Here is a 115,343-nt window from a genome sequence, read left to right on the forward strand (position 1 = left end):
CAGCCGTCCTGGGCCAGGGCGGCGGCCAGGGCATCGCCGAGCATGCGATCGTCTTCAACCAGGAGCAGGCGCGACACGGGCGGGCCTCGGCGGGATATGGGGCGATCATGCTAGGACGACGCGATTAAACCGTCTTTAATGCGTCCGTGCCGGCCCCTGCAAACGCAAAACCCCGCCGTAGCGGGGTCCTGGCAGTCCACCTGTCGCGGATCTCAACCCGCAACCTCGACCGGATGGCGCTCCCTAGGGGACTCGAACCCCTGTTTTAGCCTTGAGAGGGCCACGTCCTAACCACTAGACGAAGGGAGCGTTTTTGGTGAAACCGGCGTAGCGGATTAGTATAGGTGGCGGTCAGGTCGAGGGCAATCCACCCCGCCGGCCGCGTGACCCTCCTGCATGGAACTGCCGCTATTACGCCCGTCACCGCTCTGCGAACCATCCCGCGCGACCAGCACACCATTTCGCGCAAGGACATCAGCCCGAACGCGCTGCGCGTGCTCTACCGCCTGCGGGATGCCGGTTTCCAGGCGTACCTGGTCGGTGGCGCGGTGCGCGACCTGCTGGTCGGCGGCCACCCCAAGGATTTCGATGTGGCGACCGACGCCACGCCGGAACAGGTGCGCCAGCAGTTCCGCAACTGCCGGCTGATCGGGCGCCGGTTCCGCCTGGCGCACGTGGTCTTCGGGCGCGAGATCATCGAGGTCGCCACCTTCCGCGCCAATGTCGACGACGGCAGCGGCGACCGCGAGATGGACAACGGCAGGCTGGTCCGCGACAACGTCTACGGCACCGTCGAAGACGATGCGGTGCGCCGCGATTTCACGGCCAACGCGCTCTATTACGCCATCGACGACTTTTCGGTCCGCGACTATGTCGGCGGCTTCGAAGACACGATGGCGCGACGGCTGAAGCTGATCGGCGATCCGGAACAGCGTTATCGCGAGGATCCCGTGCGCATGCTGCGGGCGGTCCGCCTGGCGGCCAAGCTGGGCTTCGAGATCGATGCCGATACCGCCGCGCCGATCGCGCCACTGGCGCCGCTGCTGGCCGAGGCCGCGCCGGCGCGGCTGTTCGAGGAGATCCTCAAGCTGTTCCTGTCCGGGCATGGCGTGGCGAGCTTCGAGGGGCTGGAGCGCTTCGGCCTGCTGAAGGTGCTCTTCCCCGAAACCGCCGCCGCGCTGGCGTCCAATCGCAGCGGCGCGTTGCGTCGCATGGTACTCGCGGGGCTGACCGGCACCGACCAGCGCGTGGCCAATGAGGAACCGGTATCGCCGGCCTTCCTGTTCGCGTTGCTGCTGTGGCCGGCGTACTGCCGCGCCCTGATGGGGCTGCAGGCCCAGGGCGTGCAGGCGGAGGAAGCGCAGCGTCGCGCCGCCGATCGGGTGACCCTGCACCAGTTGAACACGGTGGCCCTGCCGCGCCGCTTCTCGTTGCCGATGCAGGAGATCTGGCTGTTGCAGACCCGGTTCGGCAACCGCCAGCGCAAGCGGGTGACGCGCCTTTTGACGCATCCGCGGTTCCGGGCCGCGTTCGATTTCCTCGTGCTGCGCCTCGCCGCGTCGCCGGAGCATGCCGAGGACGTGGCGTTCTGGCGCGAAGCGCAGACGCAGTCCGGTGAAGAGCTCGCCGCCACGCTCGGTGTCGCCGCGTCGACCGACGCCTTCGGCGACGATGATGATGCGGCCCCGTCGAAGCGTCGCCGCCGTCGCCGCCGACGCACGGGCGGCGCCTCGCCGGAATGACGGCGACGTGCCAGGCCTGCATCGGCCTGGGAGCCAATCTCGGCGATGCGGCCGATACGCTGCGTCAGGCGGTGGCTGCGTTGGCGGGCCGCGAAGGCATCGTCGTGCGCGCGGTGTCGCCCTTCTACCGCACGCCGGCCTGGGGAAGGGAAGACCAGCCCGACTTCATCAATGCCGTCGCACTGGTGGAAACCTCGCTGCCGCCGCGCGCGCTGCTGGACCTGCTGCTGGCGGTGGAAGCCGGGTTCGGTCGGCGTCGCATCGAAGGCGAGCGCTGGGGCCCGCGCACGCTGGACCTGGACTTGCTGCTCTACGGCGACGCGGTGATCGACGAGCCCGGGCTGCGCGTGCCGCATCCGCATCTGCACGAACGCGCCTTCGCGCTGGTGCCGCTGCTGGACGTCCTGCCCGATGCCCGTATCCCTGCCTACGGCGCTGCGCGGGATGCTGTGTCCGTGCTGGAAATGTCCAACATCCAGCCGTTATGAGTGGATAATGCGGCGCTATGAGCACCCACGCCGACAGCAAGCCCTGGACCGTTCCCGCCCTCGCCGACGCCAAGCGTGACGGTCGCAAGCTGGTGATGCTGACGGCGTACGACAACAGTTTCGCCCGCGTCCTGGATGCGAGTGGCATCGACCTGGTGTTGATCGGCGACTCGCTGGGCATGGTGGTGCAAGGGCACGACTCCACGCTGCCGGTGACCGTGGACGACATCGTCTACCACACGCGTGCCGTCGCCCGCGGCCTCGATCGCGCCCTGCTGGTGTCGGACCTGCCGTTCCAGTCCGATGCCACGCCCGAGCGCGCGCTTGATGCCGCCATCGCGCTGCTCCAGGCCGGTGCGGAGATGGTCAAGCTGGAAGGGGCGGGCCACAAGCTGGAGGTCATCCGCTTCCTGGTCGAGCGCGACATCCCGGTCTGCGCGCACCTGGGCCTGACCCCGCAGTCGGTGCTGAAGTTCGGCGGTTATCGCGTGCAGGGGCGTGACGAGGCCGCGGCCGTCCGCCTGCGCGAAGAGGCGCGCGCCGTCCAGGACGCCGGCGCGCAGTTGCTGGTGCTCGAGTGCGTGCCGTCGTCGCTGGCCGCCACGATCACCGCGGACCTGGCCATCCCCACCATCGGCATCGGGGCGGGTCCCGGCTGCGATGGGCAAGTGCTGGTGCTGCACGACTTCCTCGGCCTCGACACGGGCCATCGACGGCCGAAGTTCGTCAAGGATTTCCTTGCCGAAGGCGGTTCCGTGGCGGGCGCCGTACGCGCCTATGCCGACGCGGTGCGCAGCGGGGCCTTCCCCGACGATGCCCATTCCTACTGACCGCGCCGCGCGCGACCACACGCCCCAGGGGCCACGATGATCGAGACCATCACCGAGCTTGAGGCGCTGCGTGCCCGCGTCAGGGAATGGAGGCAGCAGGGCCTGCGGGTCGGTTTCGTCCCGACGATGGGCAACCTGCATGCCGGGCATTACTCACTGGTGATGCTGGCGCGGCAGTACGCCGACCGCGTGGTGTCCAGCGTATTCGTGAACCCGACGCAGTTCGGACCCAACGAGGACTTCACCCGCTATCCGCGCACGCCCGAGGCGGACATGAGCGGTCTCGAAGGCGCAGGCTGCGATGTCCTGTGGCTGCCCACGGTGGAGTCCATGTATCCGTTCGGCGTCGGCCTCGCGGCCAACGTGCATGTACCCGGTGTCAGCAGCGTGCTGGAAGGCGCGCACCGCCCGGGGCATTTCGATGGCGTATGCACCGTGGTCAGTCGACTGTTCAACCAGGTACAGCCCGACGTGGCCGCCTTCGGCAAGAAGGATTACCAGCAGCTCGCGGTGATCCGCCAACTGGTCACCGACCTGGCGTTCCCGATCCAGATCCTCGCCGGCAGCATCGTGCGCGAGTCCGACGGACTGGCGATGAGCTCGCGCAACCAGTATCTCTCGGCGGACGAACGTCCGCGCGCGGCGCAGATCCGCCGGACACTGATCGCCATGCGCGAAAGCCTGGTGGCGGGAACCCCGCGCGCCCGGGTGGAAGTCGATGCCGCCCGGCAGCTTGCGGAGATTGGTTACGAAGTGGACTACACCGTGGTCCGCCGTCCCGACCTCAGCGAGCCGGAAGACGGCGAAGCGGGCGCGCGCGTCGCGCTGGTCGCAGCGAAGCTGGGGCGCACGCGCTTGATCGACAACCTCGAGTTCTGAGCGCGGTACAAGGCCGGCACGAGGGGATAAACTTCGCGCTCCCGCTCTTCGTGCCGCCGACATGCACCTCAGCCTGCTCAAGACCAAGATCCACCGCGCGACCGTCACCCATTCGGAACTGAACTACGAAGGTTCCATCGCCATCGATGGCCTACTGCTGGAGGCCACGGGCATCCGCGAGTTCGAACAGGTCCATATCTGGGACGTCACCAACGGGGCGCGCTTCTCCACCTACGCGATCCGCGCCGACGAGGGCAGCGGCATCGTGTCGCTCAATGGCGGTGCAGCCCGCCATGTGCAGGTCGGGGACCTGATCATCATCGCCGCGTTCGCTTCCATGAGCGAGCAGGAAGCCGATGCGTTCCAGCCCACGCTCGTCTACGTGGACGGCCAGAACCGCATCACCCACACCAACCGCAGCATCCCCAAGCAGGCGGCCTGACATGAGCCAGGGTTTCGACGCTTTGCAGTCCCATGCCGCGCGCCTGCGTGCGGAGCCCTTGAGTGCACTGCTGGCGCGCGAACCCGACCGCATCGCCGCCCACACGCTGCGCACCGGTCCCCTGTATTTCAACTTCGCGCGCCAGTCGTACGACGCGGCTGCCTGGCAGGCCCTGCTGGCGCAGGGCAACTCCGCCGACCTGGCGGGTGCGTTTCGTCGCTTGTTCGACGGAGAGAAGGTCAACGTCACCGAAGACCGCGCGGCCCTGCATACCGCATTGCGCGGACGCCACTCGGACGCGGTCGTCGCACGCGAGGCCTACGCGACGGCGCTCGATGTCCGCCAACGCATGGCGGCCCTGATCTCGGGTCTGGAAGACAGCGGCGTCACGGACATCGTCAGCGTCGGCATCGGCGGGTCCGACCTCGGGCCGAGGCTGGTCGCCGACGCGTTGCGCGATCCGTTGCCGGGTCGGTTCCGCGTGCACTTCCTGTCCAACGTCGATGGCGCCGCGGCGCAGCGCACGTTGGCACCGCTGGATCCGGCACGTACCGCGGCAGTCCTGATCTCGAAGACGTTCGGTACGCAGGAGACGCTGCTCAACGGCGGCATCCTGCGCGACTGGCTCGGCGGCAGCGATCGGCTGTACGCCGTCAGCGCCAACCCGGACCGCGCCGCCGCGGCGTTCGACATCGCGTCCGAGCGCGTGCTGCCCATGTGGGATTGGGTGGGCGGCCGTTACTCGCTGTGGTCGGCGGTGGGTCTGCCGATCGCGCTGGCGATCGGTTTCGACCGTTTCGAGCAACTGCTGGCGGGCGCATCGGCTTTCGACGCGCATGTCATCGGCGCGCCGTTGGCCGAGAACATCGCCGTCCGCCACGCGCTGACGGCCGTGTGGAACCGCAATGTGCTGGGCCATGCGGCCCAGGGCGTGATGACGTACGACCAGCGCCTGGCGCTGCTGCCGGCGTACCTGCAGCAGCTGGTGATGGAGAGCCTGGGCAAGTCGGTGAAGCTGGATGGCAGCCCGGTCGGCGTCGAGTCCGTGCCGGTGTGGTGGGGTGGGGCGGGTACCGACGTGCAGCACAGCTTCTTCCAAGCGCTGCACCAGGGTACGCAGATCGTGCCGCTCGACTTCGTGGGCACCGTGCGCAACGACGACCCATACGCGGAAAACCACCTCGCGCTGATGTCCAACCTGCTCGCGCAGAGCGAAGCGCTCGCCAATGGCCAAGCCAGCGACGATCCGCATCGCAGCTATGCCGGCGGTCGTCCCGGAACGATGATCCTGCTGGACGCGCTGACCCCGCAGTCGCTCGGTGGCCTGATCGCGATGTACGAGCACAGCGTCTATGCCCAGTCCGTGCTCTGGGGCATCAACGCCTTCGACCAGTTCGGCGTGGAACTGGGCAAGCAGCTGGCCAACGGGCTGCTGCCGGCGCTCAAGGGCGAAACCGAGGCGAAGGATCCGGTGACCCAGGCACTGCTGGCGGAGATCGCTGCACGCGGGTGAGCTGCCTGCAATACCGCCTTCGCCCATCGTTCGTGGGAGCGACGTAAGTCGCGAGCTTTGGATTGTCGCCCTTCGCGACTTACGTCGCTCCCACGGGCAGGCGGTGCTGCGCCAATCCCCATGCGACATGCTCGCGTACCAACGGGGACAGGTCTTCCCTACGGCTTTCGAGCGCGGTCAGCACGTCGGGCGTAGTGGGCGCATTGCCCAGCGCCACCGCGATGTTGCGCAGCCAGCGTTCATGCCCGCTGCGACGGATCGCCGAGCCTTCCGTACGGCGCAGGAACTCGTCTTCGTTCCACGCGAACAGCTGCGGCAACGTCGCCACGTCCAGTTCATTGCGCACGCGGAAGTCCGGCTCGTCCGTGCGCTTGGCGAACTTGTTCCAGGGACACACCAGTTGGCAATCGTCGCACCCGAAGATCCGGTTGCCGATCGCGGGCCTGAGGTCTTCCGGAATCGCACCCTCGTGCTCAATGGTAAGGTAGGAAATGCAGCGTCGCGCATCGAGCCAGTAGGGCGCGGTGATTGCCTGCGTCGGGCAGATGTCGATGCAGCGTGTGCAGGTGCCGCAATGCGCACTCGCCGGCGCATCGATCGGCAACGGCAGGTCGACATAGATTTCCCCCAGGAAGAACCACGAACCACCGTCCCTGTCGATCAGGCAGGTGTGCTTGCCGATCCAGCCCAGGCCCGCGTTGCGCGCGAGGGCGCGTTCGAGCACCGGTGCGGAATCGACGAACACGCGATGGCCGAATGCGCCGACTTCCTGCTGGAGCCGTTCGGCGAGCTTCTGCAGGCGGTTGCGCATCAGCTTGTGGTAGTCGCGCCCCAGCGCGTAGCGCGCCACGTACGCGCGCTGGCCATCCTGCAGCGTGTCCCATGGGTCGCCGCTGTCGTTGCGGCCATAGTCCAGCCCGACGGAGATCACCCGCAGCGTGCCGGGGATCAGTTCCTGCGGGCGCGAGCGCTTGTCGCCATGCTGCGCCATCCATGCCATCGACCCGTACAGTCCCTGCGCCAGCCAGTCGCGCAGGTGCCGTTCGTCGTCCCGCAGGTCGATGCCGGCGATGCCGCAGCGCTGGAAGCCGAACTCGCGGGCCAGCGCCCGTACGCGCCGGGCGAGCGCGTCAGGATCGGGCGCGGGTGTCATGGGGTCGGAAACGGGCATGGGGGGATTATAGGAGGGGGCCGCAGGTTCACTTCCCCGCAACCGGGACCGGACCTAGAATCCGCGCATGTCCGGCACCTGGCCCCTGTACTCCGCGCACGCCGCACGGGCACTCGATGCGCGCGCCACGCAGGCACTCGGCGGCGATGCCTACGTGCTGATGCAGCGCGCCGGCCTGGCAGCCTGGCAGCACCTGTTGCTGCACTGGCCCGAGGCGCAGCGCATCGTCGTGGTGTGCGGACCCGGCAGCAATGGAGGCGACGGGTATGTCCTGGCGCGGCATGCGCGCCGCGCGGGACGGGCGGTCGAGATCGTGCACCTGCGTTCGCACGTGCCGGGCAATCCTGTCGCACAACGCGCCTGCACCGATTACGTGGCCGCGGGTGGGCAGGTCACGCTCTTCGACGATGCGCTGCCGAAGGCCGATGTCATCGTGGATGCCCTGTTCGGTATCGGCCTGTCGCGCGCGCCGGAGCACGAAGCGAAGGCGCTGATCGACGCGATCAACGCGCAGTCCGCCCCCGTGTTCGCGCTCGACGTGCCGAGCGGAGTGGATGCCGATCGCGGCAGTACGCCCGGCGTGGCGGTGCTGGCGACGCGCACGCTGCAGTTCATCGTGCGGCATGCAGGCCTGTACACCGGCGATGCGCTCGAATACACGGGCACACTCGCGTTCGACGACCTCGAGATTCCCGTCGCGACATTCGATGGCGTTCCCGCGGAGGCATCGTTGCTGGAGCAGGACGCGCTCGCACGCTGGCTGCTTCCGCGCCGACGCAACACGCACAAGGGTGAGTCCGGCCACGTGCTCTGCATCGGCGGCGACGAAGGCAGCGGGGGCGCGATTGCGCTGTGTGCCGAAGCCGCACTGCGCGCGGGTGCCGGCCTGGTCAGCGTGGCGACGCGGCCGGCGCATGTCGCGGCGCTGCTGGCGCGCAGGCCCGAGGCGATGGTGCGTGCGGTCGAATCGACGGACGCGCTGGTACCCCTGCTTGAACGGGCGCGCGTGATCGCCGTTGGCCCCGGCCTGGGGCAGGGCGAATGGGCGCGCGCCTTGTTCCAGCACGCGATGCGCGACGACATCTCCTCTGTGATCGATGCCGATGCGCTGAACCTGCTGGCGACATCGCCGCACAGGCTGCAGGATGCCGTGCTGACGCCGCATCCCGGCGAGGCGGCACGCTTGCTCGCGTGCACCACGGCCGACGTGCAGCGCGACCGCTTCGCCACCGCGCGGGCGATCGCCCAGCGTCATGCGAGTGTGGTCGTCCTGAAGGGAGCCGGCACCATCGTCGCGTCACCGGACGGGGTGTTGCGCGTGGTCGCCGCCGGCAATCCCGGCATGGCCGTGGGCGGCATGGGCGATGTCCTGACCGGTGTCATCGCCGCACTGCGGGCGCAGGGTCTCGCGGCGTTCGACGCCGCCAGCGCCGGCGCGCTGCTGCATGCGCTGGCCGGGGACGCCGCGGCGTGGGATGGTCAGCGGGGGTTGCTGCCCTCGGACCTGTTCGCACACCTGCGGCGATTGGCCAATCCCTGAGTGTCTTGCATGCGTGGCACCCGTCGCGCCAGCGCTTAGAATCGCGGCATGCACGTGTTCCTTCCCGACGACGAGGCCACCGAGGCCCTGGGCCGATCACTCGCCCGCACGCGTCCTGCGGCCGCTGTCGTCCACCTGCAGGGTGACCTTGGCGCCGGCAAGTCCACGCTGGCACGCGCGCTGCTGCGTACGCTGGGTGTGGTGGGCGCAATCCGCAGCCCGACCTACACGCTGGTGGAGCGTTACCCCGTCGAGGGGGGAGAGGCCTGGCATCTGGACCTCTACCGCATTGGCAATGCGGGCGAACTCGAATTCCTGGGGCTGGATGAAGGGGCTGCGGTGCTTTGGCTGGTCGAATGGCCCGAGCGCGGCGCTGCGGCTTTGCCGCCCGCCGACCTGCACGTGGCACTGGAGGTCGCCGGTGCGGGTCGCTCGGCCCGGCTTACCGGGGCATCCGCGGCGGGCGAACACTGGATCGCGCGAATGACGGCAGAGGCCCAGTTGCAGGCGGCATCTCTCCAGTCCGGTTAGGAACATCCGCCAGGTTGCGGATTATTAAGGGAAAACGCCTTGCATTCGTGAGCCGATGGTGCTTGAATCCGCGGCATGAGCCCGGGGATGCCCACCACCTTGCTGCGCCTTGCCCTTGCGGCCCTGCTGGCCGTCGCGCCGTGCGTGCTCCTCGCAGGAGAGGTCACCGGCGTCACCCTGGCCCAGGGCAGCACCGGCACCCGCGCAGAGATCGAACTGGTGGGCGCCGGACAGTACAAGACCCTCACTCTCAAGGGGCCCGACCGCCTGGTCGTGGATCTCCCGGCATCGAAAGCGAAGGCTGGCCTGCGGCTGCCGGTACCGGCGGGCATCGTGCGCGCCGTGCGCACAGGACAGCCGGACGCGAATACCCTGCGTGTCGTCTTCGACCTTGCATCGCCCGTCACCGCGCTCGCGCCGCGCATGGAACAGGCAGGCGCCAATTCCCGCCTGGTCATCGAATGGCCAGGTGACGGCGTCGCGGTGCCGGCGACAGCCAGCGCTGCTGCGACAACCGCAAACGCGACACCGTCGCCGGCGACCCCGGCTCCTGCGCCCTCGCCGCAGGCCGATGCGGCCCGGGCGACCGCGCTGCTGACCGCCAAGGTGGTGCAGGCGGGGTCGGTGCCGGCAACGACAGGGCCGACGCCCGTCAGTCCGCCCTCGCCCTCGCCGCAGGCCATCCTCAACGGCCAGTCCACCGCCGCCACGGTGCCGGCGCCGACTCCCACCGGCGAACGACACACCTATACCATCGCCACGGGCCAGCCCACCCCGATGCCGGGCGCGACGACGCCTCCGGCAGAAGCGCCGAAGGTGCCGGCCATCGTGCCCTCCGGAACGCGCCCGCTGGTCATCGCCATCGATCCGGGCCACGGCGGCCAGGACCCGGGCGCCATCGGTCCCAGCGGTCGCTACGAAAAACACGCGGTGCTGGCGATCTCCAGGGAACTGGCGCGCCAGATCAACGCCACGCCGGGCATGAAGGCCTATCTGGTCCGCGACACCGATGTCTATGTCGAGCGTCCCCAGCGCGCGCGCAAGGCGCGGGCGGCGAAGGCCGACATGTTCGTGTCGATCCACGCCGACGCGGCGGAGAACCGCAGCGCCTGGGGTTCGTCGGTGTACGTGCTGTCGTTGCGGGGTGCTTCGTCGCAGCACGCGCGCTGGCTGGCGGACAAGGAAAATGCCTCCGATCTGGTCGGCGGCGTGCGCCTGACCAAGGACACCTTGTCCAACGTGCTGCTGGACCTGGCCCAGAGCGGCCACATGAAGGCCTCGCAGGACGCCGCGGGCCACGTGCTGACCTCGCTGAAGGGTCTCGGCAAGACCCACAAGCCGCAGATCGAATTCGCCAACTTCGAAGTCCTCCGCAACTCCGACATGCCGGCGATGCTGGTGGAAACGGGCTTCATCTCCAACGCCGACGAAGAGAAGCGGCTGTTCGACCCGGCGCACCAGCGCAAGGTTGCAGGCGCGGTGCTGGAAGGCATCCAGTCGTACTTCACCCGCCAGCCGCCGCCGGGCACGCTGTTCGCCGCACGCGCGCAGGCCGAGGCCGACGCACGTACTGTCGCGGCGGGCGGTGCCGCCGGCGCGCCCTGATCGCGCACCCGCTCGGCTATCATCACGGCTGATCCCCCGAGACGGCGCGCCTGCGCCGCCAGCACGTGCCGATCCGCCAGCTTCCCGACACCCTCATCAACCAGATCGCTGCAGGCGAAGTCGTCGAGCGCCCGGCGTCCGTCGTCAAGGAACTCGTCGAGAACGCACTGGATGCCGGCGCGCGCCGCGTCGACATCGACCTGGAAGAGGGCGGCGTGCGGCTGATCCGCATCCGCGACGATGGCGGCGGCATCGCACCCGAGGAACTGCCGCTGGCGGTATCGCGCCACGCCACCAGCAAGATCGCCTCGCTCGATGACCTGGAAGCCGTCGCCACGCTCGGCTTCCGCGGCGAAGCCTTGCCTTCGATCGCTTCGGTCAGCCGGTTTGCGTTGACCTCGCGGCGCGCGCAGGATCCGCACGGTGCATCGCTGCAGGTGGAGGGCGGCAAGGTCGGCGAGGTGGCACCCAAGCCGCATGCCGTGGGCACCACGGTGGAAGTGCGCGAACTGTTCTACAACGTGCCGGCGCGGCGCAAGTTCCTGCGCGCCGAGCGCACCGAGATGGGTCATATCGAAGAGTGGCTGCGTTCGCTGGCGCTGGCGCGTCCCGACATCGAGCTGCGCGTCTCCCACAACGGCCGTCCCTCGCGGCGCTACAAGGCCGATGAGCTGGAATCCTTGTCCCGCCTGAGCGAAACGCTGGGCGACGAATTCGCACGCAATGCGCTGCGCGTGGACCACGCCGCCGCCGGCCTGCGCCTGCAGGGTTGGATCGCACAGCCCAGCTACTCGCGCGCCAGTGCGGACCAGCAGTACGTCTATGTCAACGGTCGTTCCGTGCGCGATCGCAACATCGCGCATGCGGTGAAGATGGCGTACCAGGACGTGCTGTTCCATGGCCGCCAGCCGGCGTACGTGCTGTTCCTGGAACTGGATCCCACCCGCGTCGACGTCAACGTGCACCCCGCCAAGCACGAAGTGCGCTTCCGCGACACGCGCTTGATCCACGATTTCGTATACCGCACGCTGCACGACGCCCTGGCCGAAACGCGCGCTGGTGCATTGCCGAACGACGCCGCGGCGCCGTCGTTCGCCACCAGAACCTACCCGTCGGTGCCGTCCGCCTGGATGCCCACGCAGCAGTCGCCGCTGGGCCTCAACGTGGCCGAGGCACCCGCGGCGTATGCCGCGCTGTATGCTGCGCCGGCAGGAACCGCGGCACCGGCACCCTCCCTGCCGCAGTCGATGCCGGCTGCCGATGCGGACGGCATTCCGCCGCTGGGCTTCGCCATCGCACAGCTGCACGGCATCTACATCCTGGCGGAAAACGCGGATGGCCTGATCGTGGTCGACATGCACGCCGCGCACGAGCGCATCGGCTACGAGAAGTTGAAGGATGCGCACGATGGCATCGGCCTGCGTGCGCAGCCGCTGCTGGTCCCCCTGGCGCTGGCCGTGGCGGAGCGCGAGGCCGACGTGGCCGAGCGAGAAGCGGCGACGCTGGCGGCGCTGGGCTTCGACGTCACCCGCAGCGGTCCGCAGTCGTTGAGCGTGCGCAGCATTCCCGCATTGTTGTCGAACGCCGAACCCGAAGCGCTGCTGCGCGACGTGCTGGCGGACCTGCGAGAACACGGCGAAAGCCGCCGCGTGGCGGCTGCGCGCGACGAATTGCTGTCGACGATGGCGTGCCATGGCGCGGTGCGCGCGAACCGGCGCCTCACCGTGCCCGAAATGAACGCCCTGTTGCGCGAGATGGAGGCCACCGAGCGCTCGGGGCAGTGCAATCACGGCCGCCCGACGTGGGCGCGCTTTTCCTTGAACGAGATCGACCGCTGGTTCCTGCGAGGACGCTGACATGGGGAAGAACACGGGATGGCTTGGGGTGGCCATGCTGCTGGGAGTGCTGGCCGGGTGCGGCGGCGATGAGAAGCCGGCCTCCACGGGCAAGGTGGCGGACGTCAACTTCCTGGCCGACAACGCCGCGTGGCGCGAACAGCGCAAGAACGAGCTGACCGCGCCGGATGGCTGGACCAGTCTGGTCGGGCTGCATTGGATCGAACTGAAGTCCCACTTCATCGGCAGCGGTCCGGGCAGTGGCATCAAGCTGGCGGTCGGCCCGGCGAAGCTGGGCATGGTCACGCAGCAGGATGGACGCGTGTTCCTCACCCCCGAAGGTGGTGCGGCGCTGACGTTCGATGGCGAACCGTTGAAGGGTCGCGTGGAACTGCAGAGCGATCGCGATGCGCAGCCATCGACGATCGGCTTCGACGAAGGAAAGGGCGTGCTGACGGTGATCGAGCGCGGCGGGCGCCACGCGCTGCGCGTAAAGCACGCCGATGCCGAATCGCGCACGCAGTTCATCGGGCTGGACTACTGGCCTGCGCAGGAGGACTGGCGCATCGAAGGGCGTTTCATCCCGCATCCGCCAGGCAAGACGCTGACCATCGTCGACGTCATCGGCGTGGCCAACGAGTCGCCGAATCCAGGCGTGGTCGAATTCCAGCGCGATGGCACGACGTACCGGCTGGAAGCGCTGGGGCAGGCAGGTGGTCCGCTGTTCTTCGTGCTGTCTGACCGCACCAGCGGCCACGGCAGCTATCCCGCCGGCCGCTTCCTAGATGCCGACGCGCCGCAGGCCGGCAAGGTGGTGCTGGATTTCAATCGCGCGTACAACCCGCCCTGCGCCTTCACGCCGTACGCGACGTGTCCGTTGCCGCCCGCGGAGAACCGCCTCGACCTGCTGGTGGAAGCGGGAGAGAAGGCCTACGCGAAACCCATCAAAGTGCTATGACGACCCGGGAAGGATGACATGCAGCTGCGCCACGCGTTGAAAGCCCTGATCATGATGGCCTCGCTGGGCGGGGCGACCGCATCCGCCAGTGACGCACCCACGGCTTCGACGGCACCGGTGCCGTTGATGTGGAAGGTGTCCGACAAGGACAACGCCGTCTACCTGCTCGGCTCGTTCCACCTGTTGCGCCCCAGCGACTACCCGTTGTCCGGCGATGTCGATGCCGCGTTCGCCGATGCCGAGCGCGTGATGTTCGAGTTGTCGCCCGAAGAGATGCAGTCCCCCGCAGTGGCTCAGCTGATGATGCAGGCGGCGACGCGTGCCGATGGCAAGACGCTGCAGCAGGATCTCGATGCCGACACCTGGAAACGGCTGGAGGCATGGTCGGGCAAGAACGGCGTGCTGCTCGCGCCCTTCGGCCGTTTCGAGCCGTGGTTCGTCGGCCTGACCATCAGCATCGTCGAGATGACCAAGCAGGGCCTGGATCCGAAGCTGGGCTTGGACAATCACTTCATGGAGCAGGCCAAGGCCTCCGGCAAGCCGACGGCCGGCCTCGAGCGTGCACAGGAACAGATCGCCGTGCTTGATGGCATGGACGCGACCGAGCAGCGGCAGCTCGTCGCCGAGGCGCTGGAACAGGCCGAGAAAGGTTCCGAGGAGACCGCGCGCCTGCATGACGCATGGCGACGCGGTGACGCGGAGATGCTCTGGACCGGCATGGCGGCGGACATGCGGACGGAGTATCCGCGTCTTTACCGGCGCATCAACGTGGACCGCAATGACGCGTGGATACCGAAGATCCGGCAGATCCTCGACCAGCCTGGCGACGATGACGCGCTGGTCGTGGTCGGCGCCCTGCATCTGCTGGGCGAGGACGGCGTCGTGGAAAAGCTGCGTGCGCGAGGCTACAAGGTGGAGCGTGTGTGCTCGGCATGCACGGCGGGCAGCCGCTGATCCGACGTGGGTCGACCGGTCGGAAACATCGCGTGCGAGGGCTTCAGCCGGGTTCCATCACGATGCAGTCCACCGGGCAGGCGGGCACGCAGAGTTCGCAGCCCGTGCACAGCGGATCGATCACTACATGCATCTGCTTGGCGCCGCCGATGATGGCATCCACGGGACAGGCCTGGATGCATTTCGTGCAACCGATGCAATCGGCCTCCACCACCACCGCTACCATTGCGGGCTTGTGCGTGCCGCGGGCGCGGTCGTACGGCAGCGGCGGTACGCCCAGCACCCGTGCGAGCGCACGCGCGCCGTCATCGCCGCCGGGGGGACAGTGGTCCACGCCCGCTTCGCCGCATGCCATCGCCTGCGCGTAGGGCAGGCAGCCATCGAAGCCGCACTGCCCGCACTGGGTCTGCGGCAGCAGGCGATCGAGGCGCTCGGTCAGGTCCGCGGTTGCCACGGGGATCAGCGAGGAGTGGGATGGAACCGGCTTCTGCTCGTTCCTCACGTCTCTTCGCTCTGCTCTTGCCTCACCGCACCGGCATGCCGGGCAGGGCACCGGCATCGGCGTCCAGCAATGCCAGTGCGCCACCGTCGAAGCCGGCCGACAGGATCATGCCCTCGCTCAGGCCGAAGCGCATCTTGCGCGGTGCCAGGTTGGCGATGAACACCACGTTGCGGCCGACCAGCGTGTCCGGTTCGCCGTAGCTGGCGCGGATGCCGGAAAAGATCTGGCGCTGGCCCAGGTCGCCGGCATCCAGCAGGAAGCGCAGCAGCTTGTCGGAACCGTCCACGAAGCCGCACTCCAGCACCTTGCCGATGCGCAGGTCTAGCCTGGCGAAATCCTCGATGCCGATGAGGCCGGTCGCATCCTTCGCCTCGGTCGGCACGGCAGCTTTCGCCTGAACCTTCTTCTCGGTAACGGCGGGTGCGGGCGCGAGTGTGTCCTTGGAGGCGTCGGTCATGGCGTCGATCAGTTTCGGGTCGATACGGGTGAAAAGCGGCGAGTAGGTCTGGATGGTGTGGGCGAGCAGCGGGTTGGCCACATCGGCCCACGTCTCCACCGGCGCGCTGAGGAACGCTTCCGCTTCGGCGGCCGTGCGCGGCAGCACCGGCTTCAGTGCCGCTGCGAGAATGCGGAACAGGTTCAGCCCCTGTGTGCAGACCGACTGCAGGTCGGCGTCCGCGCCCTCCTGCTTGGCGATCACCCACGGCTTGGTTTCATCGATGTACTTGTTCGCTTCATCGGCCAGCGCCATCGTCAGGCGCAGCGCCGTGGCGGGTTCGTTGCGTTCGTAGGCATCGGCGATGGGAGCGAGCGCATCGACGAAACGCTGGTACATCCCCGGGTCCGGCAGCGCTTCGGCCAGCGCACCGCCGAAGCGTTTGTCGATGAAGCCGGCACAGCGGCTGGCCAGGTTGACGAACTTGCCGACCAGGTCCGCATTGACGCGCGCGATGAAATCACCGAGGTTCAGGTCGAGATCGTCCACGCCCCCGGACGACTTCGCCGCGTAGTAATAGCGCAGTGCCTCCGGCTCGAGGCCTACGTCCAGGTAGGTGCGCGCCATGATGAACGTGCCGCGCGACTTCGACATCTTCGCGCCATCCACCGTGAGGTAACCGTTGACGTGCAGGCGGGTCGGTGCGCGGTGCCCCGTGCCGTGCAGCACCGCCGGCCAGAACAGGCCGTGGAAGTTGACGATGTCCTTGCCGATGAAATGGTGCAGTTCCACCTCGGTACCGGCGTCGAGATGCGATGCGAAGTCGAGGCCACGCTGCGCACACAGGGCGTGGAAGCTGCTCAGGTAGCCAATCGGCGCATCCAGCCAGACATAGAAGTACTTGCCGGGTGCGCCGGGAATCTCGAAGCCGAAGTAGGGCGCATCGCGCGAGATGTCCCACGCGCGCAGGCCACCGTCGGCATCCAGCCACTCGCGCAGCTTCGCCTTCACGCCCGGCAGGGCGACGTCGCCCGCCAGCCATTCGCGCAGGAACGCATCGAAGCGGCCGACATCGAAGAAGTAATGTTCCGAGTCGCGGATCTCCGGCGTGCTGCCGGACAGGATGGACGTCGGTTCCTTCAGATCGGTCGGTGCGTAGGTCGCGCCACAGACCTCGCAGTTGTCGCCGTACTGGTCGGCGGATCCACAGTTCGGGCAGATACCCTTGATGTAGCGGTCCGGCAGGAACATGCCCTTGGCCGGATCGTAGAACTGCGCCACCGTGCGGCGGCTGATGTGCCCGCCGGCATCGAGGCGCTGGTAGAACTTTTCCGTCAACGCCCGGTTGCCGGACGAGTTGGTCGAGTCGTAATGGTCGAAGGCCACGCCGAAGGCGGCGAAGTCGCGCTCGTGGCTTGCCTGGATGCCCGCGATGAAGGCCTCCGGGGTGACGCCCGCCTTCTCCGCCGCCAGCATGATCGGCGTGCCGTGGGTATCGTCGGCGCAGACGAAATACACCGTGTCCCCGCGCATGCGCCGGGCCCGCACCCAGATGTCGCCCTGGATGTAGCCGACCAGATGACCCAGGTGCAGCGGGCCATTGGCGTAGGGCAGGGCATTGGTGACGAGGGCGGTGCGGCTCATGTCGTACTTCGTTTCGGGGGCGCGCGATTATCGCATGGACGGCCGGATGCCCCTTCCGCCTGGCCAGAACGCAACGGGCCCGGCAATGCCGGGCCCGTCTTGCAACAGGATGCGTCGAGACTTACTGGCGGATCCAGGTCTGCGACTTGCAGATGAAGGCGATGCAGCCGGAGACCTCCAGCTTCTTGCCACCTTCGATCAACTCCATCTTCGACTTGTATTCCTTGCCTTCATCCGGCTTCAGGATGGTGCCGCCCGCGTAATCGCCACCGCCTTCCGCCTTCATGCCGCGGATGATCTCCATCCCCGTAATCGGCTTGTTCTTGCGGTCGCCCTTGCACTTGTCGCAGGTCGGATTGGGCTTGCTCGGGTTGATCAACTCGACGATCCGGCCGGTGATCGTGCCGTTCGCGGCCTGGGTGATCTCGACGAAGGATTTCGGCTTGCCGGTTTCGCTGTCGATGGTCTTCCAGCGGCCGACCACCGGGTCGGCGGCCGAGGCCACCAGCGACAGGGCCATCAGCGGGGCGGCCAGCATCACGGCCATCAGGGTCTTGCGCATGTTCCCCTCCCAGGGATGTAGGTCAGGCCCGCCGGCAACGACCGGCGGGATGCCGCTGTTATACCGCATCCGCCGGCGTATGGAAGCGCGGCGTGCCAGCTGTTCAGCCGTCTTTGCGGGTGCCGAGGTCGGCGTCGTCCGCCTCGGGCGTCTCCGGCTCCTGCGCATCCTGCTGCGGCGCCGTGGCGGGAATGCGCGAAGCCGGCGGGGTTGATCCCGGCACTTGCTCGACGCTGCCCACCGACACACGCCCGATGCGCGGCTTCATCCAGATTTCGTCGTGCCACGCCTGGTACTGCTTCGGGTCCCAGTAGCGGTCGTCGTAGAACTTGCTGCCATCGATCGGAATGAATCCCCCCGGGCCGGGGATGTGGATCTGCAGGTTCCCGGTGAAACCGGTACGGCTTCCCGTGGACCGACGTTTCTCGCGGCGGAGCACGGTGGCCAGGCGCGGCTGCGCGGCTTGGTCGCCGAACCGGGCATAGATGGCCTGGCCTTCGTCGACAGCCCGGGCGCGTTCAGCCTCCGTCAGTTGCTCCCAGTAGCGCTCCCGCAGTCCGAGGAACCCGGTGTACCCGCGCTCGGACGCCAGGTCCATCCACGCATACGCCAGGGCGCGATCCTTCGCCGTCCCCTGGCCGTTCCACAGCATCTCCCCCACCATGCCTTGCGAAGGCTTGTCGCCGTAGTAGGCGGCGCGCTGGTAGAAACGGAACGCCTCGTCGAACTCGCCGGCCTTGAACCGCTTCAGGCCCAGCAGGCGGTAGCGCAGGTCGGGATGCCCGCTCAGGAAGCCGGCGCTGAGCATCATCGCGTCGCGTGTCGGGTCCGGCGGAGGTTTGGCGGCATGTGCCGCGGAAAATGCGGCCGCAGTGCCAGCCAGCAGCAGGCACAAGGTGGTCGTCCTGAGGTTGCCCATGTGTACTCCGACACCGGTGATGGGAAGTAGGCTTCGATTGTGACCGGCGACGTTGTCGCCGGTCACGTCTCGGAAGTCATGGCCGTGGTGCGGAGCCTGGCGCTCTCCACCGCATCCGTGCGGGATGGCCCTACTTCGATGCGCCAGAATCCGTTTTCCCGATATGCCGGTCGAAGAAGGCAAGCATCTCGGTATACAGCTTCACCCGGTTGTCCACGTCGTAGAAGCCATGCATCTCGCCCGACTGGATGATCATGCCTTCCGGCGGATTGCCCGCTGCGATCAGCGCCTTGTTCATGAGTTCGGTCTGCTCGGGCGGCGTGCGCACGTCGCGCGCCCCTGCGGCCAGGTAGACCGGGATCTTCACTTCCGCGGCGCGGCGTGCGGGCGAATTCTCCACCCACGCTTTCTTGTCGATTCCATGCGTGCGGCGCAGGTAGCGCTGGCCGGACTCGGTGCTCGGTATGTCGCCCTTCTCGAACATCATCTCCACATCGTAGACACCGACGTAGCCGAACGTGCACTTGAACAGGCCGGGCGCCCGGATCGGCGCCATCAGCGATGAGTAACCGCCGAAGCTGCCGCCGTAGATGCAGATGCGGTCCTTGTCGGCATGGCCCTTCTGGATCGCCCACTGCGTGGCGTCGATGATGTCGTTCTGGATGCCCTGGCCCCATTGCTGGTGCCCGGCATTCTGGAAGCCACGGCCGTAACCACCGGAGCCGCGGTAATTCACCTGGAGCACGGCGTAACCCCGGCTCGCGAACAGCTGCGTCTCGCCGCTGAAGGCCCAGTCGTCGCGGGGACCGATGGGGCCGCCATGCGGATTGACGATGAGCGGCAGGTTCTTTCCGTTCGAGCCGTTCGGAATGGTCAGGTAGCCATGGATGCGCTTGCCGTCGCGCGCCACGAAGTTGAAAGGCACCACCGACGCCATCTTCGCGGGGTCCAGCTGCGGCAGGCGCTTCATCAGGAAGCGGGCCTTGCCGGAGTCGCGATCGTAGAGGTAGAGCTCGCCCGGATTGTGGTCGCTGTAGACGCTGACGATGATTTTCTTGCCGTCGGTGGTATGGCTGGAAAAATCCACCATCTGCCCCTCGAACGCGGACGCGAGCGAGGCGTAGAGTTCGGCATCCGGATGCGCTTCGTCGATCAGTTTGACGGACGGTGCCCCCGCTTCCGTCACTACCGCGATCAGTGTCGTGTCGTCGGTGGACCAGATACGGTTGCTGATCTGCGCCACGGGGTCATGGAACAAGGGCTTGAACGCCCCCGTGGTGGTGTCCAGCGTTCCGAGCGCCGCCGGCGCCACGCCGTCGTCCTGGGTGACGTAGACGGTTCCGTTGCGCGTGGTGTGGATCACGCCGAGGTGCTTGCCGCCGGACTTGGAAGCGTTCACCAGCGTCCAGTCGCGGCCATCGCGACGGTAGAGTTCCGTACGTTCGTCGAACTCGCCATCTTCGTTGCGGCTTGACGAGCACACGGCGAAACGCGCCTGCTTGTTCTCGTCCAGCGTGATGTTGCAATTCTCCTTGGGTGCACGACCGAGCGATGTGCGCCGCCCGTTGAACACGTCCAGCTTGACCAGCTCTGTGCCGGCGCCTTCGCTGGAGCGGGGCGAGCGGACGTCCATGATGACGAACTGGTCGTCGTCCTGCAGGGTGTCGATGAGGCTGAAACGCTCGGACGTGACGGTCTTCGCGCGCTGGGTGACGTCCTGCGTCCCGTAGAAGACCAGCGGCCGCGGTTGCGAGCCATCGGCATTGACGGCGAACCACTCGCCCGTGCTGAACGGTTGCGCGTAGCCGCCCATCTTGCGGATGGCGTTGAACATCAGGCGGTTAGGGCTGACCCATTCGAACGAGCCCACGCTCTTCTTGTCGGGCAGTTGGCTGACGTTGAGGATCTTCAGGTCACTGGTGCGCATCGTGGTGAGCACGTCCTGGTCGCCCCGGTCCACCGTGATGGCCAGGTACTCACCGGTGGGCGATATCTTCGCGGTGCTGAAGGCAGCGTGGCCGACGAAATCGCGGATCGGCGCCGGCGCGCCCAGTGCCTCGGTCGCGATCAGCCATCCGGCGAGGAAAAGCAGAATTCCTTGACGCTTCATCATGATCTCCTTGTGTGCGGCGTAGGAAGAAAAAGACCCGGCGTCGCCGCCGGGTCCAGGTGTTGCTGCACCGCTCAAACCATCAGTTGAACTTGTAGGTCGCTTCCAGACCCACCTGACGACCGATGGCATCGAAACCGCGCCAGTAGTACGGATAGGTGTAGTTGGTCTTGTCGACCGGATGGTGGTTGTCGAACATGTTGACCACCGACAGGCGCAGGTTGAGCTTCTCGGTGATGTCCTTCGCCACGCTGGCGTTCCAGGTGATGAACGGCGCGATGCGGGTATCGAAATCCGGATACGCCACCGGCACGTTGGGGTCCCAGATGGGCGTGCTGCCCAGGCGGTTCATGAACACCGTTGCCATCCAGTCGTCGTTCGACCAGTTGACCGTCAGGCGCACGCGGCTGCGGTTGTCCAGGTTGCTGTTCAGATCGCGGTAGCTCAGGAGGGCCTGGTCGGCCGAGAGCTTCTGGGTCTGTTCCAGCACATGGGTCCACTGCAGCGTGGCACTGAAGTCGCCGAAGCGATCCGTATCCAGGCGGTAGCGCACGGTGGCGTCGACACCCTTCGTTCCGAGGAACGACTGGTTGATCGGGCCGCTGCGGATCTCGGTGATCTGGTTGGTTTCCGGATTACGCGTGATGCGCCCCAGGGTCGCCTGGCAATAGGCGCTGCTGAGCGGGTACGGGAAGTTCGAACCGTTCGGGTAGCGACCGGTGTTGCAGCCCAGTTCCGCTTCCAGGATCGTCGCACCGCTCTGAACGTTGACGACGTTTTCCAGCTCGACGACATAGTAGTCGGCGGCCAGCGACAGCTGGTCGGTCACGTCCCAGACGAAGCCCGCGGTCCACGATTTGCCGGTCTCCTCTTCCAGCGTGGGCTGGCCCTGGGACGTGGTGAACGCCGAGTAGTTGTAATTCGCGCCCGCCGCGCCGCACACCGCCGCACTCGTACCGATACCGTTGAGCGAGCAGCGGTAGTAGTCGGTGATGGCGCCGAAGGAGCCGCTCGGTTCCGAGAACACGTAGTGCATGTCCGGCGCCTTGAAGCTGGTGGCGTAGTTGGCGCGGACCAGCAGACTGTCGAAGGGACGGAACTCGAGGCCCGCGCCCCAAGTACGCGCGTCATCCACGTCGGTGATGTCGTCGTACTTGTCGTAGCGGCCTGCAAGGCTGCCCGTCAGCATGCTGAAGATCGGGATCTTGAACTCCACGCCCGCGGCATAGCGGTTGCGTTCACCGCTGCCGCCCGTGCCGGTCAGGTTGTAGATCTCACGGACGCTCGGCAGGATGCGGCGGTCGCTTTCCAGGTCGTAGCTCTGGCGCGAGGCCTCGAGCACGCTGGCGAACGACAGCGGGCCGGCGGGCAGTTCGAACAGGTCGCCGGACAGCACGAAGTTCGCGGACGCATTCCGGGACACCGCTTCGTAATGCACCATCGTCGACATGGCCGCATAGTCGGCCGGCGAGATCGGGCCATAGAAGCGATCAAGGTTCAGGCGATAGACCGGCAAGCCGTTCGGAACACCCGCCAGACCCGTGTAGGCGCCCTGGCCGGTTGTGCCCAGACGCGAACCCATGAAGTAGTTAGTCGCGCCCGCCACGGTCAGGCGCGGACGATCGCGGACGATTTCATACTGGGCGCCGCCCAGCGTGAACTCCCAGTCGTAGCGATCGGCGAAGGTGCCGCGCAGACCGAAGGCCAGGTCGAGGGAGTCTTCCTCGAACTTCTGGTACGTGCCTTCGGAACCGCCGTAGCTTTCGGGCGTGATCGCGCGGATCGGGAAGATGCGCATGCCCAGGTTCGGGTCATAGAAGTTGGCGCTCGGCTGCGGGCCACCCTGCCACTGCTCGACACCGCCGCCCAGTCGGCTGCGGGAGTGGAACGCCATGGCGCTCGCCCAGCCTTCCAGGTTGTCGGTGAAGTTGAAGGTGCCATAGACGTAGCCCGACAGGTCATTGCTGCCGTTCGAGACCGTCTGTTCCGCCGGGAAGCGGTCGTAGCCGCAGCCCGGGCCCAGGTTCGCACCGGTCGCGGAGCTCGTATAGAAGTGGTAACGGTAGAGCTCGCTGCCGGAGCAGTCACGACCGGCCGGCAGTACGTAGCCCTGCGTGGCACCGGTGCTGCTCAGGCGACGGATCTGGATGCCGATGGGTGGCTGGTAACCGCCACGGCCGTTGCCTGCGGCAAGCGGGTAGGTGCCCGGGGGCGCCGGGTTGTCGGCGGCCGAATCCATGAAGTCGCGCTGGTAACCCCACAGGGCTTCGGCGTTGTAGGACTCGAACGCGTACGTGACGCTCCAGTTGTCGCCGGTCTTGCCGCCCACCCACTGGATGTCGGCGATGTCACGGCCACCGTCGGTCGAGGTCTGGCCCTTGACCTTGAGGATGTTGCCTTCGTAGTTCGTCTTCAACACGATGTTGACGACGCCGGCAACGGCGTCGGAACCGTAGACGGCCGATGCGCCGCCCGAGAGGATCTCGATGCGTTCGACGGCCGCCGCGGGGACGTTGTTGAGGTTCTGGAAGTTGCTGCGGCCGTTGTAGGGAAACGGATAGTCATTCGCCCGGCGACCGTTGATCAGCAGCAGCGTGCGTCCCGGACCCAGGCCGCGGAGGTTCACCGGGCTGGCGTTGGGCGTGAAACCGCCGGCAGCGTTGAAGTCGTTCTGGACGCTGCCGGTGTTCTGGCTCAGCGTATCGATCGCTTCGGCGACCGTATTGAAGCCTTCCTGCTTGATCTGCTCGGCCGTGATGACGGTGACCGGTGACGGTCCCTCGATCTCTGCGCGCTTGATGCGCGAGCCGACGACCTGCACCTTCCCGAGGTTGGTCGTTTCGGCTTCTGCAGTCGAGCCGCTGGTGGTAGCGTCCTGGGCCAGTGCCGCGCCCGGGATCAGCAACGCGGCGACAAGAGCCGCACCAAGCGGATTGCGCCGGAGCGCTTTCGCGTTTCCGTAGTTCATGTCGGTGAATCCCCTAGAAATCCGTACGTGTAAGCGGCTTTCAATAGGACCGTTCCCATCGGCCCCAGCCGCGCAATAGCGTCCGTGCGACCCGACATTAACACGGAATTAATGTGATGCGCATACCACGAAATTATTTCCGGTGCGTGATGGGATCGTCACGGTCATGACGCGTCATTCAGGTTGCCGGCGAGGCGCCTCGGGGTGAGACAATGGCGGTTTCCCCGCCGCGCGAATCGATGCAAGTGACTGAATCCCATCAGAATTACGCCAGGCCGCGCACGCACGCCGTGCAGGGGGCGCTGTCGCCCCACCCGCGCGTTCGCAATGTGATTGCGGTCGGTTCAGGGAAGGGAGGGGTGGGCAAGTCCACCACGTCGGTGAACCTGGCGCTGGCGTTGGCGGCCGAGGGTGCCCGGGTGGGGGTGCTGGATGCCGACGTCTATGGACCGAGCGTGCCGGCGATGCTGGGGCTCGCGGGGCGGCCGGACAGCCCTGACAACAAGTCGATCGAACCCATGCGGGCGTTCGGGGTGGAGGCCATGTCCATCGGCCTGCTGGTCGACCAGGACACGCCGATGATCTGGCGTGGCCCCATGGCCACGTCTGCGCTGATGCAGCTGTTCAACGACACGCTGTGGGGTGATCTGGACTACCTGCTGATCGACCTGCCGCCGGGTACCGGCGACATCCAGCTGACCCTGGCGCAGAAGATCCCGGTGGCCGGGGCGGTCATCGTCACCACGCCGCAGGACATCGCCACGCTGGATGCCAAGAAAGCGTTGAAGATGTTCGAGAAAGTCGAGGTGCCGGTGCTGGGCATCGTCGAGAACATGGCCGTCCATACCTGCTCCAACTGCGGCCACGTGGAGCACCTGTTCGGGCAGGGCGGTGGCGAACGGATGGCGGCGCAGTACGGCGTGCCGCTGCTGGGTTCGCTGCCGCTGGACATCGCCATTCGCGAGCAGGGCGATGCCGGCCAGCCGGTCGTGGTCGCCGCGCCCGATTCGGCGGTGGCGCAGGCCTACCGGCAGACGGCGAGGGTCATGGCGGAGACGCTGGCACAGCGTCCGCGCGCGCCGTTGTCCATCCTCTCGTCGCTGGTCTAGCGGCCGGCGAAGACGGCGGGCCGGGGCCCGCCCTACAATTCCCCGTCCGCCGTGCGCCGCGCGCGGCCTTCGCCCCACCACACCAGGATTTGCATGAGCATCAAGAGCGACCGTTGGATCCGCCGCATGGCCGAGCAGCAGGGCATGATCGAGCCGTTCGAGCCGGGGCAGGTGAAGTTCGCCAACAAGAGCGGGGCCGAGGGCGAGCGCATCGTCAGCTACGGCACGTCCAGTTATGGCTACGACGTGCGCTGCTCTCGCGAGTTCAAGGTGTTCACCAACATCAACTCCACGATCGTCGACCCCAAGCACTTCGATCCGAAAAGTTTCGTGGACATCGAAGCGGATGAATGCATCATCCCGCCGAACAGCTTCGCGCTGGCGCGCACGGTGGAGTTCTTCCGCATCCCGCGCGACACGCTGGTGGTCTGCCTCGGCAAGAGCACCTATGCGCGCTGCGGCATCATCGTCAACGTGACCCCGCTGGAGCCGGAGTGGGAAGGCCATGTGACGCTGGAGTTCAGCAACACCACGCCGCTGCCGGCGCGCATCTACGCGAACGAGGGCGTCGCGCAGATGCTGTTCTTCCAGTCCGATGCCGACGACGTCTGCGAGACCAGCTACAAGGATCGCGGTGGCAAGTACCAGGGCCAGACCGGCGTGACGCTGCCGCGCACCTGAGGCGGTTGCGCGCTCAGCCCAGCCACCGGCGCCACGCGTCTATCCGTTCTGCCAGTGCGGCAGGACCATGCCGGACCGGGGCGCCGTTGCCCCAGACCGGTCCGGGCCATGCCACGTCGCCCTCGTGCCTGCCGACCAGATGCACATGCAGTTGTCGGACGATGTTGCCGAGGGCGCCGATGTTGAGCTTCTCCACGCCCGGCTGCGCGCGGATCAGCTGGCCGGCTTGGTTGATCTCCGCCAACAGCAGGCGTTGCTGGCCGCCCTCCAGTTCCAGCCATTCGCTGACCCCGTTCACGCGAGGCACCAGGACCAGCCACGGGTAGCGCGTGTCGTCCATCAGCCGTACCTGCGACAGCGGGCCGTCGGCGACGAAGGCGCTGTCGGCCGCCAGGCGTGGGTCCAGGAGGAAATCGCTCATGCCAGGTTCCTTGCGAGGAAATCGAGCGTGCGTTCGCGTGCCAGGCGCGCACTCGACGGATCGTAGTCCGCGCGCAGGTCGCAGTTGAAGCCATGCCCCGCGGGGTATGTGAAAACGTCCATCTGGGGAAGCAGGTCGCGGTGCTGCTGCACCAGCTTCGGCGGTATCGAGGCATCCTGCTCGCCGAAGTGGAACATCACCGGGGCCAGCGGTGTCTCGGAGAGGAAGGGCGCGTTGCGTGCCCCGTAGTAACTCACCGCGGGCAGGCCCAGGCGCATGGCGGCGAGCAGCGCCACCGTGCCGCCCCAGCAGTAACCGACGGCGCCCACCTTGCCGTGGCTCGCGATCGTGTCCGCCGCTGCCGCGGTGATGTCCAGTGCCGCTTCCAGGCCCAGGCGCGTGATCAGGTCGCGGCCGAGCGCGAAGCCGACATCGTCGTAGCCCAGCTCGACGCGGGGCTCCAGGACGTCGAAGTACGCCGGCGCGAGCGCCACGTAACCGTCGATGGCGAAGCCCTCGGCGATGCTGCGGATATGCGCGTTCACGCCGAAGATTTCCTGCACGATCACCAGCGCGCCGCGCGGCGCGTCGGCGGGATCCGCGCGCCAGGCCCCGATGCGGCCGCGGGGCGTGTCGATCTGAGTCCAATGGCCCATCGGCAGGATTCCGGCGAAGACGGCGCCCAGTGTATGCGCAGGCGGCCCCGGACCGAATGGACGGAACGGGCCGCCCGGGGCGGGGCGCTATAATCCGCGGCCCCGTACACGCCGCCGCCGTACTCCCCATGTCTCTGCAGAACCCCAAGGTGGGCTTCGTCAGCCTCGGCTGCCCGAAAGCCCTGGTCGATTCCGAACGCATCCTGACCCAGCTCCGCGTGGAGGGATACGACATCGTGCCGACCTACGACGCGGCGGACGTGGTGGTGGTGAACACCTGCGGGTTCATCGATTCCGCCGTGGCTGAATCGCTCGATGCCATCGGCGAGGCGATGAACGAGAACGGCAAGGTCATCGTCACCGGCTGCCTGGGCAAGCGCCCGGAGCAGATCCGCGAGCAGTACCCGGACGTGCTGTCGATCAGCGGTCCGCAGGACTACCAGAGCGTGATGGAAGCGCTGCACGCGGCGCTGCCGCCGAAGCACGATCCCTTCGTCGACCTGGTGCCGGACTACGGCGTCAAGCTGACGCCGCGCCACTACGCGTACCTGAAGATTTCCGAGGGCTGCAACCACCGCTGCAGCTTCTGCATCATCCCGTCGATGCGCGGCGACCTGGTGTCGCGCCCGGTCGATGACGTGCTGCGCGAGGCCGAGCGTCTGGTGCGCGGCGGCGTGAAGGAACTGCTGGTGGTGTCGCAGGACACGTCGGCCTACGGGGTGGACGTGAAGTACGCCGAACGCGAATGGCGCGGCAAGGCGTACCAGACGCGGATGAAGGCGCTGTGCGAAGGCCTGGGCGAACTCGACGCCTGGGTGCGCATGCATTACGTCTACCCGTATCCGCACGTCGACGACGTGATTCCGCTGATGGCCGAAGGCAAGGTGCTGCCTTACCTGGATATTCCTTTCCAGCACGCAAGCCCGCGCATCCTCAAGCTGATGAAGCGTCCCGGCGCCGTCGACAAGACGCTGGAGCGCGTGAAGCGCTGGCGTTCGATCAGCCCCGACATCACCCTGCGTTCGACCTTCATCGTCGGCTTCCCAGGCGAAACCGACCAGGAATTCGAGGAGCTGTTGCAGTTCCTCGACGAAGCGCAGCTGGACCGGGTCGGTGCGTTCGCCTACTCGCCGGTCGAAGGCGCGGCGGCCAACCTGTTGCCGGATCCGGTGCCGGAAGAAGTGAAGCAGGAGCGTCTCGCGCGTTTCATGGAGAAGCAGGCGGAGATCTCCGCCGCGCGCCTCGAAGCGAAGATCGGCACGGTGCAGCAGTGCCTGGTGGACCTGATCGAGGACGATATCGCCGTCGCGCGCTCGAAGGCCGATGCGCCGGAGATCGATGGCCTTGTGCATATCCAGAATGGCGGCGAACTGGGGCTGCGCGTCGGCCAGTTCGTCGACGTGGAAATCACCGAGAGCGACGAGCACGACCTGATTGGCGATGCCATCGTCGGAACGGCGGGCCGGCCGCTCGACGTCAAGGTGCTGTGACCGCGCCGGCGACGGACACTCATGCTGGCAACGGCCGGCGTCGCTTCGTCGCCCCCTTGCGTGGACGGGTGGATGCCGCATGTTTCCGGCATCCGCTGTTCGACGGGTACGGCGAGTACCGGGACCTGCTGACGGCCCCGCACTGGCCCGACATCGAAGCCCTCAACGCGCGGATGCCGATCTCCGGGCCTCGTTTCGCGAGACAGGATGCCGGCTTGCTTGCCGACGGGCTTCACTACGAAGCACGGACCGCGCAGGGTTCCATCGCCACGCGTGCGGATAACTGGCATGACCTGTTCAACGCGATGGTCTGGCTGCGTCATCCGGCTCTCAAGCACGCGCTCAACCAGCAGCAGTGCGGGCACATCGCGCGCATGGGCTCGCATGAGCGCAGTCCCGCGCAGCAGGCACTGACCCAGTTCGATGAAAGCGGCGTCATCGTGCAGGTGCGCGATGCGGCACTGCTGGATCTGTGGGATCGGCACGACTGGGCGGCACTGTTCCACGCGAACGCCGCGCGCTGGCACGACGGCGGCATCGCCGTTGCTGCGGTAGTGGGCCATGCGCTGATGGAGCAGGTGCTGGTGCCCGGGCGCTTGCTGGTCGGCAAGTGTCTTGTCGTGTTCGGCGATCAGATCAATGTGATCGCGCGCGTGGTCGAATCGATCTTAGCGGGTGCGATCCTCACTGCGCCAAGCGAACTGCGTCCGCTGCCATTGGCCGGCATTCCCGGATGGCACGCAGGACAGGATGCCGCGTTCTACGGCCAGGAGGACTACTTCCGTCCGTTGCGGGACGGCCGCGTTTACCCGCGACCGTTGTGACGATCAGCTCGCGTAGCTGACATCAACCAGCACGAAGCGGGTGATCCCGCTAGGGAGTTCGACCGAGAATTCGTCGTCGATGCGCTTCTTCAACAACGCACGCGCGAGCGGCGAATCGATGCTGATCCAGCCGCGCGTCGCCTCGGTTTCGTCCGGTCCGACGATGCGGTAGCGCGAAGTTTCGCCGCTGGCGATGTTCTCCAGCTCGACGTTGGCCCCGAAGAACACGGCGTCGGGATCGCTGGGCGCGGTGTCGACCACGCGCAGCACTTCCAGGCGCTTGCTCAGGTAGCGCACGCGCCGGTCGATCTCGCCGAGCTGCTTCTTGCGGTAGGTATATTCGGCGTTCTCGGAGCGGTCGCCCTCCGCGGCGGCAGCGGCCAGGGCCTTCACCACCTCGGGGCGGTGCACGCGCCACAGATCGTCCAGCTCCGCCTTGAGGCGGTCGTGGCCTTCGCGGGTGATCAGGGCGGTACTCTTCTCGCCCGGCGGGCGCCAGCGCGACACGTCAGCGTTCTCCGGCGGCTTCCGCGCGCCGCAACGTGCGCCCGCGCGGATCCTCGACCAGCTCGATGCAGCTGCCCGCGGTCAACACCAGCAGATCGTCGTCATGGATGGCGAACTCCTGCGCAGGTCCACCGTCTTCCGGCACGAGCTGCACGCAGGTGCCGTTCCAGGTCACCGACCAGCGGCCGGCGCGCCTGGGTGCCGCCTGCAAGTCGTCCTGGCAGTGCGCTTCCAGCGCGTATCGGCCGTCAGCCCCCAAGTCGAGCAGTACGTCCTGCAATGCGCAGGCTTCCGCCGGCAGGCTGCCGAAGAACGTGCCGGCGAAGGTCGGTGGCGCCGGATTGGCGGCGGAAGCCGCCAGCGACAACGCGCAGGCCAACGGGACGAAACTCCACTTCATGCGCGTGATCAGCGACGTCCGCCAAAGATGCTGCCCAGGATGCCACGCACGATCTGGTTGCCCAGCTTGGTGCCGACCGTGCGCGTGGTCTGCTTGGCCATCGTCTCGATCATGCCCTGGCGGCGCTTGGTGCCGAACACCGCGTCCTTCACGGCCTGGCCGAAGCCGCCGGCGTCGGGATCGTCCTGCTCGGTCTTCGCTGGCGGCGCCTGGGCGGCCTGCGTGGCGGTCTCGGCGCGCTTGGCAAGCATTTCCGCGGCGGACTCGCGATCGACGCGGGTATCGTACTTGCCGCCGACGGGGCTGCCGTTGCGTACCTGCTGGCGTTCGCCTTCGTTGATCGCGCCCATCCGGCAGCGCGGCGGCGACACCATCGTCTGCTGCACGGGCGAGGGGATGCCCTTGTCCTGAAGCGTCGACACTAGCGCTTCGCCGGTGCCGAGCTTGGAGATCGCCTGGGCCACGTCGAGCTTGGGATTCGGCACGAAGGTCTCGGCGGCGGTCTTCACCGCCTTCTGGTCGCGCGGGGTGAACGCGCGCAGCGCATGCTGCACGCGGTTGCCCAGCTGGCCGAGGATGTTGTCCGGCACGTCGTCGGGGAACTGCGAGCAGAAGTAGACGCCCACGCCCTTGGAACGGATCAGCCGCACGACCTGTTCGATGCGCTGTTGCAGCGCGGGCGGGGAATCGTCGAACAGCAGGTGCGCTTCGTCGAAGACGAACACGAGTTTGGGTTTGTCCAGGTCGCCGACTTCCGGCAGCGTTTCGAACAGTTCCGACAGCAGCCACAGCAGGAAGCTGGAATACAGGCGGGGCTTCAGGATCAGCTGGTCCGCTGCGAGGATGCCGATCACGCCGCTGCCATCGGTGTTCGTGCGCATCAGGTCGGCCAGTTCCAGCGCCGGCTCGCCGAAGAACATCTCACCGCCTTCCTGTTCCAGCCGCAGCAGCGCACGCTGGATGGCGCCGACCGACTGCGTGCTCACCAGGCCGTAACTGGTGGAAATGTCCTTGCGCTCAGCGGCGACGAGACCCAGCAGGGCGCGCAGGTCTTCCAGGTCCAGCAGCAACAGCCCGCGGTCGTCGGCGAGCTTGAACACGATGTCCAGCACGCCACTCTGGGTGTCGTTGAGTTCCAGGATGCGCGAGAGCAGGGTGGGGCCCATCTCGCTGACCGTCGTGCGGACCGGATGGCCCAGCTTGCCGTAGAGATCCCAGAAGATCACCGGATTCGCGCCCGGCGCGTAGTCGGCGATGCCGATGTCCCTGGCCCGCTGCATGACGCGCTCGCTGCCATCGCCGGCGGTGGCGAGTCCGGCCACGTCGCCCTTCACGTCGGCCATGAACACGGGCACGCCCATGTGCGAGAAGCCTTCGGCCAGCGTCATCAGCGTGACCGTCTTGCCGGTACCGGTGGCGCCGGCCACCAGGCCATGGCGGTTGCCGAACTTCGGCTGCAGCGTGACCGGGATGTCGTCCGTGATGCCCTTGCCCAGCAGGATCGGATCCATGTGCAACCTCGCGTGGTGATGGCGCGATTCTAGCGGCTGGAAACCGCCTCCGGGATAAAGCGCTGAGACGCGTGACCTTGCCCCGGTCGCGCAGCCGGGGCTACCCTCCCGGCTCACACTCTGGATGCACACCTGATGTCGCTTGCGGTTCCTGCCTGTCTGCGCCTGTGGCCCGTTGCGGTCGCTCTTTCCCTCCTGCTGGTCTCCCCGCCTTCGCTGGCGCAACGCGTGTCCGCGAAGGATCGCGCCGCCGCGCAAGCGCTGGAACAGCGCATGGCCGCCGCCGAGAAGCGTTACCGCGACGGTCTGGTGCTGGTGGCCAACAGTGATCCGCGCGGCGCTACCGAGAGCGACGCCGCACTCGAGGACATGGAGGACGTGCTGGCGGCCTGCGTTCAGCAGCGCGGCTGTCAGGTGCCCACGCTGCTGGCGACCTACAAGCGGCTGCTGAAGGGCAACGCCGATGCGCAGGGAGAGGGCCCGGGAGACGAGGGCGAGACCCTCGACGCACTCGACGACGGCACCGACCACGCGGTGCCGGCCAGCGCCGCCATCCCCGAAACCGCACGCACCGCGGCGCTGCTGAACGACCAGCGCCATGCGTTCGACCGCATGGTCGAGTACAACCCGGCCATCCAGGCAGGCATCCGCCGCTGGCTGACCGACATGCGCCCGGCGCTGATCGACAGCTACGAGAATTATCAGAACATGCGCGCCGAGCTGTATCCCGCCTGGGAGCGCAGCGGCCTGCCGGAAGCGCTGCTGTTCGGCATCATGGCGAAGGAATCCAACGGGCGCGTGCATTCGACCTCGCGCGCGGGTGCGGCAGGGCCCATGCAGTTCATGTTCCACACCGGCGCCCGTTTCGGTCTGGGACGCGATGCGAGTGGCTTCGATACGCGCTACGACCCGTACGCCTCCGGCCAAGCCAGCGCGGAGTACATGAACGAGCGCATGCGCGGGCTCAACAACAACATCGAACTCGCCCTCGCGGCCTACAACGGGGGCGAGGGACGGGCTGCGCGCGTGTTCCGCGAGAACGGCGGCCTGGGCTTCTGGGACGATGTGGTCTACAGCCAGTTCCCCGGCGAGACGCGCGACTACGTGCCGATGGTGATCGCGGCGGCATGGCTGTTCCTGCACCCGCGCCAGTACGGACTGGAGTTTCCGAAGGTCACCGCGCAGCCGGCGACGCTGAAGCTGGCGCGCGACGCATCCATCTATGAGCTGACCATCTGCCTGGGCAATGGCGGCACGCGCGAGGGCTACATGCGCACGCTGCGCAACCTCAACCCGCGCTACCAGCCAGAGGCATGGATCCCCGCCGGCACCACGCTCAAGGCCAACGCGCGCATCGCGGGCCTGTACACGCGCCACTGCATCAGTGGCCCCCGCGCGGAACTGGCGCGCACGCTGGTGAGCGCCGATCCCGCGGCCGCCATCCGCCGCGCCTCGCGGACCGGCAATGTCGCCGTCGGCGATGTGACCCCCGTGGCCGGCGTGCCGACCACCGTCGCCTCCGGCGAGCCGCAACCAGCCGAACCGAAGGCGAAGCAGGCGCGGGATTACCGCGTCGCGAAGGGCGACACGCTGGGGCGCATCTCGCAGCGGTTCCAGTGCGACCTGAAGAAGCTCGCGCAGGCCAATAGGTTGAAGGCGCCGGCGTACGCCGTGCGGCCGGGGCAGGAGCTCAAGCTGGAAGGCTGCAGGAAGTAGCGTGCGCTATCCGCACGACCGGATGGTGCCGACTTGTTTGCAGTCGTGCGCACGGCGCACGCTACGGTTCGCGGGCTTCGGCGGTATCGATGCCTCCGGCACCGCACGGTTCCGCTGATACGCGCTTCGTGGGCGTGTCGCAGAGAACTGAAACGGCCGGAAGTAGCGTGCGCCATGCGCACGACAAAGTGATGTCGACTTTTTTGCAGTCGTGCGCAAGGCGCACGCTAGGGTTCGCCGGCGTCGACGGTGTCCATGTCACGGGTGGCTCGCCAGTCCGGAGGGTAGATGCCCGTGCGGATGTGCCGGGCGAAGCTCGAGTAAGGCCAGGACACGGCTGCGTCCACATGACCATGTTTAACCGGATTGAAGTGGATGTAGTCGACATGCCGCCGCAGGTCGTCGGCGTCACGAATCAGGTGCTCCCAGTAGCGTCGCTGCCATAGCCCGCTTTCACGACGTGCGACCATCGAGCAGGCGCGCGCCATCGGCGGTAGGCCCGCCAGCTGGGACGTCCTGCGCTTGATGATCGACCAGCGTCGCGGATAGTCCGTATCCCCTTCCGGAAGTGTCCAGATCACATGAAGGTGGTCCGGCAGTATGACCCAGGCCGGCATCGAGAACGGCAGCATGTCCCGAACTTCGCGTATCGCTATGCCGAAGGCCGAGATGACGCGAGGGTCAGTAAGCAGGGGGCGTCGTCGTGCCGCCGCGGCGGTGAAGAACCACGTCGCGCCTGGCTGGAACACACGTCGGAACGTCGCCATCCTTGGCCACCTCTCGGAAACAAACGGTCATGATGACGTCCACGTGGCGCGGGCGCTATTAACAATGCGCGTCGGACAGGAAAGGGACTCGGTGAAGATCGCCTAGGGTGAGAGATGCACCGCGCGGTCGTTCGCGTGGCGCACGCTAAGATTCGGGCGGAGCGCGTGGTCCACCCAGCGTACGCTGCGCGCACGACGATGTGATGCATGGTGGGATCTTGTACGCGGGGTTACATCGTGCAGTCGTGCGCAGGGCGCACGCTACGGAGCGAGGTTATTGCCTCAGCTTCGCGAGCGCCTGACCCAGTCTTACCGGCGATTCCGCCTTCAGCTCCGGCACGAGCGTCGCCACGCCTTGCGGCAGCAGCACGATGACGGTCGAGCCGTAGTTGAACCTTGCCATCTCCGCGAACCGTTCCAGCGTGATGCCCTTGCCGCGGTAATCCTTGCGGGTGATGGCAGTGCCATAGGCGGGAATCTCTTCGCCGCTCCACACCGTTTCCACGCCGGAGACGAGCAGGGCGCCGACCATCACCGACACCATCGGTCCGAAATCGGTGTCGAAGTGGCAGACCAGTCGCTCGTTGCGCGCGAACAGGCGCGGCACGTTCGCCACCGCATCGGTGCCGACACTGAAGAGGCGGCCGGGCACGTGGACCGTTTCGCGCAACGTGCCGGTCCACGGCATGTGCACGCGGTGGTAGTCGCGTGGCGACAGGTACACGGTGGCGAACACGCCGTGGCGGAAGGGTTCCGCATCCGCCGCGTCGCCCAGCAGCTCGGCGGCGGTGAACGATTGGCCCTTGGCCTGGAAGATGCGGCCATCCTCGATGGGGCCGCACTGGCTGATGTGGCCGTCGGCCGGCATCAGCAGCGCGCGCGGGTCGGCATCGGCAACCCGTGCGCCCGGCCTCAGTGCGCGGGTGAAAAAGGCGTTGAAGCTCGGGTAGGACAGGGGGTCGGGATTGGCGGCTTCACCGAGGTCGACATTGAATTTCCGCGTCACCGTATCGATCAGCCAGCGGCTGACGCCTGGCGAGGTCGAATAGGCCAGCCGGCGCGCCAGCGACGACAGGAAGCGGTGCGGCAGTACGTAGGTCAGCGAGGTCAGCAGGCTCATTTTGACGCCGCCTCGGTCAGCGCGCGCATGTCGGCGGCGATCGCCCTGGGCTGGAATGGCGGGCGGATCAGCCCGGCCAGGCGGCCCTGCGGGTCGAGTACGCCGATCGCGGACGAGTGGTCCATGCTGTAGTCGTTCGGGTTCTGTTCGAAGCCTTCGCCGGGGACCTTCATGAAGACGAAGCCCAGCGACCTTGCGAAGTTCTCCAGGGTCGGGATGTCGGCCGTGGCTGCCATCGTGTCGGGATGGAAGGCGTGGGCGTACTCGCCGATGCGGGTCGGCGTGTCGCGCTCGGGGTCGACCGAGACGAACAGCACGCGCGGGCGGGTCGAGTCGGGCAGGTCCTTCCACTGCGCCTGGGCCTGTGCCAGCTCGGTCAGCGTGGTCGGGCAAACGTCGGGGCAGAAGGTGAAGCCGAGGAAGACGAGCGTCCAGTGGCCCTTCAGTTCCCCGTCGGTGAGCTGGGTGCCGTCGGATTGGCGCAGCGAGAATGGCGGCAGCGGCCGCGGCTGCGGAAACAGGGTCACCGTCTGGGTCGCTGGCCATTGCGTGGCGGGCGTGACGGGGCCGAAGAATTTCTGCGCGGCCAGCAGGCCCAGGCCGGCGGCCAGCGCCAGGACGAGGATGAGGCCGATCTTCTTGTTGAACATGCGCTGGGGATTCCCACGATGGAAGGGCGCGGCCACACGGGCCGGGGGCCGCATGGGCGCGGCGGCAAGGCGGCCATGATACCGGGGCAGCCCCTATAATCGGCGGCCTTCGCCGTCCCGGCGTCTTCACAAGCCTTGCCATGACTGCCGACGTCGCCGCCGAACTGCACACCATCATCGACCTGATCCGGTACGGCGCCAGCCGCTTCAACGGGGCCGGCCTGACCTTCGGCCACAGCTACGACAACGCGCTGGACGAGGCCTCGCATCTGGTGCTGCACACGTTGCACCTGCCGCCCGACCTGGGCCCGGCCTACGGGCAGGCGCGCGTCACGGGTGCGGAGAAGGCCCAGGTGCTGGCGCTGTTCGAGCGACGCGTCAGCGAGCGCATCCCGGTCGCCTACCTGACCGGCGAGGCCTGGTTCGCCGGCCTGAGCTTCAAGAGCGATGCCCGTGCCCTGGTGCCGCGTTCGCCGATCGCGGAACTGATCGAAGCCGGCTTCGAGCCCTGGCTCGGCGGCCGCGACGTCACCCGTGCGCTGGACCTGTGCACAGGCTCCGGCTGCATCGCCATCGCGATGGGCCACTACAACCCGGACTGGCAGGTCGACGGCGTCGACATCAGTGACGACGCCCTGGCGCTGTCGGCGGAAAACAAGGCGCGCCTGCTGGCCGACAACGTGCAGTTCCTCAAGTCCGACCTGTTCGCCGGCCTGACCGGCAGGCACTACGACCTGATCGTCACCAACCCGCCCTACGTCACCAACGACGAGACCGACGCGCTGCCCAGGGAATATTCCTTCGAACCGGAACTTGGCCTGCGCGCCGGCGAGGACGGGCTGGACCTGGTGCTGAAGATCCTGCGCGATGCGCCGCTGCACCTGAGCCAGGACGGCCTGCTGATCTGCGAAGTGGGCGAGTCCGAGCGTGCACTGGTCGCGCTGCTGCCGGACGTCGAATTCACGTGGATCGAGTTCAAGGTGGGGCAGATGGGCATCTTCGCCGTCGAATGCGCCGAACTGATCCGCCACAACGCGCGGATCAGCGCGCTCGCCGCCACGCGGAAGTAGCGCGTCTCGCACGCGGTCCGCGGCGGTTGCGCCTGCAACCGTCGCGGCCAACGTTGGCGCACTGCACAATAGGGCGCCCGGCGTGCGATGCTTCAACGCCCGGCAGGATGGTTCCACAGCGGAGCGGCGCTTGAGCAGCAACAGTTTCGGAAAACTCCTCACGGTCACCACGTTCGGCGAATCGCACGGGCCGGCGATCGGTTGCGTCGTCGACGGCTGCCCGCCGGGGCTGCACATCGCGCCCGAGGAGTTCCGTCACGACCTGGAGCGCCGCGCGACCGGCAAGTCGCGGCATGTGTCCGCGCGCCGCGAGGCCGATGAGGTCGAGATCCTCAGCGGCGTTTACGAAGGCCGCACCACCGGCACGCCGATCGCGCTTCTGATCCGCAATACCGACCAGCGCAGCAAGGACTACACCGACATCGCCCGGCAGTTCCGCCCGGGGCATGCGGACTACACCTACTGGCAGAAGTACGGCATCCGCGACCCGCGTGGTGGCGGACGTTCGTCGGCGCGCGAAACCACCATGCGCGTCGCGGCGGGCGTGATCGCCAAGAAGTGGTTGCAGCAGCGTTACGGCGTCACGGTGCGCGGCTACCTCTCGCAGCTCGGACCGATCACCCCCGAAGGCTTCGACTGGAGCGCGGTGGAGGACAACCCGTTCTTCTGGCCGCACGCGGCGCAGGTGCCGGCGCTGGAAACCTATATGGACGCGCTGCGCAAGTCGGGCGACTCCATAGGCGCGCGCGTCAATGTCGTCGCCGACGGCGTGCCCGCCGGCTGGGGCGAGCCGATCTACGGCAAGCTGGACGGTGATCTCGCCGCCGCGCTGATGAGCATCAATGCGGTGAAGGGCGTGGAGATCGGCGACGGTTTCGCTGCGGTTACCCAGAAGGGCACCGAGCATCGCGACCTGATGACGCCCGACGGGTTCCTGTCCAACCACGCGGGCGGCATCCTTGGCGGCATCTCCACTGGCCAGCAGGTCACCGCGTCCATCGTGCTGAAGCCGACCTCGAGCCTGCGCCTGCCGGGCGCGACCGTGGATGTGGACGGCAATACGGTGGATGTCATCACCACCGGTCGCCACGACCCCTGCGTCGGCATCCGTGCCACGCCCATCGCCGAGGCGATGATGGCGCTGGTGCTGATGGACCAGGCGCTGCGCCATCGCGCGCAGTGCGGTGATGTCGGCGTCGTGCCGCCGCAGGTCCCCGGCAGCCTCGATGGCTGAGTCGCGGCCGCGCGTCTGGGTGTCGCAACCGCTGTTCGACGACATCGTCGAGCGGCTGGAGGCGCACTTCGACGTGCGTTCGACTCCGGAGGTCATCGAGCACGCACCCCAGGCCATCGCCGACGCGTTGCGCGACAGCGCGGGTGCGCTGGTGACGCTGAACGAACGCATCGGGGCGCAGGAAATCGGCGCCGCCACGCAGCTGCGCGCGATCGCCAACGTGGGCGTGGGCTACAACAACCTCGATGTCGACGCGTTGACGCAGGCCGGCATCGTCGCCACCAATACGCCGGGCGTACTCACCGAGACCACGGCCGATTTCGGCTTCGCATTGCTGATGGCGACAGCGCGCCGGATCACCGAGGCCGAACGCTGGCTGCGCGAGGGCCAGTGGCTGCAGTGGTCGTTCGGCACCCTGCTGGGCGCCGACCTTCATGGCAGCACGCTGGGCATCGTGGGCATGGGCCGGATCGGGCAGGGCATCGCGCGCCGCGCGCGCGGCTTCGGCATGCGCGTGCTGTACCACAACCGCAGCCGGTTGCCGGACTTCGTCGAGCGGGAATGCGGTGCGGACTACGCGAGCTTCGACGATGTGCTCGCCCAGGCCGACCACGTGGTGCTGGCGCTGCCGTACGCACCGCAGGTCCACCACCTGGTCGACGCGGCCGCGCTGGCGAAGATGAAGCCGACCGCCACGCTGGTGAACATCGCGCGCGGTGGCATCATCGACGAGGTCGCACTGGCCGATGCGCTGGGCAACGGACGCCTGGCCGCCGCAGGCCTGGACGTCTACGAAGGCGAACCCGCCGTGCGGCCCGAACTGCTCGCGCTGCGCAACGTGGTGCTGACGCCGCATATCGCCAGCGCCAGCCTCGCCACGCGCCGCGCGATGGTGTCGCTGGCGGTGGACAACCTGATCGCCGCGCTGGGCGAGGGTCCGGACGCGGGTCATCCGCCGACGCCGGTCAATCCGGAAGCGCTGGCCATCGCCGGCACCATCAAAACCACCATCGCCAAACGTCAGGGAGCCTGAGGCACGTCCGCAGGTTCCCCGAACACAGCCTTCTCCCGTCTGCTGTCTTCACTCCTCCCTTCGCGAAACCCCTCCATGAGCAACCAGAACCGTAGCTTCAACGTCGCCGTCGTGGGCGCCACCGGCGCCGTCGGCGAAACCATGCTGTCCATCCTCGCCGAACGCGATTTCCCGATCGGCAAGCTCGTCGCCCTGGCGTCCGAGCGTTCCGCCGGCAACAGCGTCGAGTTCAACGGCGAAAAGATCACCGTGCAGGACCTGGCCACCTTCGATCCGACCGGCATCGACATCGCGCTGTTCTCGGCAGGCGGCGGCATCTCCAAGGAATTCGCGCCGAAGTTTGCCGCGGCCGGTGCCGTCGTCATCGACAACTCCTCGGCCTTCCGCTACGACGGCGACGTCCCCCTGGTCGTCAGCGAAGTGAACCCGGAGCAGGTGCAGAACCGCCCGCGCGGCATTATCGCCAACCCGAACTGCTCGACCATGCAGATGCTGGTCGCGCTCGCGCCCATCCACCGCAAGGTCGGCATCGAGCGCATCAACGTGGCGACCTACCAGTCGGTCTCGGGCGCCGGGCGTTCGGCACTCGAAGAGCTCGGCCGCCAGACCGGCGCGCTGCTGAACTTCCAGGACCCCGATCCGCAACGCTTCCCGGTGCAGATCGCCTTCAACCTGATCCCCCACATCGACGACTTCCTCGACAACGGCTTCACCAAGGAAGAGATGAAGCTGGTGTGGGAAACGCGCAAGATCCTCGGCGACGACAGCATCCAGGTGAATCCCACCGCCGTGCGCGTGCCGGTGTTCTACGGCCACTCCGAAGCCGTCGCCATCGAAACACGCGACAAGATCACCGCCGCGGACGCGCGCGCGCTGCTGGCGTCGTCGCCAGGGGTGGAGGTCGTCGACGATCGCGCACCCGGCGGCTATCCCACGCCGGTCACGCATGCCTCGGGCAACGATGCGGTCTACGTGGGCCGCATCCGCGAAGACCTCTCGCACCCGCGCGGCCTGAACCTGTGGATCGTGTCCGACAACATCCGCAAGGGCGCCGCCCTGAACGCCGTGCAGATCGCCGAGCTGGTGGCGAAAAACGGCTGAGCCGCTATAGTCGTGGCCGGGAAAACTTGGGGAAGGGCCGTGAAACCGAAGCACAGACCTCGGGCGGCAAGACTCCACCTGGCCGGCATGATCGGGCTGGGGCTGGCGTTGCTGAGCAACGCAGCCCTCGCGCTCGGCCTGGGGGAGATCAAGGTCAAATCGCAACCCGGCCAGCCCTTGCTGGCCGAGATCCCGGTCATTTCCAGCGAACCGGGCGAACTCGAGCAACTGCGTGCGCGCCTGGCGTCGCCGGTGACGTTCGAGCGCGTCGGCTTGCCGCGACCGCAGGGGCTGGTCAACGAACTGGACTTCACGGTCGCGCTGGACGACGCCGGGCGTCCGGTGGTGCGCGTCACCAGCCGTACGCCGGTGGACGTGGCGGCGGTGAACTTCCTGATCGAGGTCGACTGGGGCCAGGGGCGGCTGGTGCGCGAGTATTCGGCGCTCGTCAGCGCGCCGGGCACGCTGGCGGCGGCAGAACAGCCGGTGATCGACGCGCCGGTTGCCGCGCCTACCGACACCATCAGCCGTCCGGTCGAACCGGTCGCCTCGACGCCGCAGGAAACGGCGGAAGCATCGCCTGAAACGCCCGCGCAGCCCACGCCGGCACCGCCATCGGCGGCGGCGGCACCCGTTGCGTCGGTTGCACAGGCGGCTTCCGTTGCGCCCGGTGGTACGTTGGCACCGGTGCGTCGTGGCCAGTCGCTTTCCCAGATCGCGGCGCCGCTGGCGCGCGAGCAGGGCTACACGCTGGACCAGGCGATGGTCGCACTGCTGCGCGCCAATCCCGAGGCCTTCATCAACGGCAACCTCAACCTGCTGAAGCAGGGCGCGGTGTTGCGCGTCCCGGACGTGGCGGACGCGCAGACGATCCTGGAGGGTGAAGCCGCGGCGCTGGTGCGCAGCCAGATCGCGGAGTGGCGTCGCGCACGCGCGCCCATTCCGCAACCGGCCGCCGTGGTCGACCCCGCGCCAGCGACGGCGCCTGCCGCGGCGGCATCCCGCCCGCCACCGGTGGCGGATGCACGGCTGGAAATCGCGCCCGCGGCCACGAGCACGTCGGGTTCTGGAACGCAGTCCGGCGTCAGTGCCGGCGGTGAGGGCGAGATGTTGGCGAACGAACAGTTGCAGCAGTCGAAGGAAGACCTGGCCGCGCGCGAAGCGGAAGTACAGGAGCTGCGCTCGCAGGTCGCGGACCTGGAAAAGCTCAAGGCGCAGCAGGAACAACTGCTGGCCATGAAGGACAGCGATCTCGCCGCCGCACAGCAGCGGCTGGCGCAGAGCAACGGCAGCGACGGTGGCGTGCCGGTGTGGGCATGGGCAGGCTTCGGCCTGCTGTTCGCGGGCGCGCTGGCCTGGGGATTCGCGCAACGTCGCCAGCGCCTGTCGCCCGCGCCGGTACCGCGCAACCCGGTGTTCGGCAAGGCCCCTGCAGAGAGCCGCGCTGCCGAACTCGCTGCCGTGATCCCGCAGACGGTGCCCGAGGCGGAGACGGCGCCGAGCCCGGTGCTGGAGCCGTCCGTCGCCGCGCCGCCCAAGGTCGCGCCGACCCCGGTAGCCAAGCCTGCGAAGGGGCCCACCTGGCACGCAGGCGGGGCTGCCTCCGGCGCACCGGTGGCACCTGCGCCGACGCCGGCGCCGGCCGGCCGCGACCGTCTTGAACTGGCGGTGGCCTACCTCGACCTGGGCGACGTGGCCACGGCCCGTGATCTGCTGAACGAAGTGGCGGCGGGCAACGATACCGGCGCGCGCGACGAAGCCCTGCAGCTGCTCCGCGATATCGGATGAAAGGCGCGGAGTGATGTCGTGACGCGCTATGCGCTGGGTGTCGAATACGACGGCAGCGAATTCCTGGGATGGCAACGGCTGAGCAAATCCGGCACGCCGGACGACACCCGCACCGTGCAGTCGGCGCTGGAACTCGCGCTGTCGTCCGTCGCCGATGCCCGGGTGGATACGATCTGCGCCGGCCGCACCGACGCCGGTGTGCATGCCCAGTGCCAGGTCGTGCATTTCGACAGCGACGCGGCGCGGACGCCACGGGGCTGGCTGCTGGGGGCGACGGCGCGGTTGCCGCCTGCCGTCTGCGTACGCTGGTGTCAGCCGGTGGCCAAGGATTTCCACGCGCGCTTCTCGGCGCGTGCCCGCCGCTACCGTTACACGCTGGTCAACCGCCTGGCGCGACCGGCGATGGAGCGGCAATACCTCAGCTGGGAAAAGATCCCGCTAGATGCCGATGCCATGCACCGCGCCGCCCAAGTGCTGGTCGGCGAGAACGACTTCAGCGCGTTCCGCACCGTGCATTGCCAGTCGCCGCATGCGATGCGCAATCTCCATGCGATTTCGGTGGCGCGACAGGGCGAGCGGGTGGTCGTGGAGGTGCAGGCCAATGCCTTCCTGCACCACATGGTGCGCAACATCGTCGGTTCGCTGCTGGTGGTGGGGCGGGGTGAGCGGCCGGAAACTTGGGTGGGCGAGCTGCTGGCTGGCCGTGATCGCACGGTGGCCGGACCGACCGCACCGCCGGATGGCCTGGTCTTCGTCAGTCCGCTGTACCCGGCGGAGTGGCAGCTGCCCGCGGAAGTGACGCTGCAGGACACGCCCGTCGCGACCGCGGCGCCGTTGTAGGAGCGGACGATGTCCGCACTGCTTTTCCAGGCACGCCCGCCCGGCGGATAGGTCCCGCCGGCATGGCCCGGCTCCGCGCGATCTCCCGAAAGCGGCTACGCTTCCGCGACGCCCGACCTTTTCCCCCACCATGCACATGCGCATCAAATTCTGTGGCCTGACGCGTGCCGAGGATGTCCGCCTGGCGGTCGAACTGGGCGTGGACTACGTCGGCCTGGTGTTCGCGCCGCACAGTCCGCGCCGGCTGCTGCTCGGCCAGGCGCGCATGCTGCGCGACCTGGTGCCGGAAGAGATCGCGGTGGTCGCGCTGGCCATGGACAACACGCGTGGCGACATCGAGCACATCGTGGAATCGCTGCAGCCCGACCTGCTGCAGTTCCATGGCGACGAAGACGATGCATTCGCGACCTCCTTCGGGCGCCCGTACTGGAAGGCGATCGCGATGGGCGGGCAGGACGCGGGCGTATTCGCCCGCGTGTCGGCCTATCCGGGCGCGCAGGGCTTCCTGTTCGACGGCCACGCCGCAGGCGAGCAGGGGGGGAGCGGGCAGCGCTTCGATTGGCGCCGCATGCCCGCGTCCACCGACAAGCCGTTCCTGCTGGCCGGCGGCCTGACGCCCGAGAACGTCGGCCTCGCGCTGCGCACGGCGCGTCCTTGGGGCGTCGATGTGTCCAGCGGCATCGAAACGGCGCCCGGCGTGAAAGACGGGGAGAAGATGCGTCGGTTCGTCGAGGCCGTGCGCGAGGCCGAAACCGGCGCTTGAGCTCAGGCCAGCGCGGTGTGCAACCAAGCCGCCAGCGCCGGTATCCGTGGGTCCGGGTTGCCGCGCCGGCCACACAGCGCCCACTGCCCGCCGGTATCGGTGAACCCCCAGGGGGCGACCAGGCGTCCGCCTTCGAGATCGGCCTGTACCAGTTCCTGCGGCGCGATGGCCACGCCCAGCCCGGCGACGGCGGCTTCCAGAAGATAGGTCAGGTGATCGAAGCCGGCGCCCCGCCGCGGCTGCCCGATATCCAGGCCCTGGGTGGCGAACCAGCGCGGCCAGGCCTGTGGACGCGAGGCGGTGTGCAGCACGGGCTCGTCGGCGAGCACTGCGGGTGGCGCGCCCGACAGCGCGGCGAACCGGACATGCCTTGGGCTGAGCACCGGTCCGATCCGCTCGGGCGCCAGCAGGTGCACATCCCAGCCTGAGGGCCAGGGGGCCTCGCCGACCAGCAGGGCCGCGTCGAGTCCGGTGAGGGCGTCGTCGAACCCTCCCTCCTGTGCCGACAGGTGCAGCGTCAGCGTCGGCAGGTCGACCGCCAGTCGCTCGAGCCGGGGGATCACCCAGCGCGCCAGCAGGCTGCCCGGGCAGCCGAGCACGAAAGCCAGCGGCCGGCGGTCGCGCTGCATCGCAGCCCAGCCAGCCTGGAGCGAAGAGAATGCGTCGCCGGCCAGGTCGCGCAGGCGCAGGCCATCGGCCGTGAGCGCCAGGCCGCGACCATCGCGGACGAACAGCGGGCGGCCCAGCGCCTCTTCCAGAGTGCGCACATGCCGGCTGACCGCTCCGTGGGTGACGTGCAGCTCGGCGGCCGCACGACTGACGCTGCCCAACCGGGCTGCCGCTTCGAACGCGCGCAGGGCATTGAGCGGAGGAAGAGGTCGTGACATGGCGTCAGTTTAAGTCACGGATTGGTCAGATTTCATGGGTTTTTCGTCCACAACCTGTGCGATACAGTGACGGCTCGCCCTCGCTGGACACAAGACCATGGCCGCCGCTGCCGACTATCACGCCTACCCCGATGCTGCCGGCCACTTCGGCCGGCATGGCGGCCGCTTCGTCGCCGAAACCCTGATCGGCCCCCTGCAGGAACTGGCCGCCGCCTACGACACCGCCCGTGTCGATCCGGCCTTCATCGCTGCCTTCGACAAGGACCTGAAGCACTACGTCGGCCGGCCCAGCCCGATCTACCACGCGGAGCGCCTGAGCCGTGAAGTGGGCGGCGCACAGATCCTGCTCAAGCGCGAGGACCTGAACCACACCGGCGCGCACAAGATCAACAACACCATCGGGCAGGCGCTGCTGGCCAGCCGGATGGGCAAGAAGCGGATCATCGCCGAGACCGGCGCGGGCCAGCACGGCGTGGCCAGCGCCACCGTCGCCACCCGGCTGGGCCTGGAGTGCGTGGTGTACATGGGCGCCACCGACATCGAGCGCCAGAAGATCAACGTCTATCGCATGAAGCTGCTCGGCGCGACCGTGGTGCCGGTGACCAGCGGTTCGGCCACGCTGAAGGACGCACTGAACGAAGCGATGCGCGACTGGGTGACCAACGTGCACGACACGTTCTACATCATCGGCACCGTCGCCGGCCCGGACCCGTATCCGCGCATGGTGCGCGACTTCAACGCCGTGGTCGGCCGCGAGGCGAGGGCGCAGATGCTGGCCGACTACGGCCGCCTGCCGGATGCGATCACCGCCTGCGTAGGCGGCGGCAGCAACGCGATCGGCCTGTTCCATGCCTTCCTCAACGATCCGGGCGTGCGCATCGTCGGCGCGGAAGCGGCGGGCGACGGCATCGAGACCGGTCGCCATGCCTCGTCGCTGTCGGCGGGACGCATCGGCGTGCTGCACGGCAACCGCACCTACGTGATCTGCGACGACGACGGGCAGATCATCGAAACGCATTCGATCTCCGCCGGCCTGGACTACCCGGGCGTCGGGCCGGAACACGCGTTCCTGAAGGACAGCGGACGCGCGGAGTATGTCGGCGTCACCGACGACGAAGCGCTCGCTGCATTCCATCGCCTGACACGCACCGAGGGCATCCTGCCGGCGCTGGAATCCAGCCACGCGGTCGCCCAGGCGATCAAGCTGGCGCGCGAACTGCCGAAGGACCAGCTGGTGCTGTGCAACCTGTCCGGTCGTGGCGACAAGGACGTGCACACCATCGCCGCACGCGAGGGGATCAGCCTGTGAGCCGCTTCGAAACCAAGTTCGCCGAACTGAAGACTGCGGGCCGCAAGGCGCTGGTGCCGTTCATCACCGCCGGCGACCCATCGCTGGAATCGACGGTGCCGGTGATGCACGCGCTGGTGGACGCCGGTGCCGACGTGATCGAACTCGGCGTGCCGTTCTCCGACCCGATGGCCGACGGCCCGGTCATCCAGCGCAGTTCCGAGCGCGCGCTGGCGCGTGGCGCCGGGCTGCGCTACGTGCTGGAGGCCGTGGAGGTGTTCCGCCAGCAGGACGACACGACGCCCATCGTGCTGATGGGTTACCTGAACCCGGTGGAGATCCACGGTGCAGGGCGCTTCGCCCGCGAGGCGGTCGCGGCGGGCGTCGACGGCGTTCTGCTGGTCGACCTGCCGCCGGAAGAGGCCGAAGAGACGCGCGCGGTGTTCAACCGTGAAGGGCTCGCCCTGATCGCGCTGGCGTCGCCGACCACCTCGCCCGAGCGCCTACGGATGCTGTGCGAGACCGCGCAGGGCTACCTGTACTACGTCAGTTTCGCGGGCGTGACGGGCGCGTCCGATCGCCTGGACACCGCAGCGGCGGGCGAACGGCTGAAGCAGCTGCAGGCAGGCTCCCACGTTCCCGTGGTGGCGGGCTTCGGCATCCGCGACGCCGGCAGTGCCCGTGCGATGGCGGCCGATGCCGATGGCGTCGTGGTCGGCAGTGCGCTGGTGGCGGCGCTGGCCGACGCCGAAGGCGATGCACCTGCCCGCGCGTCCGCCTTCCTCGCCCCGCTGCGGGCGGCGCTGGACGCCTGAACCACCGTACGGCTGTGCATGGACGACTGAGCTAAACTGCCGCGCTCAACCATAAGGCCCCTCCCGGGGCAGGCAGCAAGACCACGCATGAGCTGGCTCAGCAAACTGATGCCGTCGGGCATCCGCACCGAGGGCAACGCGGGCAAGAGCAAACGCAGCGTCCCCGAGGGGCTGTGGGAAAAATGCGACCGTTGCGGCGCGGTGCTGTACCGGCCGGAACTGGAGGAAAACCTGGAGGTCTGCCCGAAGTGCAGCTTCCACATGCCCATCCGCGCCCGTGCCCGCATGGCCGCGTTGTTCGACCCCGGCAGCACCCGCGAGATCGGCGCTGCGCTGGGCCCGACCGACGTGCTGAAGTTCAAGGACCAGAAGAAGTACGCCGACCGCATCAAGGCCGCGCAGAAGAGCACCGGTGAGCGCGACGCGCTGATCACCCTGCAGGGGACATTGAAGGGCCGCGACCTGGTCGCCAGTGCCTTCGATTTCGCCTACATGGGTGGCTCGATGGGCTCGGTGGTCGGCGAGCGCTTCTCGCTGGGCGCGGAAAAGGCGCTGGAGATCGGCTCGCCGTTCGTGTGCTTCTCCGCCAGCGGCGGCGCGCGCATGCAGGAAAGCCTGTTCTCGCTGATGCAGATGGCCAAGACCTCGGCCGCGCTGGGCAGGCTGCGCGAGGCGGGTCTGCCCTACATCTCGGTGATGACGCACCCCACGACGGGGGGCGTGTCGGCCAGCTTCGCGATGCTGGGCGACATCAACCTGGCCGAGCCTGAAGCGCTGATCGGCTTTGCCGGCCCGCGCGTGATCGAGCAGACCGTGCGCGAGACGCTGCCGGAAGGCTTCCAGCGTTCGGAATTCCTGGTGGCGCATGGCGCCATCGACCAGATCTGCGACCGTCGCGAAATGCGTGACCGCCTGGCGGACCTGCTGGCGTTGATGATGCGACAGCCCAAGCCCGAAGACAGCGAACTGGTGACCGCATGAGCCGCAAGTATTTCGGTACCGATGGCATCCGCGGCCGGGTCGGTACCAGCCCGATCTCCGCCGACTTCGTGTTGCGCCTGGGCAATGCGCTCGGACGCGTGCTGTGCGAAAACGCCGGCGATGCCCGACCGGTCGTGGTGATCGGCAAGGACACGCGCATCTCCGGCTACATGTTCGAGGCCGCCCTGGAGGCGGGTCTGGTCGCCGCGGGCGCCGACGTCCAGTTGATGGGGCCGATGCCGACGCCTGCGGTGGCGTTCCTCACCCGCACGCTGGGCGCGGACGCCGGTATCGTCATCAGCGCGTCGCACAATCCGCATTACGACAACGGCATCAAGTTCTTCTCCGCCGAGGGCGAGAAGCTGGACGACGCCACCGAACTGGCGATCGAAGCCGCGCTGGACGCACCGTTCTTCACCGCCGAATCCGAAAAGCTCGGCAAGGCGATCCGCACGCGCGATGCGGTCGGCCGCTACATGGAATTCTGCAAGGCCAGCGTGCCGCGCCGCTTCGACCTGAAAGGCGTCAAGCTGGTGCTGGATTGCGCGCATGGCGCCACCTACCACATCGCACCGCTGCTCTTCCGCGAACTGGGGGCGAACGTCGTCACCATCGGGGCGGAACCGAACGGCGTCAACATCAACGACGGCGTGGGTTCGATGCACATCGACAGCCTGGCCGCGAAGGTGCGCGAGACCGGGGCGCAGCTGGGCATCGCCTTCGATGGCGATGGCGATCGCGTGCTGATGGCGGACGGGCAGGGCACCCCCGTCGATGGCGACCAGCTGATCTACCTGCTGGCGCGCGACTGGCAGGCGAGCGGCCGCTTGCGCGGTCCGGTGGTCGGCACGCTGATGACCAACTATGGCCTGGAGCGCGCGCTCGGCAAGCTCGAGATTCCGTTCGTCCGCACCAAGGTCGGCGACCGTTACGTCCACCAGGCACTGGTGGAAGGCAATGCGGTGCTCGGCGGTGAAGCCTCCGGCCATCTGCTGTGCCTGGATCGCACGACGACCGGCGACGCGATCATCGCGGCGTTGCAGGTGCTGGAATCCTTGAAGCGCCGCAAGCTGACGCTGCGCGAGGCGTTGGATGGCCTGGCGATGCTGCCGCAGAAGACCATCAACGTGAAGCTGGCCAACGGCGCCAAACCTACCGAGGCCGCCAGCGTGCAGGCCGCCCTGGCGCAGGCGCAGGCCGCGGTGTCCGGTCGTGGTCGTGCGTTCCTGCGCCCTTCCGGCACCGAGCCGGTCGTGCGTGTGACCGTGGAGGCCGATGACGACACGCTGGTGAAGAACACGCTGGAAACCCTGGCCGAGGCTGTGCGCGCCGCTGCCACGACCTGAATCGGATCCATGAACGTCCGGCGCGGGACGGGTCCGATGATCCACCGCGCCTTCCCCCTGTTGTTGGAGCAGATTGCATGAGTGCCCGTATCCCCACGCTGGACATCACCCGTTTCGATACCGACCGCGAGGCGTTCGTCGCCGAGCTGGGTGCGGCGTATCGCGAATGGGGTTTCGCCGGCATCCGCAACCACGGCATCCCGCAGGCGCAGATCGATGCTGCCTACGACGTGTTCAAGCGCTTCTTCGCGTTGCCCGATGACGTGAAGAAGCAGTATCACGTCCCGGGCAGCGGCGGCGCGCGCGGCTACACGCCGTTCGGCGTGGAAACCGCGAAGGACTCCAAGCATTTCGACCTGAAGGAGTTCTGGCACATCGGTCGCGAGATCGCGGACGATTCCAAGTATCGCGACGTCATGCCGCCGAACCTGTGGCCGGACGAGGTGCCAGGCTTCCGCGAACATGGCTATGGCCTGTACCAGGCGCTGGACCAGCTGGGCTCACGCGTGCTGTCGGCGCTGGCGCTGCACATCGGCCTGCCGGAAACCTATTTCGCCGACAAGACCGATTCGGGCAATTCGATCCTGCGTCCCATCCACTATCCCCCGATCACCGCCGACGACATCCCCAACGTGCGCGCCGGTGCGCACGAGGACATCAACCTCATCACGCTGCTGGTCGGTGCGAGCGCGGCCGGCCTGGAAGTGCGGTCGAAGCAGGGCGAGTGGGTGCCGTTCACGTCGGACGCCGACACCATCGTCGTCAACATCGGCGACATGCTGCAGCGCCTGACCAACCACGTGTATCCGTCGACCACGCACCGCGTGACCAATCCGCCCGGCGAGCAGGCGCGCCAGCCGCGGTATTCGGTACCGTTCTTCCTGCACCCCAATCCGGATTTCCTGATCGACGTGCTGCCGTCCACGATCACGCCGGACAATCCAAAGCGTTATGCGGAACCGATCACGGCGCAGGGTTATCTGGAAGAGCGTCTGCGCGAGATCAAGCTGAAATAACCACTGCCTCGTGCGCCGCGGGTAGCGACCGCGATGGGACCTGCGGTGGCGTCAGGCGGAAAGCATCGCGGGCACGGCCCGCTTCTACGGGATCCTGGTGGTCTGCAGGAGCGCCCTCGGGCGCGATGCCTTCCTTCCTCAATCCAGCGGCCGAACCTTGCGAGAGTTCCGCGCCATCAGGCCCATCGCCATGCGGTGCGGCAGCAGCTTCACGAGTGCATGCATCCACCGGTAGCGCCAGCCGGGAATCACCAGGATGTCGCCGCGCTCGTTGCCCTCTATGCCTTCGCGAGCCACGTCCTTCGCCTGCAGCCACAGGGCCGGCGACACCCGCATGCGCGACCGGGTGCCGGTGACATCGTGGAACTCGGAATAGGTGAAGCCGGGGCATAGCGCAGTGACGTGAACGCCACGGTCGGTGTTCTCAAGCGCCATCGCCTCGCTGAACTTCAGCAGGAAGCTCTTCGCAGGCGCGTACAGCGTCTGCCCCTCGGCCGCCGGCATCAGCGCCGCGAACGAGGCGACGTTGAGGATGCGGCCCTGCCCGGAGGCGCGGATGGAGGGCAGCAGCCGCCATGTCAGGTCGCAGACGGCCGTTACCATCACCTGCAGGAAGGCTGCATGTGCGCTCCAGTCATTGCTGCGATACCGCCCCGGCATGCCGTAGCCTGCGTTGTTGACCAGGATGCGGACCTGCACGTCCCGCCGTTCGAGTTCGGCGACCAGGGCTGCTGGCGCGTCCGGTTCCGCCAAGTCGGCCGCGACCACTTCCACGGCGACCTGCGCCCGCAGTTCCGCGGCCAACGCCTGCAGCCGTTCCGCGCGGCGCGCAGTCAGCACCAGCGGTACGCCGCGTCGCGCGTACTCGCGCGCGATCTGTTCGCCGATGCCGCTGGAGGCACCGGTGACCAGGGCGTAACCCGCGGTGCGGGCAGGGGAGACGTCGGGCATGTCGGGTCCTGGCATGAGGGCGCGGAGGCGGCCACGATAGCGCGGCAGGTAGGTGTGCTGGACAACATCGGCTAGACTGCGCGACCCGAACTGGACAGGAATTGGTCTTATGCGTCGCAAGCTCGTGGCCGGCAACTGGAAGCTCCATGGCACTCGTGGTTTCGCGACGGCGCTGATGGACGAACTGGTCGCAGGCCTGCCGCTGGACGGCGTGGACCTGCTGATCCTTCCCCCGCTCCCCTACCTGGGCGAGCTCATCGAGGACTACGGCGACCGCGGCGTGGCATTCGGCGCCCAGGACGTCAGCAGCAACGAAAAAGGCGCCTATACCGGCGAGGTATCGGCCTCCATGCTGGTCGACGTGGGCGCCCGGTATGGACTGGTGGGGCATTCCGAGCGCAGGCAGTACCACGATGAAAGCAGTGAGTTCGTGGCGAAGAAGTTCGTCGCGGCCAAGGGCGCAGGCCTGGTTCCGGTGCTGTGCGTGGGTGAGACCGACCAGCAGCGGAGGGACGGGCAGACCGAGTTCCGGATCCAGAAACAGCTGCAGGCCGTGTTCGACCTGGCCGGTCCGCAGGCGTTCGACGGCGCCGTCATCGCGTACGAGCCGGTCTGGGCCATCGGTACCGGCCTGACGGCCACCCCGGCCCAGGCCCAGGCGGTGCATGCGTTCATCCGTGGCGAAGTCGCCGCGCGCGATGCTAGAATCGCCGGCTCGCTGCTCCTTCTGTACGGCGGCAGCGTGAAGCCCGACAACGCCGCGGAACTGTTCTCGCAGCCCGATGTCGATGGAGGGCTGGTCGGCGGCGCTTCCCTGGTCGCCAAGGATTTCCTGGCCATCGCGCGAGCGGCGGCCGGTCGGGGATGACCCCGGCACGACCGGCCCAACGGGGCCGGACGACTCAACCGGTTGAGACTGATTCCAAATGTGGATGTTGATCCTGAATGTGGTGTACGTGCTGGTGGCCATCGCCATCATCGCGTTGGTGCTGATGCAGCGCGGTTCCGGCGCTCAGGCGGGCTCGGGATTCGGCGGGGGTGCGTCCGGTACCGTGTTTGGTGCGCGCGGCGCATCCAATTTCCTGTCCAAGAGCACCAAGTGGCTGGCCATCACGTTTTTCGGCATCAGCCTGTTCATGGCGTGGTACGCGACCCATAGCGCGCGCCCAACCACGCAGCAGAACCTCGGCGTGATGTCCGACCTGCCGGCCGCGCCCGCCGCGCCGGTGGGCGAACTTCCCAAGCCGTCGACCGTACCGAGCACGCCGATCCAGCCGACGCCCGCCGCGCCGGCCAACAGCGTGCCGGCCGCGCCGCAGGAAACGGCACCGGCGACGGAAACGCCTCCCGCGACACCGCCGCAAGGCGGCTGAGCGCGGATACAATGGCGGGGCGCCGAGCGCATCGCACGAAGTTCAAAGCCCAGGTGGCGGAATTGGTAGACGCACTACCTTGAGGTGGTAGCGGCGAAAGTCGTAGGGGTTCGAGTCCCCTCTTGGGCACCAACAGGGCGGGTCGGCGGCAACGTCGCTCCCGCCTCGAAAAAACCCGCCTTCCGGCGGGTTTTTTCTTTTGGCGATGGCGGCGATGCGTGCCGGTAATCGTTTACTAGCGAGTTCACGAACCGTTACAATCCCGCCGATTCATCGGGCGCCCGGTACGTGTTGCGGAAGGGCTCCCGCGGAAGGTGGGCCCGATGGTCGCATCGACGGGTCGCTCGCGGCGAAGGCCGCTGGCGGGCGATGCGAGCCCCATTCATGCCGCGCCGCGTCCTGCGCGCCGGCGGATAGGACAAGACGAGACAAGCGAGTGCTGGCCAACTACCTGCCCACCCTGTTGTTCCTGATCGTCGCCACCGGCATCGGCATCGCGCTGATGGTGGCCGGTCGCTTCCTCGGCCCGCGTCGTCCCGACGCCCAGAAGCTCTCCCCGTACGAATGCGGCTTCGAGGCTTTCGAAGACGCGCGCATGAAGTTCGACGTGCGCTACTACCTGATCGCCATCCAGTTCATCGTGTTCGATCTGGAAATCATCTTCATTGTTCCGTGGACGCTGGTGTTCCAGGAGCTGGGTCCGCGTGCGCTGGTCACGATGGGCCTGTTCGTGGGCATGCTGTTCCTCGGCTTCGTTTACGTTTGGAAGAAGGGAGCGCTCGAATGGGAGTGATCCAGACCGTCGACCGTCTGATGAACAACCCGATCCCGGAAGGGCGGGTGGACGACATCCTGCGCCCCGAAGGCGACAATCCGCTGCTGGAAAAGGGCTACGTCACCACCAGCGTGGATGCGCTGATGAACTGGGCGCGTACCGGCTCGATGTGGCCGATGACATTCGGCCTGGCCTGCTGCGCGGTCGAGATGATGCACGCCGGCACCTCCCGCCTGGACCTGGACCGCTACGGCGTGGTGTTCCGCCCGTCGCCGCGCCAGTCCGACGTGATGATCGTCGCCGGCACGCTGGTCAACAAGATGGCCCCGGCGCTGCGCAAGGTCTACGACCAGATGCCCGACCCCAAGTGGGTGATCTCGATGGGCAGCTGCGCCAACGGCGGTGGCTACTACCACTATTCGTACTCGGTGGTGCGCGGCTGCGATCGCGTGGTGCCCGTGGACGTGTACGTGCCGGGTTGCCCGCCGACGGCCGAAGCGCTGGTGTACGGCATCCTGCAACTGCAGAAGAAGATCTGGCGTACGCAGACCATCGCGCGCTGATTCCTGCTTTCCCCTGACATCCTCCTCCAGAGCACGCCACGCCCCATGGCAGAGCAAGCTGCAAACTTCACCGACCAGTTGCGCGCCCGTTTCGCGGACGCCACGGTCAGCGTGGCCGAGCCGCGCGGCGAAATCACCCTGGAAGTGCCGTCGGCATCGTGGCACGCCGTCGCGCTCGCGCTCCGCGACGAATTCGGCTTCGAGCAGGCCGTCGACATCAGCGGCGTGGACTACCTGGGTTACGGCAGCGCCGAGTGGGATACCGCGGACGTGTCGTCCGAGGGCTTCAGCCGCGGCGTCGAAGGCTTCGGCCCGGGTCGCTTCAGCTGGGAACAGCGTCCGCGCGACGCCGCGCGTCCGAACCGTTTCGCCGTCGTGCTGCACCTGCTGTCGTACCAGCACAACCGTCGTGTCCGCGTGCGCTGCTTCGCGCCCGACGATGGCCTGCCGGTGGTGGCATCGGTGTCCGATGTGTGGCCGGGCCTCAACTGGTTCGAGCGCGAGGCGTTCGACCTGTACGGCATCATCTTCGAAGGCCATCCTGACCTGCGCCGCATCCTGACCGACTACGGGTTCGTCGGCCATCCGTTCCGCAAGGACTTCCCGCTGATCGGCAACGTCGAAGTCCGCTACGACGAAGAGAAGAAGCGCGTCGTGTACGAGCCGGTCACTTCGGTCGAGCCGCGCGTCGGCGTGCCGCGCGTGATCCGCGACGACGCGCGCTACCAGACCGCCGCCGGCGAAGCCGCCGCGCGTGAGGGCAAGGCATGAGCAATCCGCAATCCGGCGCCGCGTTCGCCAGCAATCCTGCCGAAGCCAGGCAGGAAATCCGCAACTACACGCTGAACTTCGGTCCGCAGCATCCGGCCGCGCACGGCGTGCTGCGCCTGATCCTGGAAATGGACGGCGAGACCATCGTCCGCGCCGATCCGCACGTGGGCCTGCTGCACCGGGGCACCGAGAAGCTGGCCGAATCCAAGCCGTTCAACCAGTCGATCGGCTACATGGACCGCCTCGACTACGTCTCGATGATGTGCAACGAGCACGCGTACGTGCGCGCCATCGAGACCCTGATGGGCATCGAGGCGCCGGAGCGCGCGCAGTACATCCGCACGATGTACGACGAGATCACCCGCATCCTGAACCACCTGATGTGGATCGGGTCCAATGCGCTCGATCTCGGCGCGATGGCGGTCATGCTGTATGCGTTCCGCGAGCGCGAAGAGCTGATGGACTGCTACGAAGCGGTCAGCGGCGCACGCATGCATGCGGCGTACTACCGTCCGGGCGGCGTGTACCGCGACCTGCCGGACCATATGCCGAAGTACAAGGAGTCGCCCTGGCGCAAGGGCAAGGCGCTCAAGCAGTTCAACCAGGCGCGTGAAGGGTCGCTGCTCGACTTCCTGGAAGACTTCACCAACGAATTCCCGAAGCGCGTCGACGAATACGAGACGCTGCTGACCGACAACCGCATCTGGAAGCAGCGCACGGTGGGCATCGGCGTGGTCGCGCCCGAACAGGCGCGCGCCTGGGGCATGACCGGCGCGATGCTGCGTGGTTCGGGCATCGCATGGGACCTGCGCAAGAAGCAGCCTTACGCGAAGTACGACGCGGTCGATTTCGACATCCCCGTCGGCGTCAATGGCGACTGCTACGACCGCTACCTGGTCCGTGTGGCCGAGATGCGCCAGTCCAACCGCATCATCCAGCAGTGCGTGAAGTGGCTGAAGGCCAACCCCGGCCCGGTCATGGTGCAGAACTTCAAGGTCGCGCCTCCCTCCCGCGAGGAGATGAAGGACGACATGGAAGCGCTGATCCACCACTTCAAGCTCTTCAGCGAAGGTTACTGCGTGCCGGCCGGCGAAACCTACGCCGCGGTCGAAGCGCCGAAGGGCGAATTCGGCTGCTACCTGGTCTCCGATGGTGCCAACAAGCCGTTCCGCGTGAAGCTGCGCGCGCCGGGTTTCGCGCACCTGTCCTCGATGGACGAGATCGTGCGCGGCCACATGCTCCCCGACGTCGTCGCGATGATCGGTACCTATGATCTTGTCTTTGGTGAGGTGGACCGATGAGGGCCACGGGTAATTTCGAAGCGGCGCAGAACGTCGATCCGCTGGTGGCGTTGAGCGACGAGACGCGCGCGCACATCGATCATTGGCTGACCAAGTTCCCGCCGGACCGCAAGCGCTCGGCGGTGCTGCAGGGCCTGCATGCCGCGCAGGAGCAGAACCAGGGCTGGCTGACCGACGAGCTGATCGCCGCCGTCGCCAAGTACCTCGACCTGCCGCCGGTGTGGGCGTACGAGGTCGCCAGCTTCTACTCGATGTTCGAGACCGAGAAGGTCGGCCGCAACAATGTCGCCTTCTGCACCAACATCAGCTGCTGGCTCAACGGCGCCGAGGACCTGGTCGCTCACGCGGAGAAGAAGCTCGGCTGCCGGCTGGGCGAATCCACGGCCGACGGCCGCGTCTACCTGAAGCGCGAAGAAGAGTGCGTGGCCGCCTGCTGCGGCGCGCCGGTCGTGGTCATCAACGGCCATTACCACGAGAAGCTGACGCCGGCGAAGGTCGACGAGCTGCTGGACGGGCTGGAGTAAGCGCATGGCAGGCCATTCACACTATTCCGAAGGCTACGGCCCGGTCGGTCCTGCTCCGAAGGAGCACCAGGCCGTCTACACCACGCTGCATTTCGACAAGCCGTGGTCGTACGAGAACTACCTGAAGACCGGCGGGTACTCCGCGCTGCGCCGGATCATCGAAGAGAGGATCCCGCCGGCCGACGTCGTCGAGATGGTCAAGCAGTCCGGCCTGCGCGGCCGCGGCGGCGCCGGCTTCCCGACCGGCCTGAAGTGGAGCTTCATGCCGAAGGGCGACATGCAGAAGTACATCCTCTGCAACTCGGACGAATCCGAGCCGGGCACCGCCAAGGACCGCGACATCCTGCGCTACAACCCGCATGCGGTGATCGAGGGCATGGCGATCGCCTGCTACGCCACCGGTTCGACGGTGGGCTACAACTACCTGCGCGGCGAGTTCCATCACGAGCCCTTCGAGCATCTGGAGGAAGCCACCGCCGAGGCCTACAAGCACGGCTGGCTGGGCAAGAACATCCTCGGCTCCGGCGTGGATATCGACCTGTACAACGCGCTCGGCGCGGGCGCCTACATCTGCGGTGAAGAAACCGCGTTGATGGAGTCGCTGGAAGGCAAGAAGGGCCAGCCGCGCTTCAAGCCGCCGTTCCCGGCCAACTTCGGCCTGTACGGCAAGCCCACCACGATCAACAACACCGAGACCTACGCCTCGGTGCCCGCCATCGTGCGCAACGGCGCCGAGTGGTTCATGAACTTGGGCAAGCCCAACAACGGCGGCTGCAAGATCTTCTCGGTCTCTGGCCATGTGGCGAAGCCGGGCAACCATGAGATCCGTTTGGGCACCTCGTTCGCCGAGCTGCTCGAGCTGTGCGGCGGCATGCGCGAAGGCCGCAAGCTCAAGGCGGTCATCCCGGGCGGCTCCTCGATGCCGGTGCTGCCGGGCGAGGTGATGATGGGCCTGACGATGGACTACGACAGCATCCAGAAGGCCGGTTCCGGCCTGGGTTCGGGTGCCGTCGTGGTGATGGACGACACCACCTGCATGGTGCGTGCGTGCCAGCGCATCGCGCGCTTTTATTACAAGGAAAGCTGCGGCCAGTGCACGCCGTGCCGCGAAGGCACCGGCTGGATGTACCGCATGCTGACCCGCGTGGCCGAGCACAAGGCCACGATCGAGGACCTGCAGACGCTGCGCGCGGCGGCGGGCCAGATCGAAGGCCACACCATCTGCGCGTTCGGCGAAGCCGCGGCGTGGCCCGTGCAGGGCATGCTGCGACACTTCTGGCACGAATTCGAATACGCGATCGTCAACAAGCGTTTCCTCGTCGACGACGAGCGAGACGGCAAGGTCGTCCGTTCCAACCTGGAGGTGGCCGCGTGAGTGCGCAGCCCGTGAATCCCAACCTGCCGCCGGACCACGTCACCGTCTTCATCGACGGGCAGGAGCTGGCCGCGCCCAAGGGTTCGATGATCATCCAGGCCGCCGACAAGGCCGGCATCCCGATCCCGCGCTTCTGCTACCACGAGAAGCTGCCGATCGCGGCCAACTGCCGCATGTGCCTGGTGGAAGTCGAGAAGATGCCGAAGCCGGCACCGGCCTGCGCCACGCCGGTGATGGACGGCATGAAGATCGCCACGCGCAGCGACAAGGCGTTGAAGTCGCAGCGCAACGTGATGGAATTCCTGCTCATCAACCATCCGCTGGACTGCCCGATCTGCGACCAGGGCGGCGAATGCGAGCTGCAGGACCTGTCGCTGGGCTACGGCCGTTCGGTCAGCCGCTTCCAGGAACGCAAGCGCGTGGTGCCGGACGAGGACATCGGTCCGCTGGTCGCCACCGAGATGACCCGTTGCATCCAGTGCACGCGCTGCGTGCGCTTCACCGCGGACGTCGCCGGCACGTACGAGCTGGGCGGCATGTACCGTGGCGAGAACCTGCAGATCGGCACCTACGACGGCAAGCCGCTGACCACCGAAATTTCCGGCAACGTCATCGACGTCTGCCCGGTGGGCGCGCTGACCAACAAGGTGTTCCAGTTCCGCGCCCGTCCGTGGGAACTGATTGCGCGCGAATCCATCGGCTTCCATGACGCGATGGGCTCCAACGTGTTCTATCACTCGCGCCGCGGCCAGGTGCTGCGCACCGTTCCGCGCGAGAACGAAGCCGTCAACGAATGCTGGTTGTCGGATCGCGACCGTTATTCGCACCAGGGCCTCTATGCCGACGACCGCGCGGTGAAGCCGCTGCAGAAGGTCGATGGCGAGTGGCGCGAGGTCTCCTGGGCCGAGGGCCTGTCCGCCGCCGCCGAGATCCTGCGCGCGAACCGCGGCGACAGCCTGGGCGTGCTGGTGCACCCGGCGGTGTCTAACGAGGAGGGCGGCCTGTTGGCGAAGCTGGCCGAAGGGCTCGGTACCGGCAACCTGGACCACCGCATCAACAACCGCGATTTCTCCGATGGCGCCGTCGCCGAACCGTTCGCGCTGCCGCTGGCGGAGATCGAGCAGGCCGATGTCATCGTGTTGTTCGGCACCAACATCCGCCACGAGTTGCCGCTGCTGCACCAGCGCATCCGCAAGGCCGTCCGCAAGGGGGCCAAGGTGCATGCGGTCAATCCGGTCGATTTCGATTTCGCATTCAGCCTGGCCGGGAAGCACATCGTCGCGCCGTCGCAGCTCGGTGGCGTGCTCAATGACGCTGCGCTGCGCGACGTCGCCAAGGCCGCCAACCGCGCCGTCGTGATCGTCGGTGGCATGGTCGAGAACCATCCGCAGGCCGCTGCGCTGCGCGGTGCCGCAGCCGATTTCGCTGCCGCGACCGGCGCCTCGCTGTGCCGCATCCCCCAGGGTGCGAACGCGGTAGGCCTCGCGCGCCAGGGTGTGCTGCCGAGCGCCCGCGACGTGGCCGGCATGTTCGCCGAGCCGCGCAACGCCTACGTCATCTACGGCATCGAACCGGGCCTGGATTTTGCCGATACGCCGGCTGCCACCAAGGCGCTGGCCTCGTCGAAGGTCGTGGCGTTCAGCCACTTCGCCTGCAAGTCCACGCGCGATGTGGCCGACGTGATCCTGCCGATCGGTCTGTTGCCTGAAATCGACGCGACGCTGACCAACTTGGACGGCAAGGACCAGCGCACGCAAGCCGCCGGCAAGCTGCCTGGCGAGGCGCGTGATGGCTGGAAGGTGCTCCGCGCCCTCGGTGGCGAGCTGCAGCTGGCCGGTTTCGAGTTCACCGACATCGCGGGCGCGCGGGCAGCCATCGCCGGCACCAGGACGGTTGCCATGGCGAAGTCCGCCGCGCCGGACGCCGCTGGCCAAGGCCTGGAACTGGCCGTCACCGCAGCGATCTACCGCACCGACGGGACGGTCCGTCGTGCCGAAGCGCTGCAGGCGCATCCGCTGAACGTCGGCGACCGCATCGTGCTGAATCCCGCCGATGCGCAGGCCGCCGGCGTCGCCGAGGGTCAGGTCGCCAAGGTCGGCAATGGCATCGGCACGGCCTCGCTGCCGGTGGTGGTGGACGCCCGCGTGGCCGCGGGTGCCGCCTGGATCGAGAGCGGCTACGGTGCCACGGCACCGTTGGGCGCCGGACGCGTCACGGTGGTGAGCGCATGAATGAATTGCTGATCAACGCGGTCGGCCCGCTGCGCGAATGGTTCTTCGGGCTGGGCGACATCGGCATGGTGTTGTGGATCGTGCTGAAGATCCTGGCGATCGCCATGCCGGTGATCATCTCGGTCGCGTTCTACGTGGTCTGGGAGCGCAAGCTGATCGGCTGGATGCACGTGCGCCATGGCCCGATGTACGTGGGCATGGGCATCTTCCAGGCGTTCGCGGACGTCTTCAAGCTGCTGTTCAAGGAAATCATCCAGCCCAGCAGCGCGCAGAAGACGATGTACATCCTGGCGCCGCTCATCACGCTGGCGCCGGCGTTCGCGGCGTGGGCGGTGGTGCCGTTCGATTACCAGCTGGTGCTGTCGAACGCCAATGCCGGCCTGCTGTACCTGCTGGCGATGACCTCGCTGGGCGTGTACGGCATCATCATCGCGGGCTGGGCGTCGAATTCGAAGTACGCTTTCCTGGGTGCGATGCGCTCGGCCGCGCAGGTCGTCAGCTACGAAATCGCGATGGGCTTCGCGCTGGTGGGCGTGCTGATCGCCGCCGGCAGCCTGAACCTGACCGACATCGTCATGGCGCAGTCGGGCGACTCCGGCTTCTTCGAATGGTTCTGGCTGCCGCTGTTCCCGCTCTTCATCGTCTACTGGGTGTCCGGCGTCGCCGAAACCAACCGCTCGCCGTTCGACGTGGTCGAAGGCGAATCGGAAATCGTCGCCGGCCACATGGTCGAGTATTCGGGTGCGGCGTTCGCGCTGTTCTTCCTGGCCGAATACGCCAACATGATCCTGGTGAGCTTCCTGGTGTCGCTGTTCTTCCTCGGCGGCTGGCTCAGCCCGCTGCAGGGCTGGATCACGGCCGACGTGTCGCCCTGGATCAACTGGGTCTGGACCGGCGGCTGGCCGTGGCTGCTGCTGAAGGTGCTGTTCTTTGCCAGCGCCTACATCTGGTTCCGCGCCAGTTTCCCGCGTTACCGCTACGACCAGATCATGCGCCTGGGCTGGAAGGTGTTCATCCCGCTCACGATCGTCTGGATCGCGGTGACGGCGTTGCTGGTGTTCTTCGGCGTGTTCGAGAAGGGTGTGTAAGACATGAGCAAGGTTGTGCACTACTTCAAGAGCCTGATGCTGCTGGAGCTGCTCCAGGGCCTGTGGCTGACGCTGAAGTACACCTTCAAGCCGAAGTACACGCTGATGTATCCGATGGAGAAGTTCCCGCAGTCGCCGCGCTTCCGCGGCCTGCACGCGCTGCGCCGCTATCCGAACGGCGAAGAGCGCTGCATCGCCTGCAAGCTCTGCGAGGCGGTGTGCCCGGCGCTGGCGATCACCATCGATTCGGCGCCGCGCGAGGACGGCACCCGCCGCACCACGCGCTACGACATCGACCTGTTCAAGTGCATCTACTGCGGCTTCTGCGAAGAGAGCTGCCCGGTGGACTCGATCGTGGAAACGCACGTGCTGGAGTACCACTTCGACAAGCGCGGGCAGAACATCGTTACCAAGCCGCAGCTGCTGGCGATCGGGGACCGGCTGGAAGCCGAGATCGCCGAGCGCCGCGCCGCCGACGCCGCTTTCCGCTGAGGTCCGAAGAATGGATTGGGTCCTGATCAGTTTCTACGCCTTCGCCACCGTCGCGGTCGTCGCCGCCGGCGCGGTGATCAGCGTGCGCAACCCGGTGCATGCCGTGCTGTGCCTCATCCTGACGTTCTTCTCGGTGGCCTGCATCTGGCTGCTGGTGGGCGCGGAGTTCCTCGGCGTCGCCCTGATCCTCGTCTACGTGGGCGCGGTGATGGTGCTGTTCCTGTTCGTGGTGATGATGCTCGACATCGACGTCACCGCCATGCGCGAGGGCTGGGTCAGGTTCCTGCCGGTGGGCCTGCTGGTGGCCGTGGTCATGCTGGCTCAGATGCTCGTGCTGATCGGCATCAAGGCGAAGATGGCCGTGCCGTTCGCCGACAACGCCGCCGCCGCGGCCGCCGAGGTGTCCAACACCGCCTGGCTGGCGCGCACGCTGTTCACCGAGTTCCTGCTGCCGTTCGAGTTCGCCGCCGTCATCCTGACCGTGGCCGTGGTGGCGGCGGTGATGCTGACGTTGCGCAAGCGCACCGGCATCAAGACGCAGGACCCGGGCGAGCAGTCGCGGGTCAAGGCGCGCGACCGCATCCGCATGGTGTCGATGCCGGCCGAGAAGCCGGTGCGCGAAACGCCGGCCAGTGCGCCGGCGGAAGGGGAGGGCAAGGCATGATTTCCGTAGGCCACCTGCTGGCGCTCGGCGCCGTGCTGTTCTGCATCAGCCTGGCGGGCATCTTCCTCAACCGGAAGAACGTCATCGTGCTGCTGATGTCGATCGAACTGATGCTGCTGTCGGTGAACATCAATTTCGTCGCGTTCTCGCGCGAGCTGGGCGATGCCGCCGGCCAGATCTTCGTGTTCTTCATCCTGACCGTGGCCGCCGCCGAGGCCGCCATCGGCCTGGCGATCCTGGTCACCCTGTTCCGCACCCGGCGCACGATCAACGTGGCCGAAGTCGATACGCTCAAAGGCTGATGCACCGATGACCGGTATGGAAGTCCTCCTCTCCAAGAACGTGCTGCTGGCCATCGTGCTGGCGCCGCTGCTGGGCAGCATCATCGCCGGGTTGTTCGGGCGTTTCGTCGGCCGGGCCGGCGCGCATACCGCGACCATCCTTGGCGTGGCCACCAGCTGCGCGCTGTCGTGCTGGGTGCTGTACCAACTGGTGGCGCTGGGTGCTTCGCCGTTCAACCAGAACCTGTACACCTTCTTCGAGGTGGGCAGCATCACCGGCCATGTCGGTTTCATGATCGACAGGCTGACTGCGATGATGATGGTCGTGGTGACCTTCGTGTCGCTGCTGGTGCATGTCTACACCATCGGCTACATGGCGGAAGATCCCGGTTACCAGCGCTTCTTCAGTTACATCTCGCTGTTCACCTTCAGCATGCTGATGCTGGTGATGAGCAACAACTTCCTGCAGCTGTTCTTCGGCTGGGAAGCGGTGGGCCTGGTGTCCTACCTGCTGATCGGTTTCTGGTTCAAGCGCCCGACGGCGATCTTCGCCAACATGAAGGCCTTCCTGGTCAACCGCGTGGGCGACTTCGGCTTCCTGCTGGGCATCGGCTGCGTGCTGCTGATGTTCGGCACGCTGGACTACGCCACCGTGTTCGCCAACGCCACGCTGCTAGGAGGCAAGGCAGTGCCGGTCTGGTCAGGTGCGGTGACCCTGTTCGGCCACACCACGCAGCTGCTCGACCAGCCCGTGATCTGGTCCATGGCCACGCTGACCTGCATCTGCCTGTTCATCGGTGCGATGGGCAAGTCGGCCCAGGTACCGCTGCACGTCTGGCTGCCGGACTCGATGGAGGGCCCGACGCCGATCTCCGCGCTGATCCACGCCGCGACGATGGTGACCGCCGGCATCTTCATGGTCGCGCGCATGTCGCCGCTGTTCGAGCTGTCGCAGACGGCGCTGGACTTCGTGTTGTTCATCGGCGCGACCACGGCGTTGTTCACCGGCCTGATCGGCATCGTGCAGAACGACATCAAGCGCGTGGTGGCGTATTCCACGCTGTCGCAGCTGGGCTACATGACGGTCGCGCTGGGCGTGTCGGCTTATTCGGCGGCCGTGTTCCACCTGATGACGCACGCCTTCTTCAAGGCGCTGCTGTTCCTGGCGGCCGGCTCGGTCATCATCGGCATGCACCACGAGCAGGACATGCGGAAGATGGGCGGCCTGCGCAAGTACATGCCCATCACCTGGATCACCAGCCTGATCGGCACGCTGGCGCTGGTCGGCACGCCGTTCTTCTCGGGTTTCTATTCGAAGGACGTCATCATCGAAGCCGCGCACCACCATCACGAGGTGGCGCACGAGCTGGGCGAAAAGATGTCCGAGATGGGCGTGATGGCGGCCCAGGGCTATCAGGGCCCCAGCGAATGGATCGCGACGTATGGGTATTGGGCCGTGCTGCTGGGCGTGTTCGTGACCAGCTTCTACAGCTTCCGCCTGCTGTACCTCACCTTCCACGGGAAGGAGCGGTTCCGGGATGCCCACGACGACCATGGGCACAGCGACCACGTGCACGACGCCGCGCACGCTGAGGCGCACGACGACCATGGCCACCATCACGGTGCGCATGAGCCGCACGAATCGCCGTGGGTGGTGACGGTGCCGCTGGTACTGCTCGCGATTCCGTCCATCCTGATCGGCATGTTCACCGCCGGTCCCATGCTGTTCGGGACGGCCTGGAACGATGCCCATCATGGGGTGACGCCGTTCTTCCAGGGCGCGATCGACTTCCTTCGCCTCGACCCGTCGTTGGCCACGTCGCCGCGCGATACGGTGATGGCGTTGTTGCCGGAGTGGCACGGTGCAATCAACTTCGCGCTTCACAGTGTGAAGACGCCAGCGCTATGGCTGGCATTCGGAGGCTTCGCCCTGGCGACCTTCCTGTACCTGTTCAAGCCGGAGCTGCCCGGCAGGATGCGCCACAGTGCCTTGGGCGCCTTCCTGACCAACATCCTGGACAAGAAGTACTGGGCCGACCACCTGTGGATCAACGGCTTTGCCGGTGGTGGCGTCAAGCTGGGCAAGGCGTCGCGCGCCTTCGACAGCCACGTGATCGATGGTGCGGCGGTGAACGGCACCGCCAGGCTGGTCGACCTGGGCGCGCAGCTGCTGCGCAAGACCCAGTCCGGTTACCTGTACCACTACGCGTTCGCGATGATCATCGGCCTGATCCTGCTGCTGGGCGTGATCATCAGGTTTTGGCAGTAACGGACTGGCGCCGCCCCGTGCGGAGCGTCCTGGCGAAGAACTCAACGGATAACACAACGTGTCGAACTGGCCCCTGCTTAGTGTTCTGATCTGGCTGCCCATCCTGGGCGGTGCGCTGGTCCTCGCCGTGGGCAACGCCCGCGCGGGCGCAGCGCGCTGGCTGGGCCTGGCGGTCGCGGTACTGACGTTCGTCGCCAGCATCGGCCTGCTGACGGGCTTCGACTACGCGAATCCGAGCCTGCAGTTCATCGAGACCCATGCGTGGATCCCGAGCTTCGACATCCATTACAACCTGGGTGCCGACGGCATCGCGGTGGCGCTGTTGTTGCTCAACACCCTCATCACGGTGCTGACGCTGGCGGGTGCGTGGGGTTCGGTGAACAAGCGCGTGGCGCAGTACGTGGCGGCGTTCCTGATCCTGGAAGGCCTGACCAACGGCATTTTCGCTGCCAGCGACGCCGTACTGTTCTACGTGTTCTTCGAAGCGATGCTGATCCCGATGTTCCTGATCATCGGTGTCTGGGGCGGACCACGCCGCATCTATGCCTCGTTGAAGTTCTTCCTGTACACGTTCCTCGGCTCGGTGCTGATGCTGGTCGGTCTGGTGTACCTGTACATCAAGGGCGGCAGCTTCCAGCTGGCCGACCTGTACGCGATGCCGTTGAGCGCGAAGGAGCAGACCTGGCTGTTCTTCGCATTCCTGATCGCCTTCGCAGTCAAGATCCCCATGTTCCCGGTGCACACCTGGCTGCCGGACGCACACGTCGAGGCGCCGACCGCCGGCTCGGTCATCCTGGCGGCGATCGCGCTGAAGATCGGCGGTTACGGCCTGCTGCGCTTCAGCCTGCCGATCGTGCCGGATGCCGGCCATGAGTGGGCGATGTTCATCATCGTGCTGTCGCTGATCGCGGTCGTTTACGTGGGCCTGGTGGCGCTGGTGCAGGACGACATGAAGAAGCTGATCGCCTATTCGTCGGTCTCGCACATGGGCTTCGTGACGCTCGGCATCTTCATCGCCTTCAGCCTGGTGCGCGACTACGGCAACCTGGACGGCGCGCGCCTCGGCCTGCAGGGCGCGATGGTGCAGATGATCAGCCACGGTTTCATCTCCGGCGCGATGTTCACCTGCGTCGGCGTGCTGTACGACCGGATGCATACCCGCATGATCAAGGACTACGGCGGCGTCATCAATACGATGCCGTGGTTCGGCGCGTTCTTCATCCTGTTCGGCATGGCCAACTCCGGCCTGCCGGGCACCAGCGGCTTCGTCGGCGAGTTCATGGTGATCCTGGCCTCGTTCCAGCAGCACCCGCTGATCGCCTTCTTCGCCGCCACCACGCTGGTGATCGGTGCGGCCTACACACTGTGGCTGGTCAAGCGCGTGATTCTGGGCGACGTGGCCAATGCGCACGTGGCGGAGCTGAAGGACTTGTCCCTGCGCGAGGCCGTGGTGCTCGGCGGGTTCGCCGTCTGCGTGCTGGCGCTGGGCGTGTATCCCAAGCCGCTGACCGACCTGATGGAGCCGTCGATCGCGCAACTGGCGATGCAGCTCGCCAACAGCAAGCTGTAAGGAAGAACCATGACGACGCCGATGACCATGTCCGCCGCCGACCTGCAGCCGCTGCTGCCCGAACTGACATTGATCGGTGGTGCGTTCGCGCTGCTGATGCTGGACCTGTTCCTCGACAACTCCCGTCGCATCATCACCCACGCGCTCGCCCTGGTGGTCATGGCGGCGGTGGTATGGATGCTGGCGACGGGCGTGGGCGGGCAGGGGGCCGTGTTCAGCGGCATGTTCGTGCGCGACACGCTGGCCGACGTCAGCAAGGTGGTCATCGTCGCGGTCAGCGCACTCTCACTGATCTATGGCTGGCCGTACCTGCGCGAGCGCAACCTGTACCCGGGAGAGGCCCCGGTGCTGGTCATGTTCGCCACGGCGGGCATGATGATGATGGTGTCGGCGGGCAGTCTGGTGATGGTTTACCTGGGCCTTGAACTGCTGGCGCTGTGCTCATACGCACTGGTTGCGCTGAACCGCGACGACGGTCTGTCCACCGAGGCGGCGATGAAGTACATCGTGCTCGGCTCGCTCGCCTCGGGCTTGCTGCTGTACGGCATGTCGCTGGTGTACGGCGCGACCGGTTCGCTGCAGCTGCCGGCGATCTTCGATGCCACCGGCGCTGCGCTCGGTGGAAGCAGCGACGCGCGCATGCTGTTGCTGACGGGCGTGGTGTTCATGGTGGCGGGCGTGGCGTTCAAGCTAGGCGCGGCGCCGTTCCACATGTGGTTGCCCGACGTCTATCAGGGCGCGCCGACGCCGGTGACGCTGTTCATCAGCGCCGCTCCGAAGCTTGCTGCGTTCGGCATGGCGTTCCGCCTGCTGCAGGATGGCGTGGGCCCGGCGGCTGCGCAGTGGCAGTGGTTGCTGGCCGGGCTGGCGGCCGCGTCGCTGGTGATCGGCAACGTCATCGCGATCGCGCAGACCAATCTCAAGCGCATGCTGGCGTACTCGACGGTATCGCACGTCGGCTTCCTGCTGGTCGGCTTCGCTGGCGGCGGCGAGGTGGGGTATTCGGGCGCACTGTTCTACGCGATCAGTTACGCCATCATGTCGGCGGCCGCGTTCGGCGCGATCATCGTGCTGTCGCGGCAGGGTTTCGAGGCCGACAGGATCGACGACTTCAAGGGCCTGAATGCGCGCAACCCGTGGCAGGCCGGGCTGGTGCTGTGCGTGATGGCCTCGCTGGCCGGCGTGCCCCCGTTCCTGGGCTTCTGGGCCAAGCTGGTGGTGCTGGGCGCGGCCGTCAACGGCGGCTTCCTGTGGCTGGCCCTCGTCGGCGTGCTGTGCGCCGTGATCGGTGCGTTCTACTACCTGCGCGTCATCAAGGTGATGTATTTCGACGAGCCGGTGGGCGAACTCCCGCCGCCGCGTGCCGACCGCGTGGTGCCGATGGTGTTCGGCGTCAATGCACTGGCCCTGCTGGTGCTGGGCATCGCCTGGAACCCGATCATGGCGTGGTGCAAGCTGGCCTTCGCGGGCTGAGGTCGGATCCCGCGATCCACGCTGTCTTTCGCCGGCAGGGCGCTGCCGGCACCCGTGATGAACGCGATGTTTCAATTCGGTGCATGGCAAGGCTTGCAATGCGCCGGCGTATTCATCATAATTTCGCTTCTGCTGCGGGGTGGAGCAGTCTGGCAGCTCGTCGGGCTCATAACCCGAAGGTCGCAGGTTCAAATCCTGCCCCCGCTACCATGTTTATCCGAGGCCGCCGATACCGGCGGCCAACGAAAAGCCTGGGCACGCAACGACGCATGTTCCCGTCGTTGCACCGACATCCAGCGTATCGGACAAGGGGCCCATCGGGCCCCTTGTTTGTTTCAGCGAATGCAGAACCACGAACCATCGGCAGCGAATCCGTGAGCGACAAGGCCAACGACATCGCCAACCTGCTGGCACCCACCGTCCAGGCACTGGGCGTGGAGCTGCTCGGCATCGAATACCTGCCCGCGCCCGGCGGCGCCACCGTGCGCCTGTACATCGATGTGCAGGAAGCCGAGCGCGCCACGCGCCACGTCAACATCGAAGACTGCGAAGCGGTGAGCCGCGAAGTGTCCGCGCAGCTCGACGTCGAGGATCCGATCTCCGGCAACTACACGCTGGAAGTCTCCTCGCCGGGTGTGGACCGGCCGTTGTTCCGCCTGGAGCACTACGCGCGCTTCGTCGGCGAAACGGCCAAGGTCGTGCTGAAGCTGCCGCAGGAGCGTCGCCGTCGCCTGCAGGGCAAGATCACACGCCTCGAAGGCGACAGCATCGTGTTCACCGTCGACGACGCCGAGATGACGGTGGCGTTCGACAACATCGACAAGGCGCGGCTGGTCCCCGACTGGGCCGCGCTGGGCCTGGCGCCCGAGAAACCCGGTGGCGGCCGCAAGGCCGGTGCCAAGAAAGCCGGCGACGCCACGCGTGCGCCGGCCAAGAAAGCCAAGAAAAAACCCAACCAACCGGCGGCCCGCAAGCCGCGCGCGGAGTGATCAATGAGTAAGGAACTGTTGCTGGTCGTGGACGCGGTGGCCAACGAGAAGGGCGTGCCGCGCGAAGTCATCTTCGATGCCATCGAAGCTGCCCTGGCGTCCGCCGCCAAGAAGCGCTACCTGGATCAGGACGTGCAGGTGCGCGTCACCATCGACCACAAGGACGGCAGCTACGAGACGTTCCGCCGCTGGGAAGTGGTGGCAGACGACGTGGTGATGGAATCGCCCGACCGTCAGATCCGCCTGATGGACGCCGAGGACGAAGCCGAAGGCGCCGAAGTGGGCGACTGGATCGAAGAGAAGATCGAGAACCCCGATTTCGGCCGCATCGCCGCGCAGGCTGCCAAGCAGGTCATCGTGCAGCGCGTCCGCGAGGCCGAGCGCGCGCAGGTGGTCGACGCCTGGAAGGACCGCGTCGGCGAACTGGTCACCGGCGTGGTGAAGCGTGCCGAGCGCGGCAACATCTATGTGGACCTGGGCGGCAACGCCGAGGCCTTCATCCCGAAGGACAAGGGCATCCCGCGCGACGTGCTGCGCGCCGGCGACCGCGTCCGCGGCTACCTGTTCGACGTGCGTTACGAACCGCGCGGCCCGCAGCTGTTCATCAGTCGTGCCGCCCCGGAATTCATGATCGAGCTGTTCAAGCTCGAAGTGCCGGAAGTGGGCCAGGGCCTGGTCGAGATCAAGGCCTGCGCACGCGATCCGGGCGACCGCGCCAAGATCGCCGTGCTCGCGCACGACACTCGCACCGATCCGATCGGCGCCTGCATCGGCATGCGCGGTTCGCGCGTGCAGGCCGTGAGCAACGAGCTCAACGGCGAGCGCGTGGACATCGTGCTGTGGAACGACAATCCGGCCACCTTCGTCATCAACGCGATGGCGCCGGCCGAAGTGCAGTCGATCATCGTCGATGAAGAGAAGCACTCGATGGACCTGGCCGTGGCGGAAGACCGCCTGGCGCAGGCGATCGGCAAGGGCGGCCAGAACGTCCGCCTGGCCAGCCGCCTGACCGGCTGGCAGCTCAACGTCATGACCGCCGACCAGGTCCAGGCCAAGAGCGAGGCCGAGCAGGCCGTCGCCCGCCAGCTGTTCATGGACAAGCTGGAAGTGGACGAGGAGATCGCCGCCATCCTGGTCAGCGAAGGCTTCAGCACCGTCGAGGAAATCGCCTACGTGCCGGTCGGCGAGCTGCTGGCCGTCGAGGGCTTCGACGAGGACATCGTCGAGGAACTGCGTTCGCGCGCCCGCGACGCCCTGCTGAACGAAGCACTGGCCGAGGAAGAAGGGCTGGAAGGCGACCATCCGGCCGACGACCTGCTGGCGCTGGAAGGCATGGACGAGGAGACTGCGTTCGCGCTGGCCTCGCACGGTGTCCGCACCAGCGAGGACCTGTCCGACCTGGCGGCCGACGAAGTGGTCGAATTCGGCATCGAGGGGCTGGACGAGGGTCGCGCCGCCGCGCTGATCCTGGCCGCCCGTGCCGAAGAGATCGCTCGCTTGGAGCGCGGCGCATGACCGCCCTCCAGGCCCGCCTGGAATGCGGCGCATGAGCCACCCATGAACACCGCCCTGGCACCCGCAGGGCTTAGAATTCCCCCTCTTGAACAGGGTTGCCCCACCACCACCGGGGGGGCGGAATACCCAAACTAGGATCCGAATGTCGCAGCAAACCACCATCCGCAAGCTCGCTGAACTGGTCAACACGCCGGTAGAGAAACTCCTGGAGCAACTGTCCGAAGCGGGCATGAGCTTCAGCGGTCCCGATCAGGTCGTGACCAGCATGGAAAAAGTGAAGCTGCTCGGCTTTCTCAAGCGCTCGCACGGCAAGAGCGATGCCGCGGTGGATGAAGCTGCGCCCAAGAAGATCACGCTGAACCGCCGCAAGGTGCAGGAAGTCACCGTCGCGGCCGGACGCAGCAAGACCACGGTCAACGTGGAAGTGCGCCAGAAGCGTACGTACGTGAAGCCGACGGACGCCGAATCGGTGGCGACCAACTGGCAGAGCGAGGCCGATCCGGAGCGCGCGGAAATCCTGCGCAAGCTGGAGGAGTCCCGCCAGCGCAACCTCGACGAACAGCAGCGCCTGGCGCAGGAAGACGCCAAGCGCGCCGAGGAACTGGAGCGCCGCCGGCAGGAAGAGGCCGCCGCGCGCGCCGAAGCCGAAGCTGCGCGTGCACAGGCCGATGCGGAAGCCGCCGCACTGGCCGCCGGTGCCGTCGCTGTGGATGGCGACGAGTCGGTGCGTCCGGCCAAGCCCGCCACCCAGGGCCACCATGTGCCCAAGACGGTCGTGCGCAAGGATCCCCCGCGCACCGACGACCGCAACAACGCCGCTGCCGCCAAGCACAAGACGCGCGGTTCGCACGCGATGGTCGCCGGCGTCGAGGACGACGACAACACCAGCCGTTTCGCGGGCCAGCTGCACCTGTCCGCCGCCGATCGTGCCCGTCGTGGCGCGTCGCGTGGCAAGCCCAAGCCGCCGCGCCGCCATGAGCAGAGCCGCGGTGGCGGTGGTGCTCACGGCTTCGAGCGTCCGACGGCACCGATCGTGCGCGAAGTGGCGATCGGCGAGACCATCACCGTGGCCGACCTGGCGCAGAAGCTGGCGCTGAAGGGCGGCGACGTGGTGAAAGCGCTGTTCAGGATGGGCGTGATGGCCACCATCACCCAGACCATCGACCACGACACCGCTGCGCTGATCACCGAAGAGCTCGGCCACAAGGCCGTGCGCGCCGACGCCAACGACGTCGAGAACGAACTGCTGGCGCATTCGGAGGAGCAGCAGGGCGACAAGGTCGCGCGTCCGCCCGTGGTCACCATCATGGGTCACGTCGACCACGGCAAGACCTCGCTGCTGGACTACATCCGCCGTACCAAGATCGCCAGCGGCGAAGCCGGCGGCATCACCCAGCACATCGGTGCGTACCACGTGGAGACGCCGAAGGGCGTCATCAGCTTCCTCGACACCCCGGGCCACGCCGCGTTCACCGCGATGCGCGCCCGCGGCGCCAAGCTGACCGACATCGTGGTGCTGGTGGTCGCGGCCGATGACGGTGTCATGCCGCAGACCCGCGAAGCCATCCAGCACGCGAAGGCCGCGAAGGTGCCGCTGATCGTGGCGGTGAACAAGATCGACAAGTCCGACGCCGACCCGCTGCGCGTGAAGAACGAGCTGCTGGCCGAAGAAGTGGTCGCCGAAGAGTTCGGCGGCGACACCCAGATGGTCGAGATCTCGGCCAAGACGGGGCAGGGCGTGGACAACCTGCTGGACGCCATCTCCATCCAGGCCGAGCTGCTGGAACTGAAGGCCGTGGAAGACGGCCGCGCCAGCGGTGTGGTCATCGAATCCTCGCTGGACAAGGGCCGCGGCCCGGTCGCGACGGTGCTCGTGCAGCAGGGCACCCTGAAGAAGGGCGACTACCTTGTCTGCGGCATCCAGTACGGCCGCGTGCGGGCACTGTTCGACGAGACCGGCAGCCAGCCGCCGTCGGCCGGCCCGTCCATCCCGGTGCAGGTGCTGGGCCTGTCCGGCGTGCCGGAGGCGGGCGACGACTTCGTCGTGGTCGCCGACGAGCGCCTGGCCAAGGACGTGGCGCAGCAGCGCGACGCCAAGCGCCGCGAATCGCGCCTGGTGCAGTCTGCCGGCAGCCGCATGGAAGACATCATGGCGCAGCTGGGCAAGGGCGAAGGCCAGCTCAGCCTCAACCTGATCGTCAAGGCGGACGTGCAGGGTTCGGTGGAAGCGCTGCGCCATTCGCTGGTCGCGCTGTCCAACGAGTCGATCCGCATCAACATCATCAGCTCCGGCGTGGGCGGCATCACCGAGTCCGACGCCAACTCCGCGGTCACCTCGAAGGCCACCGTCATCGGCTTCAACGTGCGTGCCGATGCGTCCGCGCGTCGCATCATCGAAGCCAACGGCGTGGACCTGCGCTACTTCTCGATCATCTATGACGTGATCGACCAGGTGAAGCAGGTGGCGTCCGGCCTGCTGGGCGTGGAGATCCGCGAAGAGATCATCGGCATCGCCGAAGTGCGCGACGTGTTCCGCAGCTCCAAGTTCGGCGCGGTCGCAGGCTGCATGGTGGTCGAAGGCACGGTCAAGCGGAACAAGCCGATCCGCGTGCTGCGCGCCAGCACGGTGGTGTTCGAAGGCGAACTGGAATCGCTGCGCCGCTTCAAGGAGAACGTCGACGAAGTGCGCAACGGCACCGAGTGCGGCATCGGCGTGAAGGCCTACAACGACGTGCAGCCGGGCGACCAGATAGAGTGCTTCGAGCGCATCGAAGTGCAGCGCACGCTCTGATCATGCCGACCAAGTCGTTCCACCGCACCGACCGCGTTTCCGCCCAGCTCCGTCGCGAGCTGGGCACGCTGGTGCACGAAGCCGTGCGCGAGCACGGCCTGCCGTCGGTCAGCGTCTCCGACGTCGAGGTCACCCGCGACATGGCGCACGCGAAGGTGTTCGTCACCGCGCTGATGCCGGAACGCTCGGTCGAGGCGATGAAGGGCCTGAAGGAACTGGCCTGGGGGTTGCGCATGGAGCTGGCACGCCGCGTGAAGATGCGGCATGTGCCGGAACTGCACTTCCACTACGATGACTCCGTCGACCGCGGCGAGCGCATCGAGAACCTGCTGCGCGACCTGCCGCCCCCTCCGGCAGACGAAGAGCCGCGGGACCCGTAAGCGGAGGCGGCGCCCGGCCCGCGCATGGTCGAGCCCGCCGCCATGCCGTCCGTCGGAACGGTCCGCGCCACCGTTGGTGTGCGGAACCCGCGAGCCGCGCTTGCAGGCGCGCGCGATGCTCTTGCTCTTCCCTGCATGCGAAGAGCGTCGCGGGCGTGGCCTGCACCCACCGAAAGGAACGCGTTGCTTCCCATGGCGTCGCCCAAGACCAAGTTCCGCGCCCTTGACGGCATCCTGCTGCTCGACAAGCCGCAGGGCATGAGTTCGAACGGTGCGCTGCAGGTCGCGCGTCGCCTGTTCAGGGCCGAAAAGGGCGGTCATACCGGAAGCCTGGATCCGTTGGCGACCGGCCTGTTGCCCCTGTGTTTCGGCGAAGCCACCAAGATCGCCGGATTGCTGCTGGGGTCGCGCAAGGCCTACGACACGGTCGCCGTGCTCGGAACTACCACCGATACCGACGACGCCGATGGCGTCCCGCTGCGCCAGCGCCCGATACCGCCGCTGGATGCCACCACCATCGCTGCTGCGCTCGCGCCACTGAAGGGTCGCATCCGCCAGCGCGCTCCCATCTACTCCGCGCTGAAGCAGGGGGGCGAGCCGCTCTACACGAAGGCGCGGCGGGGTGACGTCATCGAAGCGCCGGAGCGCGAGGTCGAGGTCCACGGCATCGAGATCCTCGGGATCGCGCCTGATCGGCTCTCCTTGCGCGTGGAATGCGGGTCCGGGACCTACGTGCGCAGCCTGGTCCGTGACCTCGGCGAGGCGTTGGGGTGCGGCGCCCATGTCGGGGCCCTGCGGCGCCTCTGGGTCGATCCGTTCATGCAGGCGCCTATGTATACCCTGGAGGCGTTGCAGGCGTTGGCTGAACAAGGGGGCGACGCTGCCCTGGAGGCCTGCCTGCTGCCCATCGAGTCCGGTCTGGCCGGCTTCCCGCGTGTCGAGGTGGATGCTGTCGGTGCACGCCGGTTGGCGCAGGGGCAAAGGTTGCGGGGGTATCCACCCAGCGAGGTCCCGGTGGCGATCCACGGGCCGGAAGGACGCGTGCTGGGCCTCGGGACGGTCGATGCCGAAGGCACGCTGTCGCCGCAGCGGCTGTTCGCCTGGGCGGTGGCCGGCACCGCCGTGAAGACGGATCGCGCGCAATAGAACCTTGTTTCACAAGGACCCGGAGGCTACACTACGCCGCCGGTTTTATGCCGGTATCTCGTTCATTTCCCAGCTTCATCAACGGCGAGCCAGGCGGTGCGCGCGGAGGACACCCGCGTTCCTGCAGGCCACGCATCCACCAGAGAAAACGCATGTCCATCGATACCCAGAAAGTCATTGCCGACAACGCGCGCGGCGCCAACGACACCGGTTCGCCGGAAGTCCAGGTGGCCCTGATCACCGCCCGCATCGAGCACCTGAGCGGCCACTTCAAGACCCACAAGAAGGATCACCACAGCCGCCGTGGCCTGCTGCAGCTGGTCAATCGCCGCCGCAGCCTGCTTGACTACCTCAAGAAGAAAGACAACGAGCGCTACAAGACCCTGATCGAAAAGCTCGGTCTGCGTCGCTGATATACCCCCGACCGCGGCGCAGAGATGCGCCGCGGTTTGCATTTCAGGGAACGGAATGCGCTGCATCCGCTGGCCGCACCGGGCCCGCCCCTCCCAGCACCACCGGCCGGACGCATCCGGCCAGCCACGCGCGACAAGGGTCGCGTGAGGTCCAACCCGCACAAGGCATCCCAAGGAAACCCCCGTGGCAAAAATCACCAAAACCTTCCAGTACGGCAAGCACCAGGTCACCCTGGAGACCGGCGAAGTCGCCCGCCAGGCCGGCGGCGCCGTCGTCGTCAAGTTCGACGACACCGTGCTGCTGGTCACCGCCGTGGCCGCGAAGTCCGCCCGCGAGGGCCAGGACTTCTTCCCCCTGACGGTCGACTACCAGGAGAAGTTCTACGCCGGCGGCCGCATCCCCGGTGGCTTCTTCAAGCGCGAAGGTCGTGCGACCGAGAAGGAGACGCTGATCTCCCGCCTGATCGATCGCCCGCTGCGCCCGCTGTTCCCGGAAGAGTTCCGCAATGAAGTGCAGGTCATCGCCACGGTGATGTCGCTGAACCCGGAAATCGACGGTGACATCCCGGCGCTGATCGGTGCCTCCGCCGCCGTCGCCCTGACCGGCGCGCCGTTCAACGGCCCGATCGGTGCCGCCAAGGTCGGCTACGTCAATGGCGAGTACGTGCTGAACCCGACCGTCAGCGAACTGAAGGACTCCAAGCTGGAGCTCGTGGTCGCCGGTACCGCCAACGCCGTGCTGATGGTCGAATCCGAAGCCGCCGAGCTGTCGGAAGAAGTGATGCTGGGCGCGGTGATGTTCGGTCACCGCGAGATGCAGAAGGTCATCGCCGTGATCAACGAGCTGGTGGCCGAAGCCGGCAAGCCGAAGTGGGACTGGCAGCCGCCGGCCAAGAACGAAGGCCTGATCGCCGCCCTGCGCCATGCGGTGGGCGACAGCCTGGCCGGTGCGTTCCAGGTGCGCGACAAGATCGAGCGCCGCGATGCCATCTCCAGCCTGAAGAAGGCCATCCTGGGCGCGCTGGCGCCGCAGGCCGAGAGCAATGCCTGGAGCACGGGCGACCTGTCGAAGGAATTCAGCGAGCAGGAATACCAGACCATGCGCGCCTCGGTCCTAAAGACCAAGGTCCGCATCGACGGCCGTGCGCTCGACCAGGTGCGCCCGATCTCCTCCAAGGTCAGCGTGCTGCCGCGCGTGCACGGCTCCGCGCTGTTCACCCGTGGCGAAACGCAGGCGATCGTCGCCGTCACGCTGGGCACCGCCCGCGATGGCCAAGTGATCGACGCCGTGGCCGGCGAGTGGAAGGACCACTTCCTGTTCCACTACAACTTCCCTCCGTTCTCGGTGGGCGAAGCCGGCCGCATGATGGGTCCGAAGCGTCGCGAAATCGGCCATGGCCGCCTCGCCAAGCGCGGCGTGCTCGCCGTGATGCCGACGATGGAAGCCTTCCCGTACACCATCCGCGTGGTGTCGGAAATCACCGAGTCGAACGGTTCCTCGTCGATGGCCTCGGTCTGCGGCAGCTCGCTGGCGCTGATGGATGCGGGCGTGCCGATCAAGGCGCCGGTGGCCGGCATCGCGATGGGCCTGGTGAAGGAAGGCGACGAGTTCGTCGTGCTGAGCGACATCCTGGGTGACGAAGACCACCTGGGCGACATGGACTTCAAGGTCGCCGGTACCGCCAACGGCGTGTCCGCGCTGCAGATGGACATCAAGATCGAAGGCATCACCGAAGAGATCATGAAGCAGGCGCTGACGCAGGCGAAGGCCGGCCGACTGCACATCCTGGGTGAAATGGCCCAGGCGATGTCCGCACCGCGCCAGGAACTGAGCGAGTTCGCGCCGCGCCTGATCACCATCAAGATCCACCCCGACAAGATCCGCGAAGTGATCGGCAAGGGCGGTTCGGTGATCCAGGCCATCACCAAGGAAACCGGCACGCAGATCGACATCCAGGACGACGGCACCATCACCATCGCCTCGGTGAACGGCGCCGCCGGCCAGGCCGCCAAGGCCCGCATCGAGCAGATCACGTCCGACGTCGAGCCGGGCCGCATCTACGAAGGCAAGGTCGCCAAGATCATGGACTTCGGTGCGTTCGTCACCATCCTCCCGGGCAAGGACGGCCTGGTGCACGTGTCGCAGATCTCCAACGACCGCGTCGAGAAGGTCAGCGACGCGCTGAAGGAAGGCGACGTGGTCAAGGTCAAGGTGCTGGAAGTCGACAAGCAGGGTCGTATCCGCCTGTCGATCAAGGCCGTGGAAGAAGGCGAGGGCGTGTCGGCCGAGTAAGCCGCACGACATCGCAAGGCATGACGGAAAAGCGGGCTTCGGCCCGCTTTTTCTTTTGGGTCACGGAGTGCCGCGTTGCGGCGCATCGTGCCTGCGCACGGCCATCGTCCGTGTCTTTCTACGATCGCCGGACTTCCGTCCTGGCTGCGTCGGTTTCCCGGCTCGCGGCACGGGCGTAGCCGCCCGTGCCTTCGGTTCGCCCCGCGCAAACGCAGGCGAGCCCGGCACTGCTGCCGCCGCGCAACGGCGCGGACATGCCCCTTTTCCGCGCGTCCCGCCTGCGCACGACGTCGACGTGATGCAGGGCGAGCCTAGGGCGCTCCCGTTCTGGCACCGGACTTGCACGGCGTCATGCGCGTCACGGAATTTGCGAAATTCGAATTTCAGTTTTGCGTCGGCATGCCGATAGGAACGGGAAGAACGTCGAAGAAGTGCAGCGGGGAAGCTGCCTTTCGTGAGCAGGGGAAACGTCCGTACCGGCGTGGTGTGGCGCCTTCCGGGGAGCCGCCGAGGCGATGTCTCGGGGTTCGTCTGGCGTCGTGCAGTGCGGGACGACGACACGCGGTTTGGTCACTTGGGGGAAATCGATGGAATCAGTCGTCGGCACGCGTGCGCGGGCCAACAGCGGGCCGATGTCGGTCTGCCGCACGTCTCTCCGGCCATGGCGGCTCCTGCTGCTCGCGTCGACCCTGCTGCCTTGCCTGGCGAACGCTGCCGACGGCAAGGGCTATGCCGATGCGCCGGTACGCAAGGCCGGCCTGTGGGAGGTGACGATCATCGCGCACGCACCACCGGGTGCGGGCGGGCGTATGCAGCCTGCCATGACCGCGCTCCAGTGCACCGACGCGGGTGCCGAGCGCGTGGTGCCGTTGTTCCTGCTTCCCGCCCGCGAGCAGTGCCGCCAGATCACCGTTTCCAGGAACGGCAGTGGCCATGAGATCAACACCGTCTGCGAGACGCACGGCCAGCGCGTCGACACGCAGGTGAAGGTGCAGGGCGACATGCAGGCCCGGTATGAGGGCACCTATCGCATCCGCTACCCGGCGTCTCCTTCGAACGACACAGGACACGTGCCGTTCAAGGGGCGCTGGCTGGGCCGGTGCAAGCCCGGCCAGCGCGCCGGCGACATGGTGCTGCCGAACGGCATCACCGTGAACACGGTCGACGATGCGCGGCGCGCAAGCGGGCACGCGCATTGAACGGCCTCGCTGTCCCGGATGCATGGCGTCACGCCACGCCGCATCCGCATCGCACGCCGGGCATGGCCATGCCCACCACTTCTTGCTCGCGCAACACGGGGTCGCCCGTGGCGCTTTCTAGTCTTCTTGCTTTCAGGACGGAACGGATCATGCAGATTGCCGCGGTAGTTGGAGAACGATGGGCCGCCCTGGCCTGTCACGGGAACGGAAGGAAACGCATCGCCACGGTCTGCGTCCTGATGCTTCTGGCGCTGTTCCTCCCGGCCGCGCACGCGCAGGTCAAGAACGGCGGCTTCGAAACGCAGAACTTCTCGGAGTGGAAGCTCGAACGCTACACGCGCTCATCCAGTGCCCTGCCGGTCGTGCCGCCGACCAACAGCAGCCAGCTGACCCTGGGTGCGGTGCAGGAGACCGTTCCCAGCAGCAACACGGTCAACACCGCCTTCGGCGGCAATGTCCGCATCCTCACCGCGGCCGGCACTGCCGCCAACACCGGTGGCAACGGTGCGCGCTATCCCTTCTCCGGCACCGCGTCTTCGCTGCTGGGTGGCAACGGTGCGCGCGCCGCGTATGCGATGGAGCAGCAAGCGACGATGGTGCTGAGCGACGTCGATCCCGTCGACGGCAAGGTCCACCTGCGCTTCGCGATGGCGCCGGTGCTCAACAATCCCAACCATCCCGCAGGCCAGCAGCCCTTCTTCTTCGTCGAAGTCATCAATCTGACGAAGGGCAACACCCAGCTCTTCCATACCTTCAACTATTCGAACCAGGCCGGCATTCCCTGGCAGTCGTTCGGTGCCTACCAGTTCACCAACTGGCAGGGCTTCGACATCTCGCCGGGCAACGGACGGCTGGACGTCGGCGACCAGATACGGCTGAAGGTCTACGTGGCGAACTGCTCCGCAGGCGCCGCCGACCACACCGCCCAGGTCTACATGGACGTGTTCGGTTCGAAGATGCCGGGTCTCAGCGTGTCCGCCGTCGGCCCGTCGACGACCAAGCCCGGTGAGCAGGTCACCTACACCTACAACTACGTCAACAACTCGGGCGTCTATGCGCTCGGTTCGATCGTCCGCCTCGCGGCGCCGATCACCGAAAACGGCCTGCCGCTCACGTTCGTCCCCAATGCGTTTCCCGCGTCGTGTTCCGGTCCCCACGCCGGCACGGCCCCGCGCGCGGACTACATCGACTGTCCGGTCGGCGATCTCGTGGCCGGCGCCGGCGGCAGCTTCCCGGTGACGTTCACCGTACCCGCCGGTGCGGCGACGACCGGCCCGAACAACGTCATCAACAATGGCGACTACGATGTGCGCGCGAATACGGTCAGCCCTTTCATCGGGCCGCTCGTCAAGACCACGATCTCGCCGGCGAGCACCACGCTGATCGACCTGGGCGTCATTGTCGGCAACGGCAACGTGCCGTCCTACCTGGTCGGCGGCGCGGTGGCCTACACCATCACCGTGACCAACCATGGTCCGGTCGACGCCAACGGCGCAAGCCTGTCGCAAAGCCTGAGCGGTGCGAACGGCACCGCTGCCTGGACCTGCTCGGTCCCGGGCGGCAGCACGGCCAGCTGCGGCGCCACCAGCAGTGGGTCCGGCACCCTGTCGACGGCCACCGCCAACCTGCCGGTGGGCCAGTCGCTGGTCTACACCGTCAACGGCATCACCGCGGCATCGGCCGGTACGCCGGTAGTGACGGTGGTCAGCGTGACGCCGCCAGCCGGGATGTCGGACAGCGTCGCGGCCAACAATACCGATGGCCTCAGCACGCCCGTGAGTGCCGCGCAGCACCTGCTCACCGCCCACACCACGGGTGCCGGCAGCGGACGCCTCAATGCCATTCCCGCGGTCTACGCTTGCCCGTCGGGCGGCGCGAGGACGGCCTGCAGTTCGGGGAACCTGGGTGAGGGGCAGGAGGCCTACCTCACCGCCGTGGCCGACAACGGTTCGCTCTTCAAGGGCTGGACAGGCGGATGCGCCAGTGTGACCGGCAACGAATGCCGCGTGCAGATGGGCACGCAGGACCTGCAGGTCACCGCGGACTTCGCCCGGGTCTGGATCGTCACGCCCAGCGTCGCTGGCGGCACCCTGGGCAACGCGGCGGCGCAGGTGATCGAGGACGGGCAGGGGACCAGCTTCACCTTCACCCCGACCACTGCAGGCCACGTTCCCACGATCACCACCCCGCCCGGCGCCAATACGTGCCCGGGCACGCTGAGCGGCCCGACCGCCGGCGCCTACACCTACACCGTCACGCCGGTGACGCAGGATTGCGCATTCCACGTTGCGTTCGCGGGCCAGCCGCGGCTGGAAATCGCCAAGACCGCATCCATCGTCGCGCCCGCCGCGGCGTCCGTGGGCGTGCCGTTCGACTACACGATCACGGTCACCAACACGGGCGCAGGGCCGACCTCCGCCGCTGCCACCGTCACGGACCCGGTGCCGGCAGGCCTCACCCTCGGGACGCTGCCCGCCGGTTGCACGACCAACCCGGTCGGCAGCCAGACGGTGGTGTGCACCATCGCCTCGGGGCTGTCGAACATCGCACCCGCCAATGCCGCGAGCTTCGTGATCGCAGCGACGCCGCAGGGTGCCGTCAACAACACCACCGTGTCGAACACGGCCACGGTGACTGGCGGCGGCGATCCCGCCTGCGCCACCGCCGGCAGCTGTGCCAGCGCACCCGTGGATACGCCGATCGTCGCACCCCGCCTCGAGATCCAGAAGACCGGTCCGGCGACGGCGGTCGTTGCGGTGCCCTACGACTATATCATCACGGTGACCAACTCGGGTACTGCCGCGACATCGTCGGTTGCGACGATGACCGACGTGGTGCCCGCAGGCCTGAGCATCGGCACGCTGCCCGCTGGCTGTGCGACGAATCCGTCCGGCAGCCAGACCGTGGTGTGCGCGGTCCCGGCCGGCCTGTCCCATGCCGCGCCGGGCAACACGGCGACCTACGTGATCCCGGTGACGGCGACCGTGTCCGCAACCGCCAGCGTCGACAACATCGCCAGCATCCAGGGCGGCGGCGATCCGGATTGTGCCGCGGGCTGCGCCAGCACGCCGGTCACGACGGCGCTGGCCGCACAGGCCCCCGTCCTGTCGATCACCAAATCTGTGACATCGACCGGTCCTTATCGCCTTGGCAGCGTCGTCGCGTATCAGTTCGTGGTCGAAAACATCGGCAACCTGTCGCTCACCGGCATCGTGGTGAACGACGCGCGACTCGATGCGCCGGCCGCCTGCGCGTCGACGACACTGCAGCCTGGCGACAGCACCACCTGCACGGGCGTGCATACCGTGACGGCGGAAGAAGTGGCCGCCGGCAACGTGCACAACAGCGCGACGGCCAGCGGTCAGCCGCCGACGCCGCCGGGGGGTCCGACGCCACCAGCCATCACCAGTCCTTCGAGCGAAGTGGACACGGCGACCGAACAGCTGCCGGCGATGACGCTGGTGAAGTCGGTGACGTCGACGGGCCCGTATCGCGCAGGCAGCACGATCGCCTACCGGTTCGAGGTGGAGAACACCGGCAACGTGACCCTGGCGAACGTGGCCGTGAGCGATGCGATGGCCGGGCTCAGTCCGCTGGCCTACGCGTGGCCTGGGTTGGCGGGACAGCTGCAGCCGGGCGAGAAGGTCGTGGCGAACGCGACCTACAGCGTGACGCCTGACGACGTGCTGGCCGGCCAGGTGCGCAACACCGCGATGGCCACGGGCCAGCCGCCCACGCCGCCGGGAGGCGCTCCGTCGCCCGGCGTGAGCACGCCCACCAGCAGCGTGGACACCGACATCCTGCCTGCGGTGAATGCGGTCGACGACGCGCCCGCCCCCGTGGATGGGGCTCGCGGCAATCCGTCGGTCGGGAACGTCTACGACAACGACACGATCAACGGTGTGGTGGTGGATCCGTCGCGCGTCACCGGCACGGTGACCACACCGGCGACCTCGCTCAACGGTGGTCCGGTTCCGGTCCTGGATCCGGCAACGGGCATCGTGTCCGTCCCGGCCGGGACACCGGCGGGCACGTACACGATCGGTTACCGCCTCTGCGAAACGCAGACGCCGGACAACTGCGACGACGCGACGGTCACGCTCACCGTGACGGCCACGATCATCGATGCCGTGGAGGACGCGTTCGTCCCGATCCGCAGCGGCACGGGCGGGACCTCGCCCAGCGTACTGGGCAACGACACCCTGGGCGGTGGTCCTGCGCAGATCGGCCAGGTCACGCTGGTGCCGGGCAGTCCGCCCATCCCGGGACTGGTGATGAACCCCGACGGCACCGTCACGATGACCGCGGGCACGCCGCCCGGTACGTACCGTTATCCGTACACCCTGTGCGAAGTGCTGAACCCGGCCAACTGCGATACGGCCGATGCCGTCGTGGTGGTCAGTGGCGAAGCGCTGCTGCGCGTGACCAAGGTCGCAGGCGTGCGCGACGTGCAGACCGGCGACCTGGTGCGCTACACGGTGTCGGTCGAGAACCTGGGCGACGGTCCGCTGGTCGACGGCCGCATCATCGATACGCCGCCCGCGGGCTTCACCTACGTGGAAGGCTCGTTGTCGGTCAGCGACGGCGACAACGCGGCCACGGTGGCCGGCCAGTCTCCGGTGCGGTTCGAAGGCCTCGACATTCCGGTCGGTGGTAGCGCCCGCCTGGTGTACGCGATGCGGGTGGGCGCCGGTACGCGCGCCGGCACGCAGGTCAACCAGGCGCAAGCGGTGTCGTCGTCCGGTGAGCCGCTGTCCAACGTGGCGAGCGCCGACGTGATGCTGGTGGCCGACGCGATGGTGGAAGACAGCCTGCTGTTCGGCACGGTGTTCAACGACCGCGACGGCGATGGTTGGCAGGACAGCGCCACGCTGAGCGGTATCCGCGTGCAGGGCGGGTTCGCGTCGGGTGCCTACGTGGCGGGTTCGACCACGCTGGATCGCGGCACGGGTCCGCAGCCGCAGGCCGATGCCAGCGCGCCGCTGCTGCACGGCATCGTCGTGGGCACTGTGGAAGGGCGCCAGTCCGAGGCCGATCCCGTGAGCGGCCGCCAGGTGGTGATCCGCCAGACGTTGCGCGAGCCCAGCTTCACCGACGACTTCGTGCTGAGCAGCGACCAGGGCGTGACCTTGCGGATGGACCGCCACGGCGTCACTTCGGTCGAAACGCGTGGCGACGCGGCCAAGGGCCTCACGGCGGCGATGCCCACGGTGGAGCGTCGTGTCGCGCAGGGCGCGGACGGCTACGTGGTGGACTACGTCATCGGCAACGCCGGTATCGAGGAACGCGGCGTGCCGGGCGTGCGCATCGCCACCGTGGAAGGTCTGTTGATCGAGACCGACCTGTTCGGCCGCTACCACCTCGCCGGCGTGTCCGGTGGCACGTGGGAGCGCGGACGCAACGTGATCCTGAAGGTGGATCCGTCCACGCTGCCCGCCGGCACCACGATGACGACGGACAACCCGCTGCTGCGCCGGGTGACCCCCGGTGTGCCGGTGCGCTTCGACTGGGGCGTGGTGCTGCCCGAACAGGTGATCGAAGGCGGCAGCGACCAGCTGGAACTCGAACTGGGCGAGGTGCAGTTCGCGCCGGGCAGCGCCGTGTTGCCCGCGCGCTACCAGCCGCTGGTGAGTGCCATGGCCGCCAAGGTGCGCGAGTACCAGGGCGGTGAGGTGGTGATCCAGGCCGATGGCGACAGCGAAGGACGCGCGTTCGATCGGGCCAATGCGGTCAAGGACGCCTTGCTGGCCCAGCTCGACGGGCCGGCGGCCAAGGCACTGACGGTGAGCGTCCGCGCAAGGCCGGAGGCGCCGGCGTCGCTGGTCGCCGGTGTGCGGGATGACGCCGCGCTGCTCGGCACGGTGCTGTTCGATACCGACAAGGCGACGATCCGCGCCGAGTTCGCACCGCTGCTCGACGCGATCGCGGCCGCGCTCGAACGCAGGGGCGGAGGCGGCGTCGTCATCGTGGGCCACGCCGACCGGCGCGGCTCGCATGCCTACAACAGCGCGCTGGGAATGCAACGTGCGAAGGCGGTATTCGACGCCCTCGCCGGACGACTCAGCGCATCGGCCCGCGCGACGTTGCGGGTGGAAATCGAAAACGACCCGGTCGCGCCCGACGGCGCGCGGAACTGAGGGGGCGGGTCATGGACAAGCGCATGAAGATGAAGCTGTTGGACTACACGTTGATCACGCTGCTGGCCGGCGCGGCGCCGATGGTGGCCGCGCAGGAAGCGGCCACGACCGCGGACAACCCCGCGCAGGGCGAAGGCGCGACGGTCACGTGCGACACGGAGCGCTGCACCAGCGAGGACGGATTGTTCTTCCGCCTGCGCACGCGCAGCTACGACGATCCGGTGACGCAGGCGACCGGCGCGCACGCCACCTCGGTCGCGCTGCAGCCCGACCGTCGCGTGACGGTGCAGGCGGCATCGCCGGCCAAGGCGGTGGTGACCGGCAAGTTCTCGATCGACCTGCCCGGCGGCGGCGCGATCTGGGCGACCGAAGATCCCACGCTCGGCCAGCCGGAACTGTCGGTGTCCGCACCGTCGTTCGCGGCGTTCGATGGCACGGGCATCCTCAAGCCGGTGCCGTTCTACGTACGCGGCAACTATCCGGCCTTCATCGCGCGGCTGGAGATCAGCGTGTATCGCGCGAGCGATGCGGACCTGATCGAGCCGCTGGCGACCGTGCCGCTGGATGTGGCGGCCGTGACGCGCGCCGAATGGGACGGCGCGCTGCCGGCCAAGTATCGCTTCCGCAAGGGCGATGAGCTGGTCTACGTGCTGCGCGCCACGGGAGCCGACGGCCAGGTCGACGAAACCCTGCCGCGCACGTTGCAGCTGGTGTCGCCGGAGGAAGCCGAACGCGGCGCCACCGCACTGCGCACGAGCACCGAGCGCCAACTGGGCAATGCACTCAGCACCGAGCAGGCGCAGGCGCAGAGCCTGATCGACGACGTCTTCGCGGGAAATGGCCTGCGCCAGCAGAACATCCCGCTATACGGCTCGCGCGTGCGCATCCAGGGCCGCAACCTGCCCGCCGATGCTGCGTTGCGCATCAACGGCCAGGAATACCCCGTGGACCTGGAGCGCAAGTTCGTCGCCGAGTACCTGGTGCCGGTGGGCAAGCACCGCTTCGACATCGCGGTGGGCGGGCATGGCGACGGCGAAGCGCCGACGCCATCGCATTCGCTGGACATCGACGTCACCGGCCGCTACTTCTTCGGCGTCGGCCTGGCCGACGTGACCATCGCGCAGAACAGGATCAGCGGTTCGTCGGCCTCGTTCCAGGGCGATGCGCGCTACCAGGACGACGTGATCAGCGACGGCCGGCTGGCGTTCTACGGCAAGGCGAAATGGCGGGGCAAGTACCTGGTGACGGCGCAGGCCGATACCACCGAACGCGATCTGGAGCGCCTGTTCGACGGCTTCACCCAGGCCGATCCGCAGGACATCTTCCGCCGCCTCGACCCCGACCTGTACTACCCGGTCTACGGCGACGATTCGAACACCTATCGCGACGTCGACACGATGGGGCGCTTCTACCTGCGCGTGGACTGGGACAAGAACCAGGCCCTGTGGGGCAACTATGCGACCGGAATCACCGGTACCGAATTCGGCCAGTACCAGCGTTCGCTTTACGGTGCGGCGCTCAACTGGCGCTCCAATGCCAGCAACCGGTGGGGCGATGCCGGCAGCGAACTGCGTGTGTTCGGGTCCCAGCCGGAGAGCGCGCCGGGCCACAACGAATTCATCGGTACCGGCGGCAGCCTCTATTACCTGCGCCACACGGACCTGCTGCCCGGTTCGGACGTGGTGACGCTGGAGGTGCGTGATCGCACCACCGGCCGTACCGAGAACCGCGTGGTACTGCAGCGGGGCACGGACTACGAGATCGACGAACTGCAGGGCCGCCTGCTGCTGACGCGCCCGCTGGCGCAGATCAGCCGCGACAACAATCCCACGCTCACGCGCGATGCGCCGCTCGATGGCCTGGAGCAGCGCCTCCTGGTGGACTACGAATGGGTGCCGTCCGGTTTCGACGCGGACGAGCTCACTGTCGGCCTGCGCGGCAAGCACTGGTTCGGCGACCACGTCGGCGTGGGCGCGACCTACATCGACGAAAGCCGCGCGGGCGAGGACTACACGCTGAAGGGCGGCGACCTCACGCTGCAGGCGGGCAAGGGCACCTTCGTGAAGGCCGAGTATGCGCGCAGCGAGTCGTTCGGCCTGCCGGCATTCTTCTCCGACAACGGCGGCCTGAGCTTCATCCAGCAGAACGACACCGCGCTGAACCGCGAAGGCGAGGCGAAGGCACTGGAAGCACGCGCCAACTTCAAGGGACTGGGCTGGACCGAGCACGACTGGAGCGCCGGGGCCTGGTGGCGCCGCACCGACGCCGGCTATTCGGTTTCCCGCTACGACAACGGCCTGCCGGTGACCGAGTACGGCGCCGAAGTACTGGGCCAGTTCGACCAGAACATCCGCCTGTACAGCCGCTACACCCGCGCCGAACGCGGCACGGACACGCTGGACCAGGCGCAGGCGACAGTGGAATGGCGGATCAGCGACGACGGCACGCTGGGCGTGGAAGTGCGACGCGTGAACGAGGAAAGCGGCGCCGTCGATGCCGCCGGCACGCTGGCGGCGCTGAAGTACCAGCACCGCATCGGCAGCGCGTGGGACGTGTATGGCGTGGCCCAGTTCACCGTGGATGACGACGGCGGCCAGTATGCCGACAACGACGCCTACACCTTGGGCGCCAGGCATCTGTTCGGCGACAACTCGTCGATCGGCGCGGAAGTCACCGACGGCGATCGTGGCAATGCGGCGACGGTCAATGCCGAATACCGCATCACGCCGGAGCACACGTTCTATGGCGGCTACACGCATTCGACCGACACCACCGGCTACGACTCGCTGTTCAACCCGCAGGGGCAGAACGGCTGGACGCTGGGCCAGCGCTGGCGCATCTCGAATCAGGCCAACGTGTTCAACGAAAGCCAGTTCCTGAAGGAGCGCGACACGTCGGGCCTGGCGCATACCTTCGGCATGGATTTCTATCCGGCGCGCGGTTGGAACACGGGCTTCACCCTGTCGCAAGGAGAACTGGAGAACGCACGATCCGGTGGCGTGGTGGATCGTCGCGCGGTCAGCGTGTCAGGCGGCCACACCTCGCCGGAGACCGACTGGCAGAGCAAGCTGGAATGGCGTGAGGACACCGGTGCGGAACAGCGCGAGCAGTGGGTCAGCACCACGCGTCTGACCCATCGCTTCAGCGACAGCTGGCGCATCGCGGCCCGCCTGAACTATGCGGACACCGACGACCGGCTCAATCCGCAGGAAGGCGCCAAGTTCATCGAGGGCAGCGTGGGCTTCGCCTACCGACCCTGGAACAGCGAGCGATGGGGCCTGTTCGGGCGCTACACCTATCTGTACGACCTGGCGAGCATGGGTCAGCTGGGCGGCGCGGAGGTCGACCAGCGCTCGCAGATCGTCTCGCTGGAAGGTGTGTACAAGCACGACCAGCACTGGGAGTTCGCCGGCAAGCTGTCGCGTCGCGAAGGCGAGGTGCGCCTGGGGCGGGGCACCGGCGCGTGGCTGGACTCGGCCACCACGTTCGGCGCCGTGCAGGCACGGTACGAACTGCGCACCCGGTGGCATGTGCTGGGCGAGTACCGCTGGCTGGACGTCGAGGACGGCGGTGCACGGCAAGGCTTCCTGGTCGGCGTCGACCGCGACCTCAACAAGCACTTCCGCATCGGTGCGGGGTACAACTTCACCCGTTTCAGCGACGACCTGACGGACTTCGACTTCGATCATCGCGGCTGGTTCGTCAACATGACCGGTACGTACTGAGCGGTCCGGGTGCGGCCAGCATGAGGGAAGGCGGGTTTCGGTCCGCCTTCTCCCGGGCATCGCGTACGGTGCCGCAGGACACACCGTCCTTGCCCCTGCGACGCGCTGTCGCAGGCCATCGCCGATAATGGGCGCATGGAATCCGTGAAGACTCGATCGGCCGCACCCGCTTCGCTCTGGTCCGGTCGCGGACTGGTGCTGCTCGGCATCGTGCTGTCCGCTTTCAACCTGCGTACCGCGGTCACCTCGCTGACGCCGTTGCTCGACATGCTGGGCGACACGTTCGGTTTCGGTGCCACCCTCACCGGCGTGTTCGGCATGCTGCCGACCGCGGCGTTCGCGCTGTTCGGCGTGGCTACGCCTGCATTGGCGCACCGCATCGGCCTGGAACGGACGGCGCTGCTGGCCATGCTGCTGGCGATGCTCGGCCTGCTGCTGCGCAGTGCGGCGGGCGACACGACGGCCCTGATGGCGGCTTCGCTCACCGCGCTGGCCGGCATGGGCATCGGCAACATCGTGCTGCCGCCGCTGGTGAAGCGCTACTTCGCCGACCGCGTGGGCACGGTCAGCACGCTGTACATCACCGTGCTGCAGGCCGGCACCATCCTGCCGGCGCTGGTTGCCGTGCCGGTCATGGAAGCGGCCGGCTGGCGCGTCTCGCTGGGCCTGTGGGCGGTCTTCGCCGCCGCGTCGGCGGTGCCGTGGTGCCTGGTGCTGTGGCAGGAGCGACAACGCAACACCCCGCTCGCCCGCGCGCACGACGCAGCGGTTGCCGTCGATGATGAAGCGCCCGAGCTGGCGGCACCGCGACCACAGGGCCGCGCATGGCGCTCGCCGGTCGCGTGGGGCATGGCGCTGATGTTCGGCATGACCTCGCTGGTGACCTATTCGATGTTCACCTGGCTGCCCAAGCTGCTGGTCGAAGCAGGCGGCACGCCGGCGCTGGGCGGCACCATGGTGGCGCTCTTCTCGACCCTGGGGCTGGTGGCATCGCTGACCATGCCGCTGATCGCCGTGCGCATGCGCAATCCGTTCATCGTGGTGGTGGTCTGCGCGGGCTTCTACGCCGCCGCGTTCGCCGGCCTGCTGCTCGCACCGATGGCGGCACCTGCGCTGTGGGTCGCGCTGCTCGGCCTAGGCCCCAGCACGTTCCCGCTGTCGCTGACGATGATCAACCTGCGCACGCGCACGCCCGAAGGCTCCGCGGCGCTGTCCGGCTTCATGCAGGGCGTAGGCTACACGCTGTCCTGCGCTGGACCGCTGGCGTTCGGCCTGCTGCACGAGCACACGCATGGCTGGACGCTGCCGATGGCGTTCCTGGGCGCATGCGTCGGCGTGCTGCTGGTTGGCGGGTACCTCGCATGCAAGCCGCGGTACCTCGAAGATACCTGGCAGTAGCAAGCCCTCAGGTGGGCCGAGTCGAAGGCGATCCCATCGTGCTGGCCCTCCATTGCGGAGATACTGGGTATCGCCGTACTCCGCTCATCCTGCGAAGCGGGACAAGGCTTAACCCCCCAACTTGATCTCCAGTTTCGCCCGCATCTGCTGGCGGAACTTCGTCGCCAGCGCGGCGAAACCCGCGCCCGTCGGGTGCATCTCGTCGAACCACTGGTCGCTGCGGGTCAGTACGCCGCGCAGGTCGACGAAGTCGAAGACCTTGCCGGTAGTACGGTCGTCGCGCAGCGGCACCAGCACGCGGTCGACGAACCCGTCGATCAGCAGGCGCGCGAACTCGCGTTGCTGCTCGATGCGTGGCAACACGTGCGCGACCTTGTTGCCGATCCACGGGCCCACGCCTTTCTTCAACAGCGCGGCGGCACCCAGGTTGCCCAGGGTCAGCTGCGCGGCGCGGCCGAGCTCGCGCGGGTAGTCGTAGGTGTGCGCCAGGATCGGCGTGTGCGGACGAATGGCCTGGAAGGAGGTGACGAAGGCACGGTAGCGGTCCAGTACCTCGGCATAACGACCTGTGTCCACGACACGCTGGAACGCCGCCGCCGGGCTCATCGGTGCCGCCCCGCGGAACGTGGCCTGCAGGAAGGTGTCGACGAAGTCGTTGCCGCCTGCACTGACCAGCACCAGGTCGAATTCGAACCCGCGATACCACGTGGACAGGTCGCGGATGCCGCTGGCCGCGAACATGTCGGTTGCCAGATCCCCGCTGTCCTCGGTACGGAAGAACAGGCCGCCCGCCCCGAACAGCGGCACGCCCTTCTTTTCGTCCTCCGGCGCGGGGTACACCAGCCAGTCCAGCAGGTTCATCGACAGTGGCGTGGAGAACCACGAGTCGCCTTCGCAGAACACGATGGGCGTGGAGGCGAAGGCGGCGGGCTTGCGGGCGAGGGCGCGGTACAGCGTGCGGAATTCACCGCGGCGGGTGGTCATCAATGACTGCGAAGCGGGCATCGGGTGTCTCCATGGGGCAGGGGTCCCCTGAGGGGAGCAACGCACGGAGTGAGCCATGGCGGCCGTCACGTGCTGCGGACGACACTGCGCGCGTTGATACTGACATGGTGCGGGTGACGACTCGCCCCACAGGAGCGGCGTGCGAGCCTCAAAGACTCGCCGGCGACCCTCCGATGCCCATCGTCGAGTCGCATGCACCTCGGATGCGACTCGAAAATCGTCGAGGGCGAGTGTCCACACTTCGGGGCTGCAAGCCTCCACGTGCCGGCCGCCAAGCCTTGGGTGTCGGCCGCAAGGCACGAAGCCTCGCGCTTCACCCGCCGCATGTCGGTGGCGAGGCTTCGGCCCTTGAAGCGACAAGCGTATCTGGCTCGCGCGCGACATTTCTTGTGTCGCCGGCGAAACGCTGGAGGTCACGCGCGCGCCTTTTCCGCTGAAGGGTGGGATTCGGAATCTTGTCGGCGAGGCGTCGAGGCTCGACGACGGCGGGCCGACGTTCGCTGCGGGCACCTGGAAAGGGGAGGGTGAGCCTGCAAGGGTTGGACGCTGGTCACCGCACCTGTGTTCCGGACACGGGCGACCGCCGTTGGCTTTCCCATACCGGTGGTTTACAGGAAGTCACAACGACTTCCGGCAGGGGTTTGCCGACCGGGGCGGTGCTATCTAGTCGGTTTCCTGACACCGCTGGGGAGCACCGCATGACCACCCGTCGTGACCTGTTCAAGCTGGGCGCGCTGGCCGCCGCCGCCGCCGCGCTGCCGTCGTTCGCCTCCGCCGCCAGCGAGACCAAGCCGGTGGGCAAGGCGGCCAAGCCGCTCAATATCCTGATCCTCGGCGGCACCGGCTTCACCGGACCGTTCCAGGTCGAATACGCGCTCAAGCGCGGCCACAAGGTCACGCTGTTCAACCGCGGCAAGCGCCCGTCGCCGGAGTGGCCGTCGACCGTCGAGCAGCTGCACGGCGACCGCAACACCGGCGACCTCGCCGCGCTGAAGGGGCGCAAATGGGACGTCTGCATCGACAACCCCACCAGCCTGCCGTTCTGGGTGCGCGATGCGGGAAAGGTGCTGAAGGGCAACGTGGGCCACTACCTCTTCATCTCCACCATCTCGGTGTATGCCGACGGCAGCAAGCCCGGCATCAACGAGACCTCGCCGCTGGCGCAGTACAAGGGCAAGGATGCGATGGCCGAAACGCAGCAGACGCTGCGCGCCGACATCGAGAACCTTTATGGCCCGCTGAAGGCGCTGAGCGAAGCCGAAGCGCACAAGCAGTTCGGCAAGAACGTCACCATCGTGCGGCCCGGTTACATCGTCGGCCCGCGCGACGAGACCGATCGCTTCACCTACTGGCCGCACCGCGTGGCGCAGGGAGGGGAGATCCTGGTGCCCGGCGATGGCCAGGACCCCATCCAGATCATCGACGGCCGCGACCTGGGCGAATGGATGATCCGCCTGGCCGAGGCCCGCACGCTGGGTACCTTCAACGCCTGCGGCCCGGACTCTTCGCTGTCGATGGACGCCATGCTGTACGGCTGCCAGGCCGTCACCGGTGGCGGCATGACGCTCACCCACGTGCCGCCGGCATTCCTCGACGAGCAGCAGGTCGGCCTGCCGATCTGGGTGCCGTCGAAGGACAACCCGTACGCGGGCTACGGCGCGGTCAGCAACCAGCGTGCGATCGCCGCGGGGCTCACGTTCCGTCCGCTCGCCACCACGGTGGAAGACCTGCTGGCGTGGTTCCGCAGCCTGCCGGCCGAGCGTCAGGCCAAACTGGGCGCGGGCATCACGCGCGAGAAGGAAGCCGAACTGCTCAAGGCGTGGCACGCGCGCAAGGGCTGAGGCATCCCCGCGCGCGGGCGCGACCGCGACCGCGCCTGATACCGCGAGTCCCTATCGCTCCCGACGCACCAGCGTGCGGTCCACCGGGCCGCGGCGCTGCCAGTCGGGCACGACGCGCTCGCTGGATATGCTGTCGGCGGATGCCGGCGTTCCCGTGCCCGTCGCCATCAGCGATGGAATCGATGCAGCGGTCGCTGCCTCGTCGAATTTCGGCGCGATGTCCGTGCCCTGCATGAGGCCCAGCGGCGCGTAGCCCGTATAGCCGGGGAACACCTGGCTGAGGTTGGCGTTGCCCATGCGGCGGATGAGGATCTCCGACATCACGCGGCGGTAGTCGGTGGTCACCGGCACGTCGCCGAAGGTAGGCGAGAGGGTTTCCGGATTCAGCCCGGGCCAGCTGCCGTAGAAGCGGCGCCCGTTGACCGGGCCACCCAGCACCAGCATCGGATTGCCGTAGCCATGATCGGTACCGCCGTTGGCGTTCGCCCGCACGCGACGGCCGAATTCCGACTGCACCACCACCGTCACCCGCGCCATCTCGCCGGTGCCATTGAGTTCGGCATAGAACGCGGCCAGCGCCTGCGACAGTTCGGCGATCTTGTTCTGGTAGTAGTGATAGCCACTGCCCGCGGTGCCCTGGCCCTCGTGCGTGTCCCAGCCGCCCAGGTCCAGCGTGGCGTAGCGCAGGCCCAGGTTGAAGCGGATGGTCTGCGCGATGGTCCACAACTGTTGCGCGAAATTGCCGGTCGGCCAGCTGGCCGGCAGGCTGGCGTAGCCCTGCTGCCCGATCAGGCGCAGCGCGCCGTCCGCGCGGCGGCCGTTGACCTCCATGCCGGTCTGGCCGTTCCACAGCGAGGCCACGGTCTCGCTGACGCCGCGCAGGCCGCTGGGCGAATCGCTGCGCGTACGCTGCCAGCTCCACGCGGTGGTGTTGAGCGAGAAGTCGGACGGGCTGCTCATGGTCAGCGCATCGATCGCGCCCATCAGGCCGGCGGGCTGCGTGCCGCTGACCCCGAGCGCCGGCAGGGTGCCGGTACCGTTGGGTCGCGTCTCCCAGGCGCGCGTCATCCAGCCGGTCGGCGAACCGTACTTCCCGGGCGTGCCCAGGTCGATGTACAGCTGCGCGTCGAAGTGGCTGCGCGTTACCGTCGTCGCCATGCCGCAGGCGTGCACGATGGCCATCCTGCCGTCGTTCCACAGGTCGCGCAGGCCGGTCGCGGACGGGTGCAGGCCGAAGCCGGTGCCGGCGCCGCCGGACAGCGTCAGCGGCAATGCACCGTACGCGCCACTGGTCTCGATCTTCAGGCTGGGGCGCGCTTCCTCGTAGAAGCCGCGGTCCACGCCATCGATCGGGACGACCAGGTTCAGGCCATCGATGCCGCCCCGCAGGAACAGGTGCACGACGGTGTCGTAGCTGTTGACGGCGGCATCGGCGGGGTCGGCGAACATCAGGCTGGCGCCGGTGGTGCCGACGATGGCGGCCGCGCCGCAGCCTTTGACGAACTCGCGTCGGGTCAGTCGGAAATCGGTCATCGTCGCCTCAGCGGCTCATGAATTCGGGAGTCATCAGGATCAGCGCCACCAGGCTGCGCAGGCGCTCGTGGTTGTAATGCCGCTTCAGGTCGCTGCCCTGCCACGTGTTGGTGTCGGTGATGACGTAGGTGTTGGGGTCGCCGTTCTGGGCCATGAACGCCACCAATGCCTGCTTGCGCGCGGCCTCCGGCTGGTAGCCCAGCAGGCGCGTGCACCACCAGGTGACCAGGGTATTCGCGGTCCAGTTGGCGACGGGCACGTTCGCGCGCGTCGTGTCGACGATCGGGTGCAGCGGCACCTCGCCGTCCTTGGTTTCGGTCAGCCAGCCCAGCAGGCGCCAGGTCATGGCGTACGAGTTGGAACCCGACCACGCCAGGCCGGCATCGGGATACCCGTTCGGCGCCGGCCAGTTGTACGGGGTGTGGCCGGTGAACCCATAGAGCCACATGAAGTCGCCGCTGCGGCCATGGTCCAGCCTGAGCGTCCAGTCGCCGCCCAGCGTGCGCATCGCGGCCACGGCGCAGTCGAACGGGCGGCGGTTCTTCTGGCCGAAGCTGTTGATGAAATCGTCGGAATTCAGGATGTGCCGCAGCACCAGTTCGATCTGGTTCGGGGCGCGCCAGTTGGCGCGGAAGATCGCGGCCGCGCTGTCGATCAACGCCTGCTTGGGCGTGTCGCTGATGAATCGGCGGATCAGCTTCTTGCAGATGAACTTGGCCACGCGCGGATGGCTGGCCAGGCGGTCCAGCACATCGCGGCCGTCCTTGAGCGCCGGTTGTTCGGGATAGATCAGCATGCCGAGCAGGAACTTCGGCCCGGCGTCGTGCCATGACTGCCGATAGACGAACGTACCGTCGTTCTCGGTGGGGAACTGCCAGTGCCCGTTCTTCGCCGACCAGCCGGTGAACGCGGCGGAGGTTTCGTACACGTCGATGTCGGTGTAACCGATCGGGTACGCCGGATCCTCGGGGCAGGGCGGCACCTGGAACGGATCCATGAAGCCCAGGTAGTTCTCGGCCCCGAAGGTGTGCAGCTCCAGCAGCTCCCGGGCGAAGTTCTCGTTCGGGCCCGAGCGCGAATTGCTGATGTTGTCCAGGTAATACAGCATCGCCGTGCTCTGGGCCACGCCTTCCAGCATCGTGCGGAAGTTGCCCTTGGCGTTGGCGCGGATCACGTCGCGGTCGTAGTGCACGAACACGGGTCCCACGCTGAAGTCGGTGCCCAGCACGTTGAAGTGGTCGTGCCAGAAGTTCACCAGCACTTCGCGCAGCTGGCGGCGCGAGTACACCGCGCGCACGAAGGCGGCACGCTGCACCTCGTTGGCGGGGCGCATGCGGATGTTGTATTCCGGGTCCGGAACCACGTGGTCGGCCCACAGCTGGGCGAGCGACTTGTTGAGCGTGGTGTAGCCGCCGGCGGTGAGGCGAGTGGTGACTGCGCTGTCGTCGATCGCATCCCAGTTGAGCTGCCAGTCGACATAGTTGGCCAGGCGCTGGCGGTCGCTGCTGCCGAGCGCATTGAACTCGGCGACCGTGGTGGCGGTGGCGCCGTAGCTCAGGTTGTTGAGTGCCTGCACGGCGAACGGCGGGCGAGCCAGGGTCAGCAGCCGGGGATTCGACTGTCCCATCATCACGCGGCCACCGGTCGGCACGGCCACGGCGTCCGGTGCGGGCGTGGTGTCCTTGGGACTGGCGCGCTCGCCGCCTTTCCAGCCGTACAGGCGATTCAGGCGCTGACGGACCTGCGTGCCGATGTCGGCGGTCGCCACCGGCGGTCGTTCGGGGCCGGCGTCGCGCCGGGCGCGTGCGCCGACGGCCGTGCGCCGGAGTGGGCCACGCGCGGCGAGCCGACGCCACGGGACGGTGTAGTACGCCATGCGGATTTCCCTGCCTTCCCCGGAATGCGGGAAGTATTGTGCAAGCGCGATGCCCCGTTTGGGACCGCGCGCACAGGCCGGTCACGCCATGGGTGGCCTCAGACCCAGCCCGTGGCGTAAAACACGCCGATGATCACGAACACCGCCGTGGTCTTGATCAGCGTGATGGCGAAGATGTCCTTGTACGACTGCCGGTGGCTGAGGCCGGTCACAGCCAGCAGGGTGATCACCGCACCATTGTGGGGCAGGGTGTCCATTCCGCCGGAGGCCATCGACGCCACGCGATGCAACACCTCCATCGGGATGCCGGCCGCGTTCGCGTTGGCGATGAAGCTGTCCGCCATGGCCGCCAGCGCGATGCTCATGCCGCCCGAGGCCGAACCGGTGATGCCGGCCAGCGCGGTGACGGAGATCGCTTCGTTGACCAGCGGATTGGGAATGGCCTGCAGCGCGTTGGCCACCACCAGGAAGCCGGGCAGGGCAGCGATGACGGCGCCGAAGCCGTATTCCGAGGCGGTGTTCATCGAGGCCAGCAACGCGCCGCCGATGGCGCTCTTGGTGCCTTCGGCGAAGCTGGCGAACACCGGCTTCCACGCGAACGCGATCACCGAGACGATGCCGACCAGCAACGCGCCCTGCACGGCCCAGATCGCGGCGACCTTCGAGACCTCCTGCACCACCGGTGCGGGATTGCCGATCACGGCCGGGATGAAGGACTGGCTGTCGCCGTAGAAGCCCGGGATCCAGCGGGTGAACAGGAAGTTCGCCACGCCCACCAGCAGCAGCGGCAGGATCGCGATCAGCGGATGCGCCAGGCGATCGCCCTTGAAGGGCTCGGGTTCGTTGCGCAGTTCCTCGCTGCCCGCGTAGCTCTCGCCGTTGCGCGCGGCCACCCGGCGGCGCCATTCGAGATAGGTCATGCCGACGATCAGGATGAAGATGCCGCCGATCGTGCCCAGCACCGGCGCGGCCCAGCCGGTGGTGCCGAAGAACGAGGTGGGGATGATGTTCTGGATCTGCGGCGTGCCCGGCAGCGCATCCATGGTGAAGGTGAAGGCGCCCAGCGCGATGGTGCCCGGCACCAGCCGCTTGGGGATGTCGCTCTGGCGGAACAGTTCCGCCGCGAACGGATACACCGCGAACACCACCACGAACAGCGACACGCCGCCGTAGGTCAGCAGCGCGCACACCAGCACGATGGACAGCATGGCGCGCTGCGCGCCGACCACCTTGATGGCCGCTTTCACGATCGCCTTGGAGAAGCCGGAGATCTCGATCAGCTTGCCGAACACCGCGCCCAGCAGGAACACGGGGAAGTACAGTTTCAGGAAGCCGACCATCTTGTCCATGAACAGGCCGGTGAACATCGGCGCGACCAACGACGGATCGGTGAGCAGCACCGCGCCCAGCGCCGCGATCGGCGCGAACAGGATGACGCTGTAGCCGCGGTAGGCCACGAACATCAGGAAACACAGCGCGGCCAGCACGATCAGGAACGACATCCAACACTCCTCGGCCAGCGCCGGTTGCAGTGCGGCGAGTATCCGCAGGGCCGTGCCGGCTGTCCCACTGTACGAAGGTACGATGCCCTCCGCGCGGGCCACCCCCTAGTGTTCGCTTCAATCGGCGGCACCCGCCCGCCGCCAACGTCATACCCGGGAGGGGGAGACCCATGAAGCGCAAGCACCTGAGCCTGGCCATCGGCTGTGTCCTGTTGTCGTCCGTGCCGGTGGCATGGGCGCAGGACGCCGCGCCGGCCGCCGGCACGCCAGCCACCAACGCCACCACGCTCGATTCGGTCAAGGTCACCGCGCGCAAGCGCGAGGAGACCCTGCAGGACGTGCCGGTCGCGGTCACCGCGTTCACGCCGGAGACGCTGGACAAGCTCAACATCAAGGACCTGGGCGACCTCGATGCGCAGGTGCCGAACCTGACCGTGTACGCGGCGCGCGGCTCCACCAGCACCGTGACCGCCTATATCCGCGGCGTGGGCCAGGCCGATCCGCTGTGGGGCGTGGACCCGGGCGTGGGCATCTACCTGGACGACGTCTACATCGCCCGTCCGCAGGGCGCGCTGCTGGACGTGTTCGACGTGGAGCGCATCGAAGTGCTGCGTGGACCGCAGGGCACGCTGTACGGCAAGAACACCATCGGCGGTGCGATCAAGTACATCTCGCGCGGCCTGCCGCAGGAGACCACCGGCTTCGCCTCCGTCACCGTGGGCAACTACAACCAGTTGGACGTGAAAGCCGCGCTGGGCGGCGAGATCGGCAGCAAGGACAGCGGCCTGCGCGGCCGCGTCTCGGTGGCGAGCATGAACCGCGACGGCTTCGGTGAGAACACGTACACCGGCCAGGAGGTCAGCGACAAGGAGATCAACGCGGTCCGCATGCAGCTGGGCGCGTACTCGCAGGATGATTTCGACGTGCAGTTCGCCTTCGACTACATGGACGACCAGTCCGGTGTGCGCGGTGCGAAGATGCTGGCGCCCAACCCCCTGGCCCCGGCCTATCCGCCGACCAGCGACCGCTACGACATCCGCAGCGGCATGAAGAACATCAACGACACCGAGATGAAGGGCGCCTCGGTCACCGCCAACTGGAGGCCGAGCGACAACTGGGCGTTCAAGTACGTCGCCGCCAAGCGCGAATCCGACACCGAGACCAACATCGACTTCGACACCACGCCGTTGCCGCTGGTGGACGTGCGCGCGTTCTACAGCGACAGCCAGGTGAGCCAGGAACTGCAGGCGAACTACGACGGCGGCGGCCGCGCCCGCGGCGTGATGGGCCTGTACTGGTTCAATGGCGACGCCGGTGGCCAGGTGCTGAACTATTTCTGGAATCCGCTGCTGGCCACCGGCCTGACCAATCCGCTGTTCGGCGACACCCAGGGCGTGGTCAACACCAAGAGCATCGCGCTGTACGCCGACTGGACCTTCGACCTGACCGACCGCCTGAAGCTGGACGTGGGCGCGCGCTACACGGACGAAGACAAGCATGCCGTCGCGCTGAACCGCTTCTACACCAATAACCAGTACGAAACGTCGTGGGGCACGGCGGCGAACTTCGACAAGACGGTCAACTTCAAGAACGTCTCGCCGAAGGTCTCGCTGGACTACCAGGTCACCCCCGACATCATGGTCTACGGCCTGGCCTCGCGCGGTTTCAAGTCGGGCGGCTACAACATCCGCGCCAACACCACGGCGGTGCCGCGCTCGGGCGAGCCGTTCGACGACGAATCGGTCGACAGCTTCGAGATCGGCAGCAAGATGTCGTTCCTCGACCAGCGCGTGTTCCTGAACCTGTCGGCGTTCCACAACAAGTACGAGGACATCCAGCTGTCGGTGTTCACCTCATACACGCTGCCGAACGGCTCGCAGAGCTTCTTCGGCGACTTCACCAATGCCGGCAAGGGCACCGTGAACGGCGTGGAAGTCGAGTACCAGTTCCTGCCGACGGCCAACTGGCTGATCAGCGGCAACCTGGCCTGGCTGGACGCGAAGTACGACGAGTTCATCACCAGCGGCGTCAACGTGGCCGACAGCCAGCGCTTCACCAATGCACCGGAATTCTCCGGCGCGCTCAACGTGGAGTACCGCACCGACCTGGCCAACGGCGGCAACCTGTCCGCGCGCGTGGGCTATTCGTACCAGTCCGAAGTGTGGCCGACCACCGACCTGAGCCCGCTGATCCGGCAGGAGGGCTACGGCCTCTTGAACGCGGGCGTGATCTGGAAGCTCGACGACGCGTGGAGCCTGTCGCTGCAGGGCACCAACCTGGCCGACGAGGAGTACCGCACCACCGGTTACAACATCGCCGCCTATGGCGTGCTGACCGGCTTCTACGGTCCGCCGCGCCAGTACAGCCTGACCGCGCGCTACGACTTCTGACGCGTAGTCCCAGGCGACGCGGCGCTGTGCATGCAGCGCCGCGTCGTCGTTCGTTGGCGGGTGCGCGGAAGGCGGGCGCGCCTCAGGGTTTGCGGGCGGGGCGTTCGGGCTTGCGCGGCGACGCCGGGTACTCCTCAGCCAGCAGGCCCGCCACACCGGTGGTCGGAGCCGGGGTTCCCTTGTCGGTCCTGGCGACCGAGCACTCCTGCTTGTCCTGGGCCAGGTTGGGGCAACTGACGCACTGCTTGCCGTCGGTATTGTTGACGCAGATCTCGTAGTTGTCGCCCTTGTTGGCGATGCTGCAGTCCGGGCCACGCGATATGCAGATGCCGAGCGCTGTACTGGTGCGCGTTGCCCAGGCGGGCGCGGATGCGGCAAGCAGCACGAGGGACAGCGCGGCGAAGCGCAGGAACATGGGGTTGTGCATGGCGATCTCCTTTTTCGACTCCGTGTGGGCACCCCCTTGGGCCCGGCGATGACGGAGCCGCGTGGCGGCAATCCCCTCGGAAGGAGCGTTCCGAGCGGCTTCGTCATGAGGAAGAACGAGGCCCTGCGCAGGCATCGGCCACGGAAACGGGCAGGGGACAGTGCCGATCGTCGGCGCGGTAAGATCGTGGCTGGGCGGAGAGGACCATTCGAGGAAGCATGCTGAGCATCGGCATCGTGGTGCTGGCGGGGCTGCTCTGGCTGGGCGTGCTGTTCGGCTCGGCGCTGTATGCCGAACGCCACCCGCGCGTGCTCGCCGTGCAGTGGCCCTACATCTACGCGTTGTCGCTCGCGGTCTATTGCACCTCGTGGACCTTCTTCGGCACGGTGACCCAGGCCGCGCGTTACGGCTGGCCGCTGCCGCCGACCTTCGTCGGCACCATCCTGCTGTATGTGTTCGGTGCGTTCCTGCTGGTGCGGCTGGTGCGCATGGCGCGCGAATCCAACGCGACCTCGCTGGCCGACCTGATCGCCACGCGGCTGGGCAAGGACGGCTGGCTGGCGGCCACCATCACCTTGGTCGCGGCGCTGGGCCTGATTCCCTACATCGCGTTGCAGTTGAAGGCGGTGGCGATGAGCTTCGCGCTGCTGACGCGTTCGCCCGGCAACGATGCGCTGCCGGCCTGGCAGGACAGCGCGCTGTACGTGGCGCTGGCGATGGCGGTGTTCGCGATGCTGTTCGGCACGCGGCGCGCCAGCGCGGTGGAGCACAACCGCGGCCTGGTGTTGGCGATGGCGTTCGAATCGCTGTTCAAGCTGGCGGCGATGCTGGCACTGGGCGTGTTCGTCTGGTGGGGCTTGCCCGAACTGCCTGACGTGCCGCCGGTGCAGGCGCCGCCCTCGACCACCTACGGCTTCCTGCCATTGGTCGCGCTCGGCGTGCTGGCGATGTTCACCCTGCCGCACCAGGTGCATGTGGGCGTGGTCGAATGCCGCGATGAGCGGCATGTGCGCACGGCGCGCTGGCTGTTCCCGCTGTACATGGTGCTGATGGCGGCACCGCTGTTGCCGTTGGCGCGCGCCGGCGGCGCGATGTTCGGCGATGCGGTGCCTTCCGATCTCTACGTACTGGCGCTGCCGCTGTCGCAGGGGCACCAGGGCCTCGCGTTGCTCGCCTTCCTCGGCGGCCTGAGCGCGGCCACCGGCATGGTGGTGGTCAGCACGCTGACGCTGAGCCTGATGATCGGCAATCACTGGCTGGCGCCGGGCCTGCTGCGCGGCGGCTGGTTGCGCGGCACCGGCGGCGACCTGCGCGGTGCGGTGCTGGCGCAGCGGCGTATCGGCATCGTCGCGGTGATGCTGTTGGCGTGGGCCTACAGTCGGTTGGTCGCCGGCAACGATGCGCTGGCCGACGTGGGCGCGGTGTCGTTCTCCGCGCTGGCCACGCTCGCACCCGCCCTGGGTTTCGCGATCTGGCGCCCGCAGACGCCACCGCGCGCGGTGATCGCCGGCATCGTGGTCGGTTTCCTGGTCTGGGCCTGGCTGTTGCTGTTGCCGGTGACGATGGATGCGCGCGGACTGTCGCCGGCGTGGTTGCAGGAGGGACCCTTCGGCATCGCGGGGCTGTCGCCCGATGGCTTCTTCGGCCTGACCGGGTGGAGCCGCCTGGGGCGCGCGGTCGGCGTCAGCCTGTTCTGCGGCACGGCGGTGACGTTGCTGGTGATGGGCTGGCGCGGCAACGCGCCGCGCCGCGCCGACAGTCGAGGTTTCGACAGCAAGACCTTGCGCGATGCGGGTCGCCGGTTCCTGCCGCGCGAACGGGTCGAGGAATTGCTGGCCGACGCACCGCGCACCGGCCCCGTGCCCGGCGTGATCGAAGCGCGCCTGGAGCGCGAGTTGTCCGCGGTACTCGGTTCCGCGTCGGCCCGCCTGCTGCTGGATGCCGCGCGCCGCGAGAGCGGCGACCTCGATACCGTGGCGGCGATCGTCGGCGAGGTCTCGCAGGACCTGCGCTTCAACCAGCAGGTGCTGGAAGCGGCGCTGCAGAACATGAGCCAGGGCATCAGCGTGATCGACCGCGAGCAGCGGCTGGTGGCTTGGAACCGGCGTTACCGGGAGATGTTCGGATTTCCGGCGGAGATGCTGCAGGTCGGCCGACCGATCGCCGAGCTGACGCGCTGGGCGCTGGCGCGCATGCCGCAGCGCGGCCAGGACGAACGCGCGCTGGAGCGCAGGTTGGCCTTCATGCGCGCCGGCACGGCGCACCTCACCGAGCGCGTGTTCCCCGATGGCAGCATCGTCGAGATCCGCGGCAATCCAATGCCGGGCGGCGGCTTCGTCGCCACCTACACCGACGTGACCGCGTCGCGCCAGGCCGAACGCCAGCTCAAGCAGGCGAACGAAACGCTGGAGCAGCGCGTCGCCGAACGCACCGCACTGCTCGAGACCGCCAAGCGCGAGGCCGAGCATGCGAACGATGCGAAGAGCCGCTTCCTGACCGCGATCGGCCACGATCTGTTGCAACCGCTGCACGCGGCGCAGTTGTTCACCGACGCGCTGTCGCAGCAGCTGCCGGAGGCGCGCCAGCGCGACACGGCGCTGCAGGTACGCGGCGCGCTGGATTCCACCACGGACCTGCTGACCGGCCTGCTGGACATGTCGCGCCTCGAAGCGGGCGGCCTGCTGCCGGAGCCGCGCGACTTCCCGCTGATGGAGGTGCTGGAACCGCTGGCGTCCGAGTTCCGCGTGCTGGCGAACGAACGCGGGCTGTCGTTCGACATCGTGCCCACGCGTGCGTGGGTGCACACCGATCCGCAGCTGCTGCGGCGCATCCTGCAGAACTTCCTGGCCAATGCCGTGCGCTACACGGTGCGTGGCGGCGTGCTGCTGGGCGTGCGTCGCCATGGCGACCGGCTGCGCGTCGAAGTATGGGACACCGGCCCCGGCATCGCCGAAGCGGAGCAGCGGCGGATCTTCGAGGAATTCCGTCGCGGCGAGGATGTCCCCGGGCAGGGACTCGGACTGGGTCTGTCGATCGCCGACCGCATCGCCGCGCTGCTGGAGGCGCCGTTGTCGTTGCGGAGCCGGCTGGGGCAGGGTGCCGTGTTCGCGGTGGACCTGGTGCGGGTGGCGACGCCCGCACCTGCGCCGGTGGCCGTGGGCAAGCCGGGCCTCGCCGGTCGCCACGTGCTGGCCGTCGACAACGATCCGGCGGCGTTGTCCGCGCTGCAGCAGGTGCTGGAAGGGTGGGGCTGCAGCGTGGCCAGCGCGGGTGGAAGCGCAGGCGCGGAGATGGCGCTGCGTGAGCGTTCGGCGGACCTGTGGTTGTTCGACTTCCATCTGGATGACGGCGACACCGGCGTGGCGCTGGCCGAACGTCTGCGCGCCACGCACGGTGCTCGTCCGTGCCTGATCCTCACCGCCGACCAGACCGATGCCGTCCGCCGCGCGGTGCGCGATGCCGACCTGCCGCTGCTGGCCAAGCCGGTGCGGCCGCTGGCGTTGAAGTCGGTGCTGGACCGGCTGCTGGCCGCACGGGTCTCTGATGTGGGAGCGACGTAAGTCGCGATGGTTACGTGCGGAGACTGTCCGCACTTCTGGTTCGTCATCGCGACTTACGTCGCTCCCACAACCGCAACGCTAGAATGCGCGCCTGGATTCCGGAGTTCGCGCATGCCTTACACCCCCATCGTCGCCACCCTCGGCTACGTGCTTTCGCCCGATCGTTCGCAGGTGCTGCTGATCCATCGCAACGCGCGCCCGGATGACCAGCACCTGGGCAAGTACAACGGGCTGGGCGGCAAGATCGAGCGGGATGAGGACGTGGTGGCCGGCATGCGTCGCGAGATCCACGAGGAGGCCGGCATCGACTGCGACGCGATGACGCTGCGCGGCACGATCAGCTGGCCGGGCTTCGGCAAGCATGGCGAGGATTGGCTGGGCTTCGTCTTCCTCATCACGCGCTACAGCGGCACGCCGTTCGAACGCAATCCGGAAGGCACGCTGGAATGGGTGCCGGTGGAGAAGATCATGGAACTGCCGCTGTGGGACGGCGACCGCCACTTCCTGCCGCTGGTGTTCGACGACGATCCGCGTGGCTTCCACGGCGTCATGCCGTACCACGAGGGACGCATGGTCTCGTGGGATTACTCGCGCATCTGAAGCCGCGCTGCTCGACCCTGTAGGAGCGACGTAAGTCGCGACCGGAAGGCAGAGGGGGCACTGCACCTTGGATGAGCGCTGATTCCTACGGCATATGTTTCTCCTCGTCCGTGTCATCCACGGAACAACGGAGACCAAGGTCCACGGTCGCGACTCACGTCGCTCCTACAGGGAACGGCCGCATGTTCCACGATCACGCTTGTCCACACGCTGTGTGGATCGGCGTTGGGAAAGCATGTGGATAACCGCGCGGCCGCCTTGCGCCGCAAGCCTGTCAAGGTGTGTGGCGAAATTATGACCAGTGCGTGACGGTCGGGTTTCCGGGTTGTCCACACCGCATGTGGATGGTCTGTCGACCAACATGTGGATAAGCGTTGGCGCGCGTTGCGGCACAACGTTGTCAAGGTGTGTGGCGAATTTATGATCACCGCACATCAGCGGTGATCCACGCTTGGTTCCACGTCATCGCGCCGTCCTTGGAAACGGCGTGGAACTTCAGCCTTCGATCTGTCGTGCCGGGTCGGCCAGTTCCAGTTCGCGCAGCACCACGCCGGCCTGGGTGCGGTTGCGCACCCCAAGGCGGTCGAAGATGGCGGACAGGTGCGCCTTCACGGTGCGCTCCTGCACATCGAGGCGGTCGGCGATCTGCTTGTTCAACAGCCCCTGCGCCACCAGCGTCAGCACGCGGAACTGCTGCGGCGACAGGCTGGCCAGGCGACCGGCCAGTTCGGTGTCGTGTTCGGACGATTGCGCGCGCGCCACCGCGCCGCGCAGCGAGGCCGGCAGCCACTGCTCGCAGGCGAGCACGCTGCGGATGGCGTCGCGCAGTTCGTCCAGGCCCGAGCTTTTCGGCAGATAACCCGCAGCGCCATGGTCCAGCGCTCGGCGGACCACGCGCGGATCGTCGTTGGCGGACACCACCACGACGGCGACCGCGGGAAACTGCGCACGGATCGCCGCCAGCCCGGCCAGGCCGTGGTTGCCGGGCATGTGCAGGTCGAGCAGCACCAGATCGATGTCGTCGTGCGCTTCCAGCGTGGCGATGACGCCGTCCAGCGACTCCGCTTCGCGTACCGACAACTGCGCCACGGCATCGGCGGCCGCACCACGCAGCGCGGCCCGGAACAGCGGGTGGTCGTCGGCGATCAGTAGGTTGGGCATGCGGTGCGGCTTACTGCACCGTCCAGCCGCCATCCACCACGATCGTCTGGCCGGTGATGTTGCGCGCGGCCGGTGAGGTGAGGAAGGCGGTGATGCCGGCCAGTTCGTCCAGGCCGATGAACACGCCCTTCGGCATCGGCTTCAGCATCACCTGGCTGACCACGTCGGCCTCGGAGATGCCGCGCGTGCGCGCCTGGTCGGCGATCTGCTTGTCCACCAGCGGCGTCTTCACGTAGCTGGGGCAGACGGTGTTGATGGTGATGTCGGTGTCGGCGGTTTCCAGCGCGAGCACCTTGGAGAAACCGACCAGGCCGTGCTTGGCGGCCACGTAGGCGCTCTTGTACGGGCTGGCGACCAGCGCATGGATGCTGCCGATGTTGACGATGCGGCCGAAGCCGCGTTCGCGCATGCCCGGCAGCACGGCGCGGGTCAGGCGGGCCACGCCGACCAGCATCACCTGCACGAGGAAGTCCCACTTTTCGATGGGGAAGTCCTCCAGCGGCGACACATGCTGCAGGCCGGCGTTGTTGACCAGCACGTCGATGGGGCGCGAGACCGCCGCGAGCGCGGCATCGATGCTGTCCTGGGAGGTGACGTCCAGCGCGACCGCTTCGGCGGAACCGCCGTCGGCGCGGATTTGCGCCGCGACCGTCTCGGCGGCCGCCAGGTTGAGGTCGCTGACGATGACGTGGCGGCCCGCTTCGGCAAGCTGGGCCGCGATGCCGGCGCCGATACCGCTGGCCGCGCCGGTGATGAGGAGGGTGTGGGTCTTCTGCATGGGGGCTCCTGCGTGCTGCGGTTAGGGTAGCAGGCACGCAGGATCCGTTCGTGGTACCAAAGTACGATGACGGCGCTTCCCCCGAAGGGTAGTTTCATGGCACTGACCGGAACCCTGGACGCTTTCCACGCATGAACGCGAAGACGCGCATTTCCTGCAGCCTGTTGCTCGGCGCGGCCCTGGCCGCCTGCAGCAGCGCGCCGCCCAAGCCTGAAGCGGTGGCCCACATGATCCAACCCCAGCGTGTCACCGAGCATCGCGGTAGCGACGATCTGCTCACCGCCGGCCTGGGCCTGGAGGGCCTGCGTGCGATGGCGGCGCCCGCATTCGCCGATCCGGTCAATCCGACGCCGGCAGAACTGCGTCGCCGAGCCATCTGGGCGAACTGGCGCGGCATCGCCGACCTGTCGCTGACCGGTGGCTACGGCCAGGCCTACGGCAACGTGGCAAGCGTGCCCGGACGCGAGTATTCCGCGCTGGCGACGGTCGCTGGCGCGAAGCAGCCGCACCGCGTGCTGGTGCAGGTGCCGGACAATTTCGATGCGACCAAGCGCTGCGTCGTGGTCACCGCGTCGTCGGGCTCCCGCGGTGTCTACGGTGCCATCGCGGTCGCTGCCCCATGGGGACTGCCGAAAGGGTGCGCGATCGCCTACACCGACAAAGGTGCGGGCACGGACTACTTCGACCTGACCGAGCAGCGCGGGGCGCGCGAAGACGGGACGATCGGCGCGCTGGGCGACGGCACACTGGCGTTCACGCCGGATGCGCCGGTCGGTGCCAGCGGTGTCGCGGTCAAGCACGCGCACTCCAAGGACAATCCGGAGGCCGACTGGGGCCGCCACGTGAAGCAGGCCGCCGAGTTCGCGCTGGCCGCGCTGGACCAGGCGTTCCCGCAGGCGGCGCCATTCCGTTTTGACAACACGCGCGTCATCGCGGTGGGTATCTCCAATGGCGGCGGTGCCGTGCTGCGCGCCAGCGAGGAAGAAGGCGGCTGGCTGGATGCCGTGGTCGCCGGCGAACCGAACATCCTGGCAGCCGATGCGCCGGGTGCGCGTTCGCTGTACGACTACACGACCGAAGCCGCGCTGCTGATGCCGTGCGCACTGCTGGACCTGCCGGCGGAATCGCTGCCGCAGCCGCCGCTGCGCGCGCAGGTGGAACCGCTTTGGACGGCACGCTGCGCCACGCTGAAGGCGGCAGGGCTCGTCACCGGAGGCGATGCGAAAGCGCAGGCAGCGTCGGCGCATGCACAGTTGAAAGCGAATGGCTGGACCGATGAGGCGCTGGTCGCCGGCGCACTGAGCGTGGGCTTCGACCTGTGGCGTGCGGTCGCCGTCACCTACGCCTCGGCCTATGGTCGCTACGGCGTCGGCGAGCATCCGTGCGGGCATGCGTTCTCCGCGCAGAACCCGGACTTCAGCGCACGCGCGGCGAGCGCCGCCGAACGTGCCGCGTGGTGGTCGGATGGCAGCGGCATTCCGCCGGGGGCGGGGGTGGGCATCGTGGACACGAAACTGGCGCCGCCGGACTTCACCCTGCCGGGCCTGCAGTGCCTGCGTGCACTGCAGACCGGCAGCAGCGACGATGCGCGCCGCGTGCAGGCCGGCATCGCGCAGACCGCCGCGCGCTTCCCGCGCACGCGGCGGCCGGTGGTGGTGATCCATGGCCTGGACGATGGACTGGTGCCGCCGGCGTTCTCCAGCGCGCCGTACGTGCAGGCCGCGCGCGCCGCCAATCCCGACGTGCGTTATTGGCAGGTGCGCAACGCGCAGCACTTCGATGGGTTCCTTGCACTGCCGGCCTACGGTGCGCGCTACGTTCCTCTGCTGCCTTACGTCTATGCCGCGCTGGACCAGGTCAGCGCCACCCTCGATGGCAGCCGGGAACTGCCGGCCAATGCCCTGATCAATGCCAATCCCCGTGGCGCCGGCAGCGTCGAGGCGAGCCAGTTCGCAATTCCGCGTTGAAAGAATCCTTCTCCCCGCCTGCGGGGAGAAGGTGCCCGGAGGGCGGATGAGGGGCAGGGCGCGGCGAGTCCGCGAGCGTGTAAGCATCTGGTCTTCGTTCGCCCCTCACCCGCCTTCGGCACCCTCTCCCCGTAAACGGGGCGAGGGGATGCGGCAACGTCTTCACCCGGTTCGGCTTACCCTGTAGGCCGTTCCTGGTCACGCGTGCCGCCATGTCCCGACACTTCTCGATGATCCGCGACTTCCAGCTGGCCGACTGGTTCACGCTGGGCAACGCCTTCTGCGGCACCGGTGCGGTGTTCGCTTCCATGCGCTTCCTGCAGGAGGGCATCCTTCGCGACCTGATGATCGGCATGGCGCTCATCCCGTTGGCCTTCATCTTCGACGCACTCGATGGGCGGGTGGCACGCTGGCGCAAGCAGGCTTCGGTGCTGGGGCGCGAACTCGACTCGCTTGCCGACGTCATCTCCTTCGGGGTCGCGCCCGCCGCACTGGCCTACGCCTGCGGCATGCAGGGCGGCTGGGACTGGCTGGTGCTGTCGTACTTCGTCGCCTGTGGCGTCAGCCGGCTGGCACGCTACAACGTCACCGCCGAAACGTTGGCCGATGGGGGCGACAAGGTGAAGTTCTTCGAGGGCACGCCCATTCCCACCAGCCTGGCCTTGGTCATCGTGCTGGCCGTCGCCGCGTACCTGGGTCATGTCGGTCCGGCGTTGTGGCTCGGTGCGGTGAAGCTGGGTCCATGGCTGTTGCACCCGCTGGTGCTGCTGTACGCCGTCTCCGGCACGCTGATGATCAGCAAGACGCTGCGCATCCCCAAGCCCTGAGCCGTGAGGTGAGGGCGCGTCATGCACGCGCCGCCGGCCGCGGCTAGAATCGGCCGGGAAGGGAGGGCACATGGCAAATTCCGTTCCACCGTGGCCGGGCGATTTCGAATCGGTGGCCAAGCAGTACTGGAGCCTATGGGGCGACGCCCTGCGACAGGCTGGCGCGACGGCGCCTGCGATGTCCATGCCCGGCGCAAATTCGGGCTGGCAGCAGACGGTCGACTGGTGGTCCAAGCTGGTGCCGGGCGGGCAGGCGCAGGTGGACGAGGCCGTGGGCCGCTTCCAGCGGCAGGCCGGCCAGTGGTTCGGGCAGATGCAGCAGGTCGCGGCCCAGTTCACCGGCCGCGACCATGACGCCAGCGACATCGGCCGCGCCTGGCGCTCCGCGCTCGGCATGGCCGATCCCGCGCCGGCCCATAATCCGTTCGCCGACATCTTCCGCAGCATGCAGGGCGGCGCGCACGGCCTCGACGGGTGGATGCAGCAGATGCGTCCGTGGCTGGAGAACTTCCAGCGGGACGGTGATCGCTGGCTGCACCTGCCGACGTTCGGCCTGTCGCGCGAGCATCAGGAACGCTGGCAGCAGCTGGCGCAGGCCTATCAGGATTACCAGCGCCAAGTCGGCGAGTACGACCAACTGATGCTGCAGGTGGCGCAGGATGCCTTCGCGCGCTTCGAGCGCAAGCTGGAGGAGCATGCCGAGCCCGGCCGCCAGTTGCAGAATGCCCGCGCGCTGTTCGACCTGTGGATCGATGCGGCCGAAGAGGCGTATGCGAAGGTCGCGATGTCCGACGATTTCCGCCATGCCTACGGTGGATTGGCGAATGCACAGGCCCGACTGCGGCTCGGCGTGCAGCGGGAAGTCGAGCAGGTCTGCACGCAGTTCGGCATGCCGACGCGGACCGAGGTCGATTCCGCCCATCGCAAGATCGTTGAGCTCGAACGCGCATTGCGCAAGCTGACACGGGCGGCCTCCGCACCCGTCCGCCGCGCGCCCGCGCAGCCCGCACCCGCGCCCGCGCCGGTGGAAACCCGTTCGCCCGACGCGGCGCCGTCAGCGCGGGCCCCTGCCAAGCCGAAGGCCGCGAAAAAACGTCCTGCCGCACGACGCACGCCGGCTCCTTCGCCGAAGGCGTCGCCCAGGACGCGCGTGGCAGCGAAGAAGGTCGCGCCGAAGAAGCGTGCCGTCAGGGGGGTGGCCGCAGCGGCTCCGGCCCCTGCCAAGCGTGCGCCCGTGCGCGCCTCCACTGCCGCCGAGCGCAAGCCCGCCAGGGCGAAGACGGGGGTCGGCAAGGCGAAAGCCCGGAAGCCCACGGCGAAATCAACGAAGAAGACCATTGCGGCAGCCACCACGCCCACGTCGGTCGTATCGATGAAGGACTGGGTGGCGCGCAATGCGACGCGCGGCGCTACGGCGGGCGCGCCCAGCAAGACGAAGCGGGGTAAGGGCAAATGAATGGACCGCTCAACTTCAGCGCCGAGGCCCTGGCGCAGGAAGCCACCACGCTGACGCAGAAACTGTCCGCCGGCCTGCATACGCTGCCGGAGGTGGACGATGTCCACTACGGCGCCACTCCGAAGCAGGAGGTCTGGCGCGACGGCAAGGTGGTGCTGTACCGCTTCGTCGGCGAGAAGGCGCCGACGGCGAAGGTGCCGCTGCTGATCGTCTACGCGCTGGTCAACCGGCCATACATGGTCGACCTGCAGCACGACCGCTCACTGGTGAAGGGCCTGCTGGCGCAGGGCGAGGACGTCTACGTCATCGACTGGGGCTACCCGGACAGGTCCGACCGCTTCCTCGAGCTCGACGACTACATCAACCGTTTCATCGACGGCGCGGTCGACCATCTGCGCGACAGCAGCGGCCGCGATGCGGTCAACGTGCTTGGCATCTGCCAGGGCGGGGCGTTCTCGCTGTGCTATGCCTCGCTGCACCCGGAGAAGGTCAAGAACCTGATCACGATGGTCACGCCGGTGGACTTCCACACGCCGGACAACATGCTGTCGCACTGGACGCGCGAACTGGACGTGGACCTGTTCGTCGAAGCGCTGGGCAACGTGCCCGCCGACATGATGAACGCCTGCTACCTGATGCTGAAGCCGTTCCGGCTGAACCTGCAGAAGTACGTGGGCCTGGTCGACATCCTCGACGACAAGCGCGCGATCGAGGATTTCCTGCGGATGGAGAAGTGGATCTTCGACTCGCCGGACCTGGCGGGCGAGGCGTTCAAGCAGTTCATCACCCAGTTCTACCAGCGCAACGGTTTCATCAAGGGCGGCATCCAGATCGGCGGTGAAGCGGTCGACCTCGGCTTCGTCGACATGCCGGTGCTGAACATCTATGCCGAACAGGACCACCTGGTGCCGCCGGATGCCTCGCGTGCGCTGAAGGACGTGGTGGGCACGGCCGACTACACCGAACTGAGCTTCAAGGGCGGCCATATCGGCATTTATGTCTCCAGTCGCGCCCAGCGCGAAGTGCCTGCGGCCATCCACCATTGGCTGGGCCAGCGCGCACGATGAAGACGTCGACGCGACGTTTCGTCGTCCTGCTGGCTCTGCTGTTCCCGGTCGCGGCACATGCCGCGCCCTCCGCAGCGGCGAAGCGCGAGATCCAGGGGTTGATGGACGCGTTGTCGGCGTCGTCCTGCGAGTTCCAGCGCAACGGCACGTGGCACGGGCGAGACGAGGCGCGCAAGCATCTGCAGCGCAAGTACGACTACCTGCTGAAGCGCGACCTGGCCGATACCGCCGAGCAGTTCATCGAGCGCGCAGCCAGCAAGAGCAGCATCAGTGGACGCGCCTACCAGGTGCGTTGTCCGGGACAACCGGCGCAGCCGGCCGCCACCTGGTTCAAGGCGAAGCTGGACGCGCTGCGCGGTTCAGCCGCGCCGGCGCGCTGACGCGCTAGACTGGCCACGGACAACCGTGGGGAGTTGGCGATGAATACCGCATCCAAGCCGTTTGCCAGGTCGCTGAACGACCGCATGATCGCGGGCGTGATGGGCGGTATCGCCCATCGCTACGGATGGAGTGCCACGCTGCTGCGGGTGCTGTTCGTGATCGTCTCCATCGCGTCGGCGGCGTTTCCCGGCATCCTCGTCTATCTGATTCTGTGGTTGCTGATGCCGAACGAACAGGATTGAGGATGGCGCGGGTGGGGCGGTGGCTCGGATATGCGCTAGGCGTGGTCTGGGCCGTGCCCAATACCCTGATCGGCGCGCTGGCCGGGATCGCGGGTCTGCCGTTCGGTGCACGCGTAGAGTGGAGTCGCAGGGACTTCGCCTTGGTCTTCCACCACTGGCCGTGGGGACCGGGCGGTGCCATCACCTTCGGCAACGTCATCCTGCACACCGGCGACACGCTGGAATCCGAGTGCATCACTTACGAGCACCGCGCTGGCCATGCCCAGCATCCGCGCATCCGCCTCGGGGACCATGAACGCGCGCACGTCTACCAGTACATGGTGCTGGGACCGCTGTTCCTGCCGGTCTACCTGCTGTGCGGCGGCGTCAGCGTGCGCAATCCTTTCGAGCGGGCAGCGGACCGTTATGCGCTGACCGGCAAGGGATGGTGGCCGTCCGGCTCACCGTAGCGTCATTGCGCCTTCGCGCGTCCCGAACCCGACTTCTTGCCGCCGCCATCCTGCTTGTTGACCGTGGCCCAGGCGATGCGCTCCGCCTCTTCCTTCGATCGCCCTTGCTCGCGCTCGGACTCCTCGATGTGTTCGGCCTGGCGCTTCTGTTTTTCGGTATATGCGGATTTGTCGCCACGGAGCATGGCCGTACTCCAGTCGGGACGTGCCGCCAGCCTGCGCCGATGCGCGTGATGGAGGCATGACGTGGGCGTCAATGCGACGTGGCGCAGCGTCAGCGCTTCAGTCGCTCGAACGAGAACAGGGGCCACAGGGGATGCCGGCGTCGCTCGATGAGCGCACGCAGCAGTCCAGCCCCCAGCATGCTGTAGGTGATGCCGTTGCCGCCGTAGGCCATCGCGAAATGCACCCGCGGCCCCCACTGCGCATGCGGGCCGAAGAAGGGCAGGCCGTCTTCGGTTTCCGCGAAAGTGCCCGCCCACGAGAAGGCCGGCGTGATCTCCAGCGCAGGGAACAGGTCGTGCAGCCGTTTCAGCAGCGTCCGTGCCTTCTTTTCGACCCGCGCATCGCGCTTGGCGGGAATGTCGACAGCGTCGTCTTCGCCGCCTATCAGCAGGCGGCGGTCGGACGTGCTGCGCGCGTAGAGATACGGGCGCGCGGTTTCCCACAACAGCGTGTCGGACAGGAACCCGAGCGCTTCCTCGGACAGCGGGTCGCTGATGACGGCATAGCTGCTGCGGTTGCGTGCCACCGACTTCTTCAGCCAGTGCTGGCTGGCATATCCCGCCGCGACCACGAGATGCGAGGCGCGCACGGTAACCCCGTCTTCGGTACGCAACACGACGCCGCGCGCCGTCGTGTCGATCTCGACGACACGCGTGCGGTCGAATACCGACGCTCCCTGCTTCTGCAGGCGCTGGAGCAGGCGATGGGTCAGTCGGTACGGATCGACTCGCGCCCCCTGGCGGCTGAGCAGCGCCGCGGGGGCGTCGAAGCCATAATCGTCCCGCACGCGTTCGGCGGTGAGCAGTTCGACATCCAGGCCGTGCCGCCGCCGAGCGGCGTGCTCTTCCTCGAGGTCGCGCACGTCGCGGCTTCGGCTGGCGTAGTACAGGCTCGCGTTGCGCGCGAAGCCCACGTCGCGCCAGGCCGACGCGACGCCGTGCAACTGGTCGATCGCGTCGGAACAGGCGCGATAGGCGAGGGCGGCATCGGCCTCGCCGTGACGCTTCGCCAGATCGACCAGATGGGTGTCGATCTCATACTGCAGCAGCGCAGTGCTGGCCGACGTGCTGCCCCAGCCGATGTCGCGTTGCTCGAGGACTGCGACCTCGAAGCCATGCGTGGCCAGTTCGTCGGCGATCAGTGCGCCGGTGATGCCCCCGCCCAGCACCACCACGTCGCAGCGGTGGTCAACCTCCAGGCGCGGAAACGCCTGCATCAGCCCGTTGCTGACCGCCCAGAAGGGATAACCGCTTTTCAGGTCCATGCTTGCCCCGCACCGTCACGATACGGCGATGCTGGCAGGCGGCGCGACAGGGACAGGTGAAGGCGGCGCCGTCAGCGCGGCAACGCACCCTGCAGGAACAGGTCGACCGAGGCCAGCGCCTGTGCTTCCAGCGTGTCGACGTCGGGCATGTGGGTGCTGCCCGCCGCCAGCCTGACCACCTGGTCGCCGAACAGGCTCATGTAGAACTGCGCCGCGGCTGCTTTCGGAGAGGGCAGCTGCAGCCGGCCCGCCGCGACCTGCTGGGCGAAATAGTCTTCCAGCGTCTGCCGGATCGATGCGACCACGTGGTCGAAGAACCAGTCGCGCAGCGCGGGGAACGACTGTCCCTCGCCGATGACGATGCGGTAGACCACCTGCGAATCCCGCCCGGCCATCAACTGCGCCATCCGGATCGCCACCCGGCGCAGCGCCTGCTCGGGCGACAGCTCGGTGAGGTTGAGGTCGCTGAGGACGTGGATGTGCAGGTCCATGCGGCGCTCGAGGATGGCGCAGGCCAGTCCCTCCTTGTCGCCGAAGATGCGGTACAGCGTGGCCAGCGATCCGCCGGCACGCGCCACGATCTCGCTCAGGCGCGCATGCTGGTAGCCCTTCTCGGCGAACACCTCGGTAGCGGCGTCCAGGAATTTTTCCGCCCGGATCTCGCCGCGGCGGCACAGCTCCACGTGTGGTCGCGGTCGCAGCGGTGACTCGCCGAGGATGTGCGCGTCGCTGAAAACGTTTTCCATGAAATCGGAAGGCGTGCTCATGTGGAACTCCTGCTCGCACCCGGTCGGCGGCAATTACCCAGACTAGCAAAAGCCTACTTGCGTGTGGCAAGTCCGCGTCGCATTCGCCGCCGGCAACGGGGGCTTTTTCGGACTAAGTGAGAAGTACTACAGATAAGACGTCAACGCGGGTGCCGACTGCCAACGGTCATGCGCCCCGTCGATGCAGGTGACGGGTGCGGCCGCTAGTTCTTCCGGCGTCGCATCCAGGCATCCCAGGTTGATGCCGTAGATGCGCTCCCCGCCCGGGACGTCGTTGCCGATCCCGAACGGGCGCACCCCGCAGGTCCGGCAGAAATGGTGGGAATGGCGCATCGCGTTGAACCGGTATTCGACCAGCTGGTCGCCACCGGCCAGCAGGCGGAAGCGGTCCGGCGTGACGATGGCCGGCCAGAACCGGTTGCGCCGGCAGATGGAGCAGTTGCACCGGTAGGTAGGCTGGGCCAGGTCGATGTCCGCCTCGAACCGGACCGCCCCGCAATGGCAACTGCCCGCATAGGACTTCAGCATGTGGCCTCCCGTGCCGATAACGGTTCCGGGGCAGTCGGGCCTGTCCCGCCGGCATCGCCGGAGCGCGGAGCGTAACCGACCCGGGGCCGTGGAGTCGTACATGCTGAAAACACTCGATGTCGCAGCGCTCCGGCCGGGCATGCATGTACAGAAGCTGCTCGGGCCGT

Annotated in this window: 98 protein-coding genes and 3 tRNA genes (2 of these 101 cut by a window edge); 70 read left to right on the forward strand and 31 right to left on the reverse strand. The window is 67.5% G+C overall.

What is annotated here, in order from left to right; all coding sequences use genetic code 11:
- Together CYU89_RS16340 and CYU89_RS16345 are read right to left on the reverse strand one after the other, a co-directional pair.
- A protein-coding gene (locus CYU89_RS16340; protein ID WP_296282612.1) for a response regulator transcription factor crosses the window boundary here: on the reverse strand, positions 1–77 show its beginning. It extends 589 nt beyond the left edge of the window; only the first 77 of its 666 coding nucleotides appear in the window; the start codon lies at positions 75–77; its stop codon lies beyond the left edge, outside the window.
- A gap of 157 nt (positions 78–234) precedes the next feature.
- Positions 235–309: transfer RNA gene (locus tag CYU89_RS16345), tRNA-Glu, on the reverse strand.
- A 74-nt stretch (positions 310–383) separates the two neighbouring features.
- Here CYU89_RS16345 and pcnB point away from each other — a divergent pair.
- From pcnB to pgi, 6 genes are all read left to right on the forward strand, one after another.
- Entirely contained in the window at positions 384–1,742 is a 1,359-nt protein-coding gene (gene pcnB / locus CYU89_RS16350; protein ID WP_296282613.1) for a polynucleotide adenylyltransferase PcnB, read from the forward strand.
- Entirely contained in the window at positions 1,739–2,230 is a 492-nt protein-coding gene (gene folK / locus CYU89_RS16355) for a 2-amino-4-hydroxy-6-hydroxymethyldihydropteridine diphosphokinase (protein ID WP_296282614.1), read from the forward strand. Before pcnB ends, folK begins: the two co-directional genes overlap by 4 nt.
- 17 nt (positions 2,231–2,247) lie before the next feature.
- Positions 2,248–3,060, forward strand: a complete 813-nt coding sequence (panB, locus tag CYU89_RS16360) for a 3-methyl-2-oxobutanoate hydroxymethyltransferase (RefSeq protein ID WP_296282615.1) — start codon at positions 2,248–2,250, stop codon at positions 3,058–3,060.
- A 36-nt stretch (positions 3,061–3,096) separates the two neighbouring features.
- Positions 3,097–3,939 (forward strand): pantoate--beta-alanine ligase, encoded by an 843-nt coding sequence (panC, locus tag CYU89_RS16365; RefSeq protein WP_296282616.1) that lies wholly within the window; start codon positions 3,097–3,099, stop codon positions 3,937–3,939.
- A gap of 61 nt (positions 3,940–4,000) precedes the next feature.
- Positions 4,001–4,381, forward strand: a complete 381-nt coding sequence (panD, locus tag CYU89_RS16370; RefSeq protein WP_296282617.1) for an aspartate 1-decarboxylase — start codon at positions 4,001–4,003, stop codon at positions 4,379–4,381.
- 1 nt (position 4,382) lies between these two features.
- On the forward strand, positions 4,383–5,894 hold the full coding sequence (gene pgi / locus CYU89_RS16375) for a glucose-6-phosphate isomerase (protein WP_296282618.1): 1,512 nt from the start codon (positions 4,383–4,385) through the stop codon (positions 5,892–5,894).
- A gap of 79 nt (positions 5,895–5,973) precedes the next feature.
- On the opposite strand, the gene queG is transcribed toward pgi, so the two are convergent.
- A complete protein-coding gene (gene queG / locus CYU89_RS16380) occupies positions 5,974–7,047 on the reverse strand; it encodes a tRNA epoxyqueuosine(34) reductase QueG (protein ID WP_296282741.1) in 1,074 nt (357 codons plus the stop codon).
- A gap of 85 nt (positions 7,048–7,132) precedes the next feature.
- Here queG and CYU89_RS16385 point away from each other — a divergent pair, with 85 nt between their 5' ends.
- The 6 genes from CYU89_RS16385 to CYU89_RS16410 all read left to right on the forward strand — a co-directional run bounded on the left by CYU89_RS16385 (position 7,133) and on the right by CYU89_RS16410 (position 14,488).
- Positions 7,133–8,605 (forward strand): NAD(P)H-hydrate dehydratase, encoded by a 1,473-nt coding sequence (locus CYU89_RS16385; protein WP_296282619.1) that lies wholly within the window; start codon positions 7,133–7,135, stop codon positions 8,603–8,605.
- A gap of 48 nt (positions 8,606–8,653) precedes the next feature.
- Positions 8,654–9,136 (forward strand): tRNA (adenosine(37)-N6)-threonylcarbamoyltransferase complex ATPase subunit type 1 TsaE, encoded by a 483-nt coding sequence (gene tsaE, locus CYU89_RS16390; protein ID WP_296282620.1) that lies wholly within the window; start codon positions 8,654–8,656, stop codon positions 9,134–9,136.
- A 75-nt stretch (positions 9,137–9,211) separates the two neighbouring features.
- Positions 9,212–10,741, forward strand: a complete 1,530-nt coding sequence (locus CYU89_RS16395) for an N-acetylmuramoyl-L-alanine amidase (RefSeq protein WP_296282621.1) — start codon at positions 9,212–9,214, stop codon at positions 10,739–10,741.
- A 65-nt stretch (positions 10,742–10,806) separates the two neighbouring features.
- Entirely contained in the window at positions 10,807–12,597 is a 1,791-nt protein-coding gene (gene mutL / locus CYU89_RS16400; RefSeq protein ID WP_296282622.1) for a DNA mismatch repair endonuclease MutL, read from the forward strand.
- A 1-nt stretch (position 12,598) separates the two neighbouring features.
- Entirely contained in the window at positions 12,599–13,534 is a 936-nt protein-coding gene (locus CYU89_RS16405) for a DUF1684 domain-containing protein (protein WP_296282623.1), read from the forward strand.
- Positions 13,535–13,588: 54 nt separating this feature from the next.
- Positions 13,589–14,488 (forward strand): TraB/GumN family protein, encoded by a 900-nt coding sequence (locus tag CYU89_RS16410; RefSeq protein WP_296282742.1) that lies wholly within the window; start codon positions 13,589–13,591, stop codon positions 14,486–14,488.
- 43 nt (positions 14,489–14,531) lie between these two features.
- On the opposite strand, the gene rnfB is transcribed toward CYU89_RS16410, so the two are convergent.
- The 6 genes from rnfB to CYU89_RS16440 form a co-directional block, all read right to left on the reverse strand.
- Positions 14,532–14,948 carry an Rnf electron transport complex subunit RnfB gene (rnfB, locus tag CYU89_RS16415; RefSeq protein ID WP_296282743.1) on the reverse strand — a complete coding sequence of 139 codons (417 nt, stop codon included), beginning with the start codon at positions 14,946–14,948 and terminating at the stop codon, positions 14,532–14,534.
- 64 nt (positions 14,949–15,012) lie between these two features.
- Positions 15,013–17,070 (reverse strand): methionine--tRNA ligase, encoded by a 2,058-nt coding sequence (metG, locus tag CYU89_RS16420; protein WP_296282624.1) that lies wholly within the window; start codon positions 17,068–17,070, stop codon positions 15,013–15,015.
- Between the two features lie 121 nt (positions 17,071–17,191).
- Positions 17,192–17,632, reverse strand: a complete 441-nt coding sequence (locus CYU89_RS16425; protein ID WP_296282625.1) for a DUF2147 domain-containing protein — start codon at positions 17,630–17,632, stop codon at positions 17,192–17,194.
- A gap of 103 nt (positions 17,633–17,735) precedes the next feature.
- Positions 17,736–18,551, reverse strand: a complete 816-nt coding sequence (locus tag CYU89_RS16430) for a sel1 repeat family protein (RefSeq protein ID WP_296282626.1) — start codon at positions 18,549–18,551, stop codon at positions 17,736–17,738.
- 130 nt (positions 18,552–18,681) lie between these two features.
- Positions 18,682–20,664: a prolyl oligopeptidase family serine peptidase gene (locus CYU89_RS16435; protein ID WP_296282627.1), complete on the reverse strand. Its 1,983-nt coding sequence runs from the start codon at positions 20,662–20,664 to the stop codon at positions 18,682–18,684.
- Positions 20,665–20,743: 79 nt separating this feature from the next.
- A complete protein-coding gene (locus CYU89_RS16440; protein ID WP_296282628.1) occupies positions 20,744–23,629 on the reverse strand; it encodes a TonB-dependent receptor in 2,886 nt (961 codons plus the stop codon).
- Positions 23,630–23,868: 239 nt separating this feature from the next.
- Between CYU89_RS16440 and apbC the strand changes: the two genes are divergently transcribed.
- Complete coding sequence (gene apbC, locus CYU89_RS16445; protein WP_296282629.1) at positions 23,869–24,738, forward strand: iron-sulfur cluster carrier protein ApbC; 870 nt, start codon at positions 23,869–23,871, stop codon at positions 24,736–24,738.
- A 93-nt stretch (positions 24,739–24,831) separates the two neighbouring features.
- Complete coding sequence (gene dcd / locus CYU89_RS16450; protein WP_296282630.1) at positions 24,832–25,419, forward strand: dCTP deaminase; 588 nt, start codon at positions 24,832–24,834, stop codon at positions 25,417–25,419.
- Positions 25,420–25,432: 13 nt separating this feature from the next.
- Here dcd and CYU89_RS16455 read toward each other — a convergent pair whose 3' ends face one another.
- Positions 25,433–25,840: an HIT family protein gene (locus tag CYU89_RS16455; RefSeq protein WP_296282631.1), complete on the reverse strand. Its 408-nt coding sequence runs from the start codon at positions 25,838–25,840 to the stop codon at positions 25,433–25,435.
- Positions 25,837–26,496 (reverse strand): dienelactone hydrolase family protein, encoded by a 660-nt coding sequence (locus tag CYU89_RS16460; RefSeq protein ID WP_296282632.1) that lies wholly within the window; start codon positions 26,494–26,496, stop codon positions 25,837–25,839. The genes CYU89_RS16455 and CYU89_RS16460 overlap by 4 nt, the downstream gene beginning before the upstream one ends.
- Positions 26,497–26,624: 128 nt before the next feature.
- Between CYU89_RS16460 and rimO the strand changes: the two genes are divergently transcribed.
- Together rimO and CYU89_RS16470 are read left to right on the forward strand one after the other, a co-directional pair.
- Positions 26,625–27,986 (forward strand): 30S ribosomal protein S12 methylthiotransferase RimO, encoded by a 1,362-nt coding sequence (gene rimO, locus CYU89_RS16465; protein ID WP_296282633.1) that lies wholly within the window; start codon positions 26,625–26,627, stop codon positions 27,984–27,986.
- Positions 27,983–28,810: a DUF3025 domain-containing protein gene (locus CYU89_RS16470; protein ID WP_296282634.1), complete on the forward strand. Its 828-nt coding sequence runs from the start codon at positions 27,983–27,985 to the stop codon at positions 28,808–28,810. The genes rimO and CYU89_RS16470 overlap by 4 nt, the downstream gene beginning before the upstream one ends.
- Before the next feature lie 3 nt (positions 28,811–28,813).
- Here CYU89_RS16470 and greB read toward each other — a convergent pair whose 3' ends face one another.
- The 3 genes from greB to CYU89_RS16485 are packed head-to-tail and all read right to left on the reverse strand — an operon-like array spanning position 28,814 to position 31,360.
- Entirely contained in the window at positions 28,814–29,317 is a 504-nt protein-coding gene (gene greB / locus CYU89_RS16475; RefSeq protein ID WP_296282635.1) for a transcription elongation factor GreB, read from the reverse strand.
- 1 nt (position 29,318) lies between these two features.
- Positions 29,319–29,717 carry a copper resistance protein NlpE N-terminal domain-containing protein gene (locus CYU89_RS16480; RefSeq protein WP_296282636.1) on the reverse strand — a complete coding sequence of 133 codons (399 nt, stop codon included), beginning with the start codon at positions 29,715–29,717 and terminating at the stop codon, positions 29,319–29,321.
- A gap of 8 nt (positions 29,718–29,725) precedes the next feature.
- Positions 29,726–31,360 carry a helicase HerA-like domain-containing protein gene (locus tag CYU89_RS16485; protein WP_296282637.1) on the reverse strand — a complete coding sequence of 545 codons (1,635 nt, stop codon included), beginning with the start codon at positions 31,358–31,360 and terminating at the stop codon, positions 29,726–29,728.
- A gap of 3 nt (positions 31,361–31,363) precedes the next feature.
- On the opposite strand from CYU89_RS16485, the gene CYU89_RS16490 reads away from it, so the two are divergent.
- The gene (locus CYU89_RS16490) at positions 31,364–32,944 is read left to right on the forward strand and encodes a transglycosylase SLT domain-containing protein (RefSeq protein WP_296282638.1); all 1,581 of its coding nucleotides are present in this window, start codon (positions 31,364–31,366) and stop codon (positions 32,942–32,944) included.
- A gap of 227 nt (positions 32,945–33,171) precedes the next feature.
- On the opposite strand, the gene CYU89_RS16495 is transcribed toward CYU89_RS16490, so the two are convergent.
- The 3 genes from CYU89_RS16495 to CYU89_RS16505 form a co-directional block, all read right to left on the reverse strand.
- Positions 33,172–33,711 (reverse strand): transposase, encoded by a 540-nt coding sequence (locus CYU89_RS16495; protein WP_296282639.1) that lies wholly within the window; start codon positions 33,709–33,711, stop codon positions 33,172–33,174.
- A 274-nt stretch (positions 33,712–33,985) separates the two neighbouring features.
- Entirely contained in the window at positions 33,986–34,831 is an 846-nt protein-coding gene (asd, locus tag CYU89_RS16500) for an archaetidylserine decarboxylase (protein ID WP_296282640.1), read from the reverse strand.
- On the reverse strand, positions 34,828–35,481 hold the full coding sequence (locus tag CYU89_RS16505; protein WP_296282641.1) for an SCO family protein: 654 nt from the start codon (positions 35,479–35,481) through the stop codon (positions 34,828–34,830). Before CYU89_RS16505 ends, asd begins: the two co-directional genes overlap by 4 nt.
- A 140-nt stretch (positions 35,482–35,621) precedes the next feature.
- On the opposite strand from CYU89_RS16505, the gene prmB reads away from it, so the two are divergent.
- The 7 genes from prmB (at position 35,622) to CYU89_RS16540 (ending at position 43,310) form a co-directional block, all read left to right on the forward strand.
- Entirely contained in the window at positions 35,622–36,551 is a 930-nt protein-coding gene (prmB, locus tag CYU89_RS16510; protein WP_296282642.1) for a 50S ribosomal protein L3 N(5)-glutamine methyltransferase, read from the forward strand.
- A gap of 130 nt (positions 36,552–36,681) precedes the next feature.
- Positions 36,682–37,785, forward strand: coding sequence for a chorismate synthase (gene aroC, locus CYU89_RS16515; protein ID WP_296282643.1), 1,104 nt, complete (start codon positions 36,682–36,684; stop codon positions 37,783–37,785).
- A complete protein-coding gene (locus CYU89_RS16520) occupies positions 37,778–38,818 on the forward strand; it encodes a D-glycerate dehydrogenase (RefSeq protein WP_296282644.1) in 1,041 nt (346 codons plus the stop codon). Before aroC ends, CYU89_RS16520 begins: the two co-directional genes overlap by 8 nt.
- A gap of 75 nt (positions 38,819–38,893) precedes the next feature.
- Positions 38,894–39,919: an aspartate-semialdehyde dehydrogenase gene (locus tag CYU89_RS16525; protein ID WP_296282645.1), complete on the forward strand. Its 1,026-nt coding sequence runs from the start codon at positions 38,894–38,896 to the stop codon at positions 39,917–39,919.
- Between the two features lie 87 nt (positions 39,920–40,006).
- On the forward strand, positions 40,007–41,707 hold the full coding sequence (locus CYU89_RS16530) for a FimV/HubP family polar landmark protein (protein WP_296282646.1): 1,701 nt from the start codon (positions 40,007–40,009) through the stop codon (positions 41,705–41,707).
- 18 nt (positions 41,708–41,725) lie between these two features.
- Entirely contained in the window at positions 41,726–42,547 is an 822-nt protein-coding gene (truA, locus tag CYU89_RS16535; RefSeq protein WP_296282647.1) for a tRNA pseudouridine(38-40) synthase TruA, read from the forward strand.
- A gap of 130 nt (positions 42,548–42,677) precedes the next feature.
- Positions 42,678–43,310: a phosphoribosylanthranilate isomerase gene (locus CYU89_RS16540; protein WP_296282648.1), complete on the forward strand. Its 633-nt coding sequence runs from the start codon at positions 42,678–42,680 to the stop codon at positions 43,308–43,310.
- A gap of 2 nt (positions 43,311–43,312) precedes the next feature.
- Here the strand turns inward: CYU89_RS16540 and CYU89_RS16545 are convergent, their stop codons facing one another.
- Entirely contained in the window at positions 43,313–44,197 is an 885-nt protein-coding gene (locus CYU89_RS16545) for a LysR family transcriptional regulator (protein ID WP_296282649.1), read from the reverse strand.
- Positions 44,198–44,294: 97 nt separating this feature from the next.
- Here CYU89_RS16545 and trpB point away from each other — a divergent pair, with 97 nt between their 5' ends.
- From trpB to CYU89_RS16570, 5 genes are all read left to right on the forward strand, one after another.
- Entirely contained in the window at positions 44,295–45,506 is a 1,212-nt protein-coding gene (trpB, locus tag CYU89_RS16550; RefSeq protein ID WP_296282650.1) for a tryptophan synthase subunit beta, read from the forward strand.
- Positions 45,503–46,300, forward strand: coding sequence for a tryptophan synthase subunit alpha (gene trpA / locus CYU89_RS16555; RefSeq protein ID WP_296282651.1), 798 nt, complete (start codon positions 45,503–45,505; stop codon positions 46,298–46,300). The genes trpB and trpA overlap by 4 nt, the downstream gene beginning before the upstream one ends.
- Positions 46,301–46,387: 87 nt before the next feature.
- Positions 46,388–47,281, forward strand: a complete 894-nt coding sequence (gene accD / locus CYU89_RS16560) for an acetyl-CoA carboxylase, carboxyltransferase subunit beta (RefSeq protein WP_296282652.1) — start codon at positions 46,388–46,390, stop codon at positions 47,279–47,281.
- Positions 47,278–48,627, forward strand: coding sequence for a phosphoglucosamine mutase (gene glmM / locus CYU89_RS16565; RefSeq protein ID WP_296282653.1), 1,350 nt, complete (start codon positions 47,278–47,280; stop codon positions 48,625–48,627). The genes accD and glmM overlap by 4 nt, the downstream gene beginning before the upstream one ends.
- Before the next feature lie 77 nt (positions 48,628–48,704).
- Positions 48,705–49,643, forward strand: coding sequence for a 2-oxoglutarate and iron-dependent oxygenase domain-containing protein (locus CYU89_RS16570; RefSeq protein ID WP_296282654.1), 939 nt, complete (start codon positions 48,705–48,707; stop codon positions 49,641–49,643).
- A 138-nt stretch (positions 49,644–49,781) separates the two neighbouring features.
- Here CYU89_RS16570 and CYU89_RS16575 read toward each other — a convergent pair whose 3' ends face one another.
- Positions 49,782–50,594 (reverse strand): SDR family oxidoreductase, encoded by an 813-nt coding sequence (locus tag CYU89_RS16575; RefSeq protein ID WP_296282655.1) that lies wholly within the window; start codon positions 50,592–50,594, stop codon positions 49,782–49,784.
- Positions 50,595–50,703: 109 nt separating this feature from the next.
- Between CYU89_RS16575 and tpiA the strand changes: the two genes are divergently transcribed.
- The 26 genes from tpiA to CYU89_RS16705 all read left to right on the forward strand — a co-directional run bounded on the left by tpiA (position 50,704) and on the right by CYU89_RS16705 (position 78,070).
- Positions 50,704–51,462 carry a triose-phosphate isomerase gene (gene tpiA / locus CYU89_RS16580; protein ID WP_296282656.1) on the forward strand — a complete coding sequence of 253 codons (759 nt, stop codon included), beginning with the start codon at positions 50,704–50,706 and terminating at the stop codon, positions 51,460–51,462.
- 58 nt (positions 51,463–51,520) lie between these two features.
- Positions 51,521–51,967 carry a preprotein translocase subunit SecG gene (gene secG / locus CYU89_RS16585; protein ID WP_296282657.1) on the forward strand — a complete coding sequence of 149 codons (447 nt, stop codon included), beginning with the start codon at positions 51,521–51,523 and terminating at the stop codon, positions 51,965–51,967.
- Between the two features lie 47 nt (positions 51,968–52,014).
- Positions 52,015–52,099, forward strand: a tRNA-Leu gene (locus CYU89_RS16590).
- A 304-nt stretch (positions 52,100–52,403) separates the two neighbouring features.
- Complete coding sequence (locus CYU89_RS16595; protein ID WP_162108536.1) at positions 52,404–52,760, forward strand: NADH-quinone oxidoreductase subunit A; 357 nt, start codon at positions 52,404–52,406, stop codon at positions 52,758–52,760.
- A complete protein-coding gene (locus CYU89_RS16600; RefSeq protein WP_162108535.1) occupies positions 52,751–53,305 on the forward strand; it encodes an NADH-quinone oxidoreductase subunit B in 555 nt (184 codons plus the stop codon). The genes CYU89_RS16595 and CYU89_RS16600 overlap by 10 nt, the downstream gene beginning before the upstream one ends.
- A 45-nt stretch (positions 53,306–53,350) precedes the next feature.
- On the forward strand, positions 53,351–54,076 hold the full coding sequence (locus CYU89_RS16605) for an NADH-quinone oxidoreductase subunit C (protein WP_296282658.1): 726 nt from the start codon (positions 53,351–53,353) through the stop codon (positions 54,074–54,076).
- Positions 54,073–55,377, forward strand: a complete 1,305-nt coding sequence (locus tag CYU89_RS16610; RefSeq protein ID WP_296282659.1) for an NADH-quinone oxidoreductase subunit D — start codon at positions 54,073–54,075, stop codon at positions 55,375–55,377. The genes CYU89_RS16605 and CYU89_RS16610 overlap by 4 nt, the downstream gene beginning before the upstream one ends.
- Complete coding sequence (nuoE, locus tag CYU89_RS16615) at positions 55,374–55,901, forward strand: NADH-quinone oxidoreductase subunit NuoE (RefSeq protein WP_296282660.1); 528 nt, start codon at positions 55,374–55,376, stop codon at positions 55,899–55,901. Before CYU89_RS16610 ends, nuoE begins: the two co-directional genes overlap by 4 nt.
- 4 nt (positions 55,902–55,905) lie before the next feature.
- On the forward strand, positions 55,906–57,276 hold the full coding sequence (gene nuoF / locus CYU89_RS16620) for an NADH-quinone oxidoreductase subunit NuoF (protein ID WP_296282661.1): 1,371 nt from the start codon (positions 55,906–55,908) through the stop codon (positions 57,274–57,276).
- On the forward strand, positions 57,273–59,507 hold the full coding sequence (gene nuoG / locus CYU89_RS16625; protein ID WP_296282662.1) for an NADH-quinone oxidoreductase subunit NuoG: 2,235 nt from the start codon (positions 57,273–57,275) through the stop codon (positions 59,505–59,507). The genes nuoF and nuoG overlap by 4 nt, the downstream gene beginning before the upstream one ends.
- Positions 59,504–60,595, forward strand: a complete 1,092-nt coding sequence (nuoH, locus tag CYU89_RS16630) for an NADH-quinone oxidoreductase subunit NuoH (RefSeq protein ID WP_296282663.1) — start codon at positions 59,504–59,506, stop codon at positions 60,593–60,595. Before nuoG ends, nuoH begins: the two co-directional genes overlap by 4 nt.
- 3 nt (positions 60,596–60,598) lie before the next feature.
- Positions 60,599–61,087: an NADH-quinone oxidoreductase subunit NuoI gene (gene nuoI / locus CYU89_RS16635; RefSeq protein WP_162108528.1), complete on the forward strand. Its 489-nt coding sequence runs from the start codon at positions 60,599–60,601 to the stop codon at positions 61,085–61,087.
- A gap of 10 nt (positions 61,088–61,097) precedes the next feature.
- Entirely contained in the window at positions 61,098–61,751 is a 654-nt protein-coding gene (locus CYU89_RS16640) for an NADH-quinone oxidoreductase subunit J (RefSeq protein ID WP_296282664.1), read from the forward strand.
- Positions 61,748–62,053 carry an NADH-quinone oxidoreductase subunit NuoK gene (gene nuoK, locus CYU89_RS16645; RefSeq protein ID WP_056881218.1) on the forward strand — a complete coding sequence of 102 codons (306 nt, stop codon included), beginning with the start codon at positions 61,748–61,750 and terminating at the stop codon, positions 62,051–62,053. The genes CYU89_RS16640 and nuoK overlap by 4 nt, the downstream gene beginning before the upstream one ends.
- Positions 62,054–62,069: 16 nt before the next feature.
- On the forward strand, positions 62,070–64,301 hold the full coding sequence (nuoL, locus tag CYU89_RS16650; RefSeq protein WP_296282665.1) for an NADH-quinone oxidoreductase subunit L: 2,232 nt from the start codon (positions 62,070–62,072) through the stop codon (positions 64,299–64,301).
- A gap of 58 nt (positions 64,302–64,359) precedes the next feature.
- Positions 64,360–65,871 (forward strand): NADH-quinone oxidoreductase subunit M, encoded by a 1,512-nt coding sequence (locus CYU89_RS16655; protein WP_296282666.1) that lies wholly within the window; start codon positions 64,360–64,362, stop codon positions 65,869–65,871.
- A 9-nt stretch (positions 65,872–65,880) separates the two neighbouring features.
- A complete protein-coding gene (nuoN, locus tag CYU89_RS16660) occupies positions 65,881–67,344 on the forward strand; it encodes an NADH-quinone oxidoreductase subunit NuoN (RefSeq protein ID WP_296282667.1) in 1,464 nt (487 codons plus the stop codon).
- A gap of 133 nt (positions 67,345–67,477) precedes the next feature.
- Positions 67,478–67,554: transfer RNA gene (locus CYU89_RS16665), tRNA-Met, on the forward strand.
- A gap of 164 nt (positions 67,555–67,718) precedes the next feature.
- Positions 67,719–68,333, forward strand: a complete 615-nt coding sequence (gene rimP / locus CYU89_RS16670; RefSeq protein WP_296282668.1) for a ribosome maturation factor RimP — start codon at positions 67,719–67,721, stop codon at positions 68,331–68,333.
- A gap of 3 nt (positions 68,334–68,336) precedes the next feature.
- The gene (gene nusA / locus CYU89_RS16675) at positions 68,337–69,848 is read left to right on the forward strand and encodes a transcription termination factor NusA (RefSeq protein WP_296282669.1); all 1,512 of its coding nucleotides are present in this window, start codon (positions 68,337–68,339) and stop codon (positions 69,846–69,848) included.
- 142 nt (positions 69,849–69,990) lie between these two features.
- Complete coding sequence (infB, locus tag CYU89_RS16680; RefSeq protein WP_296282670.1) at positions 69,991–72,639, forward strand: translation initiation factor IF-2; 2,649 nt, start codon at positions 69,991–69,993, stop codon at positions 72,637–72,639.
- Positions 72,640–72,641: 2 nt separating this feature from the next.
- A complete protein-coding gene (gene rbfA, locus CYU89_RS16685) occupies positions 72,642–73,019 on the forward strand; it encodes a 30S ribosome-binding factor RbfA (RefSeq protein WP_296282671.1) in 378 nt (125 codons plus the stop codon).
- Positions 73,020–73,211: 192 nt separating this feature from the next.
- The gene (gene truB, locus CYU89_RS16690; protein WP_296282672.1) at positions 73,212–74,165 is read left to right on the forward strand and encodes a tRNA pseudouridine(55) synthase TruB; all 954 of its coding nucleotides are present in this window, start codon (positions 73,212–73,214) and stop codon (positions 74,163–74,165) included.
- A gap of 152 nt (positions 74,166–74,317) precedes the next feature.
- A complete protein-coding gene (gene rpsO / locus CYU89_RS16695) occupies positions 74,318–74,578 on the forward strand; it encodes a 30S ribosomal protein S15 (protein WP_142124238.1) in 261 nt (86 codons plus the stop codon).
- Between the two features lie 184 nt (positions 74,579–74,762).
- A complete protein-coding gene (gene pnp, locus CYU89_RS16700) occupies positions 74,763–76,871 on the forward strand; it encodes a polyribonucleotide nucleotidyltransferase (protein ID WP_296282673.1) in 2,109 nt (702 codons plus the stop codon).
- 587 nt (positions 76,872–77,458) lie between these two features.
- Positions 77,459–78,070 carry a DUF3617 family protein gene (locus CYU89_RS16705; RefSeq protein WP_296282674.1) on the forward strand — a complete coding sequence of 204 codons (612 nt, stop codon included), beginning with the start codon at positions 77,459–77,461 and terminating at the stop codon, positions 78,068–78,070.
- Positions 78,071–78,098: 28 nt separating this feature from the next.
- Here CYU89_RS16705 and CYU89_RS16710 read toward each other — a convergent pair whose 3' ends face one another.
- Positions 78,099–78,221: a hypothetical protein gene (locus CYU89_RS16710; protein WP_296282675.1), complete on the reverse strand. Its 123-nt coding sequence runs from the start codon at positions 78,219–78,221 to the stop codon at positions 78,099–78,101.
- Positions 78,222–78,309: 88 nt separating this feature from the next.
- Here CYU89_RS16710 and CYU89_RS16715 point away from each other — a divergent pair, with 88 nt between their 5' ends.
- The 3 genes from CYU89_RS16715 to CYU89_RS16725 all read left to right on the forward strand — a co-directional run bounded on the left by CYU89_RS16715 (position 78,310) and on the right by CYU89_RS16725 (position 89,330).
- Complete coding sequence (locus CYU89_RS16715; protein WP_296282676.1) at positions 78,310–84,207, forward strand: OmpA family protein; 5,898 nt, start codon at positions 78,310–78,312, stop codon at positions 84,205–84,207.
- An 11-nt stretch (positions 84,208–84,218) separates the two neighbouring features.
- Positions 84,219–87,932 carry a hypothetical protein gene (locus CYU89_RS16720; protein ID WP_296282677.1) on the forward strand — a complete coding sequence of 1,238 codons (3,714 nt, stop codon included), beginning with the start codon at positions 84,219–84,221 and terminating at the stop codon, positions 87,930–87,932.
- Positions 87,933–88,067: 135 nt separating this feature from the next.
- Positions 88,068–89,330, forward strand: a complete 1,263-nt coding sequence (locus tag CYU89_RS16725; protein WP_296282678.1) for an MFS transporter — start codon at positions 88,068–88,070, stop codon at positions 89,328–89,330.
- A 108-nt stretch (positions 89,331–89,438) separates the two neighbouring features.
- Here CYU89_RS16725 and CYU89_RS16730 read toward each other — a convergent pair whose 3' ends face one another.
- Positions 89,439–90,335: a hypothetical protein gene (locus CYU89_RS16730; RefSeq protein WP_296282679.1), complete on the reverse strand. Its 897-nt coding sequence runs from the start codon at positions 90,333–90,335 to the stop codon at positions 89,439–89,441.
- A gap of 698 nt (positions 90,336–91,033) precedes the next feature.
- On the opposite strand from CYU89_RS16730, the gene CYU89_RS16735 reads away from it, so the two are divergent.
- On the forward strand, positions 91,034–92,176 hold the full coding sequence (locus tag CYU89_RS16735; protein ID WP_296282680.1) for an NAD-dependent epimerase/dehydratase family protein: 1,143 nt from the start codon (positions 91,034–91,036) through the stop codon (positions 92,174–92,176).
- Positions 92,177–92,227: 51 nt separating this feature from the next.
- Here CYU89_RS16735 and CYU89_RS16740 read toward each other — a convergent pair whose 3' ends face one another.
- From CYU89_RS16740 to CYU89_RS16750, 3 genes are all read right to left on the reverse strand, one after another.
- Positions 92,228–93,709, reverse strand: coding sequence for a DUF1501 domain-containing protein (locus CYU89_RS16740; protein ID WP_296282681.1), 1,482 nt, complete (start codon positions 93,707–93,709; stop codon positions 92,228–92,230).
- A 7-nt stretch (positions 93,710–93,716) separates the two neighbouring features.
- On the reverse strand, positions 93,717–95,585 hold the full coding sequence (locus CYU89_RS16745) for a DUF1800 domain-containing protein (RefSeq protein ID WP_296282682.1): 1,869 nt from the start codon (positions 95,583–95,585) through the stop codon (positions 93,717–93,719).
- A gap of 98 nt (positions 95,586–95,683) precedes the next feature.
- The gene (locus CYU89_RS16750; RefSeq protein WP_296282683.1) at positions 95,684–97,087 is read right to left on the reverse strand and encodes a GntP family permease; all 1,404 of its coding nucleotides are present in this window, start codon (positions 97,085–97,087) and stop codon (positions 95,684–95,686) included.
- Between the two features lie 170 nt (positions 97,088–97,257).
- On the opposite strand from CYU89_RS16750, the gene CYU89_RS16755 reads away from it, so the two are divergent.
- The gene (locus CYU89_RS16755) at positions 97,258–99,477 is read left to right on the forward strand and encodes a TonB-dependent receptor (protein ID WP_296282684.1); all 2,220 of its coding nucleotides are present in this window, start codon (positions 97,258–97,260) and stop codon (positions 99,475–99,477) included.
- 82 nt (positions 99,478–99,559) lie between these two features.
- Here the strand turns inward: CYU89_RS16755 and CYU89_RS16760 are convergent, their stop codons facing one another.
- Positions 99,560–99,904 carry a hypothetical protein gene (locus CYU89_RS16760; protein WP_296282685.1) on the reverse strand — a complete coding sequence of 115 codons (345 nt, stop codon included), beginning with the start codon at positions 99,902–99,904 and terminating at the stop codon, positions 99,560–99,562.
- Positions 99,905–100,122: 218 nt separating this feature from the next.
- On the opposite strand from CYU89_RS16760, the gene CYU89_RS16765 reads away from it, so the two are divergent.
- On the forward strand, positions 100,123–103,464 hold the full coding sequence (locus tag CYU89_RS16765; protein ID WP_296282686.1) for a PAS-domain containing protein: 3,342 nt from the start codon (positions 100,123–100,125) through the stop codon (positions 103,462–103,464).
- Positions 103,465–103,575: 111 nt separating this feature from the next.
- Positions 103,576–104,064 carry an 8-oxo-dGTP diphosphatase gene (locus tag CYU89_RS16770; protein WP_093490648.1) on the forward strand — a complete coding sequence of 163 codons (489 nt, stop codon included), beginning with the start codon at positions 103,576–103,578 and terminating at the stop codon, positions 104,062–104,064.
- Between the two features lie 495 nt (positions 104,065–104,559).
- Here the strand turns inward: CYU89_RS16770 and CYU89_RS16775 are convergent, their stop codons facing one another.
- Positions 104,560–105,225 carry a response regulator transcription factor gene (locus CYU89_RS16775; protein ID WP_093299330.1) on the reverse strand — a complete coding sequence of 222 codons (666 nt, stop codon included), beginning with the start codon at positions 105,223–105,225 and terminating at the stop codon, positions 104,560–104,562.
- Between the two features lie 10 nt (positions 105,226–105,235).
- Positions 105,236–106,003: a 3-hydroxybutyrate dehydrogenase gene (locus CYU89_RS16780; RefSeq protein WP_296282687.1), complete on the reverse strand. Its 768-nt coding sequence runs from the start codon at positions 106,001–106,003 to the stop codon at positions 105,236–105,238.
- Between the two features lie 131 nt (positions 106,004–106,134).
- Here CYU89_RS16780 and CYU89_RS16785 point away from each other — a divergent pair, with 131 nt between their 5' ends.
- From CYU89_RS16785 to CYU89_RS16815, 7 genes are all read left to right on the forward strand, one after another.
- Positions 106,135–107,970 carry a 3-hydroxybutyrate oligomer hydrolase family protein gene (locus tag CYU89_RS16785; RefSeq protein ID WP_296282688.1) on the forward strand — a complete coding sequence of 612 codons (1,836 nt, stop codon included), beginning with the start codon at positions 106,135–106,137 and terminating at the stop codon, positions 107,968–107,970.
- A 212-nt stretch (positions 107,971–108,182) separates the two neighbouring features.
- Positions 108,183–108,797, forward strand: a complete 615-nt coding sequence (locus CYU89_RS16790; RefSeq protein ID WP_296282689.1) for a CDP-alcohol phosphatidyltransferase family protein — start codon at positions 108,183–108,185, stop codon at positions 108,795–108,797.
- 70 nt (positions 108,798–108,867) lie between these two features.
- Positions 108,868–110,253 carry a class III poly(R)-hydroxyalkanoic acid synthase subunit PhaE gene (phaE, locus tag CYU89_RS16795; protein ID WP_296282690.1) on the forward strand — a complete coding sequence of 462 codons (1,386 nt, stop codon included), beginning with the start codon at positions 108,868–108,870 and terminating at the stop codon, positions 110,251–110,253.
- The gene (locus CYU89_RS16800) at positions 110,250–111,320 is read left to right on the forward strand and encodes a class III poly(R)-hydroxyalkanoic acid synthase subunit PhaC (RefSeq protein ID WP_296282691.1); all 1,071 of its coding nucleotides are present in this window, start codon (positions 110,250–110,252) and stop codon (positions 111,318–111,320) included. Before phaE ends, CYU89_RS16800 begins: the two co-directional genes overlap by 4 nt.
- Positions 111,317–111,700: a DUF5329 domain-containing protein gene (locus tag CYU89_RS16805; protein ID WP_296282692.1), complete on the forward strand. Its 384-nt coding sequence runs from the start codon at positions 111,317–111,319 to the stop codon at positions 111,698–111,700. The genes CYU89_RS16800 and CYU89_RS16805 overlap by 4 nt, the downstream gene beginning before the upstream one ends.
- Before the next feature lie 39 nt (positions 111,701–111,739).
- Positions 111,740–111,943, forward strand: coding sequence for a PspC domain-containing protein (locus CYU89_RS16810; protein ID WP_296282693.1), 204 nt, complete (start codon positions 111,740–111,742; stop codon positions 111,941–111,943).
- A gap of 2 nt (positions 111,944–111,945) precedes the next feature.
- Complete coding sequence (locus tag CYU89_RS16815) at positions 111,946–112,392, forward strand: hypothetical protein (RefSeq protein ID WP_296282694.1); 447 nt, start codon at positions 111,946–111,948, stop codon at positions 112,390–112,392.
- Between the two features lie 2 nt (positions 112,393–112,394).
- Here the strand turns inward: CYU89_RS16815 and CYU89_RS16820 are convergent, their stop codons facing one another.
- The 4 genes from CYU89_RS16820 to CYU89_RS16835 all read right to left on the reverse strand — a co-directional run bounded on the left by CYU89_RS16820 (position 112,395) and on the right by CYU89_RS16835 (position 115,176).
- Positions 112,395–112,577: a hypothetical protein gene (locus CYU89_RS16820; RefSeq protein WP_296282745.1), complete on the reverse strand. Its 183-nt coding sequence runs from the start codon at positions 112,575–112,577 to the stop codon at positions 112,395–112,397.
- An 89-nt stretch (positions 112,578–112,666) separates the two neighbouring features.
- Positions 112,667–113,881 (reverse strand): FAD-dependent oxidoreductase, encoded by a 1,215-nt coding sequence (locus CYU89_RS16825; RefSeq protein ID WP_296282695.1) that lies wholly within the window; start codon positions 113,879–113,881, stop codon positions 112,667–112,669.
- A 71-nt stretch (positions 113,882–113,952) separates the two neighbouring features.
- On the reverse strand, positions 113,953–114,648 hold the full coding sequence (locus tag CYU89_RS16830) for a TetR/AcrR family transcriptional regulator (RefSeq protein WP_296282696.1): 696 nt from the start codon (positions 114,646–114,648) through the stop codon (positions 113,953–113,955).
- A 126-nt stretch (positions 114,649–114,774) separates the two neighbouring features.
- Positions 114,775–115,176 (reverse strand): GFA family protein, encoded by a 402-nt coding sequence (locus tag CYU89_RS16835; protein ID WP_296282697.1) that lies wholly within the window; start codon positions 115,174–115,176, stop codon positions 114,775–114,777.
- Positions 115,177–115,276: 100 nt separating this feature from the next.
- Between CYU89_RS16835 and CYU89_RS16840 the strand changes: the two genes are divergently transcribed.
- Positions 115,277–115,343, forward strand: partial view of an HD-GYP domain-containing protein gene (locus CYU89_RS16840; protein WP_296282698.1) — the beginning only. Its footprint extends 1,169 nt past the window's final position; the window shows 67 of its 1,236 coding nt (coding positions 1–67); the start codon lies at positions 115,277–115,279; the stop codon falls past the right edge of the window.

Source organism: Pseudoxanthomonas sp. (assembly GCF_002863005.1).
In the GTDB taxonomy this organism is placed as follows: Bacteria; Pseudomonadota; Gammaproteobacteria; order Xanthomonadales; family Xanthomonadaceae; genus Pseudoxanthomonas_A.

Coding starts and splice junctions, on each gene's coding strand:
- folK (WP_296282614.1), top strand. CDS start 1,739: ATGACGGCGACGTGCCAGGCCTGCATCGGCCTGGGAGCCAATCTCGGC.
- panB (WP_296282615.1), top strand. CDS start 2,248: ATGAGCACCCACGCCGACAGCAAGCCCTGGACCGTTCCCGCCCTCGCC.
- panC (WP_296282616.1), top strand. CDS start 3,097: ATGATCGAGACCATCACCGAGCTTGAGGCGCTGCGTGCCCGCGTCAGG.
- panD (WP_296282617.1), top strand. CDS start 4,001: ATGCACCTCAGCCTGCTCAAGACCAAGATCCACCGCGCGACCGTCACC.
- pgi (WP_296282618.1), top strand. CDS start 4,383: ATGAGCCAGGGTTTCGACGCTTTGCAGTCCCATGCCGCGCGCCTGCGT.
- queG (WP_296282741.1), bottom strand. CDS start 7,047: ATGACACCCGCGCCCGATCCTGACGCGCTCGCCCGGCGCGTACGGGCG.
- CYU89_RS16385 (WP_296282619.1), top strand. CDS start 7,133: ATGTCCGGCACCTGGCCCCTGTACTCCGCGCACGCCGCACGGGCACTC.
- tsaE (WP_296282620.1), top strand. CDS start 8,654: ATGCACGTGTTCCTTCCCGACGACGAGGCCACCGAGGCCCTGGGCCGA.
- CYU89_RS16395 (WP_296282621.1), top strand. CDS start 9,212: ATGAGCCCGGGGATGCCCACCACCTTGCTGCGCCTTGCCCTTGCGGCC.
- CYU89_RS16405 (WP_296282623.1), top strand. CDS start 12,599: ATGGGGAAGAACACGGGATGGCTTGGGGTGGCCATGCTGCTGGGAGTG.
- CYU89_RS16410 (WP_296282742.1), top strand. CDS start 13,589: ATGGCCTCGCTGGGCGGGGCGACCGCATCCGCCAGTGACGCACCCACG.
- metG (WP_296282624.1), bottom strand. CDS start 17,070: ATGAGCCGCACCGCCCTCGTCACCAATGCCCTGCCCTACGCCAATGGC.
- CYU89_RS16425 (WP_296282625.1), bottom strand. CDS start 17,632: ATGCGCAAGACCCTGATGGCCGTGATGCTGGCCGCCCCGCTGATGGCC.
- CYU89_RS16430 (WP_296282626.1), bottom strand. CDS start 18,551: ATGGGCAACCTCAGGACGACCACCTTGTGCCTGCTGCTGGCTGGCACT.
- CYU89_RS16435 (WP_296282627.1), bottom strand. CDS start 20,664: ATGATGAAGCGTCAAGGAATTCTGCTTTTCCTCGCCGGATGGCTGATC.
- CYU89_RS16440 (WP_296282628.1), bottom strand. CDS start 23,629: ATGAACTACGGAAACGCGAAAGCGCTCCGGCGCAATCCGCTTGGTGCG.
- apbC (WP_296282629.1), top strand. CDS start 23,869: ATGCAAGTGACTGAATCCCATCAGAATTACGCCAGGCCGCGCACGCAC.
- dcd (WP_296282630.1), top strand. CDS start 24,832: ATGAGCATCAAGAGCGACCGTTGGATCCGCCGCATGGCCGAGCAGCAG.
- CYU89_RS16455 (WP_296282631.1), bottom strand. CDS start 25,840: ATGAGCGATTTCCTCCTGGACCCACGCCTGGCGGCCGACAGCGCCTTC.
- CYU89_RS16460 (WP_296282632.1), bottom strand. CDS start 26,496: ATGGGCCATTGGACTCAGATCGACACGCCCCGCGGCCGCATCGGGGCC.
- rimO (WP_296282633.1), top strand. CDS start 26,625: ATGTCTCTGCAGAACCCCAAGGTGGGCTTCGTCAGCCTCGGCTGCCCG.
- CYU89_RS16480 (WP_296282636.1), bottom strand. CDS start 29,717: ATGAAGTGGAGTTTCGTCCCGTTGGCCTGCGCGTTGTCGCTGGCGGCT.
- CYU89_RS16490 (WP_296282638.1), top strand. CDS start 31,364: ATGTCGCTTGCGGTTCCTGCCTGTCTGCGCCTGTGGCCCGTTGCGGTC.
- CYU89_RS16495 (WP_296282639.1), bottom strand. CDS start 33,711: ATGGCGACGTTCCGACGTGTGTTCCAGCCAGGCGCGACGTGGTTCTTC.
- asd (WP_296282640.1), bottom strand. CDS start 34,831: ATGAGCCTGCTGACCTCGCTGACCTACGTACTGCCGCACCGCTTCCTG.
- CYU89_RS16505 (WP_296282641.1), bottom strand. CDS start 35,481: ATGTTCAACAAGAAGATCGGCCTCATCCTCGTCCTGGCGCTGGCCGCC.
- prmB (WP_296282642.1), top strand. CDS start 35,622: ATGACTGCCGACGTCGCCGCCGAACTGCACACCATCATCGACCTGATC.
- CYU89_RS16520 (WP_296282644.1), top strand. CDS start 37,778: ATGGCTGAGTCGCGGCCGCGCGTCTGGGTGTCGCAACCGCTGTTCGAC.
- CYU89_RS16525 (WP_296282645.1), top strand. CDS start 38,894: ATGAGCAACCAGAACCGTAGCTTCAACGTCGCCGTCGTGGGCGCCACC.
- CYU89_RS16530 (WP_296282646.1), top strand. CDS start 40,007: ATGATCGGGCTGGGGCTGGCGTTGCTGAGCAACGCAGCCCTCGCGCTC.
- CYU89_RS16540 (WP_296282648.1), top strand. CDS start 42,678: ATGCACATGCGCATCAAATTCTGTGGCCTGACGCGTGCCGAGGATGTC.
- CYU89_RS16545 (WP_296282649.1), bottom strand. CDS start 44,197: ATGTCACGACCTCTTCCTCCGCTCAATGCCCTGCGCGCGTTCGAAGCG.
- trpB (WP_296282650.1), top strand. CDS start 44,295: ATGGCCGCCGCTGCCGACTATCACGCCTACCCCGATGCTGCCGGCCAC.
- accD (WP_296282652.1), top strand. CDS start 46,388: ATGAGCTGGCTCAGCAAACTGATGCCGTCGGGCATCCGCACCGAGGGC.
- glmM (WP_296282653.1), top strand. CDS start 47,278: ATGAGCCGCAAGTATTTCGGTACCGATGGCATCCGCGGCCGGGTCGGT.
- CYU89_RS16570 (WP_296282654.1), top strand. CDS start 48,705: ATGAGTGCCCGTATCCCCACGCTGGACATCACCCGTTTCGATACCGAC.
- CYU89_RS16575 (WP_296282655.1), bottom strand. CDS start 50,594: ATGCCCGACGTCTCCCCTGCCCGCACCGCGGGTTACGCCCTGGTCACC.
- tpiA (WP_296282656.1), top strand. CDS start 50,704: ATGCGTCGCAAGCTCGTGGCCGGCAACTGGAAGCTCCATGGCACTCGT.
- secG (WP_296282657.1), top strand. CDS start 51,521: ATGTGGATGTTGATCCTGAATGTGGTGTACGTGCTGGTGGCCATCGCC.
- CYU89_RS16600 (WP_162108535.1), top strand. CDS start 52,751: ATGGGAGTGATCCAGACCGTCGACCGTCTGATGAACAACCCGATCCCG.
- CYU89_RS16605 (WP_296282658.1), top strand. CDS start 53,351: ATGGCAGAGCAAGCTGCAAACTTCACCGACCAGTTGCGCGCCCGTTTC.
- CYU89_RS16610 (WP_296282659.1), top strand. CDS start 54,073: ATGAGCAATCCGCAATCCGGCGCCGCGTTCGCCAGCAATCCTGCCGAA.
- nuoE (WP_296282660.1), top strand. CDS start 55,374: ATGAGGGCCACGGGTAATTTCGAAGCGGCGCAGAACGTCGATCCGCTG.
- nuoF (WP_296282661.1), top strand. CDS start 55,906: ATGGCAGGCCATTCACACTATTCCGAAGGCTACGGCCCGGTCGGTCCT.
- nuoH (WP_296282663.1), top strand. CDS start 59,504: ATGAATGAATTGCTGATCAACGCGGTCGGCCCGCTGCGCGAATGGTTC.
- nuoI (WP_162108528.1), top strand. CDS start 60,599: ATGAGCAAGGTTGTGCACTACTTCAAGAGCCTGATGCTGCTGGAGCTG.
- CYU89_RS16640 (WP_296282664.1), top strand. CDS start 61,098: ATGGATTGGGTCCTGATCAGTTTCTACGCCTTCGCCACCGTCGCGGTC.
- nuoK (WP_056881218.1), top strand. CDS start 61,748: ATGATTTCCGTAGGCCACCTGCTGGCGCTCGGCGCCGTGCTGTTCTGC.
- nuoL (WP_296282665.1), top strand. CDS start 62,070: ATGGAAGTCCTCCTCTCCAAGAACGTGCTGCTGGCCATCGTGCTGGCG.
- nuoN (WP_296282667.1), top strand. CDS start 65,881: ATGACGACGCCGATGACCATGTCCGCCGCCGACCTGCAGCCGCTGCTG.
- nusA (WP_296282669.1), top strand. CDS start 68,337: ATGAGTAAGGAACTGTTGCTGGTCGTGGACGCGGTGGCCAACGAGAAG.
- infB (WP_296282670.1), top strand. CDS start 69,991: ATGTCGCAGCAAACCACCATCCGCAAGCTCGCTGAACTGGTCAACACG.
- rbfA (WP_296282671.1), top strand. CDS start 72,642: ATGCCGACCAAGTCGTTCCACCGCACCGACCGCGTTTCCGCCCAGCTC.
- truB (WP_296282672.1), top strand. CDS start 73,212: ATGGCGTCGCCCAAGACCAAGTTCCGCGCCCTTGACGGCATCCTGCTG.
- rpsO (WP_142124238.1), top strand. CDS start 74,318: ATGTCCATCGATACCCAGAAAGTCATTGCCGACAACGCGCGCGGCGCC.
- CYU89_RS16705 (WP_296282674.1), top strand. CDS start 77,459: ATGGAATCAGTCGTCGGCACGCGTGCGCGGGCCAACAGCGGGCCGATG.
- CYU89_RS16710 (WP_296282675.1), bottom strand. CDS start 78,221: ATGATCCGTTCCGTCCTGAAAGCAAGAAGACTAGAAAGCGCCACGGGC.
- CYU89_RS16715 (WP_296282676.1), top strand. CDS start 78,310: ATGCTTCTGGCGCTGTTCCTCCCGGCCGCGCACGCGCAGGTCAAGAAC.
- CYU89_RS16720 (WP_296282677.1), top strand. CDS start 84,219: ATGGACAAGCGCATGAAGATGAAGCTGTTGGACTACACGTTGATCACG.
- CYU89_RS16725 (WP_296282678.1), top strand. CDS start 88,068: ATGGAATCCGTGAAGACTCGATCGGCCGCACCCGCTTCGCTCTGGTCC.
- CYU89_RS16730 (WP_296282679.1), bottom strand. CDS start 90,335: ATGCCCGCTTCGCAGTCATTGATGACCACCCGCCGCGGTGAATTCCGC.
- CYU89_RS16735 (WP_296282680.1), top strand. CDS start 91,034: ATGACCACCCGTCGTGACCTGTTCAAGCTGGGCGCGCTGGCCGCCGCC.
- CYU89_RS16740 (WP_296282681.1), bottom strand. CDS start 93,709: ATGACCGATTTCCGACTGACCCGACGCGAGTTCGTCAAAGGCTGCGGC.
- CYU89_RS16745 (WP_296282682.1), bottom strand. CDS start 95,585: ATGGCGTACTACACCGTCCCGTGGCGTCGGCTCGCCGCGCGTGGCCCA.
- CYU89_RS16750 (WP_296282683.1), bottom strand. CDS start 97,087: ATGTCGTTCCTGATCGTGCTGGCCGCGCTGTGTTTCCTGATGTTCGTG.
- CYU89_RS16755 (WP_296282684.1), top strand. CDS start 97,258: ATGAAGCGCAAGCACCTGAGCCTGGCCATCGGCTGTGTCCTGTTGTCG.
- CYU89_RS16760 (WP_296282685.1), bottom strand. CDS start 99,904: ATGCACAACCCCATGTTCCTGCGCTTCGCCGCGCTGTCCCTCGTGCTG.
- CYU89_RS16765 (WP_296282686.1), top strand. CDS start 100,123: ATGCTGAGCATCGGCATCGTGGTGCTGGCGGGGCTGCTCTGGCTGGGC.
- CYU89_RS16770 (WP_093490648.1), top strand. CDS start 103,576: ATGCCTTACACCCCCATCGTCGCCACCCTCGGCTACGTGCTTTCGCCC.
- CYU89_RS16775 (WP_093299330.1), bottom strand. CDS start 105,225: ATGCCCAACCTACTGATCGCCGACGACCACCCGCTGTTCCGGGCCGCG.
- CYU89_RS16780 (WP_296282687.1), bottom strand. CDS start 106,003: ATGCAGAAGACCCACACCCTCCTCATCACCGGCGCGGCCAGCGGTATC.
- CYU89_RS16785 (WP_296282688.1), top strand. CDS start 106,135: ATGAACGCGAAGACGCGCATTTCCTGCAGCCTGTTGCTCGGCGCGGCC.
- CYU89_RS16790 (WP_296282689.1), top strand. CDS start 108,183: ATGTCCCGACACTTCTCGATGATCCGCGACTTCCAGCTGGCCGACTGG.
- phaE (WP_296282690.1), top strand. CDS start 108,868: ATGGCAAATTCCGTTCCACCGTGGCCGGGCGATTTCGAATCGGTGGCC.
- CYU89_RS16800 (WP_296282691.1), top strand. CDS start 110,250: ATGAATGGACCGCTCAACTTCAGCGCCGAGGCCCTGGCGCAGGAAGCC.
- CYU89_RS16805 (WP_296282692.1), top strand. CDS start 111,317: ATGAAGACGTCGACGCGACGTTTCGTCGTCCTGCTGGCTCTGCTGTTC.
- CYU89_RS16810 (WP_296282693.1), top strand. CDS start 111,740: ATGAATACCGCATCCAAGCCGTTTGCCAGGTCGCTGAACGACCGCATG.
- CYU89_RS16815 (WP_296282694.1), top strand. CDS start 111,946: ATGGCGCGGGTGGGGCGGTGGCTCGGATATGCGCTAGGCGTGGTCTGG.
- CYU89_RS16820 (WP_296282745.1), bottom strand. CDS start 112,577: ATGCTCCGTGGCGACAAATCCGCATATACCGAAAAACAGAAGCGCCAG.
- CYU89_RS16825 (WP_296282695.1), bottom strand. CDS start 113,881: ATGGACCTGAAAAGCGGTTATCCCTTCTGGGCGGTCAGCAACGGGCTG.
- CYU89_RS16830 (WP_296282696.1), bottom strand. CDS start 114,648: ATGAGCACGCCTTCCGATTTCATGGAAAACGTTTTCAGCGACGCGCAC.
- CYU89_RS16835 (WP_296282697.1), bottom strand. CDS start 115,176: ATGCTGAAGTCCTATGCGGGCAGTTGCCATTGCGGGGCGGTCCGGTTC.